Below are 114,859 nucleotides of genomic sequence, written 5' to 3'. Positions count from 1 at the left end.
TGTTCTTGGACGACACACCGGGCAACAGCGTCATGCTCGCAGTCTCCACCACGGCGGCGTCCAGGCCCAGCACCGAGAACTTGGTCTCGCTGCCGAAGCGCACGCCGAACACCGATTGCGCGAGCGTGGCGCCAAAGGAGCTGCCGTTCTTGAGCACCGATTCGTCGAGCTGGCTCACCGTGCCGCGGATGTTGTAGGCCGGCACCACGCCGAAGGCGCTGGTGCGCTGCGCCTGCGCCAGCACCTGGGCCAGGTTCTGCTGGTCGCTGCCGAAGACCGACAGGCGCACCCCGCGCGAGCGCCGCGTCATGTCCGACACGGCCGAGGTCAGCATGTCGCGCGCCGAGATGGGCACCTTCTGCGTGGCGTCGCGGAACTCTTCCATCATCATGGTCACGTCGCGCGTGCCCATGTCGAACATCATCTCGTCCATGCAGCGCAGCGCGGGCGTGAAGTTGGTGATGGTGCGCTGCGCCTTGTCCGTCGGGTTGGCCTGGGCGCGCACCTCGTTGAGGGCGGCACGGTCGGGTGCGCCGGCACAGCCGGCCAGAGCCGCCGCCAGGGCCAGCACGGCGGCCGCAGCGGCTGCGCGGCGTGCACGGCTGTGCACGGGGGAGTGGTTGAAGGTCATGGCAATCTCGGCAAAGGGGATGGGCGTGCACAGGCCAGCCCGCGGTGCGCACCCAAGCCGGTGCACGCACAGCGCGGGCTGGTGCGGAAAGTCAGCGGCCTACGGGGCGGGTGTAGGAAACGCGCACCCAGCGGTCCTCGTTGCCGACGGCGTCGGTGTCCAGGTCCCAGTCATTGCCGGGGCCGGCATGCTCGCCCTCGGGCTTGGTCGGGCCTTCGGTGGGGCCCTGGCAGCGGTCTTCACCGCGCTTGACCTCCAGGCGCCAGCCAATGCCGTTGACGTTCTGGCACATGGGCTTTTTCTTCTCGATCTTTTCGCAGCCCAGGCTGTCCTGGCTGCGGCCGGTGACGTCGGTGTAGCCATTGGGGCAGCTCACGCCGTTGGCGGGGTTCTTGCCCAGGGTGTAGTGCACGGGGTAGCTAGCGGGCCACAGGTGAACGATCTTCTCGCCCACGAATTTGTCGGCGCCGCCGGGGTTGACGACGCGCTGGTAGCGCCCTTCATCAGGCCCGAGCAGCGCGGCCGGACCGACGGCCGTGAGGTAGCCCATGATGTCGCCCGGCAGACCCGACTGGCCCTTGAGCTTGGGGGGCCCGGCCACCGGGTTCATGGCCGACGGCACACTGATCACGTCGCCCGCCACTGCCGGCAGGCATTTGTCGGCGCCCGCCATCTGGATGGTCACGTAGTTGGGTTTGTTGGCGGGCGGGCAGATCGAGCCGCGCTCGAACACCAGGGTCACGCTGCACTTGAGCACGCCGCCGCTGCGGTTGACCTCGGTGTTGGCCGGGCATTCAGCGCGCTCGGGCACGTTGCCGGTGGCGCGCAGCAGGGAGGCCTTGTCGGCCAAGGCGGAGGTGGAAACAGCGGCACCGGCCAGGGTGAGGCAGGCGATGGCGATGGAAGAGAACTTCATGGGGGTGTCCTTCAGGAAATGGGGGAATGCAATCGGTGAAAGGCCTTGGGTGGGAACAGGTCAGGGCTTGGGCACCACGTGCCATGCGCCACCCATGCCATCGCCCAGGCGGTCGCCGGCCTTGGCATCGCTGGCGTAGTAGTACAGGGGCTTGCCCTTGAAGCTCCACTGGCGCGCACCACCGGACTCGATGACGCCGAAGTCGCCCTCGGCCTTGGCACCGGCCTTGGCTGCAAAGGCCGGCCATGTGGCCAGACAGCCGCCGCTGCAGTTGCTCTTGCCAGGTGCGTCCTTGTCGAAGGTGTAGACCGTGAGGCCGGCGGCATCGGTAAGCACGCCCTGCTGAAAGACGGGCTGCGCCTGCGCGGTCAGCGTGGCCAGGCCCAGGAGCAGTGCGGGTGCGAAGTACTTGAGCTGTTTCATGTTGGTTCCTGTATCTCGGTAGGTCCGGTTGAAGAGCGCCACATGGCGTCCTGCTTGTGGAACGGCGCGGTGCAGCGTTTGGATGCAGGGGGCAGAAAACTTTTTTTCGTGGTCTCGACCTGCACCCATGCCGAGGCCCTGTGGCTCCTGCAGCACCGGGAAAATCGTAGGTTCCGGGCGCTTTGCCCGCACCCCATGAACATGGGAGGGGCGCCGCCGCGAAGATGGGATGACGCAGCGCAGGCGGGCGCTAAGATGGCGCGAAGCACCCCCACCGACCTCCCTACCCTGCCATCCATGAGCACACCCCGCTGGCGCGTCGTACTGATAGAGGACGATGCCGAGATGCGCAGATTCTTCGAAGGCTGCGTCACCGCCCACCCCGACCTGGAGTTGGCCGCTTCCTTCGGCATGCTGGCGCCTGCGCGCCGCTGGCTGGACGAGCACCCTGCCGACGTGCTGCTGACCGATCTGGCGCTGCCCGATGGCCATGGCCTGGCACTGCTGCAGCACGTGGTGCGCACGCAGCCGGCATGCGAGGTGCTGGTGGTGTCGGTCTTCGGCGACGAGGACACCGTGATCGCCTGCGTGGAAGCCGGTGCCGTGGGCTATATCCAGAAGGACTCCACACCCGCAGACGTGGGCCGGATCATCGTCGGCGTGAAGCACGGCGAGTCGCCCATATCCCCCATGATCGCGCGCAAGCTGCTGGCCCGGCTGCGCCAGCGTGGCACGCGCGAGGAGCCCCAGCCCCAGCCCGTGGACCCGGCACTGCCCAGCCTGGAACTCACGCCGCGCGAGTCGGACGTGCTGGAGCTGATCGCGCGCGGCTACTCGTACGCCGAGATCGCGCGCCTGCAGGACATCTCCAAGCACACGGTGCAAAGCCACATCAAGAACCTGTACAGCAAGCTGGCCGTGCACTCGCGTGGCGAAGCGGTCTTCGAGGCCAGCCGCATGGGCCTGCTGGACCGCCACCGTCGCGCCCCCTGACAGTCACCGGCCATGCAACGCACCCTGGGCCTGCCCGCGTCGTTCATCGGCCACCTGCTGTGCGGCCTGGTCCTTTGGAGCCTGCAGGTTCTGCCGGCGCTGGCGCAGGACGCCGCCCCGCCCCCGGGCGTGCAGGTGCTGCGCGACGCCGAACTGACGGTGCGCCTGCGCCAGAGCGCCGCCCAGACCACGACGGCCCACACACTTCCGCTGCACTGGGACGTACTGCACCGGCGCAAGGCCGGCTGGGCCACCGCCACGCTGCGCTTCGACACCATGGATTCACAGCGGCTGCAGCCGCAGGCCCTGCTGATCCCCCGGCTGGGCAATGCCTACCGCATCTCGCTCAACGGGATGGAACTGGCCACCGGCGGAGAACTGCTGCTGCCCAACGACGGCTGGACCGGCCGGCGCCCGCTGTGGATCCGGCTGCCGGGCACGCTGCTGCAGGCGCACAACGTGCTGGAGATCAGCATCCGCGCGGACTATCTGCGGCGCGCCGGCATCTCCCCCGTGCAGTTCGGACCCGAGGCGGCGCTGCAGGGCAACTGGCACGCGCTGGAGTGGCAGCGCGTGACGCTGCCGCGCGCGGTCTCGCTGTTCAGCCTGGTGGTGGGCATCTTCTGCCTGCTGCTGTGGTGGCAGCAGCGCCAGGCGCTGTATGCGTTTGCGGCGCTGTGCGAGCTGGCATGGGCCTGCCGCGTCACCGCAGCCTGGCTGGAGGAGATCTTTCTGGCCTGGCCCGCCTGGTTCCAGGCCGTTCAGGGCCTGTTCTGGACCGGCTGCCTTGCCACCTACTGGCTCACGCGCACCGTCTGGGGGCCCCGGCCACGGGCAGAGCTGTATGTCGCGTCAGCGATCTTCGTGCTGTGCCCTTTTGCTGTAGCCGGCGGTGCCGACTGGGTGCTGGGCTGGACCGTCGTGCTGGTCGTGGCCTGGGCCGCACTGATCCTGCGGCTGGGCTGGGAGTGCAGGCTCACCCGCGACAGCCCGCGGCTGTGGATGCTGGTGGCCCTCGGTGTCTGCTGGGCGGCCCTGGTGCGCGACATCGCGGCCGCACGCCTGGCGCCTGCACAGTACATGGACGGCGGCTGGACGCAATGGGCAGCCGCCTTCGCTGGCGTGGCCGTGCTGGCCATCGTGGGGCAACGCTTTCAGCAGGCGCGCAATGCGCTGATCGACCTCACGGCGTCGCTGGAGCAGCGCGTTCTGCAGCGCGAGGAGAAGCTGGCCGAGCAGCACCAGGCGCTGCGCAAGCTCGAGCGCATCAGCGCCAAGTCCGAGGAGCGCGCACGCATCCTGCGCGACATGCACGACGGCGCGGGCGCCCACCTGATCACGGCCATGCGCCAGCTCGAAGGCGGGGTGGCATCGCAGGCCGAGGTGATGCAGACGCTGCGCGAGTCGCTGGACCAGTTGCGCCTGTCGGTGGACGCGATGTCCTTGCCCAACGGCGATGTCAACGCACTGCTGGCCAGCCTGCGTTTCCGCCTGGAGCAGCGCATCCGCGATTCGGGTCTGGAGCTGCTGTGGGACGTGGCGCTGCTGCCCCTGTGGCCCGGCAGCAGCGAGGAGGCCATGCGCCACCTGCAGTACATCGTGTTCGAGGCCATCTCCAACGTGCTGCAGCACGCCCGTGCGCGGCAGCTGGCACTGACCGCCCGCGCCGACGGCCAGGCCATCACCATCCACCTGCGCGACAACGGCGTGGGCAGGCAGGACGGCGCCTGCGGCAATGGCCTGCGCACCATGCACGAACGCGCCGCCCTGATCGGTGCCGTGCTGGAGCTGCGCCAGGAAGGCGACGCGGGCACCACGGTTTGCCTGTCCTTGCCGCTGGGCGCGCCTGCACCTGCACAGGCCTGATACCCTCGGCAATCCCCGGCCATCGGCCATGAAAAAGGGGCCCGAAGGCCCCCTGAAGAGTCAGGACCTGACGGCCCCCTACTCCATCAATCCGCCTGCTTGCGCAGGAAGGCCGGGATTTCCAGGTCGTCCATGCCGCCCGAGGACAGCGCGTCCACGCGGGCGGCGGCCTGCGTGCGGTTGGTGCGCCACACGCTGGGCACCGACATGCTGCCGTAGTCGGCCTGCGAGCTACCGCCGCCATGGCCGGTCTGGCCCGAGGGCACGCCCATGGCATTGCCCATCGCACCGGCAACGCCTGCCACGGGGATCTGGTAGGCCATGTTGTCGGTACCGGTGCGCAGGCCACCCTGCACCACCGAGATGGGCTGGCGGCGCGCGTTCTGGCGCGACAGGCCGGTGGCGACCACGGTCACACGGATCTCGTCGCCCAGGGTGTCGTCGTAGGCGGCGCCGAAGATCACGTGCGCATCCTTGGACGCGTAGGCGTTGATGGTGTTCATCGCCAGGCGCGACTCGGACAGCTTGAGGCTGCCCTTGCTGGCCGTGACCAGCACCAGCACACCCTTGGCGCCCGACAGGTCGATGCCTTCGAGCAGCGGGCAGGCGATGGCCTGCTCGGCCGCAATGCGGGCGCGGTCGGGGCCGCTGGCCGTGGCCGTGCCCATCATGGCCTTGCCGGGCTCGCCCATCACGGTGCGCACGTCTTCGAAGTCGACGTTCACCTGGCCGTACTCGTTGATGATTTCGGCAATGCCGCCCACGGCGTTCTTGAGCACGTCGTTGGCGTGCGCGAAGGCTTCGTCCTGGGTGATGTCGTCGCCCAGCACTTCCAGCAGCTTCTCATTGAGCACGACGATCAGCGAATCGACGTTGGCTTCGAGTTCGGCCAGGCCGTTGTCGGCGTTGGTCATGCGGCGCCCGCCCTCCCAGTCGAAGGGCTTGGTGACCACGCCCACGGTGAGGATACCCATTTCCTTGGCGATGCGCGCGATCACGGGCGCTGCGCCCGTGCCCGTGCCGCCGCCCATGCCGGCGGTGATGAACAGCATGTGCGCGCCGTCGATGGCCGCGCGGATGTCCTCGGCTGCGGCTTCGGCTGCGTCACGGCCCTTGTCGGGCTTGCTGCCGGCGCCCAGGCCGCTGGCGCCGAGCTGGATCACGCTGTGCGCGGAGCTGCGCGTGAGGGCCTGCGCATCGGTATTGGCACAGACGAATTCCACGCCCTGCACACTGCGGGCAATCATGTGCTCGACGGCGTTGCTGCCGCCGCCGCCCACGCCGATCACCTTGATCTGGGTGCCCTGGTTGAAAGTTTCGGCTTCGATCATTTCGATGGACATGTTGGAGCTCCTGGTTCTGTCTTCGTACGCAATTGCAAAATGGGGTTCGGTGTTGTCTGGTGGCGCGGGCGGCATGGCGGTCCTGTGCATCGCCATCGCCCGCCGGGCATTCGGGGGCCTGCGCGCGCAAATCGGTGGCACTGGTTCATGGTCATCAGAAGTTCCCCACGATGAAGTCCTTGAACCGGCCGAACGCGGTTTTCATGGAGCCGCTCTTCTGGGCCACCTTGAAGCCGCGCAGGCGCGCCAGGCGCGCCTCTTCGAGCAGGCCCATCACGGTCGACGCACGGGGCTGGGCCACCATGTCCGACAGGGCGCTCGAATACTTGGGGATGCCGCGGCGCACGGGCTTGAGGAAGATGTCCTCGCCGAGTTCGATCATGCCGGGCATGACGGCACTGCCGCCCGTGAGCACGATGCCCGAGGACAGCACCTCTTCATAGCCCGACTCGCGGATCACCTGCTGCACCAGCGAGAAAATCTCCTCCACCCGCGGCTCGATCACGCCCGCTAGGGCCTGCTTGCTCAGCATGCGCGGGCTGCGGTCACCCAGGCCCGGCACTTCCACCTGGCTCTCGGGGTCGGCCAGCAGTTGCTTGGCGTAGCCGCTCTCGACCTTGATGTCCTCGGCGTCCTTCGTTGGCGTGCGCAGCGCCATGGCGATGTCGCTGGTGATCAGGTCGCCCGCGATCGGTATCACCGCCGTGTGGCGGATGGCGCCCCCGGTGAAGATGGCCACGTCGGTCGTGCCGGCACCGATGTCGACCACCACCACGCCGAGCTCGCGCTCGTCGTCGGTCAGCACGGCCTGGCTCGATGCGAGCGGGTTGAGCAGCAGTTGCTCGACCTCCAGCCCGCAGCGGCGCACGCACTTGATGATGTTCTCGGCCGCGCTCTGGGCACCGGTCACGATGTGGATCTTGGCCTCCAGGCGGATGCCGCTCATGCCGATGGGCTCCTTGACGTCCTGCCCATCGATCACGAACTCCTGCGGCTCCACCAGCAAGAGGCGCTGGTCGGACGAGATGTTGATGGCCTTGGCCGTCTCCACCACGCGGGCCACGTCGGCCGAGGTGACTTCCTTGTCCTTGACGGCCACCATGCCGCTGGAATTGAGGCCGCGGATGTGGCTGCCGGTGATGCCGGTGTACACGCGCTGGATCTTGCAGTCGGCCATCAGCTCGGCCTCCTTGAGCGCCTGCTGGATGCTCTGCACCGTGGCGTCGATGTTGACCACCACGCCACGCTTCAAGCCATTGCTCGGGGCCACGCCCAGGCCTGCGAGCTTGAGCTCGCCATTGGGCAGGACTTCGGCCACCACCGCCATGATCTTGGCTGTGCCGATGTCCAGGCCGACCACCACGTCTTTGTATTCTCTAGCCATATTCAGTCACTGCCCTTCGTTGTTCTGTTGCGCCGGCTGCGGATTCGTTCATGCATGGGGGCTACCTCCGGGGGGCGGCACCTGCGGCCGCCTCCGTGGTGGTCACGCCCTTGAGGCGCAGCGCATACCCCCCCGCGTGCCGCAGGTCCGCCGATTCGAGCGCGTCCACCCGGCGCTTGTACTGGGCCGCCACCTGGGTCAGCGTGCGCGCGAAGCGCTTGGCGCGGGCCACCACCTCTTGCGGTGTGCCGCCTCCCAGCTCCACCACCGCCCCAGTGTCCAGCGTGGCGCGCCAGCCGCCCCGGCCGGTCAATGCCAGCTCTTCCAGGTCCATGCCCAGCGGTTCAAACACCGGCTGCAGCAGGCCGTACATCTGCAGCACCTCGCCCGAACTGCCGCCCGGCCCCTGCAGGCGCGGCAGGCCGTCCTGGTCCACGTCGCCGACATTGGCCTCGAACACCTCGCCCTGCGTATTGACCATGGCCGAGCCCGACTCGGGCCCCCAGTACGCCACGGCGTCGTGCTCTTCGAGCACCACGTGCAGGCTGCCCGGGAACTCGCGCCGTACCGACGCCTTGCGCACCCAGGGCACCTGCTCGAAGGCCTCGCGCGCCTTGCGCAGGTCCACCGTGAAGAAGTTGCCCACCAGGTGCGGCGCCACGTTGGCCCGAAGGGTGACGGCGTTGTTGTGCACCAACTCGCCCTGCACGACGATGCGCGCGATGGCAAACCCCGGGTAGCGCAGCACCCACCAGGCACCCGCTGCCAGCACGAGCATGGCGCAGCCCACGAACAGGACCGATGCGGTCATGTTCATGAGCTTGACGTCCAGCGGTGCGGGCAGCGTGTTGTTCATCAGGTCCCCAGGGTGCTTCCGGCAGGCGTGTCCATGGTGGCCGTGGCCAGCACCCCCACGCACAGGTCTTCGTAGCTGATGCCCGATGCGCGTGCCGACATGGGCACGAGCGAGTGCCCGGTCATGCCGGGCGAGGTGTTGATCTCCAGCAGGAAGGGCTGGCGGTCGCTGGCGCGGATCATGATGTCCGCACGCGCCCAGCCGCGGCAGCCCAGCGAGCGGAACGCTGCCACCACCAGGCGCTGGATCTCGCGCTCTTCGGCCTCGGGCAGGCCGCTCGGGCAGTGGTACTGCGTGACGTCGGTGAAATACTTGTTCTGGTAGTCGTAGTTGCCCTCGGGCGCCACGATGCGGATCACCGGCAGCGCATAGGCGCCGGCCCCCTCGCCCAGGATCGGGCAGGTGGTTTCCTCACCCTCGATGAACTGCTCGCACAGCACTTCAGGGTCGTAGCGCGAAGCCAGGGCATAGGCCTGTGCACACTGCTCAGGCGAGGTGACCTTGGTCAGCCCGATGGTGGAGCCCTCGCGCGAGGGCTTGACGATCATCGGGGCGCCCAGCGCCGCCAAAGCGTCCGTGGTCTCGGCCACGCTGCCCACCAGGCGCCAGTCCGGCGTGGGCAGGCCTTCGGCGCGCCAGATGCGCTTGGTCATGATCTTGTCCACCGCGATGCTCGAGGCCATCACGCCCGGGCCGGTGTAAGGGATGCGCAGCAACTCCAGCGCGCCCTGCACGGTGCCGTCTTCGCCATGGCGGCCATGCAGCGCGATGAAGCAGCGCGCATAGCCGTCTCGGCGTAGCTCGCCCAGGTCGTTCTGCGAGGGATCGAAGGCATGCGCGTCCACGCCGCGCGAGCGCAGCGCCTGCAGCACACCGGTGCCGGACATCAGCGACACCTCGCGCTCGGCGGACGCGCCGCCCATCAGCACGGCGACCTTGCCCAGTGCCTTCACGTCGATGTTGGAACCCAGTTTCGTCGTCATCGTCATGTCGCGCTCCCCGCCAGCGCCTTGTGGTTGGATTGGTTGTTGTTCTGCAGCATGTCGACCACCTTGGCCGGCACGGCACCGATGGAGCCTGCTCCCATGCACATCACCACGTCGCCGTTGCGCGCGTTGTCGGCAATGGCCTGGGGCAGCTCGACCACGTCGTCCACGAAGACCGGCTCCACGCGCCCGGCGACGCGCAGTGCGCGTGCGAGCGAACGGCCATCGGCCGCCACCACGGGGGCCTCGCCTGCGGCATAGACCTCGGTGAGCAGCACGGCATCGGCGTTGCCGATGACCTTCACGAAATCCTCGAAGCAGTCGCGCGTGCGGCTGTAGCGGTGTGGCTGAAAGGCCAGCACCAGGCGCCGCCCCGGGAAGGCACCGCGCGCTGCGGCCAGCGTGGCCGCCATCTCCACCGGGTGGTGGCCGTAGTCGTCGATCACGGTGAAGCGACCTCCATCCTTCGCGGGCAGGTCGCCATAGCTCTGGAAGCGCCGGCCCACGCCCTTGAAGCCGGCGAGCGCACGCTGCACGGCCTCGTCGGGGATGTTGAGTTCCACCGCAACGGCAATCGCCGAGAGCGCGTTGAGCACGTTGTGCTCGCCCGCGAGGTTGAGCACGATCTCCATGTCGGGCAGGGTGACGCCGTTGCGCCGCTGCACGGTGAAGCGCATCTGGCCGGCCTCGGCACGCACATCGATGGCACGCACCTGGGCGTCTTCGGAAAAGCCGTAGCTCGTGATCGGGCAGGTCACGCTCTGCAGGATGTCGCGCACGGCCGGGCTGTCCACGCACAGGATGGCCGTGCCGTAGAACGGCATGCGGTGCAGAAAGTCGACGAAGGCGCCCTTGAGCCGACCGAAGTCGTGCCCGTAGGTCTCCATGTGGTCGGCATCGATGTTGGTCACCACCGCCATCACCGGCAGCAGGTTCAGGAACGAGGCATCGGACTCGTCGGCCTCGACCACGATGTAGTCGCCGCTGCCCAGCTTGGCGTTGGCACCGGCGCTGTTCAGGCGCCCGCCGATCACGAAGGTGGGGTCCAGCCCCGCCTCGGCCAGCACGCTGGTGACCAGGCTGGTGGTGGTGGTCTTGCCATGGGTGCCGGCAATCGCGATGCCTTGCTTGAGTCGCATCAGCTCGGCCAGCATGAGCGCGCGCGGCACCACCGGGATGCGCTTGTCGCGTGCCGCCAGCACCTCGGGGTTGTCGGCCGTGACCGCCGTGGAGGTGACCACGGCGTCGGCACCGTCGATGTGCGCAGCCGCATGGCCCAGGCAGGTCTTGATGCCCAGGCCCTGCAGCCGGCGCAAGGTGGCGCTGTCGGCCAGGTCCGAGCCGGAGATGCGGTAGCCCAGGTTGAACAGCACCTCGGCGATGCCGCTCATGCCGGCGCCCCCCAGGCCTACGAAATGGATGTGGCGAATGGCATGCTTCATGGTGTTGCAAGCTCCTCGCAGGCAGTCACCACCTCATGGGTGGCGTTGGTTTTTTGCATCTTCTTGGCTTCTGTGGCCCGGTGCAGCAGCTCCGGGCGCTCTGTGTTGCGCAGCACCGCCGCCAGGCCCTGGGCCGTGAGCTCGCGCTGCGGCACCAGCCAGCCGCCCTCATTGGCCACGAGGAACCGGGCATTGGTGGTCTGGTGGTCGTCTACCGCCGAGGGAAAAGGCACGAACAGGGCGGCCGCGCCCACGGCGGCGATCTCGGTCACGGTGCTGGCGCCCGCGCGGCAGACGATGATGTCGGCCTGCGCAAATGCGCTGGCGGTGTCGTCGATGAAAGGGGTCAGTTCGGCCTCGACGCCTGCGGCGGCATAGTGGGCGCGCAGCGCGTCGATCTGGGTGGCGCCGCTCTGGTGCGTCACCACGGGCCGGTTCTCGGCCGGGATAAGGGCCAGCGCCTGCGGCACGATCTCGTTGAGCGCACGCGCGCCCAGGCTGCCACCCACCACCAGCAGGCGCAGCGGGCCGCTGCGGCCGGCAAACCGCTCGGCCGGCTCGCTCTGGCGGGTGAACGGGGCGCGCAGCGGGTTGCCCACCCACCGGCCCTTCTTGAAGACATTCGGGAAGGCGGTGAACACCCGGTCGGCCACGCCGGCCAGCACCTTGTTGGCCATGCCGGCCACGGAGTTCTGCTCGTGCAGCACCAGCGGCTTGCCGCACAGCACGGCCATCATGCCGCCCGGAAAGGTGATGTAGCCCCCCAGGCCCACCACCACGTCGGGCTTCACGCGGCGCACCACCTGCAGCGCCTGCCAGAAGGCGCGCAGCAGGCGCAGCGGCAGCAGGGCCAGGGTGACCAGGCCCTTGCCGCGCACACCCGAAAAATCGATGGTTTCCAGCGCAAAGCCCTGCGCGGGCACGATGCGCGACTCCATGCTGCCGGGCGCACCCAGCCAGTGCACGCGCCAGCCGCGCGCACGCAGCTCCTCGGCCACGGCCAGGCCGGGGAAGATATGGCCGCCGGTGCCACCGGCCATGATGAGGGCAGTCTTGGGCGCCGTCATACGCGACCTCCGCGCATCATGTGTTTGTTCTCGTAATCGACGCGGAGCACCACCGCAATCGCCACCAGATTCATCAGGATGGCCGAGCCCCCAAAGCTCATCAGCGGCAAGGTCAGCCCCTTGGTGGGCAGCGCCCCCAGGTTCACGCCCATGTTGATGAAGGCCTGGAAGCCGATCCAGATCGCCACGCCCTGGGCAACCAGGCCGGCAAAAACGCGGTCCAGCGCGATCGCCTGGCGGCCGATGTGCATGATGCGGCGCGTCATCCACAGGAACAGCACGATGAGCACCAGTACACCCACCAGGCCGAACTCCTCGCCGATCACGGCCAGCAGGAAGTCGGTGTGTGCCTCGGGCAGCCAATGCAGCTTCTCGACGCTGCCGCCCAGGCCCACGCCGAAGATTTCGCCGCGCCCGATGGCGATCAGCGAATGCGACAGCTGGTAACCCTTGCCCAGCGCATGCTGTTCGCTGAAGGGGTCGAGGTAGGCGAACACCCGCTCGCGGCGCCAGGGCGAGCTGGCGATCATCAGGGCAAAGGCACCTACCAGCACCCCCGCAATCAGGAAGAACATGCGCGCGTTGACGCCGCCCAGGAACAGGATGCCCATGGCGATCACCGCCACCACCATGAAGGCCCCCATGTCGGGCTCGGCCAGCAGCAGCACGCCCACGATGGCCACGGCCGCCCCCATGGGCAGCACGGCGCGAAAGAACCGCTCCTTGACCTCCATCTTGCGCACCATGTAGTCGGCGGCATAGATGAGCACGGCGAACTTGGCCACCTCGGAGGGCTGAAAGCCCACCGGCCCGATGGACAGCCAGCGCCGGGCCCCGTTGACCACCTTGCCCACGCCCGGAATCAGCACGGCCACCAGCAGCAGCAGCGCCGCCACGAAGAGCCAGGGCGCCGCGCGCTCCCAGAGCTTCATGGGCACCTGGAAGGTCAGCAGCGCCGCGACAAAACCCACCACGAGGTACATCACATGGCGGGTAAGGAAATGCGTGGGCGCGTAGTTGGCAAAGCGCGGGTTGTCCGGCATGGCAATCGATGCCGAATACACCATCACCAACCCCCAGGCGAGCAGTGCCACAACCACCCACAACAGGGCCTGGTCAAAGCCCAGCACGCTCGCGGGTGTGGTGGTCGACTGGCGGTATTCGGTGCCGCCCACGCGCACGGGCAGCACCTCGCCGGCCTTGCCGCTGAGGCGGCCGAGCCAGCCGGCCAGGCGTTGCGGAAAGCTGATTGGGGCGCTGGCGCTGCTTGCAGCCATCACATGCCCTCCAGGGATTGGCCGGCGTCCTGCGCCATGGCCAGCACCGTGTCGCAGAACACGCGTGCGCGGTGTTCGTAGCCGGTGAACATGTCGAAGCTCGCGCAGGCAGGCGACATCAGCACCGCATCGCCTGAGCGGGCGCGCTGCGCAGCCTGGTGCACGGCCTCGGGCAGCGTGGCCGCATCGAGCAGCGTCACGCCGGCCTCGTGCAGGGCCGTGCGGATCAGCGGCGCATCGCGCCCGATGAGCACCACGGCACGGGCATAGCGCGACACGGGCGTGGCCAAGGGTGCGAAATCCTGGCCCTTGCCGTCGCCGCCCAGGATCAGCACGATGCGCCGGTCGGCCCCCAGGCCGTTGAGCGCAGCCACGGTGGCACCCACGTTGGTGCCCTTGCTGTCGTCGAAATACTCCACGCCATCGATCAGCGCCACGGGCTCCACGCGGTGCGGCTCCCCCCGGTACTCGCGCAGGCCGAACAGCATGGCCGACAGCGTGCAGCCTGCCGACGATGCGAGCGCCAGCGCCGCCAGGGCGTTGGATGCGTTGTGGCGCCCGCGGATGCGCAGGGCGTCGGCGGGCATCAGGCGCTGGATGTGCAGGTCTTCCTCGTCCATCGGAACAGCGGCGGCCGCTGCATCGCCCTGTGCCGGCACCACGGCACGGCGGCGCGTGCTGCGCTTGCGCGTTTCGTCGGCCTCCAGGGCACGTACCAGCCAGGGCATGCCGCCCACGATCTCCATGCCGAAGTCGCCCGGACGCCGTGGCATGTCGATGCCGAAGCTCAGGTGCTCGCGCAGCGGCACCTTCGCGGGCTGCTTGCTGCGCGAGGTCGGGGCGGGCTTGCCGGATGCCGCCAGTGCAGCAGCCTGCGCTGCCTGGGCCGCAGCATCAGAAGCCGAGCCCAGCATGTCCATGACGGTGGGGTCGTCCCGGTTGAGCACCATCAGCGCCGTGTCGCCAAAGATGCGCGCCTTGGCGCCGGCATAGGCGGCAATGTCGCCATGCCAGTCCAGGTGGTCCTGCGTGATGTTGAGCACGGTGGCGGCCGTGGGTTCGAAGCCGGTGGCGCCATCGAGCTGGAAGCTCGAAAGCTCGAGCACCCAGACTTCGGGCAGGGTATCGGCGTCGATGTGCCCGGCCAGGGTGTCGAGCAGCGTGGGGCCGATGTTGCCGGCCACGGCCACGGTCTTGCCGGCGCGCTCCACCAGTTGGCCGGTGAGCGAGGTGACGGTGGTCTTGCCGTTGGTGCCGGTGATGGCCAGCACCGCCGGCGCGTAGCCGTGCGATGCGCGCAGGTACTGCAGCGCTGCGGCATACAGGCCCAGCTCGCCGCCGGTGGCCAGGCCGATGGCCTGCGCAGCCGCCCAGACCGGTGCCACCGTGGCCGGGCTCAGGCCGGGCGAGCGGTAGACGGCGTGCACGCCAGCGCCGCCCTCGACGAGGTTGGCATCGAACGGACCGGCCACGAAACGCACGCCCGGCAGTTCCTGCTGCAGCACCGACAGTTGAGGCGGTGCGGCGCGGGTATCGGCCACGGTGACGGTGGCGCCGCAGCGCACGCACCAGCGTGCCATGGCCAGGCCCGATGCACCCAGGCCCAGCACCAGGAAGTGCTTGCCCTCAAAAGGCAGCATGCCCTCACCCGGCCGGCCCAGGGGTTGCGCTGGCTCGGCCTCGCCATCCGGCGCGTCCACGGGCACGGCCAACAGCGGCGATGGCTCTGTCGTGTCGGGCGCATTCACCTCGGCAAAGATCTGTGCCACGAAATCGGCGGCCGCCTTGGCGGCCGAAATGGCGGGGGCCACATAGCCATCGGCAGCTGGCACCGCAGAAGGCGCAGGGACGGCTGCGGCGTCCGGCGTGGGTTCGGGCTCTGCGGCGGGTTCGTCGCCGTGAACCGCTTCGACCGGGGCTACTCCGGGCAAGGCCACCGACTCGGCACCAGTCCCATCCACGCGCTCTTGCGGCACAGCAGCCTCCTCACCGCCTGGCACAGGCAGGCCATCGCCTGCCGACGGGGGCAGGTGATCGCCGGGCTCGGTGCCGCTGGCGTGGGGATCGTGGGGCGTGGTCGTCATGGTCAGCGCAGCTTGAGCGTGGACAGGCCAATCAGGCACAGCAGCATGGTGATGATCCAGAAGCGCACGACCACCTGGGTCTCCTTCCAGCCACTCTTCTCGAAGTGGTGGTGCAGGGGCGCCATCTTGAGCAGGCGGCGGCCTTCGCCGTAGCGCTTCTTGGTGTACTTGAACCAGACCACCTGCAGCATCACCGACAAGGCCTCGACCACGAAGATGCCGCCCATGATGGCCAGCACGATTTCCTGGCGCACGATGACGGCGATGGTGCCCAGGGCCGCGCCCAGCGCCAGCGCGCCCACGTCGCCCATGAACACCTGTGCGGGGTGGGCGTTGAACCACAGGAAGGCCAGGCCCGCACCCGCCATGGCGGCGCAGAAGATCAGCAGTTCGCCAGCCCCCGGGATGTTCGGGAAGAACAGGTACTTGGAGTAGACCGAGCTGCCGGTGACGTAGGCGAACACACCGAGGGCCGAGCCCACCATCACCACCGGCATGATGGCCAGGCCGTCGAGCCCGTCGGTCAGGTTCACCGCATTGCTCGAGCCCACGATGACCAGGTAGGTCAGGATCACGAAGCCGAGCACGCCCAGGGGGTAGCTCACTTCTTTGAAGAAGGGCAGTTGCAGGCCTGCCTTGGGCGGCAGGTCCAGCGAGAAGCCCGACTGCACCCAGGTCATGAACAGCTCGAAGACCTTGGCGTTGGAACTCTCGGAGATGCTGAACACCAGGTAGACGGCCGCGATCAGGCCGATGACGGACTGCCAGAAATACTTCTCGCGCGAGCGCATGCCCTCGGGGTCCTTGTTGACCACCTTGCGCCAGTCATCGACCCAGCCGATGGCGCCAAAGCCCAGGGTCACGATGAGCACGATCCAGACAAAGCGATTGGACAGGTCGAACCACAGGATCGTGGAAATCGCGATCGACAGCAGGATCAGCACCCCACCCATGGTGGGCGTACCGCTCTTGGACAGGTGCGACTGCATGGCATAGCCCCGTATGGGCTGGCCGATCTTCAGCGAGGTGAGCACGCGGATCACCTTGGGGCCGGCCACCAGGCCGATCAACAGCGCCGTGAGCGCCGCCATCACCGCACGGAAGGTGAGGTACTGGAACACGCGGAAAAAGCCGAGCTCGGGCGACAGCCCCTGCAGCCATTGCGACAGGATCAGCAGCATGCAGAACCTCCCTGCAAGAGGCAACGCGCCCGGCGAGCGCGTGTCGATTCAGTGCGTTGCGTCATGGGTTCCCTCGGACTTTCCTTGTTGTTCTTGTTGTGTTGCTTGCGGGGCGGTGGCAGCGGCAATGGCCTGCACCACCCTTTCCATCTTCATGAACCGCGAACCCTTGACGAGCACACTGCCCACCGTGGGCAGGGCGGCGCAGACCGCAGACTGCAGTTGTTCCATGCCCGCGAAATGCGTGGCAGCCCCATGGGCCCGCGCGGTGTGTGCCGACAGCGTTCCCAGCGCATACAGGGTGGCGATGCCGGCCGCCTTGGCTTGGGCGCCTGCCTCGGTGTGGAACTGCGGCCCTTGCTCGCCTACCTCGCCGATATCGCCCACCACCAGCAGGTGCGGGCCGGGCAAGGCCGCCAGCACGTGGATGGCGGCCTGCAGCGAATCGGGGTTGGAGTTGTAGGTGTCGTCCACCACGGTGATCTCGCGCCCGGCGTGCTGCACGCTGAAGGCGCGCGAGCGGCCCTTGACCGGCACAAAGGCATCGAGCCCCCGGGCGATGGCGGCCAGCGGCACACCGGCGGCCAGGGCGCAGGCGGTGGCCGCCAGTGCATTGGTCACGTTGTGGCGGCCGGCGATCTGCAGGCGGCAATCGAGGGCCCCGGCGGGTGTCTGCACCTGCACAACCCAGGCGCCCTGTGTCCATTCGGCAGACGCGCAGGCCACATCGCCCCCCTCGCCGAACGCGAGGCAGCGGCGTGCTCCGGCCAGCTCGCGCCACAGCGGCGTGAAGGGGTCGGCGGCGGGAAACACCGCCACGCCATCGGCGGGCAGCGCCGCGAACACCGAGCCGTTCTCGCGCGCCACGGCTTCCACGGTGTGCATGAACTCCATGTGCTCGCGCTGCGCATTGTTCACCAGGGCCACCGTGGGTTGGGCCATGGCGGCCAGCACGGCGATCTCGCCGGGGTGGTTCATGCCCATCTCGATCACGGCGGCGCGGTGCGATTCGCGCAGGCGCAGCAGCATCAGCGGCACGCCGATGTCGTTGTTGAAATTGCCCTCGGTAGCAAAGGCGGCATCGCCCTGCCAGGCGCGCAGGATGGAGGCGATCATCTGCGTCACCGTGGTCTTGCCGTTGCTGCCGGTCACGCCGATCAGCGGCAGGCGCAGTTGCGCGCGCCAGCCAGTGGCGAGCGCACCGAGTGCGGCCAGGCTGTCAGGCACCTCGATACCAGGCAGACCGACCGCCTCCAGGCGGCCATGCGCGACGGCGGCTGCGGCACCGCCCGCGCGGGCCTGGTCCATGAAGGCGTTGGCGTCGAAGCGCTCGCCCTTGAGCGCCACGAACAGGTCGCCCGCCTGCAGGCTGCGGGTATCGGTGTGCACGCGCTGCAGGGCCGTATCGCCATCGCCCACCAGGCGCGCCGAAGCGATGCGCGGATGGATGAGGGCGTGCGCCTGGCGCAGGTTCATCATCATGCCCATGTGCGGGCTCCTCGGGCCTGCAGCGCAGCCTGCGCATGGGCCATGTCGGAGAACGGCAGGCGCACGCCGGCCGTCTCCTGGGTGTCTTCGTGTCCCTTGCCGGCGATCAGTACCACGTCCAGGGCATCGGCTTCACCGATGGCGGCCGCGATGGCGGCGGCGCGGTCGGGCTCGGGCAGCACCGAGGCGCCGGCAATCGTGCCTTGCAGGATCTGGTGGATGATCAGGGCGGGGTCTTCGCTGCGCGGGTTGTCGCTGGTCACCAGCACGCGGTCGGCCTGCTGCTGCGCCACGGCGCCCATCAGCGGGCGCTTGCCGGCGTCGCGGTCGCCGCCACAGCCGAACACGCACCACAACTGGCCGCCGCGTTCCTCCGCCAGGGGGCGCAGCGCGCGCAGCGCCTTGTCCAGCGCATCGGGGGTGTGGGCGTAGTCCACGGCCACCAGGGGTTGCCCTGGCGCCACCAGGCGCTGCATGCGCCCGGGCACCGGCTGCAGGCGGCTGCAGGCATCGACGGCATCGGCCAGGGACACGCCCAGGCTGCGCAGCGTGGCCAGCACGCCCAGCAGGTTCAGGATGTTGTACTGGCCGATCACGCGGGTCTGCAGGACCTGCCGCTCTGCGCCCTCCACCACGGTGAAGCGCAGGCCCTGCTCGCCCAGTGCCACGTCGCGGGCGACCAGGCGGGCGTCGGCTTCAAGGGCTATGCCCCACAGGTCCAGCGCCGTGCCCGCCAGCTCGGCATGCAGTTGCGCGCCGGCCGGGTCGTCCACGTTGACCACAGCGGCCTGCAGGCCGGCCCAGCCGAACAGCTCGCGCTTGGCCAGCCAGTAGTCGGCCATGCTGCCGTGGTAATCCAGGTGGTCCTGCGTGAAGTTAGTGAACACGGCCACGCGGATGCGCGTGCCGTCCAGGCGCCGCTCGGCGATGCCGATGGACGAAGCCTCGATGGCGCAAGCGCCCATTCCCTCCTCCGCGAACTGCGCGAAGGCGCGCTGCAGGCGCACGGGGTCGGGCGTGGTCATGCCGGTGTAGGTGAGTGCCGGTGGCCGCCCGAGCCCCAGGGTGCCGACGATGGCGCAGCCCTTGCCGTACTGCGGGCCCGCCAGCAGGTTGAGCGCATCGGCCAGCCACGATGCGGTGCTGGTCTTGCCGTTGGTGCCCGTCACGGCAAGCACATCGAGCCGCTGGGTGGGATGGTCGAACCACTCGGCCGCCATCGGGCCGGTGGCGGCCTTGAGGCCCGGCAGTGCGGCGATATGCTCACCCTCCAGCGCAAACACCTCCACGCCCGCCTGCTCCACCAGGCATGCCGTGGCACCGCGCACCAAGGCATCGGACACATGGGCACGCCCGTCGGTGGCCGCACCGGGCCAGGCAATGAAGCCGTCGCCCGGGCCGATCAGACGGCTGTCGGTCTGCAGCGTGCCGGTGACGCGGCCGCGCAGCCACTGCACTGCGTCGCGGGGGGAGTTCAGCACCTGGGTCACAGGGATTCCTCCACGGGGTTGGCCACGATCTGGGGCTTGACAGCCATGTCGGGCTGCACGCCCATCATGCGCAGCGTCTGCTGCACCACCTCGCTGAACACCGGGGCGGCCACGGCGCCGCCGTAGTACACACCGTTGTTGGGCTCGTCGATCATCACGGCAACGATGATGCGCGGCTTGTCGATGGGCGCCATGCCGGTGAACCAGGCGCGGTACTTGCCGGAGGCATAGCTCTTGCCCACCTGCTTGCGCGCCGTACCGGACTTGCCACCCACCGAGTAGCCCAAGGTCTGCGCCTTTTGGCCGGTACCGCCGGGGCCGGCGGCCATCTGCAGCATCTTGCGCACCTGGTCGGCCGTGCGCTCGGAGAACACGGGCACGCCGATGGCGGGCTCATCGGTCTTGAACATGGTGGCCGGGATCACCTTGCCGCCGTTGGCGAACACGGTGTACGAACGCGCCATCTGGAACAGGCTGGCCGACAGGCCGTAGCCGTAGGACATGGTGGCCTGCTCCACAGGGCGCCAGGTCTTGTAGGGACGCAACTTGCCGGTGACGACGCCAGGAAAGGTGATTTGCGGCTTCTGGCCAAAGCCCGCAGCCGAGAAGGTCTCCCACATTTCACGCGCCGGCATCTGCATGGCGATCTTGGTGGTGCCCACGTTGCTCGACTTCTGGATCACGCCTTCGACGGTGAGCACCCCATGGTTGCTCGTGTCGGATATGGTGGAGCCCGTGATGGTGATGCGGCCGGGATTGGTATCCACGATCGTGTCGGGCTTGACCCGCCCCGACTCCAGCGCCAGACCGATGGTGAATGGCTTCATGGTCGAGCCCGGCTCGAACACATCGGTCAGCGCGCGGTTGCGCAGTTGCTCGCCAGTGAGGTGCTGGCGCTTGTCGGGCACATAGCTCGGGTAGTTGGCCAGGGCCAGCAATTCGCCCGTGTGGGCATCGAGCACCACCACGCTGCCGGCCTTGGCCTTGTGCAGGGCGACCTGGTCGCGCAGCTTCTGGTAGGCGAAGAACTGCACCTTGCTGTCGATGGACAGTTGCATGTCGCGCCCGTCCACGGGTGGCACGGTCTCGCCCACGCCCTCGACCACGCGGCCCAGGCGGTCCTTGATCACGCGGCGCGATCCGGCCTTGCCGGCCAGCTCCTTGTTGAAGGCCAGCTCCATGCCCTCCTGGCCATGGTCCTCGACGTTGGTGAAGCCGACCACGTGCGCAGCAGCCTCGCCCTCGGGGTACTGGCGCTTGTATTCCTTGCGCTGGTAGATGCCCTTGATGCCCAGGGCGGCAATCTGCTGGCCCACTTCCCAGTCGAGCTGGCGCTTGATCCAGACGAAGGTCTTGTCCTCATCGGCCAGTTTGGCGTTGAGTTCGGACAGCGGCATCTCCAGCAGCTTGGCCAGTTGCTTCATCTTGGCCTTGACCTCGGGCTGGTCCTGCTCCACGTCCTCGGGGATGGCCCAGATGCTGGCAGCCGGCACGCTGGAGGCCAGGATCAGGCCGTTGCGGTCGAGGATCTTGCCGCGGTTGGCCGGCATCTCCAGGGTGCGGGCAAAGCGCACCTCGCCCTGGCGCTGGAAGAACGCGTTGCCGAACACCTGCACATAGGCCGCCCGCGCGCCCAGGCCCAGAAAGCCCAGCGCGATCATTGCCACGATGAACTTGCTGCGCCAGACGGGCGTCTTGCTGGCCAGCAGCGGGCTGGAGGTGTACAGAACGCTGCGGCTCATGGCTGCACCCCTGTGGCGGGTGCCGCGGCCTGCGAGGGCGAGGCGGCGGCCGTGACACCGGCCGGGTCGGACACGTACTGGGTGATGGCCGGCGTGGCCGTGCGCATCTGCAGCTGCGCGCGCGCGAGCTTTTCCACGCGCAGCGGCGTGGCCTGGGCGCGCTTTTCCACCTGCAGGCGCTGGTGTTCGGTTTCCAGGCGCCGGGCCTCGGCCGTGGCGCGGTCGAGCTCGGTGAACAGGCGGCGCGACTGGTACTGGGTGTGCACCAGGAACAGCGCGCTGGCCAGCACCGCCAGCAGCAGCACCAGGTTCAACCGGGTCATGCAGGCACCTCGGTGCGCTCGGCCACGCGCATGATCGCGCTGCGCGAACGGGGGTTGCCGGCCACTTCGGCCGCGCTGGGCTTGATGCGGTCCAGCGCCACCAGCCTCATGGCCTGGGGCACGGCAAAGGGTGCGCGGCGGTCGTAGACCTCCTTGGAGTGCTTGGCGATGAACTGCTTGACGATGCGGTCTTCCAGCGAATGGAAGCTGATCACCGCCAGGCGCCCGCCCGGCTGCAGCACCGACAGGCTGGCCTCTAGCGCCTGTTGCAGCTCCTCAAGCTCGGCGTTGATGAAAATCCGAAGAGCCTGAAATGTGCGCGTTGCAGGGTTCTGGCCCTGCTCGCGGGTTTTGACCGTGCCAGCCACGAGACTGGCCAGTTCACCGGTGGTTGCAACAGGCCCCCGCTCTTCGCGCCGCGCAACAATCGCCTTTGCAATGGGGCCAGCAAACCGTTCTTCACCGTAGTCACGTATCACCTCCGCAATCTGTTGAACCTCGGCAGTTGCCAACCACTGGGCCACGCTTTCGCCACGCGTGGTATCCATGCGCATGTCCAGCGGGCCATCGAAACGGAAACTGAAACCCCGCTCGGGGCTGTCGATCTGGGGCGAGCTCACGCCCAGGTCCATCAGCACGCCTGCGGCACTGCCCGCAGGCAGTTCACCGAGGTGGCGAAATCCTTCGTGCCGAATGGAAAAACGCGCATCGTTGATGCGCGTTGCTTCGGCGATGGCTTCGGGGTCCTTGTCGAATGCCACAAGACGCCCCTCTGGCCCCAGCCGCAGCAGGATCCGGCGCGAGTGCCCCCCGCGCCCGAAGGTGGCGTCCACAAAGGTGCCGGACGGCTCGGGGCCCGCGCCGCCGAGCAGCGCGTCCACCGCTTCTTCGAGCAGGACGGTCGTATGTTGCAAAGCCTCGGTCACCGCGCGCCTTTAGAAAGAGAAGTCCTTGAAGACGTCGGGCATCTCACCCTGCATGGCCTTGGCCTCCTGCTCGTCATAGGTGGCCTTGTCCCAGAGTTCGAAATGGTTGCCCATGCCCAGCAGCATGGTCTCGCGCGAAATGCCGGCGGCCTCGCGCAGTTCGGGGGAAACGAGGACGCGCCCCGTGCCGTCCATCTCCACGTCCTGGGCATTGCCCAGGAAGATGCGCTTCCACCACTGGGCGGACATGGGCAGCTCGGCGATGCGCTCGCGGAATTTTTCCCACTCGGGACGGGGGAAGACCATCAGGCAGCCGTGGGGGTGCTTGGTGATCGTGAGTTGCCCGGCGGCCGTCGCGGCGAGGACGTCACGATGCCGGGTCGGCACGGACAGCCGACCCTTCGCATCGAGACTCAGCGACGAGGCACCTTGGAACACGAAAAAAATCCCCACTCGGTATGGATCCACTCAACCCGTGCAAAGGGTCTTCGAGGGCACTTTTCACCACTTAATTGCACTTTTTTGCACTGTAGCAGGAAAAGCACACCGAGCAAGGGGGTGCACAACAAACTTTTGTAATGAAATCAAGGACTTAGGCGCAACTCCGAAGAAGCCAAACAAGCAAAAGTCGTTGAAAAAGAACCACTTAGAGCAGCCTATGCAAGTGTTACCTCAAGGCAGCGCCCAAGGTCACAGGATGTAGCGCGAGAGGTCCTCGTTCTGGCTCAGGGTTTGCAGCCGGGCATCGACATAGGCCGCATCGATGGTGACCGTCTGACCCGACAGCCGCGTGGCGTCGAAACTCACCTCATCGAGCAGCCGCTCCATCACGGTGGAAAGCCGGCGCGCGCCGATGTTCTCGGTGCGCTCGTTGACCTCGAACGCGATGTGCGCCAGGCGCGTGATGCCCTCGGAGGCGAATTCCAGGGTGACCCCCTCGGTGGCCAGCAACGCCTGGTACTGCTTGACCAGGGAGGCATGGGTCTGCACGAGGATGGCCTCGAAATCCTGCACCGAGAGCGAGCCCAATTCCACCCGGATCGGAAAGCGCCCCTGCAGTTCGGGAATCAGGTCGCTGGGCTTGGCCAGATGAAAGGCGCCCGAGGCGATGAACAGGATGTGGTCGGTCTTGACCATGCCGTACTTGGTGGACACGGTGGTGCCCTCCACCAGCGGCAGCAGGTCTCGCTGCACGCCCTGGCGCGAAACATCAGCGCCACTGCTTTCCTGGCGCGACGCCACCTTGTCGATCTCGTCGATGAAGACAATGCCGTTCTGCTCGGCGTTGGCGATGGCGCGGGCCTTGATCTCCTCCTCGTTGACGAGCTTGGCGGCTTCTTCCTCGATGAGCAGCTTGAGTGCCTCGGCGATCTTGAGCTTGCGCGTGCGCCGCTTGTCCTGGCCCATCTGGCTGAACATGCCGCGCAGCTGCTCGGTCATCTCCTCCATGCCCGAGGGACCCATGATCTCCAGCGCTGGCCGGCTTTCGGCCACGTCGATCTCGATCTCCTTGTCGTCGAGCGAGCCCTCGCGCAGTTTCTTGCGGAACACCTGGCGCGCCGTGCTGTCGGTGGCAGGGGGTGCTTCACCGCCGGCGCCCGAGCGGGCCGCGGGGATCAGCACGTCCAGGATGCGCTCTTCGGCTGCATCCTCGGCACGCGCGCGCACCTTGCGGGTCTCGGCATCGCGCGTCTGTTTGACGGCGATCTCGGCCAGATCGCGGATGATGGAGTCCACGTCCTTGCCCACATAGCCCACCTCGGTGAACTTGGTGGCCTCGACCTTGATGAAGGGCGCATCGGCCAGGCGTGCCAGGCGCCGGGCGATCTCGGTCTTGCCCACGCCCGTGGGGCCGATCATGAGGATGTTCTTGGGGGTGATCTCGTGGCGCAATGCGCCCTCCACCTGCTGGCGGCGCCAGCGGTTGCGCAGCGCAATGGCCACCGCACGCTTGGCGCTGGCCTGGCCAACGATGTGGTGGTCGAGTTCGGAGACGATTTCTTGGGGGGTCATGGACGACATGGGGATCCGCCTGGGTTCGGTGGGGGAACCGGCCGCCGCATCACACTGCGGCCGGCACCATGAAAGGGAGGGCTCGGGTCGCGCAGTCGCGCACCGGGCAAAGCCATCAAAGCGTTTCGATGGTGTGGTGCATGTTGGTGTAGATGCACAGTTCACCCGCGATCTCGAGGGACTTCTTGACGATCTCCTGCGCCGGCAGGTCGGTGTGGTTGAGCAGCGCCTTGGCGGCCGAGTGGGCATAGGCCCCGCCCGAACCGATGGCCACGATGCCCTGTTCGGGCTCCAGCACGTCGCCGTTGCCGGTGATGATGAGCGAAGCCTCCAGGTCGGCCACGGCCAGCATGGCCTCCAGGCGGCGCAACACGCGGTCGGTGCGCCAGTCCTTGGTCAGTTCGATGGCGGCGCGCACCAGGTGGCCCTGGTGCTTGTCGAGCTTGGCCTCGAAGCGCTCGAACAGCGTGAACGCATCGGCCGTGGCGCCCGCGAAGCCGGCGAGCACCTTGCCGTGGTGCAGCTTGCGCACCTTGCGGGCGGTGCCCTTGACGACGATGTTGCCCAGGGTGACCTGGCCGTCACCGCCAATGGCCACCTGCACGCCGGCAGGGGTCTGGCGGCGCACGCTCAGGATGGTGGTGCCGTGAAACACCGGGTGGTTGTTTGAGGAATCCATAGCTGCCGCAGATGGGGGCACCGCCACTGCTTTCAAGCCGGGGCAGTGCCCGCCGCCCGGCACAGGCACGCAGCCCGTCAGTTCTTGCGGGGGATCACCCAGGCGTGCTCGTTGATACCGATCACGTTGAAGAAGATGGCCACCAGGCGCTGCAGGTTGTGGAAATGCACCTCATGGCCTTGGCCCTGCTGCTCTGCGGCCCAGTTGAGCACCGAACCGGCCGCAGCGAAGTCGACGCGGATCAGCTTGTCGCAGGACACCGTGAGCGGCACCCCGGGGCGCATCAGAGCCTGGAAGGGCTCAAGCAGCGGGGTCGCATCGCCATCGATGTGGCCGCTGAGCGAGGCCACAGGCGTGTTGTCCAGCGTCGCAGGAACCGAGGCATCAAAACCGAAGTCCGACGCCAGCATGTCCCGCTCCGCGGGCGCCGCAGCCTGGCTGCTGGTCGCTGTAGCATCGTCCGAATAGCCCATCTTGGGGGCCACCCAGGAGGGCGGCGACACCTCATAGGTCACGCAGTAGTCGAGCGCCACCAATTCGAACTCGTCAGGCCGGCCCATCAGGCGCAGCGCTGCCATGCGCAGGCGCCACCACTCGGGGCCCGAGGCACGGTCGCCCGACTGGGTCATGATCTCCATCAGCGTCGTGAGCCGGTCCACGCCCGAGAACACGAACTGGCCCGCACGGTCCGCCCACTTGGTGAACTGGTCCGCCAGCAGGGGCACGGCGGCATCGTCGATGCCGGCGATGCGCGTCCAGGCCAGGGTCCAGGGCGCGGCAGAGCGCTCGATGGAGGCCTGCAGCGCCGCTACCGACGATACCGTGAGCCGCGGAGGCGCATTCCAGCTGAAATCCCGGCGGGCCGCACCCGCTGCGGGCGCCTGCTCCTGCACCAGACCGAGCTGCTCGGGCATGGAGAACCACAAGGGCGCCGAGCGGCTGAAGCCGGCGGCAAAATCGATGGCCAGGGTGTCGAAGCGGTCGTGCTGGCCCGTCGCGCGGTACAGATCGAACAGCGTCATCCAGATTTCCAGCTGCTGCGCCGGCTCGTCCTGCTGGTGCTGTGCCAACACGTCGAGCAAGCCGGACTCCGCCCCTGCGTGATCGCCGTTGGCGAAGCGGATGGCGGCCTCTTCAAGGTCGGGTTCGTGCACGAATTCCTCCGGTGCGGATGCGGTTTCGGGCGTTGGTGCCGGACTCGGGTCAAACGATGCCAGTACGTCCTGCCGCGGCGGCTCCCCCCGCATGGTCGCATCGATGCCGCCAAACTGGCCGATCGCCATGCTGTCGTCATCAAAAAGGGGCTTGACCGCCGCAGGGGCGGCGGCAATGGGCGCGGCCAGGCTGACGGGCGCGGTGGGCGCGAAGGCGCGTGCAGCGGCCTCGTCCTCCCCGCGAAAATCCGCAGGCTGGGTGGGGGCGTCGGCGTTGGCCTTGCTCTTCCACCACTGCTGCGACATCTGCGCCTCGATCTCGTCGATCTTCTTGAGCGTCACGGCGCGCTCGTCGGGCGAGGCCATGCTGCTCTGGAAGAACGAGGGGCGTGCGGTGGGGTCTTCGGTGCGCTGGCCTTGCAGCACTTCGCGCTGGCGCAGCTTGCGCAGCTGATCGAACTCGCGGCGGCGCACGAAATCGTTGCGGCGCTTGCGCTCGATCATCTCCTTGAGCATCTGCTTGCTGTACTGGCTCTCCCGGTCGTCCTGAAGCGAGTCGAGCTCGGTCCAGTTTGTCGTCGGGTTGCGCACAAACCGCACCATCTTGGACAGCAGGCCGCCGGGCGTGGTTTCTTCCTTGCTCATGGGGTAGGCGAGAGAGGGTGCGTGCGCATGGGTGCATTCAGGCCGGGCGGACTTCAGTCACCGAACATTTTCTGCTTGAGTTCACGGCGCTGTTGCGCTTCGAGCGACAGCGTGGCTGTGGGGCGGGCGATCAGGCGGCCGACACCGATGGGCTCGCCCGTCTCGTCACAGTAGCCATAGTCGCCAGCGTCGATGCGGGCGATGGACTGCTCGATCTTCTTGAGCAGCTTGCGCTCGCGATCGCGCGTGCGCAACTCCAGGGCGTGCTCTTCCTCGATGGTGGCACGGTCGGCAGGGTCCGGCACCACCACGGTGTCTTCACGCAGGTGCTCGGTGGTTTCACCGGCACTGTTGTGGATGTCCTGCTTGAGCTGGACCAGCTTCAGGCGAAAGAACGCCATCTGCTTTTCGTTCATGTATTCGCTGTCAGGCATGGCCAGGACTTCAGCGTCGGTCAGCTCCTGGGCCGTCTTGGCTTTCCAGTTGTTGGCCAGCTTGGGGTCTTTTTTGGCAGCAGTGAAAGTGGGATGCACTTGCGCGGTCGTGGGCATGGTCTGTTGGTAGCTGGCTTTGGCAGCGGTGGAAGCCGTTGCCTGTGCCATGGATGGTACGGTCAATTGGGCCAATCGGGAAGAAGGCCGGGTCGTGCGCACGGGTACATGGGATCCCGCCTGCAGAACAGGTTCGGGGGCGACGGGCACCGGGGCGGCTGTCGCCTTGGGAGCAGCCTTGGCAGGGGCCTTTGCAGCAGCTTTGGCTGCCGCTGGTGCGGCAGCGCTTTTACCCGCGCTCGGGGCTGCTTTCGCAGCCGCCTTGGATTTGCTGGTTTCGGCTTTCACTTCCTGGTCTCCTCGCTATACGGGCGGGCCCAGGCTGCGCTGGCAGCCAAGGGCGGATGGCAAGCCTTCCGGGGTTTTACCGGGGCGCGATTGTATCGACCTGGGCTGACGCAAACGAAAACGTTGCAGATACGACACATCTTGCCAGCCATATCGCGGTTTTCCGAGGCAAATCGCGAAGGGGACGCTTGTTGACAATCCCCAACCAGCTCAGCGCCCGTCAAGCCACAAGGCTTTGTTCCAGCCCTTGCAGGAGGATGTCCTTGGGCAGGTCGATGCCGATGAAGACCATCTTGCTCAGGCGCTCCTCGCCCTCGGCCCACTGCGGCCCCAGGTCGCTGCCCATGAGCTGGTGCACGCCCTGGAAGATCACCTTGCGCTCGGTGCCCTTCATGTACAGCACGCCCTTGTAGCGCAGCATGCGCGGACCGTAGATGTTGACGATGGCGCCCAGGAAGTCCTCGAGCTTGGCCGGATCGAAAGGACGCACCGAGCGGAAAACGAAGCTCTTGACGTCGTCATCGTGGTGGTGGTGGTGCCCACCGCCTTCGTGGCCATGCTGGTGCGAAGGGTGGTCGCAGTGCTCACCATGTTCATGGTCATGGTGGTCATGGCCATGGTCATGGTGGTCGTGATCGCCCTCTTCCTTGAGGAAGTCGGGGTCGATGTCGAGCTTGGCATTGAGGTTGAAGCCACGCAGGTCCAGCACTTCCTTGAGCGGCACTTCGCCGAAGTGCACGGCCTTGATGGGCGCGCGCGGGTTCATGTGCTTCAAGCGATGGATCAGGGCATCGGTCTCCTCGGCGCTCACCAGGTCGGTCTTGGACAGGAAGATCTGGTCGGCAAAGCCCACCTGGCGGCGTGCCTCCTGGCGGTCGTTGAGCTGCTGGGGCGCGTGCCTGGCATCCACCAGCGTGATGATGGAGTCGATCAGGTAGGTCTCGGCAATCTCCTCGTCCATGAAGAAGGTCTGCGCCACCGGGCCGGGGTCGGCCAGGCCCGTGGTCTCGATCACGATGCGGTCGAAGTCGAGCAGGCCCTTGCGCTTCTTGGCGGCCAGCAGTTGCAGCGTCTCGCGCAGGTCCTCGCGGATGGTGCAGCAGATGCAGCCATTGCTCATCTGCACGATCTGCTCCTTGGACTCGGTCACCAGGATGTCGTTGTCGATGTTCTCTTCGCCGAACTCGTTTTCGATCACGGCGATCTTCTGGCCGTGGGCTTCGCTGAGCAGGCGCTTGAGCAGGGTGGTCTTGCCCGAGCCCAGGAAGCCGGTGAGGATGGTGGCAGGTATGAGGGACATGGAGAAAAGCCTAGAAAAGGATGCGGGTGCCAGGGGGACGACTTGCGGCAGTTTAGCCACGAAATCAAGACCCCACCGAACACCTGCACCAATGAGGATCCCGCATTTTTGAGCTCAGTCGCATACCAGTCTTTGACTTGAAGCTATGGATCAAGGAGCAAAAAAGCATCTCTTGACGAAAGGAAGTTGCGTTAGTGCCCGGACAGGAAGCTGTGGACTTCAGGATTTGCGCATCACCACCAACCCCTTGAGGTATTCGCCTTCGGGAAACTCCAGCGTCATCGGGTGGTCGGGAGCCCCTGCCAGGCGTTCGACGATGTAGCCGTCCACCCCCGCATCGGCCCCTGCCGAGGCCACGATCTTGTGGAACAGGTCGGCGCTGATGCCGCCCGAACACGAGAAGGTGAACAGCACGCCGCCGGGCGTGAGCAGTTGCAGCGCCAGACGGTTGATGTCCTTGTAGGCGCGCGCGGCGCGTTCGGCATGCGCCGCGGTGGGCGCGAACTTGGGCGGATCGAGCACGATGGCGTCGAAGCGCTGGCCTTCCTTGAGGAACTGGCGCAGCGAGGCGTTCACATCGGCATCCAGGAAGCTCGCGCGGTTCACGTCGAAGCCGTTGAGCGCCACGTGGGCGCGCGCCCGCTCCAGCGCGGGGCCGGAGGAGTCAATGGAAGTCACGTGGCCGCCTCCCGGGCCGCCCGCCGCCTCGGCCGCACGCATGCCGGCCAACGCTGCCACGCTGAAGCCGCCGGTGTAGCAAAAGCAGTTGAGCACATGCTGGAAGCCCAGCCGGCGCGCATAGTCGGCAAAACGCTTGCGGCTGTCGCGCTGGTCCAGGTAGAAGCCGGTCTTGTGGCCTTCGGCAATGTTGAGCGTGAGCTGCCACTGGTGCTCGTGGATGGTCAGCTCCACCGGCGGCACCTCGCCACCGGCCACCGGGCCGCCGCGCAGCCAGCCCGTGGCGGGCTCCAGCCCCTCCAGAGCGCGCACGCTCGCATCCGAGCGCTCGTACAGCCGGGTGAGGCCGGTCTCGCGCAGCAGGGCATCGGCCAGCACATCTTTCCAGCGCTCGGTGCCGGCACTGGTGAACTGCGCCACCAGCGTGTCGCCATAACGGTCCACGATCAGGCCGGGCAGGCCGTCGGACTCGCCATGCACCAGGCGGATGCCGTCGCTCTGCACATCGAAGCGCGCGCGGGCGATGATGGCGCGCGCGCAGGCGGCGATGAAGAAGGGCTCATCGATGCGCTGCGCCTCGTCGAAGCTCCACACCCGGGCCCGGATGCGCGAGCTGGGGCTGAACGCGGCCCAGGCCAGGAACTGGCCCTCGTGCGACTCGACACGCACCGTCTCGCCGCTGTCGCCACCGCCCTTGGCGATGGCTGACTCGAAGATCCAGGGATGGCGGCGCAGGAGCGAGCGCTCCTTGCCAGGGCGAAGGCGAAGGGTTTTCATGCCCCGATTGTCGCGCCGTTGGAGCGCTCCCCCGCCAGACGGGCGGCTGGATTACAGCTTCTGGCCGAAGCGCTCGAAGCGCGGCATGAAATACCGGTCGGTATCGGCCGACACCAGCACGCCCAGGGCCCGGCCGATCAGCAGATGGCGCGGCACCAGGCCGATGTAGCGTGAATCGGCGCTGTTGTCGCGGTTGTCGCCCAGCACCAGGTACTCACCCTCGGGCACGGTCACGGGGTCAAAGCTGCTGCGCGCCGTCACGCCATGCAGCCATTGCACGCGGCGCTCGTGGCCCTGCACCTGCTCCGTCAGGCGCGTGGCGTCGACCGTGCGGCCCAGGCCCATGGCTTCCTGCAGCGCCTGCGGTGCCTCGTAGCGGGCGGCTTCGCCATTGATGATGAGCACTTCGTCGCGCATCTCCACCGTATCGCCCGGCACTGCCACCAGGCGCTTGATGAGGCGCGTGCCGTCCAGCGGCGAAGAGAAGGTCACCACGTCACCGCGCCGCGGCTCGCCCATCGGGGCCAGCACCACGTCGGTCAGCGGAATCTTCACGTTGTAGGCCAGGCGGTTGACGAACACCACATCGCCCTCGACCAGGTTGGGCCGCATTGAGCCCGAGGGAATGGGGTTCCAGTCCGCCACGGCCGTGCGGAACAGGCCGAAGCACATCAGCAGCACCAGAAATCCCTTGTTGGCCTTGATCCAGCGTCCCATCGATTCTTCTCCTCGGGTTGTCCCTTGAACGGCTTATCGTGTGGCCCTGCGCTGCACGGCCACAGCGCTCGGAGCCCGCCACCGCGCCAAAGGTTCCCGGCCACCATGCGCATGCAGCCCGAACGCCGTGCGGTCGGCGCAACGGACCGCGCGCCCCCTGGGTTGACCCCTGGGCAGGCACACAGCCGAGGGTGCACAATGGTTGCAAAGTGTGTTTTGCCGAAACCTGTGTGATGACGCAGCCGCCCGAGCGCAGAGGCCGGAGGCTGCCCCAACGGACCCGCCTGCATGGCAGAACCCCGCCTTTTGACACTCCTGCCCGCGCGCGTGCAGCAATGGCTAGCCCCCTACGAGGCAGACGAACCGCTGGCCGCGAGCTTTCGCGCCCAGCAGTTGCAGGCCATGCTGCGCCTGACCCCGCTGGCCATGGCGGTCAATGTCTTCAACGGGTGTTTCATCGCCTGGCGGCTGGCCACGGTGCCGCCCTGGCTCTGGGCCTGGATGCTGGCGCTGCTGTTTGTGGCGGCACAGGGACTGCGTGCCTGGCAGCGCGCACGCAACCACCCTCCTCGACTGCTGGCGTCGAAGAAGGCCATCCGGCGCGCCGCCCGCCACGCCGGCGCGCTGGGCCTGCTGTGGGGCGCCATACCGGCTGCGCTCTTCGCCTCGGCCACGGCGCCGGACCAGATGATGATCCTGGCGATCAGCTGCGGAATGATCTGCGCGGGGGGCTTTGCGCTGGTGACGGTGCCCGAGGCGGCCCTGAGCTACGTGCTGCTGCTCGCGGGAGGCTCGGCCGTGGGGCTGGCGCGGGCTTCAGACCAGCCGGGCACGGTGACACTGCTGGTGCTGCTGATGACCTATGGGCTGGTGGTGATCGCCTCGGTGCGCGTGATGGCCCGCTCCTACGGATCGCGCCTGGCGGCCGAGGCCGATGCCGCCCACCAGCAGCAGATCGTGGGCCTGCTGCTGCGCGATTTCGAGGAGAACACCAGCGACTTCCTATGGGAGGTTTCCAGCGAAGGCACGCTGCGCCACTCCTCCAACCGCCTGGACCAGGCCCTGCGCTACAGCCGCCAGGACGACCCCGACCTGGGCCTTGTGGAACTGATCGCCCGCACCCACCAGGGCGCCACCCATGGTGTGGACCCGGCCGGCCACCTGCAGGCACTGCAGGCCGCGCTCAGGGGCCCGCAGCCGTTTCGCGACCTGCCCGTACCCATCGTGATCGAGGGCCAGTTGCGCTGGTGGGCGCTTACCGCCAAACCCATCTGGCGGCTGGACCAGAGCCTGCAGGACTGGCGCGGCGTGGGGGTGGACATCACCCACAAGAAACACGCAGAGGACGAGATGCACCGCCTGGCGCACTTCGACTCGCTGACCGGTCTTGCCAACCGGCGCCACTTCCAGCATCGGCTGCAGCAGCAGTGTGCGCTGGACAGTGCCGGCACCAGCGCTGCAGCCCTGCTGTGCCTGGACATGGACAATTTCAAGCGCATCAACGACGCCTATGGCCACGGCAACGGAGACCTGCTGCTCAGGACCGTGGCGCAGCGCATGGACCAGGAGATCCGCAGCCGCGACCTGGTGGCCCGACTGGGTGGGGACGAGTTCGCCATCCTGCTCGACGGTGCCAGCACACGGGCCGAGGTGCAGGTGTTCTGCGACCGGCTGATGCGCGCCGTAGAGCAGCCCTGCGACCTCTCGGGCCTGGCCACCACCCCGCACCTGAGCATCGGCGTGGCCTTCCTGCCGCGCGATGGCACCCACGTGGACGCCCTGCTGCACCATGCCGACCTGGCCCTGTACGAAGCCAAACAGCGCGGCCGCAGGCAGGTGCAGTTCTTTTCCATCGAGATGGACCAGCGCGCCCACCGGCGCATTGCGCTCGAGGACGGCCTGCGCACCGCCCTGGCGCAGGGCGAACTGCACCTGGCCTTCCAGCCCCAATGGCACCTGGCCTCGGGCCGCATCGCGGGGCTGGAGGCCCTGCTGCGCTGGAACAGCACCCGCTTTGGCAGCGTGTCGCCCGTGGAATTCATCCCCGTGGCCGAAGAGGCAGGCCTGATCCGCGACATCGGGCTGTGGGTGCTGGAACACGCCTGCCTGGCGGCGCTCCAGTTGCCGGGCGAGCTGGTGATGTCGGTCAACCTCTCGGTGTGCCAGTTCGACGATGCCCTGCTGGCCGACAAGATCCTGGCGGTGGTGGAGCGCTGCGGCCTGCCGCCCGAGCGGCTGGAGCTGGAGATCACCGAATCCGTCTTCCTGCAGGACACGGACGATGTGATGGCCACGCTGCACCGGCTGCGCCATGCCGGGGTGCGCATTGCGCTGGACGACTTCGGCACGGGCTACTCCTCGCTGGCCTATCTGCGCAGCTTTCCGTTCGACCGGCTCAAGATCGACCGCTCCTTCATCGCGCCCATAGAGGGCAGCTCTGAGTCGAAGGCCATCGTGCACTCCGTGATCGAACTGGCGCAGGCGCTGCACATGGAGACCACGGCCGAGGGCATCGAGACCGCTGAACAGGCCCATCTGCTGCAGGGCCTGGGCTGCGTGACCGGCCAGGGCTTCTACTTTGCGCGGCCGCTGGACCTGGCGGCGGTCACCGCCTTCATCGCTGCGCAGCCGGCCATCGCCGCCTGACGACCCCCGGACCGATTTATTCAGCGCCTGGCTTGCGCCTGGCCCTCGGGTGCGCCGCGTCGTACACCTTGGCCAAATGCTGGAAATCCAGGCGCGTGTAGACCTGAGTGGTAGTGATGTTGGCGTGGCCGAGCAACTCCTGCACCGCTCGCAGGTCACCGCTGGACTGCAGCAGGTGGCTGGCGAACGAATGACGCAGCATGTGCGGGTGCACAGGGGTGGTCAGCCCGGCCTGCTGGCTGCGCTGGCGCAGCCGCAGCCAGATGGACTGTGCCGTGAGCCGCGCGCCGCGCTGGCCCAGGAACAACGCGGCATCCAGGCGCGCCGATCCGTCGCCGCCGAACGGCCCGGCGCGCAGCGCCAGCCAGGCCTGCAGAGCCTCCAGGGCCGAGCGGCCCACCGGCACGCTGCGCCGCTTGCTGCCCTTGCCGAACACATGCGCCTCGCCCGCCTGCAGGTCGATCCAGCCGCGGCCCTGGCGCTGGGTTTCGGCACTGGGCACGGCATCAAGCCCCGCGAGCTCGCCCACGCGCAGGCCGCAACCGTACAGCAGCTCCACCATGGCGGCGTCGCGCGTTTCCAACCAGGGGTCGGCGCCGGTGTTGTCGAACTCGGCCAGGCGCACGGCGTCGTCCACCCCCAGGGCCTTGGGCAGGGGTTTGGGCGCCTTGGGGGCGCGCACGTCCTGCACCGGGTTGTGCGGCACCAGGCCCTGGCGCCCGGCCCAGATGAAAAAGCCGCGCCAGCCCGAAAGGATGAGCGCAATGCCACGCCCGCTGCGCCCGCCGCTGTGCATCTGCGCGACGAAGCGGCGGATGTGCGCCGTCTGCAGCTGCAGCAGGGGCAGGCCCACGCCGGCTGCGAACTGCGCGAGCTTCTCGAGGTCCAGCGTGTAGAGCGTGAGCGTGCGCGCCGCCAGGCGCTTTTCCACGCGCACATGCTCCAGGTAGCGCAGCACCAGCGGATCTGGCGCCAAGGTGCCGGGCTCAGGGGCGACGGGTGCGGTGGTGGTCACGTGCAGCCGTCCGCCAGCAGGTCAGCGCAGGCGCACCAGCGCCGAGCTGGCCAGCTCGGCAATGCGCGAAAGGAATTCGGTGCCCATGGTGGCATCGAAGCGCTGGGGATCGTGCGAGCCCAGCACCAGCAGCCCGAAGGCCGGAGTGGCGCTGTCGATGGCGCCCTGGCGCAGCGGCAGCAGGGCCAGCGACTGGGCCTGCACGCCATCGATTGCGCTGAGCCAGCCGGCGGGCTCGAAACCCAGGTTGGGGCCGCAAAAGGGCATGGTCAGCGACGAAGCGAACGCCCGCGCGTCTTCACTGGCGCCCTGGGCGAAGTCGGCATCCACGTAGGGGCCGGCCACTTCCCACACACGCACGGTGGCCTGGGGCACGTCGAACAGGGAGCGGATGCCCTCCACCACTGCTTCGGGCAGGTCGAACGGGTCCTTGACCTGCAGCAGTGCGCTGGTCCACTGGTGCACCTTGGCCGCAATGGCGGTGTTCTCGCCGCTGTTGCGCACCATGTCCATCACGCGGTGCTCCAGCCCCTTGATCTTCTCGCGCAGCATCTCGGCCTGGCGCTCCTGCAGGCTCACGGCGCGCGCGCCGTGGGGGCTGGTGATCTGCACGCTGGCCAGGACCTCGGCGTGGCGCTCGAAAAAGCCGGGGGTGTTCTCCAGGAACTGGGCGATGTCGTCTTCGGTGATGGGCGGGATATGGGTGCTGGGATTGGTCATGCTGCGTCCGGAATGTCGATCTGGCCTTCGAATACGGTGGTGGCCGGGCCGGTCATGAAAAGGGAATCGGTATCCTGCCCGCTCCAGGCGATGGTCAAGCGCCCGCCATGCATGTCCACATGCACCTCGCTGTCGAGCAGCCCAAGGCGAATTCCGGCGGCCACGGCCGCACAGGCGCCCGAGCCGCAGGCCAGGGTCTCGCCCGTACCGCGCTCGAACACCCGCAGGCGCACATGGCCGCGGTCCACGATCTGCATGAAGCCCGCGTTCACGCGCTCAGGAAAGCGCGAGTGGCTCTCGATCAGCGGGCCCCACAGGCCCACAGGGGCCGTGTCCACGCTGTCCACCAGTTGCACGGCATGCGGGTTGCCCATGGAGACCACGGCCACCGGCACGGTGACGGAGATGCCCTGCACGTCGAACGCCAGGGGCCAGGTGCGGCCGTTGCCCTGCACCGTAGGGGCCAGGGCCGCGGTATCGAAAGGCACGCGGGGCTCGTCGAGCACGGGCACGCCCATGTCCACCGTGACCCGGCCATCGGCATTGAGCTTTGGCGAGAGCACGCCGCTCAGGGTCTGCACGCGGATGGTGTCCTTGTCCGTCAGGCCTTTGTCGCGCACGTAGCGTGCAAAGCAGCGCGAGCCATTGCCGCACTGGCCCACCTCGCCGCCGTCGGCGTTGTGGATCACGTATTCGAAGTCGATGCCCTGGGCGGGCGAGGGCCGCACGGTGAGGATCTGGTCGGCGCCCACGCCGAAATGGCGGTCCGCCAGGTAGCGGTACTGGCCGGCCGTGAGATTCAGCCGCGCGCGGGTCTCGTCGAGCACGACGAAGTCGTTGCCCGCGCCCTGCATTTTGGTGAAGTGGATCTTCATGCCCGGATTATCGTCGGTGCAGGGCCGGCCTTGTCAGACACCGTGGCAATGGCAATACCCCCATCCGGCACAGGGCGGCCAAGCGGTTTAGGCTAACGCGTCTTTGAAAACAACGAACGAGGAGCCCATGGCAGACATTTCCGCTTTCCCCATCACCCGCAAGTGGCCCGCCCAGCACCCCGACCGCATCCAGCTGTACTCGCTGCCCACGCCCAATGGCGTGAAGGCCTCGATCGCGCTCGAAGAACTGGGCCTGCCCTACGAGCCGCACCTGGTGAGTTTCGAGACCAACGACCAGACCTCGCCCGAGTTCCTGTCGCTCAATCCCAACAACAAGATCCCCGCCATCCTCGACCCCGACGGCCCCGGCGGCAAGCCACTGGCGCTGTTCGAGTCCGGTGCCATCCTCATCTACCTGGCTGACAAGACCGGCAAGCTGGTGCCCCAGGACGCGGCCGCCCGCTATGAAACCCTGCAGTGGGTGATGTGGCAGATGGGCGGCGTGGGCCCGATGTTCGGCCAGCTCGGCTTCTTCCACAAGTTTGCCGGCAAGGACTATGAAGACAAGCGCCCGCGCGACCGCTATGTGGCCGAGTCCAAGCGCCTGCTGGGCGTGCTGGACCAGCGCCTGGCCGGACGCCAGTGGGTGATGGGCGACACCTACACCATTGCGGACATCGCCATCCTGCCCTGGGTGCGCAACCTGGTGGGCTTCTATGGCGCGGGCGAGCTGGTGGAGTTCGACCAGTTCAAGGAAATCAAACGCGTGCTGGACGCCTTCGTGGCACGCCCGGCCGTGGCCAAGGGGTTGAACATTCCCGCGCGCGGCTGAGCGATCGAGCTCAGCCCATTCTCTCCTGGAGAAAGTCCAGGAAGCACGCAATGCGCGCGGCCAGCTGCGTGTTGCGGTAGTACACCGCATTGATGGGCTGGCGCACGTCCACCGTGTCGCGCGCCAGCACCTGCACCAGGCGGCCGGCCTCGCGGTCGCCTGCGGTCATGAAATCCGACAGGCAAACCAGCCCCACATGTTCCAGCGCCAGCTGGCGCAATGTTTCGCCGCTCGACGCGGTGAGGCTGGGCACGATCCGCCATTCGTCTCCGTGCGTGCCGCGCAGCGGCCAGCGGTTGAGCGACTCTGGCTCGTTGAAGCCCAGCAGCGTGTGCCCGGAGAGTTCGGCCACGCCCTTGGGCTTGCCGGCGCGCGCCAGGTACTCCGGGCTGGCCAGCACGCGCAGGCGGCTGGTGCACAGGGGGCGCGCGTGCAGGGTCGAGTCCTGCAGCCGGCCTATGCGGATGGCCACGTCCGTGCGCTGCTCCAGCAGGTCGATGTACATCTCGTCCGTATTGAGCTCCAGCGTGATCTGCGGATAGGCGGCTCGGAACGCCGGCACCAGCGGCACCACGGCGTGCAGCATGAAAGGCGTGGCCGCATTCACGCGCAGCCGGCCGGCGGGCTGCTGGCGGCGTGCCGCCATGCTTTCCTCGGCATCGTCGATGGAGGCCAGGATGGCGCGCGTGCGCAGCAGGAAGGCCTGGCCCTCCTCGGTCAGCTCGGTGCGGCGCGTGGTGCGGCGCAGCAGCGTGGTCTCCAGCTTCTTTTCCAGGCGCCCAAGGGCCCGGCTGATGCCCGAAACCGTCTGCCCCAACTGGTCCGCCGCCGCCGTGATGGAGCCGCCGTCGACCACGGCCACGAAGGCCTGCAACTCTTCCAGGGTGGATTTCATGGGCGCAATGCTCGCCGATTGTTGATTCCAAATCAACTATCTATGGCGTAGAACCCTCTTTTTCTGCAAGGCTGCAAACCCGACACTTCCCTGCATCTACACAGGAGTGTTTCCATGCCCATTGCCTTGCTCGCGCTGACGCTCAGCGCATTCGCCATCGGCACGACGGAGTTCGTGATCGTTGGCCTGCTGCCCACCGTGGCGGCCGATCTGTCCATCAGCATCCCTTCGGCGGGCCTGCTGGTGAGCCTGTATGCCCTGGGTGTCGCCGTCGGCGCCCCGGTGCTCACCGCGCTGACCGGCAAGCTGCCGCGCAAGGCGCTGCTGCTGTCGCTGATGGCGCTGTTCACCGCCGGCAACCTGCTGGCCTGGCAGGCACCGAGCTATGAATCGCTGGTGGCCGCGCGCATCCTCACCGGCCTGGCGCACGGGGTGTTCTTCTCCATCGGCTCAACCATCGCCACCGGTTTGGTGCCGCGCGAGAAGGCGGCCAGCGCCATTGCCATCATGTTCACCGGGCTCACCGTGGCGCTGGTCACCGGCGTGCCGCTGGGCACCTTCATCGGCCAGCACTTCGGCTGGCGCGAGACCTTTTTGGCCGTCTCGGCCCTGGGCGTGGTCGCCTTCATCGGCAGCGCACTCTTCGTGCCGCGCAATATCGCCCATACCCCACCCGCCTCGCTGCTGCAGCAGGCCAAGGTGCTGGCCGAGCCACGCCTGCTGCTGGTCTATGCCAAGACGGCCATCGGCTACGGTGGCACCTTCATTCCCTTCACCTTTCTTGCACCCATCCTGACCGACATCTCGGGGTTCAGCGCCGGTGCGGTGGGCTGGGTGATGCTGGTCTACGGCGTGTCGGTGGCCGTGGGCAACATCTGGGGTGGCCGGCTGGCCGACCGGCTGGGCCCCATCCCGGCGCTGCGCATCGTGTTCGCCCTGCTGGCCGCCGTGCTTTTGCTGCTGCAGTTCACCGCGCCGCACCCCTGGCTGGCGCTGGTGACCGTGCTGCTCTGGGGCGCCGTGGCCTTCGGCAATGTGCCGGGGCTGCAGGTCTACGTGGTCAAGCAGGCCGAGCGCTTCACGCCGCAGGCGGTGGACGTGGCCTCGGGCCTGAACATCGCCGCCTTCAACCTGGGCATTGCCGGTGCCGCCTGGGCCGGTGGCCTGATCGTGACGCACCTGGGCCTGATGCACACGCCCTGGATCGGTGCCGTGGTGGTGCTGGGCTCCCTGGCCCTGACGCACTACAGCGGCGTGCTGGACCGCCGAGCCGGCATCCCCGTGCGCTCCAGTGGCCCGGTCCCCGTCGGCCACTGATCACCCTTTTTTCCTGCACATCCACACGGAGTCTTTCTTCATGCATTCTTCTACCATCCCCGCCTTCGGCCTCGGTACCTTTCGCCTCAAGGACCAAGTCGTCATCGACTCGGTGCGCAACGCGCTCGACCTGGGTTACCGCGCCATCGACACCGCGCAGATCTACGGCAACGAGGCCGAGGTCGGCCAGGCCATCGCAGAAAGCGGTGTGCCACGCAGCGCGCTGTTCCTCACCACCAAGGTCTGGACGGAGAACCTGGCGGCGGACAAGCTCATCCCCAGCCTGAAGGACAGCCTCGCCAAGCTGCGCAGCGAGCAGGTGGACCTGGCGTTGATCCACTGGCCTTCGCCCAGCGGTGCCGTGCCCGTGGCCGAGTTCATGGGTGCACTGGCCGAAGCCAGGGCCCAGGGCCTGGCGCGGCAGATCGGTGTCTCCAACTTCACCGTGGCGCTGATGCAGGAGGCCATTGCCGCCGTGGGCGCGGGCGCCATCGCCACCAACCAGGTTGAGCTGCACCCCTACCTGCAGAACCGCAGCGTGGCCGACTTCGCGAGAAGCCAGGGCATCCCCATCACCTCGTACATGACGCTGGCCTACGGCAAGGTGCTGAACGACCCGGTGATCGAAGCCATTGCCCGCGCGCATGGGGGCACCACGGCCCAGGTGGCATTGGCCTGGGCGCTACAGCTCGGCTACGCGGTGATCCCCTCGTCCACCCGGCGCGAGAACCTGGCCAGCAACCTCAAGGCGCAGCAGCTGCGCCTTACCGATGCCGATATGGCGCAGATCGCCAGCCTGGACCGTGGCGGCCGCCTGGTCGACCCCGACGGCCTTGCCCCTGCCTGGGATTGACCGATCCTCTCAGCCGGTCACCACGCGCACGAAGGCCGGCACCACCCCCAAGGCATCGTCGCGCCGCTGCAGCGCATGCACGTCGGCACGCGGTGCCCTGGCCCCCAGGGTCTTGAGCACCACGCGGGCGCCGAACAGGCTGCCGAGCGACGACGGCACCAGCGCCACGCCCAGCCCTGCGGCCACCAGGCTCAGCAAGGCCGCCAGCTCCACCGTGGTCTGCGCAACCCGGGGCGCAAAGCCGGCCTGCACGCAGCACTGCACCATGTGCTCGGCGTGGGCCGATGAATCGCGGCGCAGCATCACGAAGGCCTCGCTGCGCAGGTCCTTCAGGGCCAGCGCCTTGCGCGCCGCCAGCGGGTGGCCGGGCGGCAGGGCCGCCACCACGGGGTCGGGCCACAGCAGGGTGCTCGCGAGCTGGTCGTCGTTGACCGCCGTGCGCGAAATGCCCACGTCGATGCGCTTGTCGCGCAGGGCCGCCTGCTGCAGCGAGGGCTGCATCTCGTGCAGCACCACGTCCACGCCCGGGTGGCTGTGCCGGTAGCGCGCCAGCGCTGCCGGAAACGGCCCGAGGAAATGCGAGCCCGACAGCCCCACCTCGATGCGCCCCGCCTGCCCCTGGCCGATGGCCGCCACGCGCTGGCGCGCCGTGTCCAGCCGCTCCAGCACCGCACGCGCATCCACCAGGTAGGCCTGGCCTGCCAGCGTCAGTTCCACACGCCGGCTGGTGCGCACGAACAGCTGGGCGCCCAGCTCCGCCTCGAGTTGCGCGATCTGCAGGCTCAGCGGCGGCTGCGACACATGCAGGCGCTGCGCGGCGCGCGTGAAGCTCAGCTCTTCGGCCAGGGCGATGAAGTAACGCAGGTGCCGCAGTTCCATTGATACTTTTCAAGTCTTGATCAAGACCAACAATATATTGGACTGTTGGTTCGCTTGTTTCCACAATACCCTGACTACAACATCCAGGCGGAGACAAACATGACGATCAAGCACAGCCTGCTGGCTGCCACGCTGGCCCTTTCGGGCCTGGCCACTGCGCAGGACAACTTCCCCAGCAAGGCCATCACGCTCACGGTGCCCAACCCGCCCGGCGGTGTGGTGGACACCTCGGCCCGGTTGCTCAACGAACCCCTGGCGCGCGTGCTCGGCCAGCCGGTGGTGATCGACAACAAGGCCGGCGGCAGCGGCAACGTGGCCTACGGTGCGGTGGCCCGCAGCAAGGCCGACGGCTACAACCTGCTGATCTCGTATTCGGCCTACCATGTGGGCAACCCGGCGCTCTCGCCCAGCCTGCCCTGGGAGGCCAAGGATTTCGCGCCCGTGGCCCTGCTCACCGTGGCCACCAACGTGATTGCGGCCCACCCTTCGGTACCGGGCAACAACCTCAAGGAGTTCATCGCCTACCTCAAGGCGAACCCCGGCAAGGTCAACTACGCATCGCAAGGCAATGGCTCGCTCTCGCACATCGGCACCGAGATCTTCAAGCAGCAGAGCGGCACCTTCATGACCCACATCCCCTACCGCGGCTCGGGCCCGGCCGTGGCCGACGTGCTGGCCGGCCAGGTGCAGGTGTTCATCACCACGCCGCCGTCGGTCATGCAGCATGTGGTCAGCGGCAAGCTCAAGGCCTTTGCCGTGACCGGCACCAAGCGCCACCCCGGCCTGCCCAACGTGCCCACCGTGGCCGAGGCCGGGATGCCCGACTTCAAACTCGAAGCCTGGGTGGGCCTGTTCGCCCCGGCGGCCACGCCACCGGCGGTGATCAGCAAGCTCACGGCCGACGTGAAGAAGGCGCTGGAGATGCCGGAGACGCGCCAGCGCGCCGACGCCGCCGGCATCGAGCTGCGTTACCTGCCGCCCGATGCGCTCGGCGACCTCGTGAAGACCGAGACCGCCTACTGGGCCAAGACCATCAAGGGCGCCGGCATCAAGGCCGACTGACCCGACAGCCCCCTCCCCTGCGTGATCCCATTCCCGGCGCCCCGTGCGCCGGGCAGGGCAGCGCTTTGCCCATTTTTTCCCGAAAGACCGCCATGCAACGCACCTACCGCATTGGGCAGATCGTGCCCAGCTCCAACACCACCATGGAGACCGAGATCCCCGCCATGCTGCGCGCCCGCGAGCAGATCCTGCCCGAGCGCTTCAGCTTCCATGCCAGCCGCATGCGCATGCAGAAGGTCACCCAGGAAGAGCTGGCCGCCATGGACCGCGACTCCGACCGCTGCGCACTGGAACTTTCGGATGGAAAGATGGACGTGATGGGCTATGCCTGCCTGGTGGCCATCATGAGCATGGGCCTGGGCTACCACCGCACGTCCGAAAAGCGGCTGCACGAGGTCACGGTCGCCAACGGCAAGCCAGCGCCCGTGGTATCGAGTGCCGGCGCGCTGGTCGAAGGCCTGAAGGCCATGGGCGCGAAGAAGGTCTCTGTGCTCACCCCTTACATGAAGCCGCTCACCCAACTGGTGGTGGATTACATCGAACACGAAGGCATCGCCGTGCACGACAGCCTGTCGCTGGAGATCGCCGACAACCTGGAGGTGGGCGCACAGGACCCTGCGGCACCGGCGCAGATCGTGCAGCGCCTGGACACGCGCGGCGTGGACGTGGTGGTGATCTCGGCATGCGTGCAGATGCCCTCGCTGGCGTCGGTGCAGGTGGCGCAGGACCGGCTGGGCATCCCCGTCGTGTCGGCTGCGGCTTGCACCACCTGGGCCATGCTCAGGCGCCTGGGGCTGGAGACCCGGGTGCCCCATGCCGGCGCCCTGCTCTCGGGCAAGTACTGATCCGCGGGAAAGCCCCGCGCTTTCCCGCATGACGCGCCCGGCAGGCTGCGGTCAAAGCCGGATAATGGGCCCATGCCCCGCATCAGCCAGCAACTCCATCCCCACCGCGAACCCGTTCCCACCCGCCTGGCCGCCACCGTGCTGCTGCTGCGCGACGCCGAAGGCGACGGGGCGCTGGAGGTGCTGATGACGCGGCGCTCGCCCAACGCGAGCTTTGCCCCAGGGGCCTACGTCTTTCCGGGCGGCGGCATCGATGCGCTCGATGCCCAGTCGCACCAGGTGGCGGACCGCCGCCCGGCCCAGAGCGACCTGCACCTGACCCAGGCGATCGCCGCCATCCGCGAGAGCTTCGAGGAACTGGGCGTGCTGCTGGCGCGCCACGCCGACGGCCGCATGGCCGATGCCGCCGACATTGCCGCGCTGGACCGCAGCGCGCCGTTTGCCACGCAATGCGAAGCCCGGGGCCTGCGCCTGGCGGCCGACAGCGTGTACCTGCTGGCCTACTGGACAGCCGACCGCGACCTGCCGCGCCGTTTCGAGGTGCCCTTCCTGGCCGCACGCATGCCCGAAGGCCAGACCCCGGTGGCCGACGAGGCCGAGCAGTTCGAGCCCGTGTGGGTGCGCCCTGCCGATGCGCTGGCGCGGCACGAGGCAGGCCAGTTCTTCATGATCTTCCCGACCATCCGAACGCTGCAGCGGCTGGCGAAATTCAAGAACTCCGACGCCGTGCTCGGCGCCCTGGCCAATGAACAGCCCCTGTGGGTGAGCTGCCCGCGCGCCGGCCTGCTGGGTGGCAAGGAAGCGCGCTACATGGAAGACGAGATGCCCTTCGGCGAGCTGGCGCTGGTCTGCCCCGACGGGCAGATCGTGCACCCGCTCGACTGGCAGACCGACCACCCCGTGCCCCTGCTCAAGAACGTGCAGCGCCTCACGGCCCCCAATTCGGGCGTGATGACCGGCCCGGGCACCAACAGCTACCTGGTGGGCGACCCGGCCACGGGCTATATCGCCATCGATCCCGGCCCGGCCGACCCCGAGCACCTGGAGAAGCTCTGGCGCGCCGCCGGTGGCGACATCCGCTCCATCGTCTGCACGCACTCGCACCCCGACCACTCTCCCGGCGCGGCACCGCTGCAGGCACTGTGCGTGCAGGCCGGGCAGCCGGCGCCCCCCATCCTGGGCCTGCGCTCGGCCCCCACAGCCCGCGTGGCCAGCGCCTTCACGCCCGAGCGCGAGCTGGCCCATGGCGAGCGCCTGGTGCTGTCCGCCCAGGTGGCCGATGCCGCCACCAGCCACACCCTGCAGGTGGTCCACACCCCCGGCCATGCGGCCAACCACCTGTGCCTGCTGCTGGAGGAGGATGGCCTGCTGTTCAGCGGCGACCACATCCTCAACGGCAGCACCACGGTGGTCGACCCGCCGGACGGCAACATGGCCGACTACCTCGATTCGCTGGACGCGCTGGACGCGGCCTGCGAGAAGCAGGGCGTGAACTTCATCCTGCCCGCGCACGGCTACGTATTGGGCGAGGCGCGCAGCGCCATTGCCCGCCTGAAGGCCCACCGCCTGGCGCGCGAGGCCAAGGTACTGGCCGCCATGCAGGCACTGCCCCAGGGCAGCATGGACGACTGGGTGCGCCACGCCTACGACGACGTGCCCCCGCGCATGTGGCCCGTCGCCCAGCGTTCGCTGCTTGCACATGTAGAGCGCATCCGCGCTATGGAACCCGGTAATGACTGAAAAAAACCCTGAAGCCGGCCATGTCCGGCTGGCCAAGCGCGTGGCCGAGCAACTCAACTGCTCGCGCAGCACGGCCGAACAATTCATCGAGGGCGGCTTCGTGAGCGTGGAGGGCGCCGTGGTCGAGGTGCCTGGTGCACGCGTGGCACCGCACCAGAGCGTGGCGGTGGACCCCGATGCGAGCCTGCTGGAGCTGACCCCCGTCACCCTGCTGCTGCACAAGCCCGCCGGTTTCGAGGCCGGCCTGGGTGCGCCGGGGCAGGCTGGCGCCGCCCATGCGAGCCGTAGCCAGGGTGCAACGCCCGCCGTCACGCTGCTGGCCCTCGCCTCGCACCTGCCCGAGGATGCCTCGGGCATCCGCGTGCTGCAACGCCATTTCCGCCAGCTCGAATGCTTCACCCCCCTGCCCACAGAGGCCAGCGGCCTGGTGGTCTATACGCAGGACAAGCGAATTGCACGCAAGCTGGCCGAGGACATCGAATCGCTGGAGCAGGAATGCATCGTGGAGGTGGCCGGCGAAATCGCACCCAACGGCCTGCAGCGCCTGTGCCACGGCCTGTCATTCAATGGCCGCGCGCTGCCCCCCATCAAGGTGAGCTGGCAGAACGAGACGCGGCTGCGCTTTGCGCTCAAAGGCATTCGTCCGGGGCAGATTCCGGCCATGTGCGAGGCCGTGGGCCTGCGCGTGGTGGCCATCAAGCGCATCCGCATCGGCCGCGTGCCACTGTCCAAGGTGCCCGAGGGACAGTGGCGCTACCTGCAGCCCTGGGAGCGATTCTGAACGGCACTCGCTAGCTATCAAAAGGTGAGCAATAGGCGTTTTGAGGGAAGGCGATCCGCCACAGGCCGCTGATACACTGCCCTCCATAACAGGAGGGAGTCCATGGACCATCAGCAATCAGGGGCAGGAGCGGCGCCCGCATCGAACTTCGCGCAGGAGATCGATGCGCATCCGCTTGAATTCACCGGCAGCGGCGGCGAGTACTTCCGGGTATGGATCGTCAACGTGCTGCTGACCATCCTCACCCTGGGCTTCTACACCCCCTGGGCACGGCGGCGCACCGCCCAGTATTTCTATGGCCACACCCTGGTGGCCGGCAGCCCGCTCGAATTCACGGCGCAGCAGCGTCGGATGGTGATGGGCTTCGTCATGCTGGTGATGATCACCATCGCCTACAACATTGCCGTCAACACCGGGCAGGACACGGCGGTGTCCCTCTTCCTGCTTGCCGGCGCCCTGCTGGCCCCGTTCATCTGGGGCAGTGCCATGCGTTTTCGCCTGGGCTCCACGCGCTGGCGCGGCCTGCGCCTGCAGTTCACGGCCTCCTGGCGCGAGGTGTACGTGGCCAGCTGGCCCGTGTTCGCCATCGCCCTCGTGTGGATCGGCGTGTTCTTCGGCATCCAGTACCTCGCGCCCGAATCGGCCGGGGCGCTGCAGGAGCTGGCTGCCGACGAAAGCGGCGAGGCCGACCTGCCGACCATGACCGCCGCCATCTGGGGCCTGGTGGTGCTGGGCCTGCTGCTGTCGGTGCTGTGCTTCATCCGCCTCGAATACAACTACAAGAGCCTGCTGGTGCTGCGCGCCCAGGTGGGGGCCGAATCCGGTCGCTGGAAACCCGTGTACATGGATTTCATCAAGGTCTGGGCGGCCACGGTGGCCGTTTTCCTGCTGTTCGTGGTGGGCATCTCGGCAGGGCTGGCGGTACTGGCAGGGGGCTCGTTCGCGCTCATCGCCGGCTTGAAGGACAAATGGGGCGCCCTGATTTTCGTGGTCTTCGCGGTGGCGTTCATCGCAGGCATCTTCCTGATGTTCCTGGCCTCGGCACCGGCGCGCGCCTACCGCGAGGCCCGCATGTTCCAGCTCATGTGGGACAACATCGGCCTGAGCCAGGTGGCGCGCTTCAAGTGCCAGCTGCGCACGGGCCGCTACGTGCTGCTGCGTATCAAGAACCTGTTTCTGACCCTGCTCACGCTGGGCCTGTACCGCCCGTTCGCACGGGTCAGCGAGTACCGCATGAAGGTCGAATCCGTGACGCTGCACGTCAAGGGTGGCGTGGACCAGGTGGCCGGTGCCATGGTGCGCCAGCAGCAGCAAGGCGGCATTGGCGATGCACTGGCCGACGCGGCCGGGCTGGACCTGATCGGCTGATGAACGCACCCCCCTCCTCTGCTGCTGCGCCCCCCGGCACCCTGGTGCCAGGGCGCTGGTTCGATGGGCTGAGCAGCCAGGCCAGGCAGGTGCTCGTGGGCCTGCAGCGCACGCCCAAGGGCCCGTCGCTGGCGCTGCACCCGCTGTCCCAGCCTGGTGCGGCCCCCACCGTATTCCCCTGGGGCGAGGTGGGCTGGCCCGAGGCCTGGAGCGAGCGCCGCCCGCAGCAGCGGGTGGTGGTGGACCTGCGCGACCAGGGCAGCCTGGAGATCGACGCCGTGGCCCAATGGCATGCTGCGCTGGCCGAAGCGGGTGCCCGCCCCAGCCTGGCCGAGCGCATGCAGACGCGCTGGCCCGTGCTACTCGGCGTCACAGCGGTCGCCGTCATCGGACTGACCCTGTTCTACCGCTACGGCACGCCCTGGGCGGCCACGGAACTCACGCGCTTCGTCCCCCTGTCCTGGGAAACCAGCGTGGCCAGCAATGTGCTCACGCAGATGGACAAGGGCACGCTCAAGCCGAGCAAGCTGCCCCAGGAGCGCCAGGCCGCACTGAAGGCACGCTTCGACACGCTGGTGCAAGCGTTGCCCACCCAGTTGCAGCGCTACCCTGGCTACGCCCCCACCTACACGCTGTCGTTCCGCTCCGGCATGGGGGCGAATGCCTTCGCCCTGCCTGGCGGCACGGTGGTGATGACCGATGGCCTGGCCAAGGCGGCAGAGAAGAAGGGACTCAGCGACGACGCCCTCATCGGCGTGCTGGCCCACGAGATCGGCCACGTGGCCAACCGCCACACCACGCGCATGGTGGTGCAGCAGGGCGTGCTGCAGATGGGCATGGGGCTGGCGCTGGGCGACGTGTCGGGCATCGTCTCCACCGGCGCATCGGTGCTCACCGGCCTGGCCTACAGCCGCAACCACGAGCGCGAGGCCGACTGCTTTGCCATCGCCGTCATGTCCCATGCGAAGCTGCCCACGGCGCCCATGGGCAAGCTGCTGCTGGCCATTGCGCAGGACGAGGACGATGAGGAAAAGGCGGCCAGGAAGAAGGCCGCCACCGCAGCCAAGGAAGGCGCCAGCGCACCGACCGAAGGCTCTGCATCCACCACCGCAGAACCCAAGGCGCCGGAGGCACTGGGCCCCGTGTGGTCCTTGCTCAGCAGCCACCCCGATACCGTGGAGCGCGCCACCGAACTGGAACAAGGGCATGCCTTGCACTGCCCCAAGCGGGGTTGATCAGCGTGTCGCCCGCACAGGGCAGGCCTGTGCAGCATTGACAACCACCGTCGCCGCGGATTTGAATTCAATCGGATGGCTAGGCGGGGAGCCGCAGACAGTGCTGTAGCACGGCAAGGCTCCCCAACGACGCTAGCCGGTTGAAGGCAAATCCGCATGAAAAGTGTGAAGCGCGCCGATAAGCCGGATTCTGTGCACCGCAGTTGCCCGCGGCGTGACCGCCATTACTCTGGGCCGGGTGTCGCCACCACGGCTCGATGCTACCTACCCGCCAACTCTGCGGAACCACATCAACGTTGGCCTACTTGGTATTGCTGCGCGTAGAGATTGCCCGTTTCACCCCAAACAGGCTGCGGGCATGCCCGCTGCCTGTTTGGGGTGGCTGTTCGGACCTGGCTTTCGCCAGGTTCGGACAGCTCTCGCTGTCCTCTCGCCAGCTTGCGCTGGCGCCTCACAGAACACCTCGTACAGGCACCTGTCTAGACTCGTCTCTGTTGCTCTGATCCTCACCTCGCGGTGGGCAGCCGTTAGCTGCTACGCTGTCCTGTGCAGTCCGGACGTTCCTCCAGTGCCTGGTTTCCCAGATTGCACCAGCGGCGGTCTGGCGCGCTTCACGGGGTGGATTATCGTTCAGCGCGGATAGCCGAGCCCCAATCCAGGCCAAAACGGCCCAGGTATTTGCGCAATCGGTCCGCATCGTTGACCACCGTGCGCTGCGCGCGCGAGGCCTGGAACAGCTGGCGCCCCGCATCGGACAGGGTGCGCGCCTGGCGGCACACGCGCAGCACGGCGGCCAGTTGAAGCTGGTCGAACAGGTCCATGGCATCCAGGGCTTCATCGCCCAACAGGGCACGCAGATCGGTCGCATCGGCAGCCCGCGCGCCTGAGAGCCCATCGCGTGCATCCTTGGCCGGCTGCCACAGCCACTGCAGGCGCGCGATCTCGGCCTCCACCAGAGGCAGGCCGATGCGGCCGCTGTCGGCGAGCGTGGCCAGGCGCGTAGCGCTGGCCGACAGGTCGCGGAAGTTGCCGCTCCACAGCGCGTCGGGCGACTGGGCGTAGCGCAGGTAGGCGGTGCGCGCCTCGGCCGAGAGGCGCACCGTGCGGCCCAGCTCCGAGCCGGTGCGCGCGAGCAGGTGATCGAGGTTGGGCTCGATGTCCTCGGGGCGCTGGGCCAGGCCCGGCAGCTGGTAGCTCCAGAGGTTGATGCGCGCGTACAGGTCTTCGCGAAAGCGCCCGGCCGCCACCTCGGTGCGCAGGTCGCGGTTGGTGCCGGCGATCAGCTCGAAATCACTGGCCACCTCGCGGTCGCTGCCCATGGGGTAAAAGCGCTTTTCCTCCACGGCCTTGAGCAGCATGGCCTGCTCGTCCAGGCCCAGCTCGCCGATCTCGTCAAGGAACAGCACGCCCTTGTGCGCCGTGCGCAGCAGGCCCGCGCGGTCGGCCGCAGCGCCCGTGAAAGCGCCCTTCTTGTGCCCGAACAGCGTGGATGCGGCCCCATCGCCATGCAGGGTGGCGCAGTTCACTTCGACGAATTCGCCCTCGACCTGGTGGCGCGCCTTCTTGAGCTCGTACATGCGCCGCGCCAGATGCGATTTGCCCGCTCCGGTGGGCCCAGTGAACAAAATGGGCGCGCGCGAGCGCACCGCCACGCGCTCCACCTCGTCGATCAGCGCATTGAAGCGCGCATTGCGCGTGGCAATGCCGCTCTTGAGGAAGTCCACCGCATCGCGCTGCTCGGCGCCGAAGCGCTGGGCAATCACGTCGTAGCGCGACAGGTCCAGGTCGATCAACGCATAGCTGCCCGCATCGCCCATCTGCTGGCGCCTGGGCGGCGAGGTCTGCGCCAGCACGCCCGGGATGCGCCGCGACTCCACCAGCAGAAACAGGCAGATCTGCGCCACGTGCGTGCCGGTGGTGATGTGGGTCCAGTACTCCTCGCGCTCGGTGTCGAAGCGGTAGGCCTGCGTCCAGTCGAACAACTTGGCGTAGACCTCGCCGAAGTCCCAGGGGTCGGCGATCTCCATGGGCACCAGGCGCACCGTGGTTTCGGGCGAGGCGATGGCGATGTCGTTGCGCACCTGGTGCGCCAGCTCCTGGTGGGCCGGCGTGTACAGCAGCTCCATGCGGTGCACCACCATGTCCTCGTGCTGCACCAGCGACACGGTGGGTCGCCACTTCTCCCAGCGCCCCGCGCCCTTGCCCGAGTCGAGCTGGGTACCGATAAAACCAATCACTACCCTGTTCTTGCGCATCGCCAATGATCTATAAAACTAGCCTACATTCTATTTAGTACAGAATCCATCATGTTGCGGAATTTTCTTCATTTGCATTAATTCCTTTCGAATCAATGGGTTGGGATATTTCAACCGCCAAATCGCACGGCTGGCACGCAATTCGCAAATACCAAGGCACTCGGCGCAGACAGCGAACGCTCACAGGCCAGGGTTGGGGCCAACGCCCGCCCTGCCGGTGCCGGGGATCCAGGGCCTTGGGGTCCGTCGGATTCCCTGCATGCCGCACGCTGCGAGCGCCGGGTGACTGCAGGGCTGTGGAAGCCAGCTCCGAAAGGGGTTGCCGGGTTCGACTCCCGGCCTGCACCACTGGTAGCTCAGTCTGGTAGAGCACCCCTGAAAAGGGACTGTCGCAGGTTCGACTCCTGCCCATTCTTCCGGCCTTCGGGCCGGCTATCGAAGACGGTCGAAAGACCACCCGCCGGACGCGGGGTGAAGGACCAAAGGTTGCGCCGCAGCCTGCAAGCCATTGCCCCGTCAGCGGTGGCGGTTTGTGCCAGTACCCGGCACCGCCCGCGCCCGCAGCCAGCCCAAGCGAAAGCCCCTCGGGGCAACCGCCACGGCGCACTGCAGGGCCCGAGCCGCGCCCCCTGGAACCACTGCCCCGCTGTAACGGCCCCTCTGCAAGAAGTTTGATGCGGCGACCAACGACATTGAAAAAAGAAAGAACGAGGGTAGACACATGCTGAAGATCCAACGCACCACCGTCAAGAAGAACGAACGCGCACTGTTGCTGCGCAATGGCGATTTCGACCGCATGCTGCACAGCGGGACGCACTGGCTGTTCGCCGGCCTGGACCAATTGCGCGTGGAAACTTTCGCGCTGGAGCAAGCCGCCTTCACCCACGGCCTGGCCGACTACCTGATGGCCCGTGAGCCCGAGGTGGTGGCCACCGAGTTCGTGCGTGTGGAGCTGGCCGAGAACGAGGTCGGCCTGCGCAGCGAGAACGGCGTGCTGGTCGAGATCCTGCCCCCTGGCACGCGCCGCCTGTACTGGAAGGGCCTGGTGGACGTGTCCGTGCAGGTGGTCGACCTGAACGCGGGTGCCGAACTGCCTGCTGCACTGGTGGCGCGCCTGACGCAGCCCCAGCTGCGCCATCGCACGGTGACCGGCCTGGCCGGCTTGCTGCAGGTGCAGGTGCCCGAGTCGTCCTGCGGCCTGCTGACGGTGGACGGCAAGGTGGAGCGGCTGCTGGCCGCAGGCTCGTACGCCTTCTGGAAGTACGGCCGCACGGTGGCGGTGGAGCAGGTGGACCTGCGCCTGCAATCGGTGGAAGTCTCGGGCCAGGACATCATGACCCGCGACAAGGTGGGTCTGCGCATCAACCTGAGCGCCACCTTCCGCTACACCGATGTGCTGCGCGCCTGGAGCCAGCTGCAAAAGCCCGCGGAGCACCTGTACCGCGAGCTGCAGTTCGCACTGCGCGCCGCCGTGGGCACCCGCACGCTCGATGAGCTGCTGGAGAACAAGACAGTGATCGACGACGTGGTGGGCGCCCACATGGCCGCCAAGCTCGCACCCTACGGCATTGCGCTGGAGAGCGCCGGCGTGAAGGACATCGTGCTGCCCGGCGACATGAAGGCCATCCTGACCCAGGTGGTGCAGGCGGAAAAGCAGGCCCAGGCCAATGTGATCCGCCGCCGCGAAGAGACGGCCGCGACGCGCTCGCTGCTCAACACCGCCAAGGTGATGGAGGACAACCCCGTCGCACTGCGCATGAAGGAGCTGGAAACGCTGGAACGCGTGGCCGAGCGCATCGACAAGATCTCGGTGTTCGGTGGCCTGGACCAGGTGCTCAACGGCCTGGTGAAGATGCGCTGAGCAAGGGAAAGAACGAAGAACACCATGAAGCAGACCGCACGTGAGAAACGCCTGGCCACGCAGACGCCGTTGCCGCTGACACCCGAGTCCCTGGGACTCGATGCCACGCTGTATGCCGACGCCGTTCGCTACCTCTTCGACCGGCCTGTGCCGGGCAAGAAGGAGCAGGAGTGGTACTGGGACAACGACGAGCCGGATTTCACCGCCACGCCTTTGCAATGGACGCACATCCAGACCGTGCTGTTCGCCAACGCGGGCACCGACCTGGCGCCCTACAGCGATGAGCAGGTGGGCATGGGCCTCACGCATGTGATGAGCAACAACGCCGGCGACATACCGTCCATGGCGCTCGACCCCTCGGTCCCGCTGGCCGATGCGATGCGCATGATGCAGGCCTTCCCGCGCCTGTGGAGCGACTGCTTCGCACCGCGCATGGCCCACGTGCACGAGACCATCGGCAGCGGCAGCGACCGGCTGCACTTTGCCTGCTACATGTGGTTCGACGTGTGGCCCACGTTCTGGAATGTCAAAGATATTCCTGAATGGCGCGATGCGATGTGGGCGGTGTTCTGCCACATGCTGGAGGTGCCCTGTCGCGAGGTGCAGGTCTCTGCCCTGCATGGCATCGGTCACGAGGGCCGCCACCTGCAGCGCCCGAGGGAATTGCAGGAACGGGTGGAGCTATTCATCCGCAGCGTGCCGGCGCACGACGAGGAACTGAAGAACTATGCACGCGCTGCCGCCCAGGGAATGGTGCAGTAGATGCGATGGATGACAGAACGGCGCACAAGACGCCACGGAGAGTACGACGATGAAAGCCCATCAAACCGCTGAAGAGGAAGCCACCGCCCTGCCACCCGCGCTGCGTGCGGCGGTGGATGCTGCGTACGCCGCCTTCCAGCACCGCAGCGCCCCCACGCAGACGCTGGACGTTTGCATGCCTTGCTGCGTGGACGAAGCCACGGAGCGCGAACTGCGCCGCCTGCCGCTGCGCCAGCTCACGGCACGCCACCTCTACGAGTACAACGGTTCGGCCAAGGGCAGCGAGCAGCCTGCGGATGAACTGCTGTACTTCCTGCCCCGCATGCTGGAGCTGCTGGCCCAGGGCAAGGAGTTGCACCACTCGACCGAGCTGTACCTGGACCGGTTGGGAAAATGCCCGGCTGGCGACCTGTCGGCCGGGGAGAGAGCTGCTTTGGACGCCTTCGCACTGGCCTTCTTCCGCGAGGGCCTGGGCTCTGCCGGGCGCGAGGCCAGCCCGTTCGATGGCGCGAACGCGTTCGATATCCTGCTGATGTTCCACAAGGGCGGCGTGCCCATCACCCCGTTGCTGGCCCATTGGCTGGAGGACGAGCGGGATAGCGCCGTGCTGCACTATGCGAATGCCAGCTACTGGGATTTCTGGTCCAGCCGCGAGATCGAGAATGCCTTCGCAGAGGACCACCCGGAGTTCCGGGAGGCGATGAAAGCCTGGCTGCTTGACCCCGCCAACCGCGCGCGTTTCGTGCAAGGGATCCTGGCCGTGGACACCAGCGCCATGGGCCCGCCCGCGCACTGCACCTGTGGCGGCTGCATGGGCGACAGGCAAATCCTCGAAGCGGTGTTCGACCTGGCCAGCGAATAGAAGAACCACTGAAACAGAACCAAGAACAAGGAAAGAAAAATGAGCTACCTGCAACGCAACGTGGAAAACGGCGTCCCCATCAAGATGTGGACCCAGGGCGTCCCTGTGGAAGAAGAGGCCCAGAAGCAGCTGGAAAACGCGGCGCGCCTGCCCATCGTGTTCAAGCATGTGGCGGCCATGCCCGACGTGCACTACGGCATCGGCGCCACGGTGGGCTCGGTGATCCCCACCTTCAAGGCCATCATCCCGGCCGCAGTGGGCGTGGACATCGGCTGCGGCATGATGGCCTGCAAGACCTCGCTGCATGCCAACGACCTGCCCGACAACCTGGCGCCCCTGCGCTCGGCGATCGAGAAGGCCGTGCCGCACGGCAGCAACCCGCGCCGCATGGGCCGCGACAAGGGCGCGTGGGAAACGCCGCCCGACGAGACCGATGTGGCCTGGGCCGCGCTCAAGGGCGAGTTCGACGCGATCTGCGAGGACTACCCGCGCTTTCGCAACACCAACAACCACAAGCACCTGGGTACGCTCGGTACCGGCAACCACTTCATCGAGGTGTGCCTGGACGAGAACGGCAGCGTGTGGTTCATGCTGCACTCGGGCTCGCGCGGAGTGGGCAATGCCATCGGCACCCACTTCATCGAGCTGGCCAAGAAGGACGCCGAGCTGCACCAGCGCAACCTGCCCGACCAGGACCTGGCCTACTTCGAAGAGGGGGCCAAGTATTTTGGCGACTACGTGCGCGCCGTGGGCTGGGCCCAGAAGTTCGCGCGCGCCAACCGCGAGGTGATGATGCAGCGCGTGATCGCGGCCGCCCGCAAGGTGATCACCAAGCCGTTCGAGGCGCATGTGGAGGCGGTGAACTGCCACCACAACTACGTGAGCCGCGAGACGCACTTCGGCGAGGACGTGCTCATCACCCGCAAGGGTGCCGTGAGCGCCAAGGCCGGCGAACTGGGCATCATCCCGGGCAGCATGGGCGCCAAGAGCTTCATCGTGCGCGGCAAGGGCAACCCCGAGAGCTTCATGAGCTGCAGCCATGGCGCGGGCCGCAAGATGAGCCGCACCAAGGCCAAGAAGATGTACACCATCGCCGACCAGATCGCCGCCACCGAGGGCGTGGAATGCCGCAAGGACGCCGACGTGATCGACGAGATCCCGATGGCCTACAAGGACATCGACGCCGTGATGGCCGCGCAGCAGGACCTGGTGGAGGTGGTCTACACCTTGAAGCAGGTGGTGTGCGTGAAGGGATAGGCCCCTTTGCACCTCCACGGCAACCATTGAACGGAACCGGCGCTGGCCAGACCAGCGCCCGCATCAGCACATGCACCAAGAACAGCAACAAGAAGAATTTCTGCAATCGGCCCACCCTATCGATCCCGCCATGCGCGCGCAGATCATGGAGAACCTGGGCGCCATCGAGGCGCAGCACCAGGTCACCATCCTCTTTGCCTGCGAGTCGGGCAGCCGGGGCTGGGGCTTTGCCTCGCCCGACAGCGACTACGACGTGCGATTCATCTACGTGAACCGCCTGCCCTGGTACCTCACGGTCACGCCAGGGCGCGACGTGATCGAAGTGCCCATCAGCGGCGACCTGGACATCAACGGCTGGGACCTGCGCAAGGCGCTGGGCCTGATGCGCGAGTCCAACCCCACGCTGCTCGAATGGCTGCGCTCGCCTGTGGTCTACCGCGAGGACGGGCCCACCATGGATCGCTTTCGCGCGCTGGCCGAGACCGTGTTCTCCAACGCCAAGGGCTGGCACCACTACGCATCCATGGCCAAGAAGAACTTCCGCGAGCACCTGCAGACCGACGAAGTGCGCTACAAGAAATACCTGTACGTGCTGCGCCCGCTGCTGGCCGCGCGCTGGATACGCACGCGCCCGGGCGTGCCGCCCATGCGCTTTGCCGAACTGGCCCAGCACACGCTGGACCCGGCGGGCGACGCCACGCTGATCGCCGAGATCAACGCGCTGCTGGAGGTGAAGATGCGCGCGGGCGAGGCCGCGACCAGCCCGCGCTGGCCCGGCATCCACGCCTTCATCGAAGCCGAGCTGGCACGCAACGCGGCCGAGCCGGTGCAGCCGTTGCCCGTGCCGGGCCATGCCGCGCTCGATGCATTGCTGCACGACACGGTGCTGCGTCACACGCCCTGATTGACCCTACAAGCCACCCATGCAAGCCACACACGCTCTGTCCCCATCCCAGCTTAACGAATTTTTGCTGAACGTCGCCATCACCCGCCCGGTCTTCATCTGGGGGCCTCCGGGGGTTGGCAAGTCGGCATTGGTCGAAAAATTCGCGCACAGCGTGGGGCTGGAGTGCGTTTCGCTGCTGGGCAGCCAGTTGGCGCCAGAGGACCTGATGGGGGTACCCCAGATCATCGACGGAGTGAGCCGCTTCTGCCCGCCCGCGATGATCGCGCGCAAGGAGCCGTACTGCATTTTTCTGGACGAGCTCAATGCGTGCTCGCAGGACGTGCAGAAGGCGTTCTACAGCCTGATCCACGATCGCCGCGTCGGCGAGTACGCACTCCCCAAAGGCTCCATCGTGATCGGCGCGGGCAATCGCGCGCAGGACTCGGCCATCGTCAAACCCATGTCGTCAGCGCTGATGAACCGCATGGTGCACGTGCACATGAAGGTATCCGCATCCGAATGGATGGAGTGGGCATCGGCCAATGCCATCCATCCCCTGGTGATCGAATACCTGCAGCAACGGCCCGACCACCTGTGGAGCGCCCCTCCCAAGCACGAGGAGCCGTTTTCCACGCCGCGAGCCTGGCACATGCTGAGCGACGCACTGCGCTCCTTCGGAGACGCACCTTCCCCGTCCATGGTGGAGGCTCTAGCCTATGGTTGCCTCACGCCCCAGCACGCTGCCCAGTTCAAGGCGTTCGGCAAGCTGGCGGCCGACCGGCACCGCCTGGACGCCATATTCAAAGGCGATGCACGCTGGCCCCATGCGCCCGAGGACCGCGATGTCCTGTACTTTCTGGCCCAGGCGTTTCGTGCGCGGCTGCTCAAGACCCTGCCGCAGGACAAGGGCGCCAGCGTGGGAGACCTGCAGGCACTGGTGCACCGGTCCAAGTCCATGCTGAAGGAACTTGCCCAGATCAGCCTGGAAATGGCGCAGATCGCCGTCGCCGAGGAGGCCGGGCAGACCCTTCCTGCCTGGTACATGATCGAGGTCGTGCGGGACCTGCCGCGCCTGGTTGAACGCCAGGCCAAGGCGGCCTGAGCCCAGACGACCATGGCAAAGACGACCCACAAGCCCAGCCCGGCCACTGAGGCCTATGACGCAGGCATGGCCATGGTGCTCGCACACCCGATCTTCGGCCCGCTTGCACGACGGGTTAACTGGGTGCGCTCCGCCGCCTCCTCGCAGTGCCCTGCTGCGGGTTGGCTGGTGGTGCGGCGCGATAGCTGCATCCACGTGCACCCCAAGCGCCATGCACCGGCTGACGAGTGGGCGTTCATCCTCGCTCGTGGCGTACTCAGCTATGCCATGGAACTGTTCCAGTCCGACCGGGGCGATTGGTCCCAATGGACTGCTGCATGCGATGTCGTGACCACACGGTTCCTGGCATCCGTCAAGTTCGGCCAATGCCCTGCGGACATGCAGATGGCAGCAGACGCCCCATCATGGGATGAAGACCGCTGGTACCGCCAGTTCGCCGAAAGCGGCACGCCGGCCTGGGTGCAGGCCCTGGGGCTGGCGGGGCCCAAGGCGACCAGCCTGCAATCACCAGAGGCATGGACCGAGCGTCCCACCGCATTCGTACGCCATGGCCACACCCAGGCCAGCCAGACCTGGCGTGAAGTATTTGCGGCGGGGATCGCCAACTCGGTCACCCAGGCGGTAGAGATCGCCGCCGGTACCCGCACCGCGCTGGGGGGCGAAAACCGCAGCGCCCCCCGAAGCACAACCGAGCGTGCGCGCAGCTGGTTCATCGGCAGCTTTCCGCTGCTGGGGGCCATGGTGGCCGCATTCGACATCTTGGAGGATGCCGAGCTGTGCCGGCGCGAGGAGATCATGGTGGGGGCCGTGGACGAAACCCTGCGCACCATCTACCTCAACCCAGCCGCGGGATTGACCGAGCAGGAAACCCGCTTCGTGCTCGCCCACGAAATCCTGCACGTGGCACTGCGGCACATGGGGCGCCGGCAGGGTCGTGACGCATACCTCTGGAACGTGGCGTGCGACTACGTTATCAACGACTGGCTCATCCAGATGCAGGTGGGCAGCCCGCCCGCGCTGGGACTGCTGCACGACCTGGAGCTGCGTGGCCTGTCGGCGGAAGAAGTCTACGACCGCATCGTGGTCGACCTGCGCCGCATGCGCAAACTGCTCACGCTGGCGGGCCGACAGGGCGACATGCTCGACCGCAGGCTGTCCATTGGGCAGCCACCCTTCACCGATCTCGACGCCTTCTACAAGGAACAATTGGGCAAGGGCCTGATGCTGCACGAATCCCAAGGTCGGGGCCTGCTGCCCGCAGGCCTGCTGGAGGAGATTCGCGCCTTGCTGCAGCCGCCCATCCCCTGGGAGGTGGAACTCGCACGGTGGTTTGATCACCATTTTCCGCCCATCGATACCCGGCGTACCTACGCACGCCTGAGCCGGCGCCAGTCCGCCACACCCGATATCCCCCGTCCGCACGTGGGGCCGGACCCCCGTTGGCTGGAGGGCCGCACGTTCGGCGTCGTGCTGGACACCTCGGGTTCCATGGACAGGCACACCCTGGCCAAGGCCCTGGGCAGCATTGCCAGCTATGCGCAGGCCAAGGAGGTGCCCGCCGTGCGGGTGGTGTGCTGCGATGCAGCCCCCTATGACATGGGCTACATGGAGGCACAGGACATTGCCCACCGCGTGGAAATCAAAGGGCGCGGGGGCACCGTGCTGCAGCCCGCCATCACCCTGCTGGAGGGCAGCGCGGACTTCCCCAAGGATGGGCCGCTGCTGATCATCACCGATGCCGATTGCGACCGCCTGGACGTGCGCCGCTCGCATGCCTACTTGCTGCCTGCGGGACGGCGGCTGCCGTTCGTGCCGCGGGGCGACATTTTCTACATGACCTGATGAACCCGACTCTTTCACAACACAACGGCCTGCCGGCCATCCTTCTCGACGGCTCCCAGGGCGAAGGCGGCGGCCAGATTCTGCGCACCGGCCTGGCCCTGTCCATGGTCACCGGCCGGCCGCTGCGCATCGAGCGCATCCGTGCCGGCCGCGCCAAGCCCGGCCTGATGCGCCAGCACTTGGCCTGCGTCCAAGCCGCCGTGGAGGTCAGCGGCGGGCAGGCCGAGGGTGCGGAGCTGGGCTCGCAGTCGCTGCAGTTCACGCCCGGCGCGGTGCGCGCGGGCGACTACACCTTTCGCATCGCCGGGGCCGGCAGCTGCCTGCTGGTGCTACAGACCGTGCTGCCCGCGCTGATGCTGGCCGATGCGCCCAGCCGCATCCAGCTGGCGGGCGGCACGCACAACCCGATGGCGCCGCCATTCGACTTTCTGCAGCGCGCCTATGTACCGCTGCTGGCGCGCCTGGGCGTGGGGCTGGCGCTCACGCTGGAGCGGCGCGGTTTCTACCCTGCGGGCGGCGGCCTGCTGCAGGCCGTGATCACCCCTGCGACGCAGGCGCTCACGCCGTTTGACCTGACCGAGCGCGGGGCGGCCCTGGCTGCCTGGGCCGAGGCGCTGGCCCCCGGGCTGGCGCGCAGCGTGGCTGCACGCGAACTGGAGGAACTGGGCCGGCGCCTGGGCTGGACGCATGAGGCCGACCAATTGCGCGCGCCCGGCGTGCGCCAGCACGAAGGGCCTGGCAACGTGCTGATGGCCACGCTGGAATATGCGCAGGTGACCGAGGTGTTCTGCCAGTTCGGCGAGCGCGGGGTGTCGTCCGAACTCGTGGCACGCCGGCTGGCCGAAGAGGTGCAGGCCTTTCAGCGCAGCACGGCGGCCACGGGCCCGCACCTGGCCGACCAATGGATGCTGCCGCTGGCGCTGGCCGTGTGGCGCACCGGCCAGGCCGCCAGCTACACGGCCAGCGAACTCACGGAGCACACGCGCACGAATGCGGCGGTGATCAACGCCTGCCTGCCGGTGCGGGTGGCGACCGAGGACATGGGGGGCGCCAGCCTGGTGCGCATCGAGCCCCTGCCCACCCCTTGAAGGCCCGGCACTGCCCATGGGCTCCCGACTGGGCCAAAATGCCCCTTTTGCATTTCCCCTTCCATCCTTCGCCTGACCAGGAGACGCCATGAAAGTCGACACCATTCTGCAGACCATCGGCAACACGCCGCACGTGCGCATCAACCGCCTGTTCGGCAGTGCCGCCAACGTCTGGGTCAAGGCCGAGCGCGCCAACCCCGGTGGTTCGATCAAGGACCGCATCGCCCTGTCGATGGTGGAGGACGCCGAGCGCTCGGGCGCGCTGCAGCCGGGCGGCACCATCATCGAGCCCACCTCGGGCAACACCGGCATCGGGCTGGCCCTGGTGGCGGCCGTCAAGGGCTACAAACTGGTGCTGGTGATGCCCGACAGCATGAGCATCGAGCGCCGCCGCCTGATGCTGGCCTACGGCGCGACGTTCGACCTGACCCCCAAGGAAAAGGGCATGAAGGGCGCCATCGCCCGCGCGCAGGAACTGCTGGCCCAGACACCCGGCGCCTGGGTTCCCCAGCAGTTCGAGAACCCCGCCAACATCGACGTGCATGTGCGCACCACGGCGCAGGAGATCCTGGCGGACTTTCCCGATGGGCTCGATGCCATCATCACCGGCGTGGGCACCGGCGGCCACCTCACGGGTGTGGCGCGCGTGCTCAAGGCGAAGTTCCCCGCTCTCAAGGTGTTTGCCGTGGAGCCCTCGGCCTCGCCCGTGATCTCGGGCGGCGCGCCCTCGCCGCACCCCATCCAGGGCATCGGTGCAGGCTTCGTGCCCAAGAACCTCGACACCACCCTGCTCGACGGCGTGATCCAGGTCGATGCCGAACCGGCCCGCGAGTACGCACGCCGCTGCGCACGCGACGAAGGCATGCTGGTGGGCATCTCCTCGGGCGCCACGCTGGCCGCCATTGCCCAGAAGCTGCCCGAGCTGCCGGTGGGCGCGCGCGTGCTGGGCTTCAACTACGACACGGGCGAGCGCTACCTGTCGGTTGAAGGCTTCCTGCCTGCCTGAACGCACCCCGCACGGCGGGTAAGCGCTGCACGCGCTGACGGCCAACCGTCCTACAGCATGCCCGGCCTGCGGCCGGAACAATCAAGGTGACACGCCACCACCCCAGTGCCCAGCGCATCCGGGGTGGTGCACCGCACCACCAGGGTGCGACACCTCTTTCCGATTGCTTGCATGGCCCACGCTTCCACCACCCAGCCCATTGCCTTCAAGGTATTGACCGTGAATGTGCACAAGGGCTTTACCACCTTCAACCGGCGCTTCATGCTGCACGAGTTGCGCGATGCCGTGCGCAACGTGGCGGCGGACCTCGTGTTCCTGCAAGAGGTGCTGGGCACGCACCACCGCCATGCAGGGCGGGTGGAAAACTTCCCCCAGGAGCCCCATTACGAGTTCCTGGCAGACACCATCTGGACCCAGTTCGCCTATGGCCGCAATGCGGTGTACGACAACGGCCACCATGGCAATGCGCTGCTCTCCAAATTCCCGATCACGCACTACGAGAACCACGACATCTCGGTGAGCGGACCCGAGCGGCGCGGCATGCTGCACTGTGTTTTGCAGCCGCCCAACCACCACAGCCCGGTGCATGCCATCTGCGTGCACCTGGGCCTGCAGGAGGCCCACCGCCAGCGCCAGTTGCGCAGCGTGTGCGATCTGGTCAACAGCTTCGATCCCGACGAGGCCGTGGTGGTGGCCGGCGACTTCAACGACTGGCGTGGCCGCGCCCACGAAGTCTTGCGCGAGCGTGCCAACCTGCATGAAGTGTTCGTGCAGTCCACCGGCCGTGCGGTACGCACCTTTCCCGCATCGATGCCCTTGCTGGCGCTGGACCGCATCTACGTGCGCAATGCCTCTGTGCACACCCCCTTGAACCTGCCGAAGAAGCCCTGGGACAAGCTCTCGGACCACGCGCCTTTGGCTGCGGAGATTTCTCTATGACCCGCGCATCACAGTCCTCTCGATGGGTACCTGGCAACCATTTCGAACTGCTCGAGAACGGGGAGGACTTCTTTCCCCGCGTGTTCGATGCCATTCGCAAGGCACGCCGCGAGGTCATGCTGGAGACCTTCATCCTGTTCGACGACAAGATCGGCCAGGAACTGCATGCCGTTCTGCTCGCTGCGGCACAGCGCGGGGTGCAGGTGCATGTGCTGGTGGATGGCTTCGGCTCACCCGACCTGTCGGACCAGTACCTGGGTGCATTGGTGGAAGCCGGCGTTCATTTTCGCGTTTTCGACCCCGGCAAGCGCGTGATGGGCCAGCGCCTGAACGTCTTGCGCCGCATGCACCGCAAGATCGTGGTGGTGGATGGCGAACTCGGCTTCATCGGGGGCATCAACTACTCGGCCGACCATGTGGCCGATTTCGGGCCGGAGGCCAAGCAGGACTACGCCGTGCAGGTGCGTGGCCCCATCGTCGCCCAGATGCACCATTTCACCCGTGAAGCGGTGCTCGACCCCGATGACCGCCGCCGCAACAAGGCGTCCAACACGCGCGGGTTGCCTTACGAGGGCACGGCGCATGCCATCTTTGTCACGCGCGACAACCACGGCCATACCAACGACATCGAGCGCCACTACCGCATTGCGCTGCGCTCGGCGCGCAAGCGGGTGGTCATCGCCAACGCCTATTTCTTCCCCGGCTACCGCTTCATCCGCGAGATGCGGCGCGCGGCGCGCCGTGGGGTGGACGTGCGCCTGATCCTGCAGGGCCAGCCCGACATGCCCATCGTGAAGACGGCAGCAGGCCTGCTCTACGACCACCTGCTGCGCGCCGGGGTGCGCATCTACGAATACTGCGACCGGCCGCTGCACGGCAAGGTGGCACTGGTGGACGACGAATGGTCCACCGTGGGATCGAGCAACCTGGATCCGCTGAGCCTGTCGCTCAACCTCGAAGCCAATGTCATCATCCGGGACCGGGCTTTCAATGCCAACCTCTACGCGCGCCTTGCACACCTGATGGAGAACTCCTGCAAGCAGGTGGAGCCCACGCCCAAAAGCCGCTGGGAAGGCCTGCGCCTGGTGCGCAGCTACTGCGTGTTCCACCTGATGCGCTGGTTCCCGGCCTGGGCCGGTTGGCTGCCGCGCCACGAGCCCACCATCTCGCTGGTCAAGGCCAATGCGCTGGCAGCCGACAATCCCCAGGCGGCTTCGGCCACCTAGGATACAGCCCATGAGCGCTCCCGCCACCCACCCTTTGCGCGGGACTGCCACGCCACCCTCCACCGCAGCCCCGCACAAGGGCACTGGCCGCTGGAGCACCGTGCGCAACAGCCGCTGGTGGCCGTGGGCCATCACGCTGGTCACCGGCGCGTTCGTGCTGCTGATCGGCGCGCTGCTGTTCCGGCAGGCACGCAGCGTGGACTGGGGCGCCGTGTGGAATGCGCTGATCGACCTGCCCATGGCCGCGCTGCTGGGTGGCGCTGCGCTGGCGTTCGCCAGCCACGGCATCTACAGCAGCTTCGACCTGTTCGGGCGCTACTACACCCGGCATGGCCTGCCGGTGGCACGCACCGTGGGCACCACGCTGATCGCCTACCCGTTCACGCTGAACCTGGGATCCCTCATCGGCGGGGTCACGGTGCGCTACCGGCTGTACTCGCGCCAGGGCCTGTCGGTGGGCGACATCGGCCAGGTGGTGGCCATCAGCATCATCACCAACTGGCTCGGCTACTTCGTACTGGCGGGCGCGGTGTTCTGGCTCTGGACGCCGCACCTGCCCGAGGGCTGGGACATGGCCTCCGGCCAGCTGCGCTGGATTGGCGGCGCCATGGCGACCGTCACCGCAGCCTACCTGGTGGCCTGCGTGTGGCGCCGGGGCCAGCCGCTCACGCTGCGGGGCCACAGCTTCCCCATGCCGCACTGGTCGGTGGGATTGCTGCAGGTGGCAGTGTCTGCAGTGAACTGGATGGTGATGGGCGCAGCGATCTGGCTGCTCACCCAGCAGCAGGCGCCCTATGTGGCGGCCCTGGCCACGGTGTTGCTGGGTGCCGTGGCCGGCCTGATCTCGCGCATCCCCGCCGGCCTGGGCGTGCTGGAGGCCGTGGGTACGGCCGTGCTGTCAGCCTATATGCCGGCGCCCCAGGCGCTGGCCGCCATCCTCGCCTACCGCACGCTCTACTTCTTTGCGCCGCTGGCCGTCGCCGCGTTGGCCTTCGGGGTGGTGGAACTGCGTTGGCGCAACGGTGGGACAAGCACACCGGCACCAACCTCGGGGACATCCTCGAAGTGAGCAGCCCCCGTGCGGGCAAAATCGGGGGCCTTTTGCCCCTGCCACGCGCCTTCATGTCCTCTTCCCTCCCCGCCACCCCGCTGCGCATCACCGCGCAGCAAGGCCAGGCGCCGCTCTCGCTGGCACAACAGTCGTTCAACGGCTTGCTCGCGCAGATCGCAGAACAGCGCGAGATCCTGGCTGCATGGAACCAGGCCATCGACGCCTACCACCAGCGCTACGCCAAAGACGTCGCCCCCCTGCTCGACAGGTACTACGCTGCGCACGCCGGCCTGGTGAACGCCCTGGTGGAGGCCTCGGCGCGCAAAGGCCTGGGCCGCACGCTGCTGCGGGACCTGCATGCAGTGATCGCCCGGCTCGCTGGCGACCTGGCCCACAACGTGCGCGATGCCGCCACGCGCGCAACGATGCAGGCGCTGCACGCCCAGTACACCGAGGAGCCGCTCGACACCGAGGAAACACCCGACAGCACCGACGCGCTGCGGCTGCCATCCGCAACCGAGCCGGAATCCCCCGAAGACATCGTGCGCCGGGTGGAGGAGGAAATGCAGGCCCGTCAGGCACGCGCGCAACAGGAGCGCGAGCGCCACCGTGCCGGCCGTGCCCGCAAGCCCAGTGCGCAGGAGCGTGCGCAGCAGGAAGCCGCCCAGGAGGCCAGCCAGTCGGTGCGCGCGGTGTACCGCAAGCTGGCCAGTGCCCTGCACCCCGACCGCGAGCCCGACGAAGCCGAGCGCCTGCGCAAAACCGCCCTCATGCAGCGCGTGAACCTGGCCTATGCCGCCAACAGCCTGCTCGACCTGCTGCAACTGCAGCTGGAGGTGGAGCAGATCGACGCGCAGCACATGGCGGGGGTAGGCGACACGCACCTGCAGCGCTACAACCAGGTCCTCACCGACCAACTGGCAGAGTTGCGCCAGGAGGTGGTGACGCTGGAGAACACGATGCGGCTGCAGTTGGGCCTTGCATCCAAGCGCAAGCTGCAGCCCGGCCAGCTGATGGCCCAGTTGCGCAGCCAGATCCAGGCACTGGAGCACGACATTCCGCTGCTGCAGCGGGAGGTGCAGGCGGTAGCCGACAACGACTACCTCAAGCAATGGCTCAAGGCACAGGCCGCCGACATGCTGGACCCGGACTGAGCACCCTGGCGGGCATGGCAGCACCGCCTCCTTTAAAATACCAGCCCCACGACATTGCCACCGCCCGATCGACACGGGCCTGCAAGACCATGATCCGCCTTTCCGAAATCAAGCTGCCGTTGGCCGCCGTGCCGGCCGATGCCGCCGAGCACCCGCTGGACGCATTGCGCGCCCAGGCCGTCCAGGTCCTGGGCATCGCCCCGGCCGACATTGCCGCCGTGCACGTGCACAAGCGCAGCTTCGACGCGCGCAAGGCCGACCTGCTGGCGGTGTACATCATCGACATCACGCTGGCCGACCCAGTGCGCGAAACCGCCCTGCTCGCCCAGCATGCCGGCCGCCCGCACATCCAGCCCACGCCCGACATGGTGTGGCAGCCGGTGGGCCAGGCGCCCGCCGACCTGGCGCTGCGGCCAGTGGTGGTGGGCTTCGGGCCCTGCGGCATCTTTGCCGCGCTGGTGCTGGCGCAGATGGGCTTCAAGCCCATCGTGCTGGAACGCGGCAAGCCGGTGCGCGAGCGCACCAAGGACACCTGGGGCCTGTGGCGCAAGCGCGAGCTGCATGCCGAGAGCAACGTGCAGTTCGGCGAAGGCGGGGCCGGCACCTTCAGCGACGGCAAGCTCTACAGCCAGATCAAGGACCCGCGCCACCTGGGCCGCAAGGTCATGGGCGAGTTCGTCAAGGCCGGCGCGCCCGAGGAAATCCTCTACGTGGCGCACCCGCACATCGGCACCTTCAAGCTGGTGAAGGTGGTGGAGAACCTGCGCGAGCAGATCATCGCACTGGGCGGCGAGATCCGCTTCGAGCAGCGCGTGACCGACGTTGTCGTCGAAGGCACGGGCGAGAGCCGCCACCTGCGCGGCCTCACGGTGCTCAACCAGGCCACGGGCGAAACCACCGAACTGCGTGCCGACCATGTGGTGATGGCGCTGGGCCACAGCTCGCGCGACACCTTCGCCATGCTGTACCAGCGCGGCGTGGCCATGGAGGCCAAGCCTTTTTCCATCGGCTTTCGGGTAGAGCACCCGCAGGGCGTGATCGACCGCGCCCGCTGGGGCCGCCATGCCGGCCACCCGCTGCTGGGCGCGGCCGACTACAAGCTGGTGCACCACGCGGCCAACGGGCGCGCGGTCTACAGCTTCTGCATGTGCCCCGGCGGAACGGTGGTGGCCGCCACCAGCGAGCCGGGCCGCGTGGTCACCAACGGCATGAGCCAGTATTCGCGCAACGAGCGCAATGCCAATGCCGGCATGGTGGTGGGCATCGACCCCACCGACTACCCGACCGATGCCGAGGCCTTCGCGCTGCACCTGGGCGCGACCTATGGCGCCGAAGCGCAGCCGGCCGGGCACCACCACCCTCTGGCGGGCATCGTGATGCAGCGCCAGCTCGAATCCAATGCCTATGTGCTGGGCGGTAGCGACTACAGTGCGCCCGGCCAGTTGGTGGGCGACTTCATCGCCGGGCGCGATTCGAAGCAGCTGGGCGACGTGGAGCCTTCGTACAAGCCCGGCGTGGCCTTGGGCGACCTGCATGCAGCCCTGCCCGGCTACGCCATCGAGGCACTGCGCGAGGCACTGCCGGCCTTTGGCCGCAAGATCAAGGGCTTCGACATGCACGACGCGGTGCTCACCGGGGTGGAGACGCGCACCTCGTCCCCCCTCAAGATCGGGCGCGGCGAGAACCTGCAGAGCCTGAACACCGGCGGGCTCTACCCGGCCGGGGAAGGCGCAAGCTATGCAGGGGGCATCCTCTCGGCCGGAGTCGATGGCATCAAGGTCGGCGAGGCCGTGGCGCGCAGCATGCTGGGCATCGCCTGAGGAAGACGCCGTGCTGTTCACCACACCCTCGCGTGCGCAGTTCGCCACCGCGGCACTGGCCATGGCCGCCGTGGTGCTGGCCTCCAACATCCTGGTGCAGTTCCCCATCAACGACTGGCTCACCTGGGGTGCCATCACCTACCCGGTGGCCTTCCTGGTGAGTGAGCTGGTCAACCGCCGCCATGGCCCCGTGCAGGCGCGGCGCGTGGCCTGGGTCGGGTTCGCGGTGGCCGTGGCGGCCTCGCTGGTGCTGGCACCGGCCCGCATTGCGGTGGCTTCGGGCACGGCCTTCTTGCTGTCGCAGTGGCTGGACATCGGTATTTTCGACCGCCTTCGGCACGGCTCGTGGTGGCGCGCGCCGCTCGTGGCCACGCTGCTGGCGGCCGTGCTGGACACGGCCATCTTCTGGAGCATCGCCTTTGCAGGCACCAGCGACCCGTGGGTCACCTGGGCCCTGGGCGACCTGACCGTGAAGCTGGTGCTGGGTGTGGCGCTGCTGCTGCCCTTTCGCCTGCTCATCGGCAGCCGGGCAGCGCAGCTCTACTGACGCTTACTTGCGCTGCAGGAAGTCGACGGCCAGCGCAGCCAGGGTACGGGCACCCACAGGCAACTGGTCTTCATCGATGTCGAACAACGGCGAGTGGTTGGACGGTGCCTTGGTGAAGTCCGCACCCTTGGGTGGCGCGCCCAGGAAGTAGAAGAAGCCCGGGGCCACCTTCTGGAACTCGGAGAAGTCTTCCGAGCCGCTGACCTTGGGGATGATCATGGCCTTGCCGCCGGTGGCCAGCTTGAGCGCAGGCAGCGAGGCTTCGGTCAGCGCCGCAGGGTTGGAGGTCACGGGGTAGGCCACGGGGCCGAAGCGCACCTTGGCCTTGGCACCGCTCGATGCCGCGATGGACTCGGCCGTGGTGGTGATGCGCTTGAGTGCCTCCTGGCGCATGCCTTCATCGAAGGTGCGCAGCGTGCCCAGCAGCTCCACGTTGTCGGGAATGATGTTGTAGCGCGTGCCGCCATGGATGGAGCCGATGGTGATCACGGCCGGCTCCTGGCTGATGTTGAGCTGGCGGCTCACCACCGTCTGCAGGCCCAGTACCACCTGGCTGGCAGCCACTACCGGGTCCACCGCGTTCCAGGGCGACGAGCCATGGCCGCCGCGGCCTTCGACCTGAATGCTGATGTTGTCCGAGCCCGCCATCAGCGGGCCGCTGCGGTAGCCCACCACACCGGATGGCAGGTTGGCCGTGATGTGCAGGCCGTAGATGGCCTGCACGTCTTTCAGCGCGCCCTCTTCCACCATGGCCTTGGCGCCGAAGCTGGGCACCTTGCCGCTGGCGTCGGCCTCCACCGGCGCGCCTTCCTCGGCGGGCTGGAAGATGAACTTGATGGTGCCCGGCAGCGTGGCCCGCATGCCGGCCAGGGCCTCGGCCGCGCCCATGAGCATGGCCACGTGGGCATCGTGCCCGCAGGCATGCATCACCGGCACTTCCTTGCCCAGGTAATTGGCCTTCACCTTGGAGGCAAAGGGCAGGTTGGTGTTCTCGGGCACGGGCAGCGCATCCATGTCGGCGCGCAGGGCCACCACCTTGCCCGGCAGCCCGCCGCGCAGCGTGCCCACCACGCCGGTGCCGCCCACGCCGGTCTGCACCTCCATCCCCAGGCGCTTGAGGTGCTCGGCCACCAGCTTGGCGGTGCGCACTTCCTGGCCCGACAGCTCGGGGTGGGCATGGATGTCGCGGCGCCAGCCGACCATCTTGCCGGCCACGCCGTTCACGGCGGTATCGATGGCCTGAAGGCCAGCGGCATCCAGGGCCTGGGCATGGGCGGAAGAAACCAGGGCCAGGTTGCCGGCCACGAGGCCGGCGGCAATGGCGATCGACGAGAGGGTTTTGTGCATGAGGCGGGGTCCGTGCAGAGGGATAAAAAAGAACGAGCGTTCATGCTACGGGTGCACAGATGTTTCATGACAAGCGAAAATCGCCATCTACAGAGCCGATACCGCCATGCATGCACCCACCTTCCGCATCGACATTCCGCTGGTGCCTGAATCCTCCTTGGGCACGGCCCTGCACTTCATCGACCTGCTGCGCAGCGCCAACCTGCTGGCCCGCCTGCGGTCAGGGAACCAGGCGCCGCGCATGGACTGGCGGCTTCTCGATGCCGACGGCCAGCCCCTGCCCGCCCTGACCGGACCATGGGCGCACTACACCGCAGCCGGACCGTCCACCGACGTGCACAGCGGCCCGGCACAGGCGGTGTTCATTGCCTCGTTCCTCGCGGCCGACATCCCGGCCATACGCCAGGTGGTGGCGCGCCACCCCGCGCTGGTACGGCAGGTCGGCATCGCAGTGGATGCCGGGCAAAAGCTGCTGACCATGGGCGACGGCGCCTGGCTGGCCGCCGCCAGCGGCCGCCTGCAGGGGCGCACGGCCAGCCTGCCCTGGTTCTACATGGCCGGCTTTGCGCGGGACTTCCCGGGCATCACGCTGGTGCCGGGGCGGGACTGGACCGACGATGGCCCCTGGCTGAGCGGCGCCCTGCCCCACAACCTGGTGGACCTGGCCATCGCCCTCGTGCGCCATGCCTTTGGCGAAGAAATGGCCCGGGCTTGCGCCACGGTGATGGCGCCCGACCACCAGCGCGCGCAAGCGGCCCTGCAGGCCAATGCCCAGCAGCACATCCCGCCCACGCGCGACAGCACCCTGGCGCGCGCCATCGCATCGATGGAGGCCCACCTGGAAGAACCGTATTCACTGGAACGCCTGGCGCGGGCCGCATCGGTGAGCTCGCGCACCCTGCTGCGGCATTTCCAGGCCGAGCTGGCGCAGTCGCCGCTCGACTACCTGCATGCCCTGCGCTGCGCGCGCGCCAAGGTGATGCTCGAAGTGACGCTGGAGAGCGTACCCAGCATCGCCGTAGCCTGCGGCTATGCGGACCCGGCGGCTTTTCGCCGCATCTTCGTGAGGCACACCGGCATGGCGCCGGCCGAGTACCGCAAGCGCCACGCCTTGCGCGCCCCGCGCCGGCGCTGGCGTGTGGAAGTGGGTTAAGGCCGTGCGGCTGGCCGGTCTGGCCGGTCTGGCCGGTCTGGCCGGTCTGGCCGGACCCTACCGCAGCGCGGCCGTGTTCGCGGGCAGGCGAAACGCCTCCACCAGTTCGGCCAGTTGCTGCGCCTGCACGCGCAGGCCCTGCGCGGCGGCCGACGACTCCTCCACCAGGGCGGCGTTCTGCTGCGTCATCTGGTCCAACTGGGACACGGCCTCGCCCACCTGGCTCAGGCCCGTGGTCTGCTCGCGCGCGGCCGTGCTGATCTCGCCGATGATGGTCGCCACCTGTTTCACCGAGTCGACGATCTCGCCCATGGTGCTGCCAGCCGCATGCACCAGCGCCGAGCCTTCGTCCACCTGGCGCACGCTGTCGCTGATCAGGCCACCGATCTCCTTGGCGGCCGTGGCCGAGCGCTGGGCCAGGCTGCGCACCTCGCTGGCCACCACGGCGAAGCCCCGGCCCTGTTCGCCCGCCCGGGCGGCTTCCACCGCCGCATTGAGCGCCAGGATGTTGGTCTGGAAGGCGATGCCGTCGATCACGCTGGTGATGTCGGCAATGCGCCGGGACGACTGGGCGATACCCTCCATGGTGCCCACCACCCGGTCCACCGCATCGCGCCCGCGCTGGGCCACGCCGCTGGCACCAGTCGCCAGGCTGCTGGCCTGCGCGGCCGCGTCGGCGCTGTGGCGCACGGTGGCCAGCAGCTCTTCCATGCTGGCGGCGATTTCTTCGAGGTTCGAGGCCGTCTGCTCGGTTCGGGCCGACAGATCGCTGTTGCCCGCCGCGATCTCGCCGCTGGCATCGGCCACCGAGGCGCTGGCCCCGCGCATGCCCACGACCAGCTCCGCCAGGCGTGCCTGCATGTCGCCCAGGCGGGCCACCAGGGCCTGCAGTTCATCGCGGTTGCCGGTGTCTGCGGCGGGCACGTGCGAGGTCAGGTCGCCCTCGGCGATGCGGTCGGTCACGTCCGATGCCCGTGCCAGGGGCCGCAGGATGGAGCGCGACAGCAACCAGGCACACACCAGGCTCAGCAGCAGCCCCAGCGCGGAGCCCGCAGCCAGCAGCAAGGTGCCCATCTTCTCGCTGCGGGTGGCCGCAGCGCGCGCATCGGCCACGCGCTGGCGCTGGTATTCGGCCAGCTCGTCGACCGCCTTGGCATAGGCATCCGCCGCTGGGCGCAGGGTGCCGGCAATGGCATCTGCAGGCAGGGCCTCGCCGGCCTTGCGGCGCTTGACCAGATCGTCGCGCACGCTGCGAAACTGGTTGCCCGCCTTGTCGATGGTGTCGAAGATGCGTTGCGATGCGGGGTCTTCGGTCAGCTCGTCGAGCCGTTTGCGCACCTCGCTGGAGCGCGCCGAAGTGACCTTGCGGTCGGCGTCGATGCGCGCTGTGTAAGCCGGGTTGTCGATCTCCAGCAGGGTCTCGGCCCGCACCGAACTGAGCACCACGATGGCGTGCAGCTCGCGGGCCAGCAGGGCCCGCTCGGAGGAGGCGCCGCCCAGGTCATCGGCGATGTCCTGCAGCTCCGCCAGCCGCCAGATCCCCACGGCTGCCGACAGGAACATCACAAGGCATACGACGCCAAAGGCGAGGGCCAGGCGGAACGCGACACGCGTTTGGGTGAGGGACATGGTGCAGGCCTGTTGGTGGGGTCAGTGAATACTGGATCTGTAGCAGATTGCAACAAATCCGGGTTTTCCCTTATATCGTCAAAATGGGACGATTACTTGAACCAGGCGTTCCCCATGCCAGCCTTTCGAGCCATACAGCAGGAAAGGGCTTTTCTCAAGGTCACCCCGCCGCCGCACCCCTCAACACGCTCGCCCCCGCTGCGGCACGCAGTTCGCCGGAGAGCTCCGGGCTGCGGACGGCGCGTGACAGCACCAGTGCCCCCACCAGTTGCGACAGCGCAGCCAAAGCCTGTTCGCGGCGCTCGGCAGGTTCGTCACCCTGCATCAGGGGTTCCAGCAGCCGCAGGAAATTGTCGATCCCGGTTTCGAACGTGCCCTTCAGCGCCGCACCAGCGCGGGCCACGTCACCGGCCAGCGCAGCCATCGCACAGCCTTTGGCGGTGTGCTGGCAATGCAGGTCCGAGAGGTAGAACCCCACCAGCGCCTGCAGCGCCTCGGCCGGCGGCTTGGCGGACATCTCCTCCCAGTAGTGCTGGTTGGCCATGAGTGCGCGCTCACATGCCAGGCCGGCCAGTTCATCCTTGGACTCGAAATGGCCATAGAAGCCGCCCCGGGTCAGCCCGGCGGCCTGCATCAGCTCGTTCAGGCCGATGCCGTCGAACCCTTTTTCACGGAACAGCTCGCCTGCCACATCCACGATGCGTTCGCGGTTGGCCTCGGCCTGCGCCCTCGTCACTTTCATGGCTTCTCCTTGTGCTTGACTTATTTTACATGTTGATCGACATTTATATTTATTCATGTCAAACAACATTTAAAAGGTGTCCCCATGAAAGCATTGATCACCGCCTATGCGCGCACTCCGTTCCACTTCGCACGCAAAGGCGCTCTGGCCCAGGTGCGGCCCGACACGCTGGCCGCCGAACTCATCAGGAGCCTGGTGCAGCGCACCGGCATCGACCCGGCGACGCTGGAAGAAGTGATCGCCGGCTGCGCCTACCCCGAAGGCGCCCAGGGCAACAACATCGCGCGCATCGCATCGCTGCTGGCGGGGCTGCCGCACGGGGTCAGCGGGATGACGGTGAACCGCTTTTGCGGCTCGTCGATGTCGGCCGTGCACATTGCGGCCGCGCAGATCGAGGCCGGACTGGGCGATGCCTACCTGTGCCTGGGGGTGGAGTCCATGACCATGGTGCCGCAGGGCGGCCTCACCTTCTCGCCCCACCCTGTGCTGTTCGAGCAGACCGATGCCTACATGGCCATGGGCGAGACGGCCGAGAACGTGGCCGAGCGCTACGCGGTGTCGCGCACCGACCAGGAGCAACTGGCGTTGCAATCCCACCGCAAGGCCGCCGCAGCGCGCGAAGCCGGCCTGCTGCGCAACGAGATCGTGCCCATCGCCCTGCCCGACGGGCAGGTGGTGGCCGAGGACGGCTGCATCCGCCCCGCCACTTCGCTCGAAGCGCTGGCCGGCCTCAAGCCCGCGTTCCGCGAGACCGGCTCGGTCACGGCGGGCACTTCGTCGCCACTGACCGATGGCGCAGCCGCCGTGCTGGTGACCAGCGAGGCCTACGCCGCGCGCCATCGCCTGCAACCGCTGGCGCGCATCGTCGCCATGGCCACTGCGGGCGTGGACCCCGCCTTCATGGGCCTGGGGCCCATCCCTGCATCGCGCAAGGCGCTGGCCCGCGCAGGCCTGGCCGCAGCCGACATGGACGTGGTCGAGATCAACGAGGCCTTCGCCTCCCAGGCGCTGGCCTGCATCCGCGAACTGGGCCTGCGGCCCGAGACCATCAACCTCGACGGTGGCGGCCTGGCCATCGGCCACCCGCTGGGCGCCACCGGCGCGCGCATCACCGGCAAGGCGGCCGCGCTGCTGCAGCGCCAGGGCGGGCGCTATCCGCTGGCCACGCAATGCATCGGCGGCGGCCAGGGCATCGCCACGGTGCTACAGGCGCTGTGACCGCTGCCAACCTATTTCCCCCACCCCACCTCGTATCTCTTGCCCCAAGGACTGCTTCCATGAACCTCCAGAACTCCGTCGTCTTCATCACCGGTGCCAACCGGGGCCTGGGCCTGGCCTTTGCGCAGGCGGCCCTCGCCGCAGGTGCCCGCAAGGTCTACGCGGCCGCACGCGACCCCGCCACCGTCACCTTGCCCGGCGTCATCCCCGTGCAGCTCGATGTCACGAACACCGCCCAGATCGCCGCTGCCGTGGCCGCTTGCCCCGACGTGACGCTGCTGGTGAACAACAGCGGCATCTCGCGTGGGTCGAGCTTCCTGGGCACCGATGCCATGGCGGCTGCGCGCGCCGAGTTCGAGACCAATTTCTTCGGCCCCTGGGCCGTGGCCCAGGCCTTTGCCCCGGTGCTCCAGGCGAACGGCGGTGGCGCGGTGCTCAACGTGCTGTCGGTACTGAGCTGGCTCACGATTCCCGCAGTGGCCACTTACAGCGCCTCCAAGGCTGCGGCCTGGTCGCTGAGCAATGGCCTGCGCAATGAACTGCGCGCCCAGGGCACGCAGGTGACCAGCCTGCACGTGGCCTACATGGACACCGACATGACGCGCGGCCTGGACGCCCCCAAGGCCGCCCCGCTCGACGTCGCACGCCTGGCGCTGCAGGGCGTGCAGGCCGGCCTCGCCGAGGTGCTGGCCGACGACACCACGCGCCATGTGAAGCAATCGCTGTCCAGCGCCACGCCGGCCTACGCAGGCTGAGGCAGGTCCCCAAAAACAAAAGCCGCCGGGTTCACACCCGGCGGCTTTTTTTAACTGAGCGATACGGCCCCGGGGCCGTTCAACGCATCACGCCTTGTTCTGCAGCGCAGCAATGCGCTCTTCGATGGGCGGGTGGGTGCTGAACAGCTTGCCGATGCCACCGGCGATGCCCATGGCGGCCACGCTCTTGGGCAGCTCGCCCGGGTGCATGCCGCCCAGGCGCGCCAGGGCATTGATCATGGGCTGGCGGCGGCCCATCAGCTGGGCGGCACCTGCGTCGGCGCGGAACTCGCGCTGGCGGCTGAACCAGGCCACGACCATGGCTGCGGCAAAGCCCAGCACGATGTCCAGCACGATGGTGGTCACGTAGTAGCCGATGCCGGGGCCCGAGCTGTTCTCGTCGCTCTTGCGCAGGAAGCTGTCCACCGCGTAGCCGATCACGCGCGACAGGAACACCACGAAGGTGTTCATCACGCCCTGGATCAGGGTCATGGTCACCATGTCGCCGTTGGCGATGTGGGCCACCTCGTGGCCGATCACGGCCTCGACCTCTTCACGCGTCATGCCCTGCAGCAGGCCGGTGGACACCGCCACCAGCGCCGAGTTCTTGAACGCGCCCGTGGCGAATGCGTTCGGGTCGCCTTCGAAGATGCCGACTTCGGGCATGCCGATCTTGGCCTCGTCGGCGAACTTGCGCACCGTCTCGACGATCCAGCGCTCATCGGCCGAACCTGAGCCGTCGATCACGCGCACACCCGAGGTCCACTTGGCCATGGGCTTGCTGATCAACAGCGAGATGATGGCGCCGCCAAAACCCATGATGAGCGCAAAGCCCAGCAGCGCGCCGAGGTTCAGGCCGTTGGCCGTGAGGTAGCGGTTCACGCCGAGCAGGCTCGCCACCACCCCCAGCACGACGACGACGGCCAGGTTGGTCAGTACAAACAAAAATATCCGCTTCATGTTCTCTCCGTGGGGTAAACAAGGCACTGCGGTCTAGATGGGGGGTGGGCCGGCGCGATTCAAGCACCGCCACACCGTGGCCCGCAACCGCAGTTTCCCTTCGCGGTATGGTAGGGCGAATTGCCTGGAGGGGCCTTATCACACAGTCGCTGACGGGAATTAGGGCGTCTTGTCCGACATGGCGCGGGAAGGCCGGAACACCTGCGGATCGGCGTAGAAACAGGGATCCTCATTGGCCGCCCACCAGCCGGGCACGCCCAGCACCGGAAGTGGCGTGAAGGGCTTGGTGGCCCAATATTCGGGCTGCATCTGCTGCGCCAGCCAGGCATCGGCCTGTGCCAGGGAGGCCATGGGTGCCGGCGCACGGTACACATGCGCAACGATAGGCTTGCGCGGCGTCACGAGCTTCTCCAGCAGCGCATGGCCGAACAGCACCAGCCGGGCTTCTCGCCACAGCGGGCGCAGATCCACAAACAGGCGCTGCCACTGGCGCGCATTCAACGCGTCCCACAAAGGCGCAGGCGCATCGAGCAGGGCACCGTTCTCATCGAACACCGTGAGCGCATCGCGCAGCGGGCCGCGCACCGCACCAATGCCGTGCGCCGCGATGGCACCGGCCTGCAGTTCGTTGAGCCGCAGCTTGGCCTGCGGAAACTGCAGCCACACCAGGCCGTTGAAGAAGTCGTGCAGGTTGTCGCGCGTGGGCACGCGGCGCGTGTCGAAGATGTGCTGCTCGTAGGCCGCGCCTTCGGGCAGGTCGCCCTGCGGGACAAACTGCACGGGCGCTGCCCAGGCGCACTGCAGCGCGCGGTGCACCGGCGCGCCGTGCAGCAGCACCTGCTGCGCCATGGCTTGGCCAGTGGCCTGCCACGGCGCTAGCCAGGCGGCAGCCCAGTCAATCGCCTCTAGACCAGCCGCCACGGCAGCGCTTCACCCGCGCGCAAAGGCTTGAGTTCGGCTTCGCCAAAGGCAAAGCTGTCGGGCGGCGTCCACGACTCGCGGCGCAGGGTGATGGTGCCGGTGTTGCGCGGCAGGCTGTAGAAGTCCGGGCCGTTGAAGCTGGCGAAGGCTTCGAGCTGGTCGAGTGCGCCCGCGTTGTCGAAGGCCTCGGCGTACATCTCCATCGCCGCGTGGGCGGTGTAGCAGCCGGCGCAGCCGCTGGCGTGCTCCTTTAGGTGCGCAGGGTGCGGCGCGCTGTCGGTGCCCAGGAAGAACTTGGCGCTGCCGCTGGTGGCGGCCTGCACCAGGGCCAGGCGGTGCGTCTCGCGCTTGAGCACGGGCAGGCAGTAGTAGTGTGGGCGCACGCCGCCGATGAAGATGGCGTTGCGGTTGTACAGCAGGTGGTGCGCGGTGATGGTGGCCGCCGTGAAGCGGTCGGCCGCCTGCACGTAGTCGGCCGCATCCTTGGTGGTGATGTGCTCGAAGACGATCTTGAGCTCGGGGAAGTCGCGGCGCAGCGGGATCAGCTGCTGCTCGATGAACACCGCCTCGCGGTCGAACAGGTCGATGTCGCTGCTGGTCACCTCGCCGTGCACCAGCAGCAGCATGCCGCTTTTTTGCATGGCTTCGAGGGTCTTGTAGGTCTTGCGCAGGTCGGTCACGCCCGCGTCGCTGTTGGTGGTCGCGCCTGCGGGGTAGAGCTTGGCTGCAACCACCCCGGCTTCGCGGGCACGCACGATCTCTTCGGGCGGCAGGTTGTCGGTGAGGTACAGCGTCATCAGCGGCTCGAAGGCCACGCCCTCGGGTACGGCAGCGAGGATGCGCCCCTTGTACGCCAGGGCCTGCTCGGCCGTGGTCACGGGCGGGCGCAGGTTGGGCATGATGATCGCGCGGCCGAACTGGGCGGCCGTGTGCGGCACGACGGTGAACAGGGGCTCTCCGTCGCGCACGTGCAGGTGCCAGTCGTCGGGGCGGGTGATGGTGAGGGTGTTGGTGGGGGCGGCTGCAGTCATGGGCGATATTCTCCCATTCCCCGCATCACCCCCCTGCCGGTACCGCTCATTCGGCGGTGATGCCGGCCTTGCGCACCACGTCGCCGAACTTCACCAGGCGCTCGGCCATCATCTTCTCGAAGGCGGCAGGCGGCATCTCCTCGGGCACGATCACGCCGCGCTCCTTGAGGTTGGCCACCATGGCAGGTGCCGTGGCGGCCTGGCGTACCGCCTTGTACAGCGTCTGCACGATGGCGTCGGGGGTGCCCCCAGGGGCGGCCAGGCCGGTCCAGGAGCTGAGGTTGAGCTCGGGATAGCCGACCTCGGCCATGGTGGGCACATCGGGCAGTTGCGGCAGGCGCTGCTCGGAGGCCACAGCCAGCGCGCGCACCTTGCCGGCCTGCACATGGGGCAGCATGATGACCAGGTTGTCGAGGATGAACTGCACCTCGTTGGCCAGCACGGCCGTGATCAGCGGCGTGCCGCCGCGGTAGGGGATGTGCGTGGTGTAGATACCGGTGACCGCCTTGAACATCTCCACGTTGAGCTGGCCCATGCTGCCCACGCCGCCGCTGCCGTAGTTGAGCTTGCCGGGGTTCTTCTTGGCGTAGTCCACGAACTCCTTGACGGACTTGAGGGGCAGGCTCGAGTGCACGACCAGTGCATTGGGCTGGCGGCCCAGGATGGCGATGTTCTCGAAGTCCTTGATCGGGTCGTAGCCCACCTTGGGCTGGGTCAGCGGGTTGGCCAGGTGGCTGCTCTGCGAGGACACCACCAGCGTGTAGCCATCGGGCTTGGCGCGCGCCACGCCCAGTGATGCGACCGAGCCACCGGCACCTGCGCGGTTTTCGACCACGATGGGCACGCCCAGGATGCGCGACAGCGGCTCCGAATACTGGCGCGCCATGATGTCCACCGATCCCCCGGGAGGAAACGGCACCACGAGCGTGATGGGACGCGAGGGATACCTGTCCTGGGCCTGTGCGGCCAGCGGTGCCAGGCCCGCGAGGCCCAGCCCGAGGCCGGCGTTGAGGATGTGGCGGCGATTGGGTTGCATGAAGGAGTTCACGGGGTCTTCTCTCAAGGTCTTGCAGGGATCGGAAATCAGGGATGGTCGAGAACAGCCAGCGCCACGGCCTGCGCGCGCGGCACCAGGGTGGACAGCTCGCAGTACTCGCGCTCGGTGTGGGGGTGGCCACCCACGGGGCCGGTGCCGCACAGCGTGGGTGCGCCCACCGAGGCGGTCAGCCCGCTGTCGGCCGCGCCGCCGGTGAACTCGCCCTCTACCGAAAAGCCCAGCGACTGCGCGCCGCGCTGGTACAGCGCCAGCAGTGTCTCGGGAGTGGGTTTCATGGGCAGGGTGCGGCGCATGCCGGTCACGCGGCCCTGGGTGCGGGGAAGGCTCTCGGCCTCGACGATGGCGCGCACGCGCTCGAAGAGTTCGTCGGGATCGGTCTCGGCGGTGTAGCGCACGTCCAGTTCGGCCTTGGCGTGCGGCGCCACCATGTTCGGCACGATGCCGCCCTGCACCACGCCGACGTTGGTGGTGATGCCCGCAGCCACGTCGGTCAGTGCATCCAGCGCCAGGATCTTGTGGGCCAGCGCCCCGATGGCGCTGGCGCCGGCCGCATGGTTGATGCCGGCATGGGCGGCCACGCCCTGCACCTCGAATTCGATGGCCATGGAGCCCTTGCGGCTGGTGACCAGGTTGCCGCTCACGCGGCCGGGCTCGGCATTGAACACGGCACGGGCGCCGCGGGCCGCGGCCATGATGTGCTCGCGTGTGGCGGGCGAGCCAATCTCCTCGTCGCAAGAGAAGAACAGCCGCAGCGGCGCCGTGAGCCCGCCGCAGCGCGCAAAGGCCTCGGCCACGAAGGCGTTCATCACCAGGCCCGACTTCATGTCGGCCACGCCGGGGCCGTAGGCACGGCCATCCTCCACGCGGAAGGGGCGGCGCGCCACGGTGCCGGCCGGGTACACCGTGTCCATGTGGCCCATGAGCAGGATGGGCGCGCCCTCGGTGGGGCCGGGCACCTGGGCCTGCAGCAGCACGCCATAGCCGGGTACGGGCACCAACTCCACCGCCACGCCGGCGGCCACGAGCCGCTCGCGCAGGGTTGCGGCCACCGTCGTCACGCCCGCTTCGTCGCGGCTGCCGCTGTCGATGTCCACCACCTTCTGCAACAGGTCTTGCATCGCCTGTTGCTGGCCGGCCAGCCAATCGAGGATGCGCGTGCGTACCTGCACGCGGCTTTCTTCAAGGGTATCCTGCATGTTTTCCTTTGCTCCCACGCCCGGGGACGGCTGGGCGATGGAGTGAAAGTGTTGCATGCAGCGGCCTTGTTTGCAATACATTTTTCATAAAATGGATATCAATGAAATTATCATTGCAGAACTCAGACGGACTGCTGCCCGAGCGCCTGGCCCGCCAGGGCGCGGGCCTCACGGCCAGCGAGCGCGCGCTGGCCGAGTCGCTGGAGCGCGATTACCCCCATGCGCTGCTCGAATCGGCCACCGCCCTGGCCGCCCGCACCGGCACCAGCGCCTCCACCGTGGTGCGGCTGTTCGCCAAGCTGGGCTATGGCAGCTACGCCGAGGCCCAGCGCGAGGCCCGCGCCGAGGTCACGGCCCTGCTGCAGACGGCCGGGCAGCGCGCGCCCGTGACCATCGGCACACGGCGCAGCCTGCAACAATGCGTGGACGACGCCCTGCTGCACGACCAGCACAACATCGGCGCCACGCGCGACGGGCTGGACATGGCGGCCTTCGAGGCCATCGCCACGCGACTGGCGCAGGGCAAGGGCCGCGTCTTCGTGCTGGCACAGATCAACAGCGCGCCCGTGGCGGCCTGGCTGGCACTGCATCTGAACATGTGCCGCCCCGGCGTGCACGAGCTGGGCGCTGGCGCCGTGGCGGCCACCGACCAGTTGCTATGGGTGCAGCCCGATGACGTGCTGCTGGCCTTCAGCATCCGCCGCTACGCGAGCGGCCCGGTGAAGGTGGCGCAGCGCTTTCGCGAGGCCGGTGGCCAGGTGCTGACCATCACCGACAGCGCCTCGGCCCCGCTGGCCGTGCTGGCCCATGAACGCATCCTGGTGCGCACCTCCAACGCCTCTCCGTTCGACTCGTACACCGCCGCCTTCTTCCTGTGCAATGCACTGGTGTCGGCCGTGGCGCAGTTGCGGCACGAAGCCGTGTCGGAAGCACTCAAGCGCCGGGATACGCTGTGGAAGGATGTGGAGGAGCAGCAGCTCATCGTGGAGGGAGTTCCAGCGCGCAAGCCCGTCCGAAAATAGGCAGGAGCCTGCGACTCAGCGCGCCGAGGTCATCGGGCGCGGGAAGCCGCGAACCCAGCTTGGGACCCCCGACGCTTTGCGCTGCCGCCACGAACAAAAAAGGCGCCCGAAGGCGCCTTGTGTGAAATCCTGCACGCCGTGCCCCGCAGGGCACAGGCATGCATGCACCACTCAGTGCGCCAGGATCTTGTTGAGGAAGTCCTTGGTGCGCGGCTGGCGGGCTTCGGGGTGGTTGAAGAAGTCGTCCTTGGAGCAGTCCTCCAGGATCTTGCCACCCACGTCCATGAAGATCACGCGGTTGCTCACCTTGCGGGCGAAGCCCATTTCGTGGGTCACACACATCATGGTCATGCCTTCGTTGGCCAGGCCCACCATCACGTCCAGCACTTCGCCGACCATTTCGGGGTCGAGCGCCGAAGTGGGTTCGTCGAACAGCATCACGATGGGGTCCATGCTCAGGGCGCGGGCAATCGCCACACGCTGCTGCTGGCCGCCCGAGAGCTGGCCAGGGAACTTGTCCTTGTGCGCCATCAGGCCCACGCGCTCCAGCATCTTCAGGCCACGCTTCTTGGCATCGTCGGGGCTGCGGCCCAGCACCTTGACCTGCGCAATCGTCAGGTTCTCCGTCACCGACAGGTGGGGGAACAGTTCGAAGTGCTGGAACACCATGCCCACGCGGCTGCGCAGCTTGGGCAGGTTGGTCTTGGGGTCGTGCAGCTGGATGCCGTCCACCGTGATCTCGCCCTTCTGGAAGGGCTCGAGCGCGTTGATGGTCTTGATCAGCGTGGACTTGCCCGAGCCCGAAGGCCCGCACACCACCACCACTTCACCCTTGTTGATGACGGCCGAGCACTCGTTGAGCACCTGCACGGGGCCATACCACTTGGATACGTTCTTGAGTTCGATCATTTCTTGTTCCTCAATCCAATCTCTTTTGCATCAGCGAATGATCGCGATCTTCTGGTGCAGGCGTTTGACCATCCAGGACAGCGCATAGCACATCACAAAGTACAGAACCGCTGCGGCCAGGTAAGCCTCGATGGGGCGGCCAAAGTTCTTGCCGGCCACTTCAAAGCCCTTGAGCATGTCGTAGGCACCTATGGCGTAGACCAGCGAGGTGTCCTGGAACAGGATGATGGTCTGCGTGAGCAGCACCGGCAGCATGTTGCGAAACGCCTGGGGCAGCACCACGAGCTTCATGTTCTGCCCGTAGGTCATCCCGAGCGCCTGGCCCGCATGGACCTGGCCACGCGCAATGGACTGGATGCCGGCGCGCATGATTTCGCTGAAGTAGGCGGCCTCGAAGGCGATGAAGGTCACCACCGCAGACACTTCCGCTCCGATAGGCCGGCCAATGATGGCCGGCACCAGCAGGAAGAACCACAGGATCACCATCACCAGCGGGATGCTGCGCATGCCATTGACGTAGATGGTCGCAGGCACGTCCAGCCACTTCTTGCCCGACAAGCGCATGAGCGCCAGCACGGTCCCGAAGAGCACACCACCGATGGTGGCCACCACCGTGAGGAAAAGGCTGAAATACAGCCCCTTGAGCACGAAGTTGGAGATCAGGTCCCAGTTGTAGAAGGAAAAATCGAGATTCATTGGTCAGTGCCCCCCACCTGCGCCGCTGGGCACAACCACGCCGGGAATGCGCGCACGCTTCTCGATGAACGCCATGATGCGGTTGATGGCAAACGCCGAGATGACGTAGAGCGCCGTCACGGCCAGATAGACCTCGATGCCGCGCGAGGTTTCCTCCTGCGCCTGCATGGCAAACATCGTGAGCTCAGCCACCGACACGGCAAACGCGACGGAGGAGTTCTTGAAGATGTTCATCGTCTCGCTGGTCAGCGGCGGGATGATGATGCGAAACGCCATGGGAAGCAGCACGTAGCGGTAGGTCTGGAAGGTGGTGAAGCCCACCGCCAGACCCGCATAGCGCTGGCCGCGCGGCAGGGTGTTGATACCCGAGCGCACCTGCTCGGCAATGCGTGCCGACGTGAAGAAGCCCAGCGCCAGCACCACCAGCGTGAAGCCGGGAACGCCCTTCATGACCGGAAAGAGGCTGGGCAGGACGTGGTACCACAGGAAGATCTGCACCAGCAGTGGAATGTTGCGAAACAGCTCGACCCAGGCATTGCCCAGGCGCACGACCATCGGCCGGTCCTGCAAGGTACGCAGCGTGCCAATGACGGAGCCCAATACGAGAGCCAGCACCAGGGCCAGCAGCGAAACAGACACCGTCCAGCCCCAGGCCGACAGCATCCAGTCCAGGTAAGTGATTTCGCCGCCCTTGCCAAAGCAGCTTTGCACGACTTCCCTGTCCATGGTGTCCTGGCAGAACACCTGCCAATCCCAACTCATAGGATCACCCCTTTATTTTTTGGTATTGCATTGGGCGCAATCCTTTGCCCACCCAACAAAAAAGCCCCTTCAAACCGCGGTGGCCGAAGGGGCGCAAGCATCCCGAAGATTACTTCTTGGCGTAGTCTTCCATGGGCTTGTCGTTAGGGGCGGCCCAAGCCGCCTTGGTGGCGTCGGAAATGGGCAGGCCGATCTTGGTGTTGGTCGGAGGCACGGGTTGCATGAACCACTTGTCGTACAGCTTGGCCAGCGAGCCGTCGGCGATCTGGCGCTTGATGCTGTCGTCCACGGCCTTCTTGAAGGCCGGGTCATCCTTGCGCAGCATGCAGGCGATAGGCTCCACCGACAGCACTTCGCCAACGATCTTGTAGTCGGCAGGGTTCTTGGACTTGGAGATGTTGGCAGCCAGGATCGAGCCATCCATCACGAAGGCGTCGGCACGGCCGGTTTCCAGCATCAGGAAGCTGTCGGCGTGGTCCTTGCCGAAGACTTCCTTGAAGTCGATGCCGCCAGAGCGCTCGTGCTTGCGCAGGGTCTGCACCGAGGTGGTGCCCGTGGTCGTGGCCACGGTCTTGCCGTTCAGGTCCTTGATGGAGGTGATGCCCGAATTGGCCTTCACGACGGTGCGAACTTCTTCCACATAGGTGGTCACGGCAAAGGCCACGTCCTTCTGGCGTGCGGCGTTGTTCGTGGTGGAGCCACATTCCAGGTCCACGGTGCCATTGGTTACCAGGGGAATGCGGTTTTGCGAGGTCACGGGCTGGTACTTGGTTTCCAGCTTGGCCAGGCCCAGTTGCTTCTGGATGTCGGCCAGGATGATTTCACCCATTTCGGTGTGGAAACCCACGTACTTGCCATTGCCCAGAGTGTAGGAAAGACCCGAAGACTCCCGCACACCCAGCGTCACGCTGCCCGAGGCCTTGATTTTGGCCAGGGTGTCGGTGGCTTGGGCGAATGCGCTGCCTGCAGCCAGGGCGGTCACGGCAACCGCGAGCAAATGCTTCTTCATTGGGATCTCCTTGTGTGTAACGAAAAAAGGGGGGGATTTTAGAGATTTACCCAGCCCGGAAGCACCGGCGGGCAAAAAACCAAAAAGGGAACCACGCGACCAGCGATATTAGTCAGAACGGGACCTGGTCGGTAGGGTATTTCCAGAAGTCCCGCAACAGATAACTGACCGGAAGGTTCAGCGTGGTGTTGTTCGGGGGAATCGGTTTGGCGAACCACTTCTCATATATGGGGTAGATATCCCGGCTGGTGATGAGGCGGCGCATCTCCTCATCCACCAGCTTCTTGAATTCGGGGTCATTCTTGGGCAGCATGATGGCCAGGGGCTCGGTGGTCATGAACCGGCCCACCACCTTCAAGGCACCCGGGTTCGGCCGGCCGGCGGCTAGGCCGTACAGCAGCACGTCGTCCATCACGAAGGCATCGGCCTCGCCCTTTTCCACCATCTCCACGGCCTTGGCGTGGTCGGGCGCTTCCAGGATGGTGATGCCCATCAGGCGCTCGCGGTTGGCCTGGTCGGCCGCCTTCAGCGGCGTGGTCCCCTTGGTGGACACCAGCTTCTTGCCATTGAGATCTTCCACGCGGTCGATGGTGCTGGCGGATTTCACCAGCAGGCGCGCGCCGGTGATGAAATGCGGCACCGTGAAGGCCACCTTCTGGCGCCGCTCGGCATTGTTGGTGGTGGAGCCGCACTCCATGTCGGCCTTGCCCTGCTCGATCATCGCAATCCGGTTGGCTGGCGTGACCGCCAGGAACTCGACCTGCATGTCCTTCTTGCCCGTCTTCTTGCGCACCACGTCGGCCAGGCGCAGGCACAGGTCCATGGCGTAGCCCACCGGCTTGCCGGTCTTGGTGTCGATATACGAGAAGGGCACTGACGACTCGCGGTACGCGATCACCATCTTGCCGCCACCGCTGACGCGTTCGAGCACCCCCTGCGCAGACGCCGCGGATGCGCAGCACAAGGCAGCAATGCCCCACGCCAATCCCCAATGCTGAACTTTCATGCGGATGTCTCGGTAAATAGGAAGTGGAATCAGATCTGCAATCTTCGTGCCACCGTGGGGCCTGAAAGAGACTACATCGCCATCGCTGATCCAGCAATGGGGGCGACTGTACGTGTCGTTACCATGAAATTCCAATGCCGTTTGCGCGGACAACTATGCAAACTGTTTATATCCGTATTTACCCTAGGCATGAAAAACCCGGCTGTTCATGCCGCCTGCGCCTGTAGATAAGTCCACAGGGCCTGGGCCGTGCCCTTGGGCGCTTCCTTGCCCGAGGGCTTTTCACGGTAGGCGCGCACATCCATGGTCATCTGCAGGCCCTCGGTGTCCGGCGGGGCGGCACTGACCAGCTTGCGCGTGCGCAGTTCTTTCTTGACCGCGCTGTGGGGCAGGAAGGCCACGCCATGCCCTTCGAGCGCCATGGCCTTGAGGCCCTCGGCCATGTCGGTCTCGTAGACCCGGTCCAGGTGGATCGCCGTGCCCGACTCCTTGAGGATCAGCTCCGTCACCCGCCCCAGGTAGGCGCCGGGCGCATAGCCCAGGTAGGGCAGCGGCTGGCCCACCCGGCCCGGCAGCCGGAACAGGGGCTGCCCGTCGGCGTCGGCCTTGGAGTACGGGGACAGCACCTCCTGGCCCAGGCTCACCATCTCGTAGCGGTCGGCATCGAGCTGGAAGGGCTGCGAGGGGTGGTGGTAGGCGATCAGCAGGTCGCAGCCCCCTTCCACCAGGCGCATCACGGCGTCGTGCACGTTCAGGGCGATCAGCCGGCTCTTGAAGGGGCCGAACTTGTCGTGCAGGCTCGACACCCAGGCCGGGAAGAAGGTGAAGGCAAGCGTGTGCGGCACCGCGAACTCGATCATGTCCTTGCCTGCACTGGTGTGCGCGCGCAGCATGGCCCGGGTGTTCTGCAGCGCCTGCAGCATCTCCAGCGCCTGGTCGTACAGGGTTTTGCCGGCCGGCGTGAGGCGCGTGGGGTAAGAGCTGCGGTCCACCAGATCGGTACCGGCCCAGGCCTCCAGGGCCTGGATGCGCCGTGAAAAGGCAGGCTGCGTCACATGCCGCAACTGGGCGGACCGGCTGAAGCTGCGGGTTTCTGCAAGACTGACGAAATCTTCAAGCCACTTGGTTTCCATCGCTGCATTATCGTTTCCAGCCCTGCTGCGTGCCGGCCGGTCATGGAAAGCCTGTACAAGGGTTTATCCATAGCGCACCATTGGTGTGCACACATAGCAACGCACCGCATAATAGGGAAAGCTGCGTCCAAAGCGCGCTCCCGCGTCACGGCCCCAGGTGCACAACACCGGCGGGCAGAGCGACCGGCCCCGTCCTGTTTGTTCTCCTGTACCGCCGCTCCCATGTCCTCCACCCCTCCCCAAGGGCCGGTGACCGACGCCTCCGTGCCCGTCGCCGCCCCTGCCTCCGAAGAACCCCGCGCCCTGCGCATCGAGGACTGGCTCACCGTCATCGTCATGGCGGCGCTGGCGCTCATCACATTTGCCAACGTGCTGGTGCGCTACTTCACCAGTTCCTCTTTTGCCTGGACGGAAGAAATCTCCGTCTTCCTGATGATCGTGCTGGCCCTGGTGGCGGGCTCCGCTGCCGTAGCACGCGACCAGCACATCCGCATCGAATACTTTGCCGAAGGCGGCTCGGCCGCGCGCCGCAAGCGCCTGGCGCAGCTGGGCGCCGTGGCCGTGGCCGTGCTGTTCGCGCTGATCGCCGTGCTCAGCGTGCGCGTGGTCTGGGACGACTACCGCTTTGGCGAGACCTCGCCGGGCATCGGCGTGCCGCAGTGGTGGTACTCCATCTGGCTGCCCGTCATCTCGGCGCTGATCGCTGCGCGGGCCGTGGGCCTGCTGCTGCGCCGCAGCCGTGAAGCGCTGCGGCCCGAAAGCCCCGCCGAGGACGCACAGCCATGATCGCCACGCTCCTGTTCGTGGCCTTCCTGGGCCTGATGTTCCTGGGCGTGCCCATAGGCGCTGCCCTGGGCCTGGCCGGCGCCGCCGCGATTGCGCTGGCGAATGCCGACAGCCAGTGGTTCGGCTTGCTGGCCGTGCCGCAGAACTTTTATGCCGGCCTGGGCAAGTACCCGCTGCTGGCGATTCCGATGTTCGTGCTGGTCGGCTCCATCTTCGACCGCTCGGGCGTGGCCCTGCGCCTGGTGAACTTCGCCGTGGCCATCGTCGGGCGCGGCCCGGGCATGCTGCCGCTGGTGGCGATTGCCGTGGCCATGTTCCTGGGTGGCATCTCGGGCTCGGGCCCGGCCAACGCCGCTGCCGTGGGCGGCGTGATGATCGCCGCCATGTCGCGCGCGGGCTACCCGCCCTCGTTCTCGGCCAGCGTGGTGGGGGCAGCAGCAGCCACCGACATCCTGATCCCGCCGTCCGTCGCCTTCATCATCTACTCGGTGCTGGTGCCGGGCGCCTCGGTGCCCGCGCTGTTCGCCGCCGGCATGATCCCGGGCATCCTGGCGGGCATCGCATTGATCATTCCGGCCGTGTGGATGGCGCGCAAGCACAAGATGGGCGCGCTCGAATCCACCATGCCGCGCCCCCCGTTCTGGAAGAGCCTGCGCGAAGCCCTGTGGGGTCTGGCCGCACCGGTGCTGATCCTGGGCGGCATGCGCGCCGGCTGGTTCACGCCCACCGAGGCCGCCGTGGTGGCGGTGTTCTACGGCCTCTTCGTGGGCATGGTGATCCACCGCACGATCAAGGTGCGCGACCTGTTCCCCATCCTGCGCGAATCGGGTGAACTGTCGGCCGTGATCCTGCTGGTGGTGTCGCTCGCGGGCATCTTTGCCTACTCGCTGTCCACCCTCGGGGTGATCGACCCGGTGGCCAAGGCCATCGTGAATTCGGGCCTGGGCGAATACGGTGTGCTGGCGCTGCTGATCGTGCTGCTGATCACCGTGGGCATGTTCCTCGATGGGATCTCCATCTTCCTGATCTTCGTGCCGCTTTTGCTGCCCATCATGCAGCACTACCAATGGGACCCCGTCTGGTTTGGCGTGATCCTGACGCTCAAGGTGGCGCTGGGCCAGTTCACCCCGCCGCTGGCGGTGAACCTGATGGTCTCGTGCCGCATCGCCGGCGTGCGCATGGAATCGACCGTGCGCTGGGTCGGCTGGATGCTGTTCGCCATGTTCCTCGTGATGGTGCTGGTGATCGCCTTCCCGCCACTGGCGCTGTGGCTGCCCGCGCGCCTGGGTTACTGACCTGTTGTAAACCCCGAGACCGATTTGCCTTCCACCCTACAAAATTGACCCCAGGAGACTGACAACATGAAACTGCGCACCTTTTTGACTTCCGCCGTGGCCGCCGCCGCTGCACTGGCCTTCACCGCCCCGGCCGCCATCGCCCAGACGGCCTACAAGAGCGAATACCGCATGTCCCTGGTGCTGGGCACCGCCTTCCCCTGGGGCAAGGGCGGCGAGCTGTGGGCCAACAAGGTGCGCGAGCGCACGCAGGGCCGCATCAACATCAAGCTGTACCCCGGCGTCTCGCTCATCCAGGGCGACCAGACGCGCGAGTTCTCGGCGCTGCGCCAGGGCGTGATCGACATGGCCGTGGGCTCCACCATCAACTGGTCGCCCCAGGTCAAGCAGCTGAACCTGTTCTCGCTGCCCTTCCTGATGCCCGACTACGCGGCCGTGGACGCGCTCACACAGGGCGAAGTCGGCAAGAACATATTCGCGACGCTGGACAAGGCCGGCGTGGTGCCCCTGGCCTGGGGCGAAAACGGCTACCGCGAGATCTCCAACTCCAAGAAGGCCATCAAGACCCCTGAGGACTTGAAGGGCCTGAAGATCCGCGTGGTCGGCTCGCCCCTGTTCCTGGACACCTTCACCGCGCTGGGCGCCAACCCCACGCAGATGAGCTGGGCCGATGCCCAGCCCGCCATGGCCAGTGGCGCCGTGGACGGCCAGGAGAACCCGATTGCCGTGTACATGGCTGCCAAGCTGCACACCGTGGCCCAGAAGCACGTGACCATGTGGGGCTACATCAACGACCCGCTGGTCTTCGTGGTGAACAAGGACATCTGGAACTCCTGGACGCCGGCCGATCGCGAGATCGTCAAGCAGGCCGCCATCGACGCCGGCAAGGAAGAGATCGCCATCGCCCGCAAGGGCATGGTCGAGGCCGACAAGCCCCTGCTCAAGGACATCGCCGCCAATGGCGTGACCGTGACCCAACTGAGTCCCGCCGAACGCGACGCCTTCGTGAAGGCCACCCGCCCCGTGTTCGAGAAGTGGAAAGGCCAGATCGGCGCCGACCTGGTGACCCAGGCCGAAAAGGCGATTGCCGCGCGCAAGCAATAAGCGCATAAGCACATACCGGCAGCCGATAAGGGCGGCCCGCACAATCCAAGGCGCTCCCTGTAACAGGGGGCGCCTTTTTCGTGGGCGGCCGCCTGGATGTCCCCCGGCTGGCCCGATGCTTGCAAGCACTACTGCGGTGCGGGGGCGCGCGCATCCGTCTGAAAAAAGCCTTCCAACGGGCTTCGGCTTTGCCAACTTTATCGTGCGTACACATATGGCCCCCACAATGCCTTCAACTCTGACTCACCGTCTCCCATGCCGTTCCTTCTGAATGCTGGCCACCCGGCTGCCACGGGCTCGCTGACGCCGGCCTCCTCCCCCGTCCGCCCTGCTGCTCACCCCTTGTCCCGGCTGAACCCGGCCTGGGCTCGAACCTGCATCGCGGCCCTGTGCATCGGCGGCCTGGTGGCCTGCTCAGGCAAGGACCAGCCGGCCCAGGCCGGCGCGGGCAAGCCCGCAGGCGAGCCAGCGGTGGGCGTGGTCGTGCTGGCCCCCGAGAGCCAGACGCTGAGCACGGAGTTGCCGGGCCGCACGGCGGCGTTCCAGAACGCCGATATCCGCCCGCAGGTCAACGGCATCATCCAGAAGCGGCTGTTCACCGAGGGCGCGCTGGTCAAGGCCGGCCAGCCGCTGTACCAGGTGGACCCGGCCACCTACGAAGCCGCCCAGGCCAGCGCCCAGGCAGTGCTCGCCAAGGCGCAGGCCACGGCGCGCACGGCCCAGGTCAACGCCAAACGCAATGCGGAACTGGTCGAGATCGACGCCATCAGCCGCCAGGTGTTCGACGAAAGCCAGGCTTCGGTGCAGCAGACGCAGGCCGACGTGGGCGTGGCGCAGGCAGCCCTGGACACCGCGCGCATCAACGTGCGCTACACGCGCATCGTCGCGCCCATCTCCGGGCGCATCGGGCTGTCGGCCGTCACGGCCGGTGCCCTGGTCACGGCCAACCAGGCCAATGCGCTGACCACCATCCAGCAGCTCGACCCTATCCAGGTGGACATCACACAGTCCAGCGCGGAGCTGCTGCAGCTGCGCAGGCAATGGCAGGAAGGCAAGTTCACGCGCGTGGATTCCAACCAGGCCAAGGTGAAGCTCATCCTGGAGGATGGCTCGACCTACGAAAAAGAAGGCACGCTGCAGTTCACCGGCACCGCAGTGAACCCGACCTCGGGTGCGATCACCCTGCGAGCGACCTTCCCGAACCCCGACCATTTCATCATGCCCGGCATGTACGTACGCTCCCAGTTGGCCACCAGCGTGGCGCCACAGGCCCTGTTGCTGCCCCAGGAGGCCGTTATCCGCAACGCCGCCGGCGAGCCCAGCGTGCAGGTGGTGGGCGAGGACAACAAGCTCACCAAGCGCCCGGTGGAACTCGGCCAGGCCGTGGGCAACCGCTGGCTGGTGATCTCGGGCGTCAAGGCCGGTGAGAAGGTGATGGTGGACGGCTTCCAGAAGGCCCGCGTGGGCCAGACGGTCAAGCCCACGGTGGTCAAGCCACGCGACAAGGCCGCGCCCGCGGCGGCCACGGCCTCGTCGGCCGCAGCCAGTTCCTGAGGCGCGCTGCGCGCAACGCCTCACCCGACCGACCTGCGACCCCACCACATCCACGCTGATCCATGGCCCAGTTCTTCATCAACCGCCCGGTCTTCGCCTGGGTGCTGTCCATCGTCATCATGCTGGCGGGGGCGATGTCCATCTTCACGCTGCCGCTGGAGCAGTACCCCGACATCGCGCCGCCGCGCGTGACCATCAACACCACCTACACCGGCGCCTCGGCCGGCACGGTCGACAACTCGGTGACCCAGGTGATCGAGCAGCAGCTCAAGGGCATCGACAGCCTGCTGTACATGGGCTCGACCAGCGACTCCGCAGGCCGCTCGCGCACCACGCTCACGTTTGCCCCTGGCGCCAACATCGACGTGGCCCAGGTGCAGGTGCAGAACAAGCTGCAGGCGGCCATGAACCGCCTGCCCGAGGCCGTCAAGAGCCGCGGCGTGTTCGTGAACAAGGGCGGCCAGGACTTTCTGGTGACCTACGTGTTCACTTCGCCGGACCCCACCGTGACCCAGGTGGCCATTGGCGACTACATCTCCAGCAACGTGGTGGACGTGATCGCCCGCCTGGACGGCGTGGGCGACGTGACGGTGTTCGGAACCTCCTATGCCATGCGCATCTGGATCGACCCGGCCAAGATGGAGAAGTTCGCGCTGATGCCGTCGGACCTGATCAACGCGCTCAACGCCCAGAACGCGCAGGTCTCGGCCGGCCAGTTGGGCCAGCAGCCCGCCCCCGCCGGGCAGATGCTCAACGCCACCATCACCGCGCGCACCAAGCTGCAGACGGTGGAGGAGTTCGAGCGCATTGTCCTCAAGTCCGGCACCGATGGCTCGGTGGTCACCATGGCCGATGTGGCCCGGGTGGCGCTGGAGGCGGACAACCTCACGGTCAAGTCGCGCCTGAACGGGCAGCCGGGCGCCGGTATCGGCATCGTGCTGGCCGACGGCGCCAATGCCATGGAAGTGGCCGATGCCGTGGCACGCAAGATGAAGGAGCTCGAACCCTTCTTCCCGGATGGCATCAACGGTGTCGTCAGCTCTGACTCCACCCCGTTCGTGCGCGCCTCCATCGAGGAGGTCGTCAAGACCCTGGCCGAAGCGATGCTGCTGGTGGTGATCGTGATGTTCATCTTCCTGCAGAACTTCCGCGCCACGATGATCCCGGCCATTGCCGTGCCCGTGGTGCTGCTGGGCACGTTCGGCGTGCTGTCGGCGCTGGGCTACTCGATCAACATGCTGACCATGTTCGCCATGGTGCTGGCCATCGGCCTGCTGGTGGACGACGCCATCGTGGTGGTGGAGAACGTGGAACGCGTGATGAGCGAGGAAGGCCTGTCGCCGAAGGAGGCCACGCGCAAGTCGATGAAGGAGATCACGCCGGCACTGGTAGGCATCGGCCTCACCCTGTCGGCCGTGTTCATCCCCATGGCCTTCTTCACGGGCTCCACGGGGGTCATCTATCGCCAGTTCTCCATCACCATCGTCTCGGCCATGGCGCTGTCGGTGTTCGTGGCGCTGACGCTGACACCTGCGCTGTGCGCGACCCTGCTCAAGCCCATCGAGAAGGGCCACCATGCTGCCCATGACGGCCCGCCAAGGCGTGGCCTGCTCGGCCTGAGCGACCGCTTCTTCGCCTGGTTCAACCGCACATTCGACAGCACGGCCAACCGCTACCAGCGCGCCGTGGGTGGCCTGCTCAAGCGCAGCCTGCGCATGGTCGTGATCTACCTGGCCATCCTGCTTGCCGTGGCATTCCTGTTCAAGAAGCTGCCGACCTCCTTCCTGCCCAATGAAGACCAGGGCTTCGTCTCGGCGACCATCACGCTGCCGTCGGGCGCCACCGATGAGCGCCTGGGGGTGGTGCTCGACCAGATCAAGGACTACTTCCTGGCCAAGCCCGAAGTGCTGCGCGTGAATTCGATTGCCGGCAACAACGGCAACCAGAACTCCGGCAACATGTTCATCCGGCTCAAGCCCTGGGCGGAACGCCCGCTGCGCAGCCAGTCGGCGGAGGTCATCGCCAGCCAGGCCACCAAGGACCTCGCCAAGATCCGCGACGCACGCATCTTCGTCTCGCTGCCGCCCGCCGTGCGCGGCCTGGGGTCGAGCGCGGGCATCAACTTCATGGTCAAGGACCTCAATGGCCTGGGGCAGGACGCTCTCGTCGCCGCCAAGGACCAGTTGATCGAACTGACCCGCCAGAACCCGATCCTCACCAATGTGCGGACCACCAATTTCGACAACACCTCGGAGCTCAAGGTCACCATCGATGACCGCAAGGCCGCGGCCCAGGGGTTGACCACGGCGGACATCAACGGCGTGCTCTCCAGCGCCATGGGCGGCACCTATGTGAACGACTTCGTGCACCAGGGCCGCGTCAAGCGCGTGTATGTGCAGGGCGATGCGCCCTATCGCATGCTGCCGCAAGACATCGGTCACTGGAGCGTGCGCAACCGCAATGGCGAAATGGTGCCTTTCTCGACCTTTGCCAGCACCTCGTGGACCAACGGCCCGCCCCAGCTCATGCGCTACAACGGCAGCCCCGCCCTGGAACTGCAGGCCGAAACCGCGCCAGGCGCCAGCTCGGGCGACGCCATGGTGGCCATCGAGGAAATCATGAAAAAGCTGCCGCCCGGCATCGGCATGGAGTGGACCGGCGCCTCGCTGCAGGAGCGCCGCTCGGGCTCGCAGGCGCCCTTGCTCTACGCCGTCTCCATCCTCTTCGTGTTCCTGTGCCTGGCGGCCCTGTACGAAAGCTGGAGCGTGCCGTTCTCGGTGATGCTGGCGGTGCCGCTGGGCGTGATCGGCGCCTTGCTGGCCACCTACACGCGCGGCATGACCAACGACGTGTACTTCCAGGTGGGGCTGCTCACCACCGTGGGGCTGGCGTCCAAGAACGCCATCCTGATCGTCGAATTCGCGGTGCAATTGCAAACCCAGGGCAAGAACCTGTACGACGCCACGGTGGAAGCCGTGCGCATGCGCCTGCGCCCCATCCTCATGACTTCGCTGGCCTTCGGCTTCGGCGTGCTGCCTCTGGCCATCGGCACGGGCGCGGGTGCCGGCGGCCGCCAGGCCATCGGCACCGGCGTGCTCGGCGGCATGGTGGCCTCCACCGTGCTGGGGCTGTTCTTCGTGCCCGTGTTCTTCCTGCTCGTGCGCTCCCTGGTCCAGCGGCGCAAGGGCCAGGGCCAGGCCCCCGCCGCGCCCGCCACGCCGCCTGCAGAAGCCCAGGAGGCGCAGGCATGAGCTTCCGTACCGTTCTTGCCTACCCCGTTGTGTCCACCGGCATGTCCAAAGCCCTGATGACTCCCCTGTGCGCCCTGCTGGTCCTGGCCGGCTGCACCAATCTGGCACCCAGCTACGACCGCCCTGTCGCCCCGGTGCCCGCAGCCTTGGACAACGCCGCCACGACGGCAGGCGCCAGCGAGACCTATGCCCCGCTGGGCTGGGACGCGGTGGTGCAGTCTGCACAGTTGCGCGACGTCATCACGCTCGCGCTGCAGAACAACCGCGACCTGCGCGCCGCAGCGCTGGCCATCGAGCGCGCCCAGGCCCAGTACGGCGTGAGCCGCGCCGATCGCCTGCCCAGCGTGAGCGGCACGGCCCAGGGCAGCCGCGCCCGCACCGCCGCCGACCTGACCACCGCCGGCCGCTCGCAGATCGGCGAGCAGTACAGCGCGCAACTGGGCATCACCAGCTACGAACTCGACTTCTTCGGCCGCGTGCGCAACCTCAACGAGTCCGCACTGCAGGAGGTGCTGCGCGTCACCGACACCCAGCGCAGCGTGCAGCTGAGCCTGGTGGCCGAGGTCACCAATGCCTGGCTCAACCTCGCGGCCGACCAGGCACGCCTGGAGCTGGCGAAGGAAACACTGCGCTCGCGCGAAGCCTCCTACTCCCTGACCGAGCGCACGCACCGCCTGGGCGGCACCTCGGGCCTGGTGCTGGCGCAGAACCAGACCACGGTGGACGGCGCGCGCGCCGATGTCGCCGCCTTCACCAGCCAGGTGGCGCGCGACCGCAATGCGCTGCAACTGCTGGTGGGCTCGCCCGTTCCCGCCACCCTGCTGCCCGCCGTACAGGCGGCGCCCCCCGTGCCTGTGGCCGCACAGGTGCCGGACGAGCGGCGCAGCGAGCGCGTCACGCAGGCGGCCACGCAGGTGCCCATGCTGCGTGAGAACGCACTGCAGTTGCTGGCCGTGCCCGCGCAGATCCCCTCGAGTGTGCTGCTGTCGCGCCCTGACGTGATGGCCGCCGAGCGCAGCCTGCAGGCCAGCTACGCCAACATCGGCGCCGCGCGTGCGGCTTTCTTCCCCAGCATCTCGCTCACGGCCAGCGTGGGCACGGCGAGCACGGAGCTCTCGGGCCTGTTCGGCAGCGGCAACCTGCTGTGGAGCTTCGTGCCGCAGATCCGGCTGCCGATCTTCGACGGCGGCCGCAACCAGGCCAACCTGGACGTCGCCCAGGCCAACCAGCGCATTGCCCTCACGCAGTACGAGAAGGTCATCCAGACCGCCTTCCGCGAAGCCGCCGATGCCCTGGCCGAGCGCGCCACCCTGACGGACCGCATCACCGCGCAGACCTCGCTGCTGGCCGCGACGGAGCGCGTCTACGCCCTGTCCGAAGCCCGCTTCAAGGCCGGGGCCGACAACTACCTCACGGTGCTCGACGCGCAGCGCTCGCTGTACGCGGCGCAGCAGACCCTGCTGAGCCTGCAGTTGGCCGAGCAGACCAACCGCATCACCTTGTACAAGGTGCTCGGCGGGGGCTGAGCCCCCTCCTACAGCGCGCGTTCAGACAGGCGAAACCGGCGACTCGCCCGCGAGGTGCCGGCGCGCATTCTCGACGAAGCGGTCCACAGAGGCCTGCACCGCCTCGGGCGACCAGCCGCCCACGTGGGGTGTGAGCACCACGGTGTCCAGATCCAGCAATTCGGCCGGTGGCGCAGGCTCGCTCTCGTACACGTCCAGGCCCGCACCTGCCAGGCGCCCCTCGCGCAGCGCCAGGGCCAGCGCTGCGGTGTCGATCACGCTACCGCGTGCGATGTTGACCACATAGCCGCGCGGCCCCAGGGCATCTAGCACCGGGGCGTTGACCAGGTGCTGTGTGCCCGGGCCGCCGGGCGTGGCCACGACCAGGAAATCAGCCCACTCGGCCAGCGATTTCACGTCGCCGAAGTAGCGGTAGGGCACGTCCGTGCGCTCGCTGCGATTGTGGTAGCCCACTTGCAGGTCGAAGCCCAGCGCACGCTGGGCGATCTTCTTGCCGATGGTGCCCAGGCCGATGATGCCGAAGCGCTTGTGTGACACATTGGGCGGCAGCGGCAATGCCGTGCGCCACACACCGGCACGCGTGGCGGTATCCAGCTTGGGGATGCCACGCACGGCCGCGATGAGCAGGCCAAAGGCATGGTCGGCCACGCAGTCGTCGTTGGTGCCGGCGCCATTGGCCACCACGATGCCGCGCGCCTTGGCATGCGCCACGGCGATGTTCTCGTAGCCCGCACCCAGGGCGCAGATCAGCGTGAGGGCCGGCAGCGCATCGATCTGCGCGGGCGTGATGCCGATGGAGCCGATGGTGAGCACCACCCGCACGCGGCTACCATGCTCGGCGATGGCAGCCTGGTGCTGGGGCGCATCCGGCACGTAGACCAGATCGAAGGTTTCCGACAATTGGGCGCAGTGTTCTTCCGAGAGAAACGACAGGGCAAGCAGGACAGGTTTCATGGCAGTGGAATCAAAGGGAAATCAAAAGCGGTTCCGATGGATGGAGGCAGGCTTCATGCCGCTCCATCGCTTTGCTGCAGTGCCCACATGCTGGAGTAGCGCCCACGCTGGGCCAGCAGTTCGGCATGGGTGCCGCGCTCGATGATGCGGCCGGCGTCCATGACCAGGATCTCGTGCGCATCGACCACAGTGGACAGGCGGTGCGCGATCAGCAGGGTGGTCTTGTTCTGGGCCGCGCTCTGCAGTTCGGCCTGGATGGCGCGTTCGTTCGCCGAGTCGAGCGCCGAAGTGGCTTCGTCGAAAATCAGGATGGGTGGGTTCTTGAGCAAGGTGCGGGCGATTGCCACGCGCTGTTTTTCGCCGCCCGAGAGCTTGAGCCCGCGCTCACCCACCATGGCCCCATAGCCAGCCGGCGTGCCGGCGATGAAGTCGTGGATGCGCGCCGAACGCGCTGCGCCCTCCACCTCGGCCTGGCTGGCGCCCGGGCGGCCGTAGGCGATGTTGTAGGCGATGGTATCGTTGAACAGCACCGTGTCCTGCGGCACGATGCCGATGGCCTGGCGCACGCTGGCCTGGGTGACCGAGCGGATCTCCTGCCCGGCGATGGTGATGCGCCCCTGCTGGATGTCGTAGAACCGGTAGAGCAGCCGCGCCAGCGTGGACTTGCCCGAGCCCGATGGGCCGACCACGGCCACCGTCTTGCCGGCGGGGATCTCGAAGCTCACGCCCTGCAAAATGGGCCGGCCGCTGGCAGCGCCCTCCCCCTTGCGCGTGTCGTAGGCGAAATGCACGTCCTCGAAACGCACCGTGGCCTGGTCCAGGCCCGCAAGTGGCTGTGCGCCGGGGGCATCAGCCACCTCGCGCTCCTTGTCCATCAGCACGAACATCTTGTCCAGGTCGGTCAGGCTCTGCTTGATCTCGCGGTAGATGACACCGAGGAAGTTCAGCGGAATGTACAGCTGGATCATGAAGGCGTTGACCATGACCAGGTCACCCAGCGTCATGCGGCCGTCGACCACGCCCTGCGTGGCGCGCCACAGCATGGCCACCAGGCCGATGGCGATGATGAGCTGCTGGCCCGCGTTGAGCATGGACAGCGTGGTCTGGCTCTTCAGGCGCGCATGGCGCAGCCGCTCCAGGCTTTCGTCGTAGCGCCGGGCCTCGAAGGCTTCGTTGTTGAAATACTTGACGGTCTCGTAGTTCAGCAGCGAATCGACCGCCTTGGTGTGCGCGGCCGAGTCGAACTCATTGGCCTCGCGGCGAAACTGGGTGCGCCACTCGGTGACCAGCACCGTGAAGGTGATGTAGAACGCCAGCGCCGCCAGCGTGATCCAGGCGAACCAGGCATCGAATTTGACGGCCAGCACCGTGAGCACCAGGGCCACCTCGACCAGCGTGGCCACCACGTTGAAGAGGGTGAAGGAGATCAGCGACTCGATGCCGCGCACGCCGCGCTCGATGTCGCGCGTCATGCCCCCGGTCTGCCGCTCCAGGTGAAAGCGCAGGCTCAAGGCGTGCAGGTGCTCGAAGGTCTGCAGCGCAATGGAGCGCGCGGCGCCCTGCGTGGCCTTGGCAAACACCAGTTCGCGCAGCTCGCTGAAGATCGAGGTGGACAGGCGCAGCGCCCCGTAGGCCAGCAGCAGACCCACCGGCACCACCAGCAACGTGGCGGGGTCGCCCAGCTTCAGGTCCATGGTGTCGACCAGGGTCTTGAGCAGCACGGGCACGCCCACGTTGGCCACCTTGGCGCCCACCATGAAGACGATGGCCGCGACCACGCGCCATTTGTACTGCCACAGATAGGGCAGCAGGCGGCCAATGGTGGCCCAGTCAGAGGGGGCGGTGGCTGCGGAAGCCGGTGTTTGGAGGGGGGTGGGTTCGCCGACAGGGCGCATGGGGGACAATTCCGGTTGTTGTTCTTACCGACCCGGCTGGCGCCCGGAGGGTTTTTCTTTGGGTTGGCCCTGGAAACCACCCTCGGTGTCCTCCAGCATCCGTGCCAGCCCCAACCGAGATTGTGCCCATGTCCGCGACTTTCAGCCCACCCGCCGCCCTATTGCCCACAGACAAGGAGCTGGTGCTCAAGGTGATCCCCATGCCGGCGGACACCAACGGCAATGGCGACATCTTTGGTGGCTGGGTGATGGCGCAGGTCGACCTGGCCGGCTCGGTGCTGCCGGCGCGCTACATGCAGGGCCGCATGGCGACCGTGGCGGTCAATGAATTCATCTTCAAGCAGCCCGTGCGCGTGGGCGACATCCTGTCGTTCTTCTCGTCGATCACGCGCGTGGGCAACACCTCGGTCACCGTGCAGGTGGAGGTGTATGCGGAACGCTTTTCCGACCAGGGGCGCTACGTCAAGGTGACGGAAGCGCGCCTGACCTATGTGGCCATCGACGACGAAGGCCGCCCGCGGCCAGTGCCGCGCCCCAAAAAGGAGGGCGATCAGGCCGGATCGGCGGACTGAAGGAAACCGGGACCTGCACGGCCCCGGTCATGACGTTCAGGCGGCCACGGCCATCGCCGTGGGCTCGGCCCGCACGGGCTGCTGCGCCGGCGCGCTGCGCAATGCCGAGGACGATGAGCTGCCCGAGCCGATGCCCGACTCGATCTCCCCCGCCAGCTGACCGCCCTCTTCCACCACCAGCTTGCCGTAGCGGATCTTGCCGTTGACCTTGCCGGTGCTGTAGATCACGAGCTTCTGGCGCACGGTGAGCGTGCCATTGAACTCGCCATGGATTTCGGCGATGTCGATCTCGGCTGAGCCGCGGAAAGCCCCGTGCTCGGAGATCTGGATCACGCGCGAATCCATCGTGGCCTCTACCGTGCCCTCGACCACGAGCGTGTCGCAATCGGTGATCTCCACGCCCTTGAGCTTGATGTTGGGGCCCACCGTGAGCTTGCTGCCGGTGGAATCCGAGACCGGGGAGGGCTTGGCCAGGGCCGGGCTGGCGGGGGCCGATGCCGCCGCAGCGCTGCTGGCAGCTGCAGAGGAGTTGGCCACCGAACTGTTCAGGCCGGTGGAATTGGAAGGACTGTGGCGGGGCTGAAACGACTCGGGTTCACGCTTGCCAAAGAAGGGGTTTTGCACGGCCATCGGTACTCCTTGAAAAGAGGCTTCATCGTAGGAGGGGGCCTACGCAATGGATGCGCGCTTTACGCAAGAACCGTAACCAAACGGTTCACCCGTAGCATGCACTTGCAAGGCTTGCGGGATCACACATGCTCCTGTTACATCCTTGGCCGACAGATGTTCAGGAGACGATGTAGGCCGCAGCCCCTGCCGACATGATCTCCCCGTTCGGCCCCTTGAACTCCATGCGCGTGGTAGCCACCCGAGAGCCCAGCCGCAGCACCTCGGCATGCAGCGTGAAGTGGCTGCCGATGCCCGGGCGCAAGTAGTCGATGCGCAGGTCGATGGTACCGAGCTTGGCAAAGCGGTGCAGGCGCTGGTCGGGCGCCTCGTCCATGTGGCGCGCACCGATGGCCGCCATGACGGCCAAGCCGCCCATGGCATCGAGCCCTGCGCTGATCACGCCGCCGTGCACGCGGTTGTAGGCATAGTGGCCCACCAGCTCGGGCTTCATCTCGATGCGCCCTTCCACCCGGTCGGGGCGCAGGCCGGTGATCTTCAAGCCCAGCACCTGGTTGAAGACGATCTTTTCCTCGAAGATGGATTTCAGTCCGGCCACGAATTCGGGTTCGAATTCTTGCGGCGATGCGGTGCTTGTTTTGCTCATGGTGTTCCTGTGCGTTGTCTCCGTGCGCTCTTCAACGGATAGCAGGCCATGCCATCAGGGTGCGCTTTCCCGGTCATTTTCAATCAAAACTTTCCGTGCCGCCCCTGGCCCTCGGCAAAGCGCGCCGCGCCCCGCAGCGCATCGGCCAGGCAGGCCCTGCCGCCCTGCCATTCCTGCAGCAACGCATCGGCCAGCGGCAGCCCCTCCTGCGCGATCGCGCTTGCACGGTCCGCCCGCAGCGTGGCCTGCGGGAAGGCGGCTATCTCGCGCGCCAGCGCCAGGGCGGCCACCAACGCCTGCCCGGGTGGTACGACACGGTTGCACAGGCCTATGCGCAGCGCCTCGTGCGCCTCGACCTTGCGGCCCGTAAGGATCAGGTCGAGCGCCTGCGACAGCCCGATCAGGCGCGGCAGGCGCACCGTGCCGCCATCGATCAGCGGCACGCCGAAGCGGCGGCAGTACACGCCGAAGTAGGCGTCCTCTTCCATCACGCGCAGGTCGCACCACAGCGCCAGTTCCATGCCGCCAGCCACGGCGGCGCCGCTGATGGCGGCCACCACGGGCTTGGACAGTTGCAGCCGGCTCGGGCCCATGGGCCCCGGTGGATCCGGCGTACTGGCCGCGTAGTCGAGCCCCCTGGCCAAGGCTTCTGGCGAGGTGCCTTCGGCCTGCAACCGGGCACCTGCCTGCAGGTCCCAGCCGGCGCAGAAATGCCCGCCGGCACCATGGAACACGGCCACGTCGGCGCCATCGTCGCGTTCGAAATCCAGAAAGGCTGCATGCAGCGCCTGGGCGGTGGCGGCGTCCACCGCGTTGCGCACGCCGGGTCGGTGCAATGTCACCAGCGTGACACGGCCTTGCTTGTCTACCTCTATGGCCATCGGTTTCTCCTGGCGCCGCATAGGACGCAACCCTTATTGCGCGCACGCCTGCAAAGGGACAACATGCGCCTTGATCCCCATCAGGGTTAGCCCCGAGTGCGGTACGGGCCGCGCACAGGCACCATTATTTATGCAAAGCAAATGCTTTGTATAAATATTCTGGGGAGCCAGTGTGCAATTCGTGCAACTGTTGATCAGCGGGGTCGCCCAGGGCTGCATCTACGGCCTGATCGCGCTCGGCTTCGTGCTCATCTACAAGGCCACCGAAACCGTGAGCTTCGCCCAGGGCGAGCTCATGATGCTGGGCGCCTTCTGCGGCCTGGCATTGATGACGGTGCTCGGCTTTCCCTTCTGGGTGGCGGTGCTGGCCAGCATTGCGGCCATGGGCCTGTTCGGCACGGTGCTCGAACGTGCCGTCATCCGACCCATCCTGGGCCAGCCCGCGTTCTCCATCGTCATGCTGACCATCGGCATCGGCTACGTGCTGCGTGGCCTGGTGACCATGATCCCCACCATCGGCACCGAGACGCACACGCTGCCCGTACCGTACAAGGACCTGTCGTTCCGCCTGGGCACCCTGGTGGTCAACGCCGAGCAACTGGCCGTGATCGGCGCCACCGGCGTGCTATGCGTGCTGCTGTTCGCGCTGTTCCGCTACAGCAAGCTCGGCATCGCCATGCAGGCCTCGTCGCAAAACCAGCTGGCGGCCTACTACATGGGCATTCCTGTGCAGCGCCTGAACGGCCTGGCCTGGGGCCTGGCGGCCGCTGTCGCGGCCGTGGCCGGGCTGCTGCTGGCGCCCATCACCTTCGTACACGCCAACATGGGGCTGATCGGGCTCAAGGCCTTCCCGGCCGCGGTGGTGGGCGGTTTCGGCAGCCTGCCGGGTGCCATCGTCGGCGGCCTGGTGATCGGCATCGTCGAATCGTTCTCGGGCTTTTACCTGCCCGAAGGGTTCAAGGACACCGCCGCCTACATCGTGGTGCTGGTCATGCTGATGGTGCGGCCCAACGGACTGTTTGGCGAAAAGCTGAGAAAGAAAGTCTGACCCCATGCGCTTTCTTTTCAAGACTTCCTACGAGCAGGACCTGCGCCTGGCCAAGCATGGCGGGCACCTGTTCTGGTACGGGTTGCTGGGCCTGGCCCTGGTGGTGGCGCCCTGGGTGGCACCCGAGTACTGGCTGGCGCAGCTGACCTTCGTGCTCATCTACGCCATCGTCGGCCTGGGGCTGATGCTGCTGGCCGGTTTCACGGGGCTGTTCTCGCTCGGGCATGCGGCCTTCCTCGGCGTGGGGGCGTACACGCAGGCGGTGCTCACGGGCATGGGCTGGCCGTTTGCGCTGTCGCTGGCCTGCGCGGCCGGGCTGTCGGCCGCAGTGGGCGTGGTGGTGGGGCTGCCGGCGCTGCGCGTGAAGGGCATCTACCTGGGCATGGCCACGCTGTCGTTCGGCTTCATCGTCGAGGAAGTGTTTGCGCGCTGGGAGTCGGTCACGGGCGGCAACTCAGGCAAGCACCTGGTGCCACCCGAGATCTGGGGCTTCAAGTTCGAGTCCACCGAGTCGTTCTATTTCCTGTGCCTGGTGATTGCCGTGGTCAGCACCCTGGCGATCCTGAACCTGCTGCGCTCGCCCACGGGCCGGGCCTTCGTGGCCATCCGCGATTCGGAGATCTCGGCGCAGAGCATGGGCATCCACCTGGCGCGCTACAAGACGCTGTCGTTCTCGCTGTCGGCTGCGCTGGCCGGCATCGGCGGGGCGTTGTATGCGCACAAGCTGCAGTTCATCTCGCCCGACCAGTTCAACATTTTGCAGTCCATCGACCTGTTGCTGATGATCGTGATCGGCGGGCTGGGCTCGGTGCATGGGGCCTTCCTCGGCGCGATCTTCCTGATCTCCATGCCGCAGCTGATCTCGCTGGGCAAGGACTGGCTGCCGGCCAGCATCGGCCAGGCGCCCGGCCTGCAGGCCGTGGTCTACGGCGCCGTGCTGATCCTCTTCGTGCTGTTCGAGCCCATGGGCCTGTATGGCCGCTGGCTCAAGGTGCGCACCTGGCTGCAGCTGTTTCCGTTCTACCGCAAGGGCCTGTTCAAGCGGCAGAAGGCTTTTCAGAAATCGGACCGCTTGAAATGACCGGCACCGCTTCTCCCATGACCGACGACATCCTGCTCAGCGCGCAGAACCTCAGCGTGCGCTTTGGCGGCGTGCTGGCCGTGAACAACGTGGGCTTCGAGGTGCGCCGCGGCGAGGTGTTCACCCTGATCGGCCCCAACGGCGCGGGCAAGACCACGGTGTTCAACCTCATCAGCCGCATCTACACGCCCACCACCGGCACCATCCACTACGCCGGCCCGGACGGCATGCTGTCGCTGACCGACCAGCCGCCGCACAAGGTGGCGGGCCTGGGGATTGCGCGCACTTTCCAGAACATCGAGCTGTTCGAGCATGCCAGCGTGCTGCACAACCTCTTGATCGGCCGCCACACGCGCCGCGAGACGGGCCTGTGGGCCGACCTGCTGTTCACCCGCCGCGTGCGCGACGCCGAGGTGCGTGCGCGCGAGAAGGCCGAGGAGATCATCGACTTCCTGGACCTGCAGCACTACCGCGACACCCTGGTGGCCGGCCTGCCCTACGGCGTGCGCAAGGTGGTGGAACTGGCCCGGGCGCTGTGCACCGAGCCGCGCCTGCTGCTGCTGGACGAGCCCTCCTCGGGCCTGAACGTGGAGGAGACGGATGACATGGCCTTCTGGATCCAGGACATCCAGCACGAGCTGGGGATCACCGTGCTGATGGTGGAGCACGACATGTCGTTGGTGTCCAAGGTGTCTGACCGGGTGCTGGCCATGAACCAGGGCGAGGTGGTGGCCATGGGCACGCCGCGCGAGGTGCAGTCGCACCCCGGCGTGATCGAGGCCTACCTGGGCACCATCGACGATGTGAGCAACCTGCGCCGCCCGGCGGGCAGCGCACCGGCGAGGATGGCACGATGACCGTCATTCCATTTCCCGGACCATCCGGCGCCAGCGCTGCCGAGGGCACGCCGCTGCTGCGCCTGCAGAACGTGGAGAGCGCCTACGGCCCCATCAAGGCCATCCGCGGCGTGAGCCTGCAGGTGCAGCGCGGCGAGATCGCCGCCGTGCTGGGCAGCAATGGCGCGGGCAAGACGACCATACTCAAGACCATCTCGGGCATCATCGATCCGCGCCGGGGCACCATCGAGTTCCAGGGCGCCCACATCGCGGCCACCGACCCGGCCGCCATCGTGCGCCGGGGGCTGGTGCATGTGCCCGAGGGGCGCGAGGTGTTCGCCCTGCTCTCGGTGCGCGACAACCTGCTCATGGGCGCCTACACGCGCAGCGATGCCGACGCCGTGGCACGCGACCTGGAGCTGGTGTACGGCTACTTCCCCATCCTCAGGGAGCGCGCCGGGCAGGACGCGGGCCTGCTCTCGGGCGGGCAGCAGCAGATGCTGGCGATCTCGCGTGCGCTAATGGCCAACCCCGAGCTCATCCTGCTCGACGAGCCCAGCCTGGGCCTGTCGCCCAAGCTCACCAAGGAGATCTTCGAGATCGTGGTGCGCATCAACCGCGAGCGGGGCACCACCATCCTGCTGGTGGAACAGAACGCCAACATGGCGCTCAACGCCTCCGACTACGGCTACGTGCTGGAAAACGGCCGCATTGTGATGGAAGACAGCTGTGAGCGCCTGCGCGAAAAGGACGACATCAAGGAGTTCTACCTGGGCATGAAGGACGCCGGCGTGCGCGGCGAGCGGCGCTGGAAGAAGAAGAAGAACTGGAGGTGACCGGCATGTCCAATCTATGGGACCTCTCCCACATCCAGCCGGCCGGCACCGACGTGCTCGCGGGCGACACCATTGCCGCGATGTTCTGGAACGGCGTGGCCCAGCGCGGCCCGCGTGTGTGGATGCGCCAGAAGCAGCTCGGCATCTGGAAGAGCTGGACCTGGAACCAGACGGCCGATGCCGTGCGCGAGATCGCAGGCGGCCTGATGGCGCTGGGCTTCGCGCCGGGCGAATGCGCCTCCATCCTGTCCAACACCAACATCGAGTGGGTGCTGGCCGACCTGGCCGTGCTCAGCTGCGGCGGTGTCTCCAACGGCATTTACCCCACCGACGCGGCCAGCCAGGTGCACTACCTGAGCGAAGACTCGCGCACCAGCGTGCTCTTCGTGGAAGACGATGAACAGCTGGACAAGGCGCTGGAGGTGCGCGCCCAGTTGCCTTTGCTGCGCAAGATCGTGGTCTTCGACATGGAGGGCCTGCGCAGCCTGGAAGACCCCGGCATCATCAGCCTGCAGGCCTTGCGCGCGCTGGGCCGCGAGTGGAGCCAGGGGCATGCGGGCGAGCTGGAGCGCCGCGTGCAGGCCTGCCGGCCCGAGGACGTGGCCATTCTGGTCTACACCTCGGGCACCACCGGCAAGCCCAAGGGCGCCATGCACACCCATGGCGCCCTCGCCTACACCGTGCGCGGCTACAACACGCTGATCTCGCGCACCGAGGACGACGAGGCCATGTGCTTCCTGCCGCTGTGCCACATCGCCGAACGCATGGGGGGCGAATACTTTTCGCTGTACACCGGCTCGCGCCTGAACTTCGTGGAAAACCCCGACACCGTGCCCGAGAACGTGCGCGAGATCGCCCCCACGGTATTCACCGCCGTGCCACGCGTGTGGGAGAAGTTCTATTCGGGCGTGATGATCGCGCTCAAGGAATCCACGGCGCTGCAGCAGGCGGCCTACGCCTGGTCCATCGGCGTGGGCACGCGCATTGCCGACCAGGTGCTGGCCGGTCAGCCCGTGGGGGCGGTGCAGAAGCTGCAGTTCCAGGTGGCGCGCTGGCTGGCGCTCAACAACGTGCGCAAGCTCATCGGCATCCACCGCGCGCGCTTCCTGGTCACGGGCGCGGCGCCGATCTCGCCCGAGCTCGTGAAGTGGTACCTGGCCCTGGGCGTGCCCATGCTGGAGGTGTGGGGCATGACCGAGACCTGCGGCGCCGCCACCGGCGTGCCCGCCAGCCGCATCAAGCCCGGCTCCATCGGCCCGGCCGCCAGCTACAACGAGGTGCGCGTGGACCCGGGCACCGGCGAGATCCAGGTGCGCGGCCCGAACGTGTTCAAGGGCTACCTGAACCAGCCCGAGAAGACGGCCGAGACCATCGATGCCGATGGCTGGCTGCACACCGGCGACGTGGGGGTGATCGACCCCGATGGCTACCTGCGCATCACCGACCGCATGAAGGACCTCATCATCACCGCCGGCGGCAAGAACATCACCCCGAGCGAGCTGGAGAACGAGCTCAAGTTCAGCCCCTATGTGACGGACGCAGTGGTGATCGGCGATGCCCGCCCCTACCTCACGGTGATCATCATGATCGACCAGGAGAACGTGGAGAAATACGCGCAGGACCACGACGTGCCGTTCTCCAACTACGCCAGCCTCACGCGCTCCCCCGAGGTGCAGGCCCTGATACAGGCCGAGGTGGACCGGGTGAACACCCGCTTCGCGCGCGTGGAGCAGATCAAGAAGTTCTTCTTGCTGGACACGCAGCTCTCGGCCGAGGACGAGGAGCTGACCCCCACCATGAAGCTCAAGCGCAAGCTCGTGCAGCAGAAGTATGCGGAACGCATTGAGGCCATGTACCGCTGAGCCGTGCCGGGCCCCGGTTCCATAGGGAAAGTGCTGGTGCCCGGTATCGGGCATCGTTCTATAACGACGAATCCGATCCATCCAAGGAGACGTGCCATGAAACTTCATCCCATTGCCGTGCTGGCCATCGTGGCCATGTCCGGCGGCGCCGCGCAGGCCCAGGCCCCGCAGGGCGTGGCCAAGGACACCATCACGCTGGGCTCCATCCAGGATCTGTCGGGGCCGCTCGCGGGCTTCGGCAAGCAGGTGCGCCTGGGGATGATGCTGCGCGTGGACGAGGCCAACGAGCAGGGCGGCGTCAACGGCCGCAAGCTCGACCTCAAGGTGGAGGACTCGGGCTACGACCCCAAGAAGGCGGTGCTGGCGGCGCAGAAGCTCGTCAATCAGGACAAGATCTTCATGATGGTGGCGCACATCGGCACGGCGCAGAACCTGGCAGCCATGCCGGTGCAGTTCAGCAAGAACGTGATCAACTTCTTTCCGGTGACGGCCGCGCGCGAGATGTACGAGCCCTTCCACAAGCTCAAGTATTCGTTCGCCGCGACCTACTACGACCAGATCCGCCTGGCAGCGCCCAAACTCATCAAGGAAAAGGGCGCCAAGAAGATCTGCACCATCTACCAGGACGACGAGTTCGGGCTGGAGGTGATGCGCGGCGGTGAAGCGGCCCTGAAGGCCATGGGCACCGACTTCGCCGAGAAGACCTCGTACAAGCGCGGCGCCACCGACTTCTCGTCCCAGGTGGCAAAGATGAAAGCGGCGGAGTGCGACTTCGTGGTCCTGGGCACCATCATCCGCGAGACCATCGGCACCATCGGCGAGGCACGCAAGACCGGCTTCAACCCCACCTTCCTCGGGTCGAGCGCGGCCTACACCGACCTGATCCACAAGCTGGGCGGCAAGCCCATGGACGGCCTGTACGCGACCATGACGGTGCAGCACCCCTACCTGGACGAGGCCTCGCAGCCCATCCGCTTCTGGGCCACCAAGTACAAGACCAAGTTCAATGAAGACCCGACGGTGTTCTCGGTCTACGGCTACGGCGCCATCGATGCCTTCATCCGCGCGGCGCAAAAGGCCGGCACCTCGCTGACCACCGAGAGCTTCATCAAGGCCATGGACACCATGGTGATCCCGCCCGACATGTTCGGCAGCGCCGAGGCGACCTACGGACCGCAAAAGCGCCTGGGCAGCGACCTCTCGCGTCTGTCGCAGATCCAGGACGGCAAGTGGAAGGTGGTGTCGGACTACGTCAAGTAAGCAGCGTCCGCGCTTGCCTGCCAGGCCGCCCCCCATGGGCGGCCTTTTTACTGTGGCAAACCCATGGCAGAATTTTGGAAAGCAACCGCTTTTCAAAATTACGCTGGAGACGAACACCATGATCGAACGCACCCTCTTCAACGCCGACCACCAGGCCTTTGCCGAGAGCTTTGCGCGCTTTCTCGACAAGGAGGTGGCACCCCACCATGCGGCCTGGGAGGAACAGGGCTATGTGGACCGCGCCGTGTGGACCAAGGCCGGTGAGAACGGCTTTCTGTGCATGGCCCTGCCCGAGGAGTACGGAGGCGCGGGCGCCGACAAGCTCTACTCGGTGGCGCAGATGGAGGCGATTGCGCGTGCCGGCTTCACCGGCATCGGCTTCGGGCTGCACAGCGAGATCGTGGCGCCCTACCTCCTGCACTACGGCACCGAGGAACAAAAGCGCCGCTACCTGCCGCAGCTGGCCAGCGGTGCCATGGTGGGCGCCATCGCCATGAGCGAGCCGGCCGCCGGCAGTGACCTGCAGGGCATCAAGGCCACGGCCGTGAAGAGCGCCGACGGCTCGCACTATGTGCTCAACGGCAGCAAGACCTTCATCACCAATGGCTGGCATGCCGACCTGGTGATCGTGGTCGCCAAGACCGACCCGGCGGCGGGCGCCAAGGGCACCAGCCTGTTCCTGGTGGAGCGCGGCATGCCGGGCTTCGAGAAGGGCCAGCGCCTCAAGAAGCTGGGCATGAAGGCGCAGGACACCTCCGAACTGTTCTTCACCGATGTGAAGGTGCCGGCAGACAATCTGCTGGGCGGCCCGGCCATGGAGGGGCGCGGCTTCATCTGCCTGATGGAGCAACTGCCCTGGGAGCGCCTGCAGATCGCCATCACCGCCGTGGCAGCCTCTCAGGCGGCCATCGACTGGACGGTGGACTACGTCAAGCAGCGCAAGGTCTTCGGCCAGCCCGTGGCCAGCTACCAGAACACCCGTTACACGTTGGCCGAACTGCAGACCGAGGTGCAGGTGGCCCGGGTGTTCGTGGACAAGTGCTGCGAACTGATCGTGGCCAGCCAGCTCGACACTGCCACGGCCAGCATGGCCAAGTACTGGACCACCGACCTGCAGTGCAAGCTGATGGACGAATGCCTGCAGCTGCACGGCGGCTATGGCTACATGTGGGAATACCCCATCACCCGGGCCTATGCCGACGCCCGCGTGCAGCGCATCTACGGCGGCACCAACGAGATCATGAAGGAAGTGATCACCCGCGCGATGGGGCTGGGCAAGTAGCCCTCAGCGCTGCCAGGAGCGGCCAACAAAGCTCAGCGAAACGGTTCTGGCCCGGCGCTGCGTCGCCGGCAGTACGAGCAGTACGAGCAGTACGACAAGACGCGGCAACGATGCCAGAAGAGCTTGGTTGCTGCTCCTACAGGAGCCAGGTCTCGCGGATCTCTTCGGGGCTGAGCTTGCGCGGGGCCGGCGCGGTTCCGCGCACCTGCAGCCAGTCGCGCACGCCATCGCGGCCGCTGAGACCGCGCACCAGCAAGAGTCCCGCAGCAATCCCGCGTGCGGCTGCTGCACCGCGGCTGGGGGCCATGAATGCCGACACGGCCAGCCCTGCGCCTGCGGCCAGCGCCAGATGGTGCTCCAGGAAAAAGCCCGAGCGCGCGTCGTCGTACTCGATGGCGTCGCGCGCCAGGAGTTGCAGGGATTCAGAAAGGGTTTTTGCCATGTTCTGGATTGTCGAGGATCAGAAAGCAGCCAGTGTCCACAGGGTACGGCACGATCTGCCAATGTCGGCAGCGCGTCCCCTGCAGGCCCGGCCCGGAAGACAACAGGATAGCGCGTTGACAGCGCAGCTCCCTGCAGGCCAAGTCCTACAAACTCCGCTTACCAAATCCCACGTGCTGTTACAGATGGGCCGCATAAATTGGGAAGTGAGGCGCCCTGCGCGTGCGGGCGCCGAGAACGGTGTCCTCTTTCCAGGAGACTTCCATGAGACATGTACGGCGCAGCACTTCCCCCTGGCTCATTGCCGCCATCAGCGGCGCCCTCTTCGGCGTGGTGTGCGGCATGGCCCGAGCGCAGGCGCCAGCCGATGCGCCCATGTCCTCGCGCTCGGTGCTGCCCTTCACCCAGTCCGGCTATATCGGCCTGTCGGGCGGGCGTTCCCAGTACGACCTGGCAACGGGGCCCGCAGGCCTGGCCTACGACGACACCGACACGGCCTGGAAGCTCAGCGCCGGCGGGTACTTCCACCGCAATGTCGGGGTCGAGGTCGGCTACCTCGATTTCGGCCGCGCTTACCGGCTGGACGGCCGCACCAAGGCCCAGGGCATCAACCTGAGCCTGGTGGGACGCGCACCTATAGGCGAGCGCCTGGAGCTGTTCGCCAAGGCCGGCACCACCTACAGCCGGACCTCCACCTCCGCGCAGCCCGTGTACGGCCTGCGCGCCGGCAAGAACAGCGGCATGGGCCTGTCCTACGGCGTCGGCGCCAGTTGGGGCTTTACACCGAACATTGCTGCCGTGCTGGAATGGGAGCGCCATCGCCTGCGCTTCTCGGACGACACCGCCCCCGCCGACATGGCCACCGTGGGCGTGCGCTACAAGTTCTGAACCCCGGCACACCGGGCGCCGCGCTCCGCCCCAGCAGCGGCTGTCGTCCCCCTGCGTTCTCCAGCTGTCACCATTTATACAAAGCGGGTGATCTGCATAAAGCTGTCCCGCCCTATACTGCGGCGACAACTGGAGACACGCCATGACACAAGCCTATGTGTTCGATGCCATCCGCACGCCGCGGGGCAAGGGCAAGAAGGACGGCAGCCTGCACGAGGTCAAGCCCATCAGCCTGCTCACCGGCCTGCTGGCCGAGCTGCACCGCCGCCACCGCTTCGATACCGCTGCGGTGGACGACATCGTGATGGGCATCGTTTCACCCGTGGGCGAACAAGGCTCGGTTTTGCCCAAGGTGGCGGCACTCAAGGCGGGTTGGGACTTCCGCGCCTCGGGGCTGCAGGTCAACCGCTTTTGTGCGTCGGGCCTGGAGGCCGTGAACCTGGCGGCACAAAAGGTGCGCTCGGGCTGGGAAGACCTGGTGGTGGCCGGAGGCGTGGAGAGCATGAGCCGCGTGCCCATCGGCTCGGACGGCGGCGCCTGGGCGCAGGACCCGGACACCAACTCGGCCACCCTGTTCGTGCCCCAGGGCATCGGCGCTGACCTGATCGCCACGCTCGACGGTTTCACGCGCTCCGACGTCGATGCCTATGCCGTCGAATCCCAGCGCCGCGCCGCCGCCGCCCGTGCAGCAGGGTACTTCAAGCAATCCGTGGTGCCCGTCCAGGACTTCCTGGGCCTGCCCATCCTGGAGGAGGACGAGTTCATCAAGCCGCAGACCACGCTGGAGGGGCTGGCCGCGCTCAAGCCCTCGTTCGAGCAACTGGGCGGCATGGGCTTCGATGCCGTGGCGCTGCAGCGCTACCCCGAAGTCGAGCGCATCCACCATGTGCACCATGCGGGCAATGCCTCGGGCATCGTCGATGGCGCGGCGGCGGTGCTGATCGGCAACGAGGCCGCCGCCGCAGCCCATGGGCTCACGCCCCGCGCGCGCATCGTGGCCACGGCGCTCAGCGGGGCCGACCCGACCATCATGCTCACCGGCCCCATGCCCGCCGCACGCAAGGCGCTGGCCCGCACCGGCATGACCATCGACCAGATCGACCTGTTCGAGGTCAACGAGGCCTTTGCCGCCGTGCCCATGCGCTTCATGCGCGAGCTGGGCGTGCCGCACGAGAAGGTCAACGTCAACGGCGGCGCCATCGCCATGGGGCACCCGCTGGGGGCCACGGGCGCCATGATCCTGGGCACGCTGATCGACGAACTGCACCGCCGGCAACTGCGTTATGGCCTGGCCACCCTGTGTGTGGGCGGCGGCATGGGCATTGCCACCATCGTGGAGCGCGTGTGATGACGATGACGACGGAGAACACCATGCAGACCATCCGCTACGAACTCCTCGACGCCGCCGACGGCAAGGTGGCGCTCATCACCTTCGACGAACCGGACTCCAGCGTCAACACCATGTGCCGCCAGTGGCAGGCCGACCTGGGCGAGGCCACGGCCCGTGTGGTGGCCGACCGCGCCCAGCTCAAGGGCGTGGTGCTGGCGTCGGCCAAGACCAGCTTCTTCGCGGGCGCGGACCTCAAGGCCACCATGCGGCTCAAGCCGGCCGATGCGCCCACGGCCTTCGGCGAAATCGAGCGCATGAAGCAGCACTTTCGCACGCTGGAGACCCTGGGCATCCCGGTGGTCAGCTGCCTCAACGGTGCGGCCCTGGGCGGCGGCTGGGAGGTGGCGCTGGTGGGCCACTACCGCATCGCGGTGGACAACCAGCGCATCCTGTTCGGCCTGCCCGAGGTGACTTTGGGCCTGATGCCGGGCGCCACGGGCATCACCAAGATGACCCGCCTGCTCGGCCTGATGGGTGCGCAGCCCTATCTGCTCGAAGGCAAGCTCTTCAACCCGCGCGAGGCGCTGGAGCTGCAGCTGGTGCACGAGCTGGTGGCCACGCCCGAGCAATTGCTGCCCGCCGCGCTGGCACGCATCGCCACGCACCCGCATTCTGTGCAGCCCTGGGACGACAAGAACCACAGGATGCCCGGCGGCACGCCCGCCAACCCCAAGGTGGCTGCGGCGCTGAGCGTGGCGCCGGCCATGCTCAAGAAGACCACGCGCGGCCGCTACCCGGCGCCCGAGGCCATCCTGGCCACCATGGTCGAAGGCGCCATCGTCGACTACGACACCGCACTGCGCATCGAAAGCCGCTACCTCGCGCGCCTGATGACCGGGCCGGTCGCGCGCAACATGATCAACACGTTCTTCTTCGACATGAACGCGATCAAGAGCGGCCAGTCGCGCCCCGGCCAATCCCCGCGCTACAAGCCGCAGAAGGTCGGCATCCTGGGCGCCGGCATGATGGGCGCGGGCATCGCCTGGGCCCAGGCCAGCCGGGGCATTGCCACGGTGCTCAAGGATGTCACGCAGGAGAAGGCCGACGCCGGGAAGGCCTACAGCGCCAAGCTCTCGCAGGCGCTCGTGGACAAGGGCCGCATGGAAGCCACGGCGCAGCAGGCGCTGCTCGGCAAGATCAAGGCCACCGCCGATGCCGCCGACTTGGCCGGTTGCGACCTGGTGATCGAGGCGGTGTTCGAGAGCCGCGAGCTCAAGGCGAACGTGACGCGCGAGGCGGAGCTCCAGCTCGCCGACGGCGGCTTCTTCGCGAGCAACACCTCGACCCTGCCCATCACCGGCCTGGCCCAGGCCAGCAGCCGGCCCGCGAAGTTCGTGGGCATCCACTTCTTCAGCCCCGTGGACAAGATGAAGCTGGTGGAGATCATCCGCGGCAAGGAAACCGACGACGAGACCGTGGCGCGTGCGTTCGACTACGTGCAGGCCCTGGGCAAGGTGCCCATCGTGGTCAACGACTCGCGTGGCTTCTATACCAGCCGCACCTTCGGCACCTACGTGATGGAGGGCGCGGCCCTGCTCGGCGAGGGCGTACCCGCCGCGCTGATCGAGAACGCGGCGATGCAGGCCGGCATGCCGGTGGGGCCGCTGGCCGTGCTGGACGAGACGGCGCTGACCTTGAGCGTGCATGTGCTGGACCAGACCCGTGCGGACTACGCGGCAGAGGGCCGCAGCTACCAGGCCACGGCCGGGGAGTTGCTGGTGGAGCGCATGGTCAAGGAGCTCAAGCGCCCTGGCCGTGCGGGTGGGGGCGGGTTCTATGACTACCCTGCGGGCGGTCGCAAGCAGTTGTGGCCTCAACTGCGTTCGCTGTTTGAAGGCGTTGCTGGTTCCGAGACCTTGGGCGTGCAGGAGATTCAGGATCGGTTGCTGTACCGGCAGGCGGTGGAGACGGCGCGGTGTCTGGCGGAGGGGGTGCTCACCAACGTGCACGATGCGAACATCGGGTCGATCTTTGGGATCGGGTTTCCGGCGTGGACTGGGGGGGCGATGCAGTTCATCTATGGGACAGGGGTCGAAGCATTCCTGGCGCGGGCAGATGAGTTGGCGCGGCGGTTCGGGACTGGGTTTACTCTGGATGCGGCGGCGCGCTCGGCCATTGAGCGGTTTCAGCCTCGGTATTGAGTGTTGAAGCCGGAGCCTTGCTGAACGATTTTCTTGATTAAAGGGCGGAGGCCGGGATGTGCGCCCGGCGGCGCACCTACTTTCTTTTTGCGCAAAAAGAAAGTAGGCAAAGAAAGAGCGCCCCGCAGTCTGCGTCCCTCCGCTTCGCTGCGGGCAACCTGCGATGCTCGGTCCTGGGGTGGTGCCGCAGAACTCACTGCGTTTGGCCTGTGGCCA

The 114,859-nt window shown here is 67.2% G+C and carries 99 protein-coding genes and 1 other RNA gene (1 of these 100 cut by a window edge); 48 read left to right on the top strand and 52 right to left on the bottom strand.

The window, feature by feature from the left end:
• From ASE31_RS03760 to ASE31_RS03750, 3 genes are all read right to left on the bottom strand, one after another.
• A protein-coding gene (locus ASE31_RS03760; RefSeq protein ID WP_057200168.1) for a DUF4384 domain-containing protein crosses the window boundary here: on the bottom strand, positions 1–631 show its start. Its footprint begins 980 nt before the window's first position; 631 of the gene's 1,611 nt are visible here — the first part of the coding sequence; it begins with the start codon at positions 629–631; its stop codon lies beyond the left edge, outside the window.
• Between the two features lie 91 nt (positions 632–722).
• Positions 723–1,547, bottom strand: coding sequence for a hypothetical protein (locus tag ASE31_RS03755; protein WP_057200167.1), 825 nt, complete (start codon positions 1,545–1,547; stop codon positions 723–725).
• Between the two features lie 60 nt (positions 1,548–1,607).
• Positions 1,608–1,970: a hypothetical protein gene (locus ASE31_RS03750; protein ID WP_057200166.1), complete on the bottom strand. Its 363-nt coding sequence runs from the start codon at positions 1,968–1,970 to the stop codon at positions 1,608–1,610.
• Positions 1,971–2,267: 297 nt separating this feature from the next.
• Between ASE31_RS03750 and ASE31_RS03745 the strand changes: the two genes are divergently transcribed.
• Together ASE31_RS03745 and ASE31_RS03740 are read left to right on the top strand one after the other, a co-directional pair.
• On the top strand, positions 2,268–2,963 hold the full coding sequence (locus tag ASE31_RS03745) for a response regulator transcription factor (RefSeq protein WP_057200165.1): 696 nt from the start codon (positions 2,268–2,270) through the stop codon (positions 2,961–2,963).
• Positions 2,964–2,975: 12 nt separating this feature from the next.
• Complete coding sequence (locus ASE31_RS03740; RefSeq protein WP_057200164.1) at positions 2,976–4,829, top strand: hypothetical protein; 1,854 nt, start codon at positions 2,976–2,978, stop codon at positions 4,827–4,829.
• Positions 4,830–4,915: 86 nt separating this feature from the next.
• Here ASE31_RS03740 and ftsZ read toward each other — a convergent pair whose 3' ends face one another.
• The 22 genes from ftsZ to lepB form a co-directional block, all read right to left on the bottom strand.
• A complete protein-coding gene (gene ftsZ / locus ASE31_RS03735; protein ID WP_057200163.1) occupies positions 4,916–6,172 on the bottom strand; it encodes a cell division protein FtsZ in 1,257 nt (418 codons plus the stop codon).
• Positions 6,173–6,326: 154 nt separating this feature from the next.
• Positions 6,327–7,556 (bottom strand): cell division protein FtsA, encoded by a 1,230-nt coding sequence (gene ftsA / locus ASE31_RS03730; RefSeq protein WP_057200162.1) that lies wholly within the window; start codon positions 7,554–7,556, stop codon positions 6,327–6,329.
• 61 nt (positions 7,557–7,617) lie between these two features.
• Complete coding sequence (locus ASE31_RS03725; RefSeq protein ID WP_057200161.1) at positions 7,618–8,412, bottom strand: cell division protein FtsQ/DivIB; 795 nt, start codon at positions 8,410–8,412, stop codon at positions 7,618–7,620.
• On the bottom strand, positions 8,412–9,401 hold the full coding sequence (locus ASE31_RS03720; RefSeq protein WP_057200160.1) for a D-alanine--D-alanine ligase: 990 nt from the start codon (positions 9,399–9,401) through the stop codon (positions 8,412–8,414). Before ASE31_RS03720 ends, ASE31_RS03725 begins: the two co-directional genes overlap by 1 nt.
• Entirely contained in the window at positions 9,398–10,840 is a 1,443-nt protein-coding gene (gene murC, locus ASE31_RS03715; RefSeq protein ID WP_057200159.1) for a UDP-N-acetylmuramate--L-alanine ligase, read from the bottom strand. The genes ASE31_RS03720 and murC overlap by 4 nt, the downstream gene beginning before the upstream one ends.
• Entirely contained in the window at positions 10,837–11,907 is a 1,071-nt protein-coding gene (murG, locus tag ASE31_RS03710) for an undecaprenyldiphospho-muramoylpentapeptide beta-N-acetylglucosaminyltransferase (RefSeq protein ID WP_057200158.1), read from the bottom strand. The genes murC and murG overlap by 4 nt, the downstream gene beginning before the upstream one ends.
• A complete protein-coding gene (gene ftsW / locus ASE31_RS03705) occupies positions 11,904–13,184 on the bottom strand; it encodes a putative lipid II flippase FtsW (protein WP_057200157.1) in 1,281 nt (426 codons plus the stop codon). The genes murG and ftsW overlap by 4 nt, the downstream gene beginning before the upstream one ends.
• Positions 13,184–15,268, bottom strand: coding sequence for a UDP-N-acetylmuramoyl-L-alanine--D-glutamate ligase (gene murD, locus ASE31_RS03700; RefSeq protein ID WP_082604013.1), 2,085 nt, complete (start codon positions 15,266–15,268; stop codon positions 13,184–13,186). The genes ftsW and murD overlap by 1 nt, the downstream gene beginning before the upstream one ends.
• A gap of 2 nt (positions 15,269–15,270) precedes the next feature.
• The gene (gene mraY / locus ASE31_RS03695) at positions 15,271–16,449 is read right to left on the bottom strand and encodes a phospho-N-acetylmuramoyl-pentapeptide-transferase (protein WP_057200156.1); all 1,179 of its coding nucleotides are present in this window, start codon (positions 16,447–16,449) and stop codon (positions 15,271–15,273) included.
• A 48-nt stretch (positions 16,450–16,497) separates the two neighbouring features.
• On the bottom strand, positions 16,498–17,937 hold the full coding sequence (murF, locus tag ASE31_RS03690) for a UDP-N-acetylmuramoyl-tripeptide--D-alanyl-D-alanine ligase (protein ID WP_082604012.1): 1,440 nt from the start codon (positions 17,935–17,937) through the stop codon (positions 16,498–16,500).
• A complete protein-coding gene (locus tag ASE31_RS03685) occupies positions 17,928–19,427 on the bottom strand; it encodes a UDP-N-acetylmuramoyl-L-alanyl-D-glutamate--2,6-diaminopimelate ligase (RefSeq protein WP_082604011.1) in 1,500 nt (499 codons plus the stop codon). The genes murF and ASE31_RS03685 overlap by 10 nt, the downstream gene beginning before the upstream one ends.
• The gene (locus tag ASE31_RS03680) at positions 19,424–21,169 is read right to left on the bottom strand and encodes a penicillin-binding protein 2 (protein WP_057200154.1); all 1,746 of its coding nucleotides are present in this window, start codon (positions 21,167–21,169) and stop codon (positions 19,424–19,426) included. Before ASE31_RS03680 ends, ASE31_RS03685 begins: the two co-directional genes overlap by 4 nt.
• Positions 21,166–21,492, bottom strand: coding sequence for a cell division protein FtsL (ftsL, locus tag ASE31_RS03675; RefSeq protein ID WP_057200153.1), 327 nt, complete (start codon positions 21,490–21,492; stop codon positions 21,166–21,168). The genes ASE31_RS03680 and ftsL overlap by 4 nt, the downstream gene beginning before the upstream one ends.
• The gene (gene rsmH / locus ASE31_RS03670; RefSeq protein ID WP_057200152.1) at positions 21,489–22,418 is read right to left on the bottom strand and encodes a 16S rRNA (cytosine(1402)-N(4))-methyltransferase RsmH; all 930 of its coding nucleotides are present in this window, start codon (positions 22,416–22,418) and stop codon (positions 21,489–21,491) included. Before rsmH ends, ftsL begins: the two co-directional genes overlap by 4 nt.
• A 9-nt stretch (positions 22,419–22,427) precedes the next feature.
• Positions 22,428–22,856 (bottom strand): division/cell wall cluster transcriptional repressor MraZ, encoded by a 429-nt coding sequence (mraZ, locus tag ASE31_RS03665; RefSeq protein WP_057200254.1) that lies wholly within the window; start codon positions 22,854–22,856, stop codon positions 22,428–22,430.
• Between the two features lie 252 nt (positions 22,857–23,108).
• The gene (hslU, locus tag ASE31_RS03660) at positions 23,109–24,440 is read right to left on the bottom strand and encodes an ATP-dependent protease ATPase subunit HslU (protein ID WP_057200151.1); all 1,332 of its coding nucleotides are present in this window, start codon (positions 24,438–24,440) and stop codon (positions 23,109–23,111) included.
• Between the two features lie 106 nt (positions 24,441–24,546).
• Positions 24,547–25,110 carry an ATP-dependent protease subunit HslV gene (gene hslV, locus ASE31_RS03655; RefSeq protein ID WP_057200150.1) on the bottom strand — a complete coding sequence of 188 codons (564 nt, stop codon included), beginning with the start codon at positions 25,108–25,110 and terminating at the stop codon, positions 24,547–24,549.
• Positions 25,111–25,187: 77 nt separating this feature from the next.
• Positions 25,188–26,909 (bottom strand): STAS domain-containing protein, encoded by a 1,722-nt coding sequence (locus tag ASE31_RS03650; RefSeq protein ID WP_057200149.1) that lies wholly within the window; start codon positions 26,907–26,909, stop codon positions 25,188–25,190.
• 53 nt (positions 26,910–26,962) lie between these two features.
• A complete protein-coding gene (gene dksA, locus ASE31_RS30835) occupies positions 26,963–27,748 on the bottom strand; it encodes an RNA polymerase-binding protein DksA (RefSeq protein WP_082604010.1) in 786 nt (261 codons plus the stop codon).
• A gap of 220 nt (positions 27,749–27,968) precedes the next feature.
• Positions 27,969–29,048, bottom strand: a complete 1,080-nt coding sequence (locus ASE31_RS03640) for a GTP-binding protein (protein ID WP_057200148.1) — start codon at positions 29,046–29,048, stop codon at positions 27,969–27,971.
• Positions 29,049–29,267: 219 nt separating this feature from the next.
• Positions 29,268–30,503 (bottom strand): class I SAM-dependent rRNA methyltransferase, encoded by a 1,236-nt coding sequence (locus ASE31_RS03635; protein ID WP_057200147.1) that lies wholly within the window; start codon positions 30,501–30,503, stop codon positions 29,268–29,270.
• Positions 30,504–30,554: 51 nt separating this feature from the next.
• Complete coding sequence (gene lepB / locus ASE31_RS03630; RefSeq protein ID WP_057200146.1) at positions 30,555–31,220, bottom strand: signal peptidase I; 666 nt, start codon at positions 31,218–31,220, stop codon at positions 30,555–30,557.
• 288 nt (positions 31,221–31,508) lie between these two features.
• Here lepB and ASE31_RS03625 point away from each other — a divergent pair, with 288 nt between their 5' ends.
• A complete protein-coding gene (locus ASE31_RS03625; RefSeq protein ID WP_082604009.1) occupies positions 31,509–33,866 on the top strand; it encodes a bifunctional diguanylate cyclase/phosphodiesterase in 2,358 nt (785 codons plus the stop codon).
• 16 nt (positions 33,867–33,882) lie between these two features.
• Here the strand turns inward: ASE31_RS03625 and ASE31_RS03620 are convergent, their stop codons facing one another.
• From ASE31_RS03620 to dapF, 3 genes are read right to left on the bottom strand one after another with little or no spacing between them, the layout of a single operon-like run.
• Positions 33,883–34,881, bottom strand: coding sequence for a tyrosine recombinase XerC (locus ASE31_RS03620; protein WP_057200145.1), 999 nt, complete (start codon positions 34,879–34,881; stop codon positions 33,883–33,885).
• A 21-nt stretch (positions 34,882–34,902) separates the two neighbouring features.
• Positions 34,903–35,601 (bottom strand): DUF484 family protein, encoded by a 699-nt coding sequence (locus ASE31_RS03615; RefSeq protein ID WP_057200144.1) that lies wholly within the window; start codon positions 35,599–35,601, stop codon positions 34,903–34,905.
• Positions 35,598–36,476 carry a diaminopimelate epimerase gene (gene dapF / locus ASE31_RS03610; RefSeq protein WP_057200143.1) on the bottom strand — a complete coding sequence of 293 codons (879 nt, stop codon included), beginning with the start codon at positions 36,474–36,476 and terminating at the stop codon, positions 35,598–35,600. The genes ASE31_RS03615 and dapF overlap by 4 nt, the downstream gene beginning before the upstream one ends.
• 127 nt (positions 36,477–36,603) lie before the next feature.
• Between dapF and ASE31_RS03605 the strand changes: the two genes are divergently transcribed.
• The gene (locus ASE31_RS03605; protein ID WP_057200142.1) at positions 36,604–37,308 is read left to right on the top strand and encodes a glutathione S-transferase N-terminal domain-containing protein; all 705 of its coding nucleotides are present in this window, start codon (positions 36,604–36,606) and stop codon (positions 37,306–37,308) included.
• A 10-nt stretch (positions 37,309–37,318) separates the two neighbouring features.
• Here the strand turns inward: ASE31_RS03605 and ASE31_RS03600 are convergent, their stop codons facing one another.
• Complete coding sequence (locus ASE31_RS03600; protein ID WP_057200141.1) at positions 37,319–38,203, bottom strand: LysR family transcriptional regulator; 885 nt, start codon at positions 38,201–38,203, stop codon at positions 37,319–37,321.
• Positions 38,204–38,317: 114 nt separating this feature from the next.
• Between ASE31_RS03600 and ASE31_RS03595 the strand changes: the two genes are divergently transcribed.
• Positions 38,318–39,520: an MFS transporter gene (locus tag ASE31_RS03595; RefSeq protein WP_057200140.1), complete on the top strand. Its 1,203-nt coding sequence runs from the start codon at positions 38,318–38,320 to the stop codon at positions 39,518–39,520.
• A gap of 40 nt (positions 39,521–39,560) precedes the next feature.
• Positions 39,561–40,373: a 2,5-didehydrogluconate reductase DkgB gene (dkgB, locus tag ASE31_RS03590; RefSeq protein WP_057200251.1), complete on the top strand. Its 813-nt coding sequence runs from the start codon at positions 39,561–39,563 to the stop codon at positions 40,371–40,373.
• 9 nt (positions 40,374–40,382) lie between these two features.
• Here the strand turns inward: dkgB and ASE31_RS03585 are convergent, their stop codons facing one another.
• Positions 40,383–41,252, bottom strand: a complete 870-nt coding sequence (locus tag ASE31_RS03585) for a LysR substrate-binding domain-containing protein (RefSeq protein ID WP_057200139.1) — start codon at positions 41,250–41,252, stop codon at positions 40,383–40,385.
• Positions 41,253–41,351: 99 nt separating this feature from the next.
• On the opposite strand from ASE31_RS03585, the gene ASE31_RS03580 reads away from it, so the two are divergent.
• The 6 genes from ASE31_RS03580 to ASE31_RS03555 all read left to right on the top strand — a co-directional run bounded on the left by ASE31_RS03580 (position 41,352) and on the right by ASE31_RS03555 (position 48,283).
• Positions 41,352–42,314, top strand: a complete 963-nt coding sequence (locus tag ASE31_RS03580; protein ID WP_057200138.1) for a tripartite tricarboxylate transporter substrate binding protein — start codon at positions 41,352–41,354, stop codon at positions 42,312–42,314.
• A 92-nt stretch (positions 42,315–42,406) separates the two neighbouring features.
• The gene (locus ASE31_RS03575) at positions 42,407–43,159 is read left to right on the top strand and encodes an Asp/Glu racemase (RefSeq protein WP_057200137.1); all 753 of its coding nucleotides are present in this window, start codon (positions 42,407–42,409) and stop codon (positions 43,157–43,159) included.
• A 72-nt stretch (positions 43,160–43,231) separates the two neighbouring features.
• Positions 43,232–44,899: an MBL fold metallo-hydrolase gene (locus ASE31_RS03570; RefSeq protein WP_057200136.1), complete on the top strand. Its 1,668-nt coding sequence runs from the start codon at positions 43,232–43,234 to the stop codon at positions 44,897–44,899.
• Complete coding sequence (locus ASE31_RS03565; protein WP_057200135.1) at positions 44,892–45,680, top strand: rRNA pseudouridine synthase; 789 nt, start codon at positions 44,892–44,894, stop codon at positions 45,678–45,680. Before ASE31_RS03570 ends, ASE31_RS03565 begins: the two co-directional genes overlap by 8 nt.
• A gap of 102 nt (positions 45,681–45,782) precedes the next feature.
• Positions 45,783–47,048, top strand: a complete 1,266-nt coding sequence (locus tag ASE31_RS03560) for a YjgN family protein (protein WP_057200134.1) — start codon at positions 45,783–45,785, stop codon at positions 47,046–47,048.
• Positions 47,048–48,283 carry a M48 family metallopeptidase gene (locus tag ASE31_RS03555; RefSeq protein WP_057200133.1) on the top strand — a complete coding sequence of 412 codons (1,236 nt, stop codon included), beginning with the start codon at positions 47,048–47,050 and terminating at the stop codon, positions 48,281–48,283. Before ASE31_RS03560 ends, ASE31_RS03555 begins: the two co-directional genes overlap by 1 nt.
• Before the next feature lie 163 nt (positions 48,284–48,446).
• On the opposite strand, the gene rnpB is transcribed toward ASE31_RS03555, so the two are convergent.
• Together rnpB and rtcR are read right to left on the bottom strand one after the other, a co-directional pair.
• Positions 48,447–48,896: RNase P RNA component class A (rnpB, locus tag ASE31_RS04045), an RNA gene on the bottom strand.
• Between the two features lie 10 nt (positions 48,897–48,906).
• Positions 48,907–50,538 carry an RNA repair transcriptional activator RtcR gene (gene rtcR / locus ASE31_RS03550; RefSeq protein ID WP_057200132.1) on the bottom strand — a complete coding sequence of 544 codons (1,632 nt, stop codon included), beginning with the start codon at positions 50,536–50,538 and terminating at the stop codon, positions 48,907–48,909.
• A 721-nt stretch (positions 50,539–51,259) separates the two neighbouring features.
• On the opposite strand from rtcR, the gene ASE31_RS03540 reads away from it, so the two are divergent.
• The 15 genes from ASE31_RS03540 to ASE31_RS03470 all read left to right on the top strand — a co-directional run bounded on the left by ASE31_RS03540 (position 51,260) and on the right by ASE31_RS03470 (position 67,941).
• The gene (locus tag ASE31_RS03540) at positions 51,260–52,399 is read left to right on the top strand and encodes a slipin family protein (RefSeq protein ID WP_057200131.1); all 1,140 of its coding nucleotides are present in this window, start codon (positions 51,260–51,262) and stop codon (positions 52,397–52,399) included.
• Between the two features lie 24 nt (positions 52,400–52,423).
• Positions 52,424–53,161 (top strand): hypothetical protein, encoded by a 738-nt coding sequence (locus ASE31_RS03535; protein ID WP_057200130.1) that lies wholly within the window; start codon positions 52,424–52,426, stop codon positions 53,159–53,161.
• Between the two features lie 49 nt (positions 53,162–53,210).
• The gene (locus tag ASE31_RS03530; RefSeq protein WP_057200129.1) at positions 53,211–54,023 is read left to right on the top strand and encodes a hypothetical protein; all 813 of its coding nucleotides are present in this window, start codon (positions 53,211–53,213) and stop codon (positions 54,021–54,023) included.
• A 39-nt stretch (positions 54,024–54,062) separates the two neighbouring features.
• On the top strand, positions 54,063–55,280 hold the full coding sequence (locus ASE31_RS03525) for an RtcB family protein (protein ID WP_057200128.1): 1,218 nt from the start codon (positions 54,063–54,065) through the stop codon (positions 55,278–55,280).
• Between the two features lie 70 nt (positions 55,281–55,350).
• Positions 55,351–56,184, top strand: a complete 834-nt coding sequence (locus ASE31_RS03520; RefSeq protein WP_057200127.1) for a nucleotidyltransferase domain-containing protein — start codon at positions 55,351–55,353, stop codon at positions 56,182–56,184.
• 19 nt (positions 56,185–56,203) lie between these two features.
• Positions 56,204–57,268, top strand: coding sequence for an AAA family ATPase (locus ASE31_RS03515; RefSeq protein WP_057200126.1), 1,065 nt, complete (start codon positions 56,204–56,206; stop codon positions 57,266–57,268).
• A gap of 12 nt (positions 57,269–57,280) precedes the next feature.
• The gene (locus ASE31_RS03510; protein ID WP_057200125.1) at positions 57,281–59,110 is read left to right on the top strand and encodes a VWA-like domain-containing protein; all 1,830 of its coding nucleotides are present in this window, start codon (positions 57,281–57,283) and stop codon (positions 59,108–59,110) included.
• Positions 59,110–60,198 (top strand): RNA 3'-terminal phosphate cyclase, encoded by a 1,089-nt coding sequence (gene rtcA / locus ASE31_RS03505; protein ID WP_057200124.1) that lies wholly within the window; start codon positions 59,110–59,112, stop codon positions 60,196–60,198. Before ASE31_RS03510 ends, rtcA begins: the two co-directional genes overlap by 1 nt.
• Positions 60,199–60,286: 88 nt before the next feature.
• Positions 60,287–61,204 (top strand): cysteine synthase A, encoded by a 918-nt coding sequence (gene cysK, locus ASE31_RS03500; protein WP_057200123.1) that lies wholly within the window; start codon positions 60,287–60,289, stop codon positions 61,202–61,204.
• Between the two features lie 171 nt (positions 61,205–61,375).
• Positions 61,376–62,143 (top strand): endonuclease/exonuclease/phosphatase family protein, encoded by a 768-nt coding sequence (locus ASE31_RS03495; protein WP_200961061.1) that lies wholly within the window; start codon positions 61,376–61,378, stop codon positions 62,141–62,143.
• Positions 62,140–63,369: a cardiolipin synthase ClsB gene (gene clsB, locus ASE31_RS03490; protein ID WP_057200122.1), complete on the top strand. Its 1,230-nt coding sequence runs from the start codon at positions 62,140–62,142 to the stop codon at positions 63,367–63,369. The genes ASE31_RS03495 and clsB overlap by 4 nt, the downstream gene beginning before the upstream one ends.
• Positions 63,370–63,379: 10 nt before the next feature.
• A complete protein-coding gene (locus ASE31_RS03485) occupies positions 63,380–64,438 on the top strand; it encodes a YbhN family protein (RefSeq protein WP_057200121.1) in 1,059 nt (352 codons plus the stop codon).
• Between the two features lie 53 nt (positions 64,439–64,491).
• Complete coding sequence (locus ASE31_RS03480; RefSeq protein WP_057200120.1) at positions 64,492–65,574, top strand: hypothetical protein; 1,083 nt, start codon at positions 64,492–64,494, stop codon at positions 65,572–65,574.
• 89 nt (positions 65,575–65,663) lie between these two features.
• On the top strand, positions 65,664–67,394 hold the full coding sequence (locus ASE31_RS03475; protein ID WP_057200119.1) for an NAD(P)/FAD-dependent oxidoreductase: 1,731 nt from the start codon (positions 65,664–65,666) through the stop codon (positions 67,392–67,394).
• Between the two features lie 61 nt (positions 67,395–67,455).
• A complete protein-coding gene (locus tag ASE31_RS03470) occupies positions 67,456–67,941 on the top strand; it encodes a VUT family protein (RefSeq protein WP_200961066.1) in 486 nt (161 codons plus the stop codon).
• Between the two features lie 3 nt (positions 67,942–67,944).
• Here ASE31_RS03470 and ASE31_RS03465 read toward each other — a convergent pair whose 3' ends face one another.
• Positions 67,945–69,288 (bottom strand): amidohydrolase, encoded by a 1,344-nt coding sequence (locus ASE31_RS03465; RefSeq protein ID WP_057200117.1) that lies wholly within the window; start codon positions 69,286–69,288, stop codon positions 67,945–67,947.
• A 106-nt stretch (positions 69,289–69,394) separates the two neighbouring features.
• On the opposite strand from ASE31_RS03465, the gene ASE31_RS03460 reads away from it, so the two are divergent.
• Positions 69,395–70,441 (top strand): GlxA family transcriptional regulator, encoded by a 1,047-nt coding sequence (locus ASE31_RS03460; protein WP_057200116.1) that lies wholly within the window; start codon positions 69,395–69,397, stop codon positions 70,439–70,441.
• Between the two features lie 57 nt (positions 70,442–70,498).
• Here the strand turns inward: ASE31_RS03460 and ASE31_RS03455 are convergent, their stop codons facing one another.
• Both ASE31_RS03455 and ASE31_RS03450 read right to left on the bottom strand, forming a co-directional pair.
• Positions 70,499–72,070, bottom strand: coding sequence for a methyl-accepting chemotaxis protein (locus ASE31_RS03455; protein WP_057200115.1), 1,572 nt, complete (start codon positions 72,068–72,070; stop codon positions 70,499–70,501).
• 160 nt (positions 72,071–72,230) lie between these two features.
• Positions 72,231–72,812 carry a TetR/AcrR family transcriptional regulator gene (locus ASE31_RS03450; protein WP_057200114.1) on the bottom strand — a complete coding sequence of 194 codons (582 nt, stop codon included), beginning with the start codon at positions 72,810–72,812 and terminating at the stop codon, positions 72,231–72,233.
• A gap of 84 nt (positions 72,813–72,896) precedes the next feature.
• Between ASE31_RS03450 and ASE31_RS03445 the strand changes: the two genes are divergently transcribed.
• Positions 72,897–74,030: a thiolase family protein gene (locus ASE31_RS03445; RefSeq protein ID WP_057200113.1), complete on the top strand. Its 1,134-nt coding sequence runs from the start codon at positions 72,897–72,899 to the stop codon at positions 74,028–74,030.
• 59 nt (positions 74,031–74,089) lie between these two features.
• On the top strand, positions 74,090–74,785 hold the full coding sequence (locus tag ASE31_RS03440; RefSeq protein WP_057200112.1) for an SDR family oxidoreductase: 696 nt from the start codon (positions 74,090–74,092) through the stop codon (positions 74,783–74,785).
• Positions 74,786–74,872: 87 nt separating this feature from the next.
• Here the strand turns inward: ASE31_RS03440 and htpX are convergent, their stop codons facing one another.
• From htpX to ASE31_RS03415, 5 genes are all read right to left on the bottom strand, one after another.
• A complete protein-coding gene (htpX, locus tag ASE31_RS03435; RefSeq protein WP_057200111.1) occupies positions 74,873–75,745 on the bottom strand; it encodes a protease HtpX in 873 nt (290 codons plus the stop codon).
• Positions 75,746–75,904: 159 nt separating this feature from the next.
• Positions 75,905–76,594, bottom strand: coding sequence for a DUF3025 domain-containing protein (locus ASE31_RS03430; protein WP_082604008.1), 690 nt, complete (start codon positions 76,592–76,594; stop codon positions 75,905–75,907).
• A gap of 56 nt (positions 76,595–76,650) precedes the next feature.
• A complete protein-coding gene (gene pyrC / locus ASE31_RS03425) occupies positions 76,651–77,697 on the bottom strand; it encodes a dihydroorotase (protein WP_057200109.1) in 1,047 nt (348 codons plus the stop codon).
• A 46-nt stretch (positions 77,698–77,743) separates the two neighbouring features.
• Positions 77,744–78,733 (bottom strand): tripartite tricarboxylate transporter substrate binding protein, encoded by a 990-nt coding sequence (locus tag ASE31_RS03420; protein WP_057200249.1) that lies wholly within the window; start codon positions 78,731–78,733, stop codon positions 77,744–77,746.
• 47 nt (positions 78,734–78,780) lie between these two features.
• Positions 78,781–79,950: a M20 family metallopeptidase gene (locus tag ASE31_RS03415; RefSeq protein ID WP_057200108.1), complete on the bottom strand. Its 1,170-nt coding sequence runs from the start codon at positions 79,948–79,950 to the stop codon at positions 78,781–78,783.
• Positions 79,951–80,051: 101 nt separating this feature from the next.
• On the opposite strand from ASE31_RS03415, the gene ASE31_RS03410 reads away from it, so the two are divergent.
• Positions 80,052–80,972: a MurR/RpiR family transcriptional regulator gene (locus ASE31_RS03410; protein ID WP_057200107.1), complete on the top strand. Its 921-nt coding sequence runs from the start codon at positions 80,052–80,054 to the stop codon at positions 80,970–80,972.
• Between the two features lie 171 nt (positions 80,973–81,143).
• Here ASE31_RS03410 and ASE31_RS03405 read toward each other — a convergent pair whose 3' ends face one another.
• The 6 genes from ASE31_RS03405 to ASE31_RS03380 all read right to left on the bottom strand — a co-directional run bounded on the left by ASE31_RS03405 (position 81,144) and on the right by ASE31_RS03380 (position 86,487).
• Positions 81,144–81,881, bottom strand: coding sequence for an amino acid ABC transporter ATP-binding protein (locus tag ASE31_RS03405; RefSeq protein WP_057200106.1), 738 nt, complete (start codon positions 81,879–81,881; stop codon positions 81,144–81,146).
• A 30-nt stretch (positions 81,882–81,911) separates the two neighbouring features.
• The gene (locus ASE31_RS03400) at positions 81,912–82,577 is read right to left on the bottom strand and encodes an amino acid ABC transporter permease (protein ID WP_057200105.1); all 666 of its coding nucleotides are present in this window, start codon (positions 82,575–82,577) and stop codon (positions 81,912–81,914) included.
• A 3-nt stretch (positions 82,578–82,580) separates the two neighbouring features.
• Positions 82,581–83,339: an amino acid ABC transporter permease gene (locus ASE31_RS03395; RefSeq protein WP_057200104.1), complete on the bottom strand. Its 759-nt coding sequence runs from the start codon at positions 83,337–83,339 to the stop codon at positions 82,581–82,583.
• Positions 83,340–83,448: 109 nt separating this feature from the next.
• Positions 83,449–84,348, bottom strand: coding sequence for an amino acid ABC transporter substrate-binding protein (locus tag ASE31_RS03390; protein WP_057200103.1), 900 nt, complete (start codon positions 84,346–84,348; stop codon positions 83,449–83,451).
• A 112-nt stretch (positions 84,349–84,460) separates the two neighbouring features.
• Entirely contained in the window at positions 84,461–85,354 is an 894-nt protein-coding gene (locus ASE31_RS03385; RefSeq protein ID WP_057200102.1) for an amino acid ABC transporter substrate-binding protein, read from the bottom strand.
• Between the two features lie 206 nt (positions 85,355–85,560).
• Positions 85,561–86,487, bottom strand: a complete 927-nt coding sequence (locus ASE31_RS03380; RefSeq protein ID WP_057200101.1) for a LysR family transcriptional regulator — start codon at positions 86,485–86,487, stop codon at positions 85,561–85,563.
• Between the two features lie 222 nt (positions 86,488–86,709).
• On the opposite strand from ASE31_RS03380, the gene ASE31_RS03375 reads away from it, so the two are divergent.
• From ASE31_RS03375 to ASE31_RS03350, 6 genes are all read left to right on the top strand, one after another.
• Positions 86,710–87,273 carry a TRAP transporter small permease gene (locus ASE31_RS03375; RefSeq protein ID WP_057200100.1) on the top strand — a complete coding sequence of 188 codons (564 nt, stop codon included), beginning with the start codon at positions 86,710–86,712 and terminating at the stop codon, positions 87,271–87,273.
• On the top strand, positions 87,270–88,568 hold the full coding sequence (locus tag ASE31_RS03370; RefSeq protein WP_057200099.1) for a TRAP transporter large permease: 1,299 nt from the start codon (positions 87,270–87,272) through the stop codon (positions 88,566–88,568). Before ASE31_RS03375 ends, ASE31_RS03370 begins: the two co-directional genes overlap by 4 nt.
• A 66-nt stretch (positions 88,569–88,634) precedes the next feature.
• Positions 88,635–89,672 (top strand): DctP family TRAP transporter solute-binding subunit, encoded by a 1,038-nt coding sequence (locus tag ASE31_RS03365; protein ID WP_057200098.1) that lies wholly within the window; start codon positions 88,635–88,637, stop codon positions 89,670–89,672.
• A gap of 255 nt (positions 89,673–89,927) precedes the next feature.
• Positions 89,928–91,226, top strand: coding sequence for an efflux RND transporter periplasmic adaptor subunit (locus ASE31_RS03360; RefSeq protein WP_057200097.1), 1,299 nt, complete (start codon positions 89,928–89,930; stop codon positions 91,224–91,226).
• A 62-nt stretch (positions 91,227–91,288) separates the two neighbouring features.
• Complete coding sequence (locus ASE31_RS03355) at positions 91,289–94,477, top strand: efflux RND transporter permease subunit (RefSeq protein WP_057200096.1); 3,189 nt, start codon at positions 91,289–91,291, stop codon at positions 94,475–94,477.
• A complete protein-coding gene (locus ASE31_RS03350) occupies positions 94,474–96,003 on the top strand; it encodes a TolC family protein (protein ID WP_369819432.1) in 1,530 nt (509 codons plus the stop codon). The genes ASE31_RS03355 and ASE31_RS03350 overlap by 4 nt, the downstream gene beginning before the upstream one ends.
• A 21-nt stretch (positions 96,004–96,024) precedes the next feature.
• Here the strand turns inward: ASE31_RS03350 and ASE31_RS03345 are convergent, their stop codons facing one another.
• Together ASE31_RS03345 and ASE31_RS03340 are read right to left on the bottom strand one after the other, a co-directional pair.
• A complete protein-coding gene (locus ASE31_RS03345) occupies positions 96,025–96,957 on the bottom strand; it encodes a 2-hydroxyacid dehydrogenase (protein WP_057200095.1) in 933 nt (310 codons plus the stop codon).
• A 53-nt stretch (positions 96,958–97,010) separates the two neighbouring features.
• The gene (locus ASE31_RS03340) at positions 97,011–98,852 is read right to left on the bottom strand and encodes an ABC transporter ATP-binding protein/permease (RefSeq protein WP_057200094.1); all 1,842 of its coding nucleotides are present in this window, start codon (positions 98,850–98,852) and stop codon (positions 97,011–97,013) included.
• Positions 98,853–98,980: 128 nt separating this feature from the next.
• On the opposite strand from ASE31_RS03340, the gene ASE31_RS03335 reads away from it, so the two are divergent.
• A complete protein-coding gene (locus ASE31_RS03335) occupies positions 98,981–99,424 on the top strand; it encodes an acyl-CoA thioesterase (protein ID WP_057200093.1) in 444 nt (147 codons plus the stop codon).
• Positions 99,425–99,460: 36 nt separating this feature from the next.
• On the opposite strand, the gene ASE31_RS03330 is transcribed toward ASE31_RS03335, so the two are convergent.
• The 3 genes from ASE31_RS03330 to ASE31_RS03320 form a co-directional block, all read right to left on the bottom strand.
• Positions 99,461–100,054, bottom strand: a complete 594-nt coding sequence (locus ASE31_RS03330; RefSeq protein WP_057200092.1) for a polymer-forming cytoskeletal protein — start codon at positions 100,052–100,054, stop codon at positions 99,461–99,463.
• 157 nt (positions 100,055–100,211) lie between these two features.
• The gene (locus ASE31_RS03325) at positions 100,212–100,697 is read right to left on the bottom strand and encodes a thioesterase family protein (RefSeq protein ID WP_057200091.1); all 486 of its coding nucleotides are present in this window, start codon (positions 100,695–100,697) and stop codon (positions 100,212–100,214) included.
• Positions 100,698–100,780: 83 nt separating this feature from the next.
• Complete coding sequence (locus ASE31_RS03320) at positions 100,781–101,578, bottom strand: crotonase/enoyl-CoA hydratase family protein (protein ID WP_057200090.1); 798 nt, start codon at positions 101,576–101,578, stop codon at positions 100,781–100,783.
• A gap of 172 nt (positions 101,579–101,750) precedes the next feature.
• Here ASE31_RS03320 and ASE31_RS03315 point away from each other — a divergent pair, with 172 nt between their 5' ends.
• The 7 genes from ASE31_RS03315 to ASE31_RS03285 all read left to right on the top strand — a co-directional run bounded on the left by ASE31_RS03315 (position 101,751) and on the right by ASE31_RS03285 (position 109,783).
• Positions 101,751–102,626, top strand: a complete 876-nt coding sequence (locus ASE31_RS03315) for a branched-chain amino acid ABC transporter permease (RefSeq protein WP_057200089.1) — start codon at positions 101,751–101,753, stop codon at positions 102,624–102,626.
• 4 nt (positions 102,627–102,630) lie between these two features.
• Positions 102,631–103,707 (top strand): branched-chain amino acid ABC transporter permease, encoded by a 1,077-nt coding sequence (locus ASE31_RS03310; RefSeq protein WP_057200088.1) that lies wholly within the window; start codon positions 102,631–102,633, stop codon positions 103,705–103,707.
• Positions 103,708–103,724: 17 nt separating this feature from the next.
• Entirely contained in the window at positions 103,725–104,564 is an 840-nt protein-coding gene (locus ASE31_RS03305; RefSeq protein ID WP_057200087.1) for an ABC transporter ATP-binding protein, read from the top strand.
• The gene (locus tag ASE31_RS03300; RefSeq protein WP_057200086.1) at positions 104,561–105,379 is read left to right on the top strand and encodes an ABC transporter ATP-binding protein; all 819 of its coding nucleotides are present in this window, start codon (positions 104,561–104,563) and stop codon (positions 105,377–105,379) included. Before ASE31_RS03305 ends, ASE31_RS03300 begins: the two co-directional genes overlap by 4 nt.
• A 5-nt stretch (positions 105,380–105,384) precedes the next feature.
• The gene (locus ASE31_RS03295) at positions 105,385–107,241 is read left to right on the top strand and encodes a long-chain fatty acid--CoA ligase (RefSeq protein ID WP_057200085.1); all 1,857 of its coding nucleotides are present in this window, start codon (positions 105,385–105,387) and stop codon (positions 107,239–107,241) included.
• A 96-nt stretch (positions 107,242–107,337) separates the two neighbouring features.
• Entirely contained in the window at positions 107,338–108,501 is a 1,164-nt protein-coding gene (locus ASE31_RS03290) for an ABC transporter substrate-binding protein (protein ID WP_057200084.1), read from the top strand.
• Positions 108,502–108,619: 118 nt separating this feature from the next.
• Positions 108,620–109,783, top strand: a complete 1,164-nt coding sequence (locus ASE31_RS03285; RefSeq protein ID WP_057200083.1) for an acyl-CoA dehydrogenase family protein — start codon at positions 108,620–108,622, stop codon at positions 109,781–109,783.
• Between the two features lie 136 nt (positions 109,784–109,919).
• On the opposite strand, the gene ASE31_RS03280 is transcribed toward ASE31_RS03285, so the two are convergent.
• Positions 109,920–110,225: a hypothetical protein gene (locus ASE31_RS03280; RefSeq protein ID WP_057200082.1), complete on the bottom strand. Its 306-nt coding sequence runs from the start codon at positions 110,223–110,225 to the stop codon at positions 109,920–109,922.
• A gap of 263 nt (positions 110,226–110,488) precedes the next feature.
• Here ASE31_RS03280 and ASE31_RS03275 point away from each other — a divergent pair, with 263 nt between their 5' ends.
• From ASE31_RS03275 to ASE31_RS03265, 3 genes are all read left to right on the top strand, one after another.
• A complete protein-coding gene (locus ASE31_RS03275; protein ID WP_057200081.1) occupies positions 110,489–111,112 on the top strand; it encodes an outer membrane beta-barrel protein in 624 nt (207 codons plus the stop codon).
• 142 nt (positions 111,113–111,254) lie between these two features.
• On the top strand, positions 111,255–112,460 hold the full coding sequence (locus tag ASE31_RS03270) for an acetyl-CoA C-acetyltransferase (RefSeq protein ID WP_057200080.1): 1,206 nt from the start codon (positions 111,255–111,257) through the stop codon (positions 112,458–112,460).
• A gap of 23 nt (positions 112,461–112,483) precedes the next feature.
• Positions 112,484–114,643 (top strand): 3-hydroxyacyl-CoA dehydrogenase NAD-binding domain-containing protein, encoded by a 2,160-nt coding sequence (locus ASE31_RS03265; RefSeq protein ID WP_057200247.1) that lies wholly within the window; start codon positions 112,484–112,486, stop codon positions 114,641–114,643.
• Positions 114,644–114,859: the final 216 nt, after the last annotated feature.

Source organism: Acidovorax sp. Root217, from assembly GCF_001428645.1.
Classification (GTDB): Bacteria; Pseudomonadota; Gammaproteobacteria; order Burkholderiales; family Burkholderiaceae_C; genus Acidovorax.
This window is presented reverse-complemented; position numbering and strand designations above follow the sequence as displayed.

Coding starts and splice junctions, on each gene's coding strand:
- ASE31_RS03755 (WP_057200167.1), bottom strand. CDS start 1,547: ATGAAGTTCTCTTCCATCGCCATCGCCTGCCTCACCCTGGCCGGTGCC.
- ASE31_RS03750 (WP_057200166.1), bottom strand. CDS start 1,970: ATGAAACAGCTCAAGTACTTCGCACCCGCACTGCTCCTGGGCCTGGCC.
- ASE31_RS03745 (WP_057200165.1), top strand. CDS start 2,268: ATGAGCACACCCCGCTGGCGCGTCGTACTGATAGAGGACGATGCCGAG.
- ASE31_RS03740 (WP_057200164.1), top strand. CDS start 2,976: ATGCAACGCACCCTGGGCCTGCCCGCGTCGTTCATCGGCCACCTGCTG.
- ftsZ (WP_057200163.1), bottom strand. CDS start 6,172: ATGTCCATCGAAATGATCGAAGCCGAAACTTTCAACCAGGGCACCCAG.
- ftsA (WP_057200162.1), bottom strand. CDS start 7,556: ATGGCTAGAGAATACAAAGACGTGGTGGTCGGCCTGGACATCGGCACA.
- ASE31_RS03725 (WP_057200161.1), bottom strand. CDS start 8,412: ATGAACAACACGCTGCCCGCACCGCTGGACGTCAAGCTCATGAACATG.
- ASE31_RS03720 (WP_057200160.1), bottom strand. CDS start 9,401: ATGACGATGACGACGAAACTGGGTTCCAACATCGACGTGAAGGCACTG.
- murC (WP_057200159.1), bottom strand. CDS start 10,840: ATGAAGCATGCCATTCGCCACATCCATTTCGTAGGCCTGGGGGGCGCC.
- murG (WP_057200158.1), bottom strand. CDS start 11,907: ATGACGGCGCCCAAGACTGCCCTCATCATGGCCGGTGGCACCGGCGGC.
- ftsW (WP_057200157.1), bottom strand. CDS start 13,184: ATGGCTGCAAGCAGCGCCAGCGCCCCAATCAGCTTTCCGCAACGCCTG.
- murD (WP_082604013.1), bottom strand. CDS start 15,268: ATGACGACCACGCCCCACGATCCCCACGCCAGCGGCACCGAGCCCGGC.
- mraY (WP_057200156.1), bottom strand. CDS start 16,449: ATGCTGCTGATCCTGTCGCAATGGCTGCAGGGGCTGTCGCCCGAGCTC.
- murF (WP_082604012.1), bottom strand. CDS start 17,937: ATGGGCATGATGATGAACCTGCGCCAGGCGCACGCCCTCATCCATCCG.
- ASE31_RS03680 (WP_057200154.1), bottom strand. CDS start 21,169: ATGAGCCGCAGCGTTCTGTACACCTCCAGCCCGCTGCTGGCCAGCAAG.
- ftsL (WP_057200153.1), bottom strand. CDS start 21,492: ATGACCCGGTTGAACCTGGTGCTGCTGCTGGCGGTGCTGGCCAGCGCG.
- hslU (WP_057200151.1), bottom strand. CDS start 24,440: ATGTCGTCCATGACCCCCCAAGAAATCGTCTCCGAACTCGACCACCAC.
- hslV (WP_057200150.1), bottom strand. CDS start 25,110: ATGGATTCCTCAAACAACCACCCGGTGTTTCACGGCACCACCATCCTG.
- ASE31_RS03650 (WP_057200149.1), bottom strand. CDS start 26,909: ATGAGCAAGGAAGAAACCACGCCCGGCGGCCTGCTGTCCAAGATGGTG.
- ASE31_RS03640 (WP_057200148.1), bottom strand. CDS start 29,048: ATGTCCCTCATACCTGCCACCATCCTCACCGGCTTCCTGGGCTCGGGC.
- ASE31_RS03635 (WP_057200147.1), bottom strand. CDS start 30,503: ATGAAAACCCTTCGCCTTCGCCCTGGCAAGGAGCGCTCGCTCCTGCGC.
- lepB (WP_057200146.1), bottom strand. CDS start 31,220: ATGGGACGCTGGATCAAGGCCAACAAGGGATTTCTGGTGCTGCTGATG.
- ASE31_RS03625 (WP_082604009.1), top strand. CDS start 31,509: ATGGCAGAACCCCGCCTTTTGACACTCCTGCCCGCGCGCGTGCAGCAA.
- ASE31_RS03615 (WP_057200144.1), bottom strand. CDS start 35,601: ATGACCAATCCCAGCACCCATATCCCGCCCATCACCGAAGACGACATC.
- dapF (WP_057200143.1), bottom strand. CDS start 36,476: ATGAAGATCCACTTCACCAAAATGCAGGGCGCGGGCAACGACTTCGTC.
- ASE31_RS03605 (WP_057200142.1), top strand. CDS start 36,604: ATGGCAGACATTTCCGCTTTCCCCATCACCCGCAAGTGGCCCGCCCAG.
- ASE31_RS03600 (WP_057200141.1), bottom strand. CDS start 38,203: ATGAAATCCACCCTGGAAGAGTTGCAGGCCTTCGTGGCCGTGGTCGAC.
- ASE31_RS03595 (WP_057200140.1), top strand. CDS start 38,318: ATGCCCATTGCCTTGCTCGCGCTGACGCTCAGCGCATTCGCCATCGGC.
- dkgB (WP_057200251.1), top strand. CDS start 39,561: ATGCATTCTTCTACCATCCCCGCCTTCGGCCTCGGTACCTTTCGCCTC.
- ASE31_RS03585 (WP_057200139.1), bottom strand. CDS start 41,252: ATGGAACTGCGGCACCTGCGTTACTTCATCGCCCTGGCCGAAGAGCTG.
- ASE31_RS03580 (WP_057200138.1), top strand. CDS start 41,352: ATGACGATCAAGCACAGCCTGCTGGCTGCCACGCTGGCCCTTTCGGGC.
- ASE31_RS03575 (WP_057200137.1), top strand. CDS start 42,407: ATGCAACGCACCTACCGCATTGGGCAGATCGTGCCCAGCTCCAACACC.
- ASE31_RS03570 (WP_057200136.1), top strand. CDS start 43,232: ATGCCCCGCATCAGCCAGCAACTCCATCCCCACCGCGAACCCGTTCCC.
- ASE31_RS03565 (WP_057200135.1), top strand. CDS start 44,892: ATGACTGAAAAAAACCCTGAAGCCGGCCATGTCCGGCTGGCCAAGCGC.
- ASE31_RS03560 (WP_057200134.1), top strand. CDS start 45,783: ATGGACCATCAGCAATCAGGGGCAGGAGCGGCGCCCGCATCGAACTTC.
- ASE31_RS03555 (WP_057200133.1), top strand. CDS start 47,048: ATGAACGCACCCCCCTCCTCTGCTGCTGCGCCCCCCGGCACCCTGGTG.
- rtcR (WP_057200132.1), bottom strand. CDS start 50,538: ATGCGCAAGAACAGGGTAGTGATTGGTTTTATCGGTACCCAGCTCGAC.
- ASE31_RS03540 (WP_057200131.1), top strand. CDS start 51,260: ATGCTGAAGATCCAACGCACCACCGTCAAGAAGAACGAACGCGCACTG.
- ASE31_RS03535 (WP_057200130.1), top strand. CDS start 52,424: ATGAAGCAGACCGCACGTGAGAAACGCCTGGCCACGCAGACGCCGTTG.
- ASE31_RS03530 (WP_057200129.1), top strand. CDS start 53,211: ATGAAAGCCCATCAAACCGCTGAAGAGGAAGCCACCGCCCTGCCACCC.
- ASE31_RS03525 (WP_057200128.1), top strand. CDS start 54,063: ATGAGCTACCTGCAACGCAACGTGGAAAACGGCGTCCCCATCAAGATG.
- ASE31_RS03520 (WP_057200127.1), top strand. CDS start 55,351: ATGCACCAAGAACAGCAACAAGAAGAATTTCTGCAATCGGCCCACCCT.
- ASE31_RS03515 (WP_057200126.1), top strand. CDS start 56,204: ATGCAAGCCACACACGCTCTGTCCCCATCCCAGCTTAACGAATTTTTG.
- ASE31_RS03510 (WP_057200125.1), top strand. CDS start 57,281: ATGGCAAAGACGACCCACAAGCCCAGCCCGGCCACTGAGGCCTATGAC.
- rtcA (WP_057200124.1), top strand. CDS start 59,110: ATGAACCCGACTCTTTCACAACACAACGGCCTGCCGGCCATCCTTCTC.
- cysK (WP_057200123.1), top strand. CDS start 60,287: ATGAAAGTCGACACCATTCTGCAGACCATCGGCAACACGCCGCACGTG.
- ASE31_RS03495 (WP_200961061.1), top strand. CDS start 61,376: ATGGCCCACGCTTCCACCACCCAGCCCATTGCCTTCAAGGTATTGACC.
- clsB (WP_057200122.1), top strand. CDS start 62,140: ATGACCCGCGCATCACAGTCCTCTCGATGGGTACCTGGCAACCATTTC.
- ASE31_RS03485 (WP_057200121.1), top strand. CDS start 63,380: ATGAGCGCTCCCGCCACCCACCCTTTGCGCGGGACTGCCACGCCACCC.
- ASE31_RS03480 (WP_057200120.1), top strand. CDS start 64,492: ATGTCCTCTTCCCTCCCCGCCACCCCGCTGCGCATCACCGCGCAGCAA.
- ASE31_RS03475 (WP_057200119.1), top strand. CDS start 65,664: ATGATCCGCCTTTCCGAAATCAAGCTGCCGTTGGCCGCCGTGCCGGCC.
- ASE31_RS03470 (WP_200961066.1), top strand. CDS start 67,456: ATGGCCGCCGTGGTGCTGGCCTCCAACATCCTGGTGCAGTTCCCCATC.
- ASE31_RS03465 (WP_057200117.1), bottom strand. CDS start 69,288: ATGCACAAAACCCTCTCGTCGATCGCCATTGCCGCCGGCCTCGTGGCC.
- ASE31_RS03460 (WP_057200116.1), top strand. CDS start 69,395: ATGCATGCACCCACCTTCCGCATCGACATTCCGCTGGTGCCTGAATCC.
- ASE31_RS03455 (WP_057200115.1), bottom strand. CDS start 72,070: ATGTCCCTCACCCAAACGCGTGTCGCGTTCCGCCTGGCCCTCGCCTTT.
- ASE31_RS03450 (WP_057200114.1), bottom strand. CDS start 72,812: ATGAAAGTGACGAGGGCGCAGGCCGAGGCCAACCGCGAACGCATCGTG.
- ASE31_RS03445 (WP_057200113.1), top strand. CDS start 72,897: ATGAAAGCATTGATCACCGCCTATGCGCGCACTCCGTTCCACTTCGCA.
- ASE31_RS03440 (WP_057200112.1), top strand. CDS start 74,090: ATGAACCTCCAGAACTCCGTCGTCTTCATCACCGGTGCCAACCGGGGC.
- htpX (WP_057200111.1), bottom strand. CDS start 75,745: ATGAAGCGGATATTTTTGTTTGTACTGACCAACCTGGCCGTCGTCGTC.
- ASE31_RS03430 (WP_082604008.1), bottom strand. CDS start 76,594: ATGGCGCAGCAGGTGCTGCTGCACGGCGCGCCGGTGCACCGCGCGCTG.
- pyrC (WP_057200109.1), bottom strand. CDS start 77,697: ATGACTGCAGCCGCCCCCACCAACACCCTCACCATCACCCGCCCCGAC.
- ASE31_RS03420 (WP_057200249.1), bottom strand. CDS start 78,733: ATGCAACCCAATCGCCGCCACATCCTCAACGCCGGCCTCGGGCTGGGC.
- ASE31_RS03415 (WP_057200108.1), bottom strand. CDS start 79,950: ATGCAGGATACCCTTGAAGAAAGCCGCGTGCAGGTACGCACGCGCATC.
- ASE31_RS03410 (WP_057200107.1), top strand. CDS start 80,052: ATGAAATTATCATTGCAGAACTCAGACGGACTGCTGCCCGAGCGCCTG.
- ASE31_RS03405 (WP_057200106.1), bottom strand. CDS start 81,881: ATGATCGAACTCAAGAACGTATCCAAGTGGTATGGCCCCGTGCAGGTG.
- ASE31_RS03400 (WP_057200105.1), bottom strand. CDS start 82,577: ATGAATCTCGATTTTTCCTTCTACAACTGGGACCTGATCTCCAACTTC.
- ASE31_RS03395 (WP_057200104.1), bottom strand. CDS start 83,339: ATGAGTTGGGATTGGCAGGTGTTCTGCCAGGACACCATGGACAGGGAA.
- ASE31_RS03390 (WP_057200103.1), bottom strand. CDS start 84,348: ATGAAGAAGCATTTGCTCGCGGTTGCCGTGACCGCCCTGGCTGCAGGC.
- ASE31_RS03385 (WP_057200102.1), bottom strand. CDS start 85,354: ATGAAAGTTCAGCATTGGGGATTGGCGTGGGGCATTGCTGCCTTGTGC.
- ASE31_RS03380 (WP_057200101.1), bottom strand. CDS start 86,487: ATGGAAACCAAGTGGCTTGAAGATTTCGTCAGTCTTGCAGAAACCCGC.
- ASE31_RS03375 (WP_057200100.1), top strand. CDS start 86,710: ATGTCCTCCACCCCTCCCCAAGGGCCGGTGACCGACGCCTCCGTGCCC.
- ASE31_RS03370 (WP_057200099.1), top strand. CDS start 87,270: ATGATCGCCACGCTCCTGTTCGTGGCCTTCCTGGGCCTGATGTTCCTG.
- ASE31_RS03365 (WP_057200098.1), top strand. CDS start 88,635: ATGAAACTGCGCACCTTTTTGACTTCCGCCGTGGCCGCCGCCGCTGCA.
- ASE31_RS03360 (WP_057200097.1), top strand. CDS start 89,928: ATGCCGTTCCTTCTGAATGCTGGCCACCCGGCTGCCACGGGCTCGCTG.
- ASE31_RS03355 (WP_057200096.1), top strand. CDS start 91,289: ATGGCCCAGTTCTTCATCAACCGCCCGGTCTTCGCCTGGGTGCTGTCC.
- ASE31_RS03350 (WP_369819432.1), top strand. CDS start 94,474: ATGAGCTTCCGTACCGTTCTTGCCTACCCCGTTGTGTCCACCGGCATG.
- ASE31_RS03345 (WP_057200095.1), bottom strand. CDS start 96,957: ATGAAACCTGTCCTGCTTGCCCTGTCGTTTCTCTCGGAAGAACACTGC.
- ASE31_RS03340 (WP_057200094.1), bottom strand. CDS start 98,852: ATGCGCCCTGTCGGCGAACCCACCCCCCTCCAAACACCGGCTTCCGCA.
- ASE31_RS03335 (WP_057200093.1), top strand. CDS start 98,981: ATGTCCGCGACTTTCAGCCCACCCGCCGCCCTATTGCCCACAGACAAG.
- ASE31_RS03330 (WP_057200092.1), bottom strand. CDS start 100,054: ATGGCCGTGCAAAACCCCTTCTTTGGCAAGCGTGAACCCGAGTCGTTT.
- ASE31_RS03325 (WP_057200091.1), bottom strand. CDS start 100,697: ATGAGCAAAACAAGCACCGCATCGCCGCAAGAATTCGAACCCGAATTC.
- ASE31_RS03320 (WP_057200090.1), bottom strand. CDS start 101,578: ATGGCCATAGAGGTAGACAAGCAAGGCCGTGTCACGCTGGTGACATTG.
- ASE31_RS03310 (WP_057200088.1), top strand. CDS start 102,631: ATGCGCTTTCTTTTCAAGACTTCCTACGAGCAGGACCTGCGCCTGGCC.
- ASE31_RS03305 (WP_057200087.1), top strand. CDS start 103,725: ATGACCGACGACATCCTGCTCAGCGCGCAGAACCTCAGCGTGCGCTTT.
- ASE31_RS03300 (WP_057200086.1), top strand. CDS start 104,561: ATGACCGTCATTCCATTTCCCGGACCATCCGGCGCCAGCGCTGCCGAG.
- ASE31_RS03295 (WP_057200085.1), top strand. CDS start 105,385: ATGTCCAATCTATGGGACCTCTCCCACATCCAGCCGGCCGGCACCGAC.
- ASE31_RS03290 (WP_057200084.1), top strand. CDS start 107,338: ATGAAACTTCATCCCATTGCCGTGCTGGCCATCGTGGCCATGTCCGGC.
- ASE31_RS03285 (WP_057200083.1), top strand. CDS start 108,620: ATGATCGAACGCACCCTCTTCAACGCCGACCACCAGGCCTTTGCCGAG.
- ASE31_RS03280 (WP_057200082.1), bottom strand. CDS start 110,225: ATGGCAAAAACCCTTTCTGAATCCCTGCAACTCCTGGCGCGCGACGCC.
- ASE31_RS03275 (WP_057200081.1), top strand. CDS start 110,489: ATGAGACATGTACGGCGCAGCACTTCCCCCTGGCTCATTGCCGCCATC.
- ASE31_RS03270 (WP_057200080.1), top strand. CDS start 111,255: ATGACACAAGCCTATGTGTTCGATGCCATCCGCACGCCGCGGGGCAAG.
- ASE31_RS03265 (WP_057200247.1), top strand. CDS start 112,484: ATGCAGACCATCCGCTACGAACTCCTCGACGCCGCCGACGGCAAGGTG.